105 protein-coding genes (2 of these 105 running past the window's edge) are annotated in these 115,343 nt (G+C 67.2%); 15 read left to right on the forward strand and 90 right to left on the reverse strand.

What is annotated here, in order from left to right; all coding sequences use genetic code 11:
* Window positions 1–533 carry the 5' portion of an HdeD family acid-resistance protein gene (locus WFI54_RS01610; protein WP_336651052.1) on the reverse strand. It extends 22 nt beyond the left edge of the window, so the window shows 533 of its 555 coding nt (coding positions 1–533); the start codon lies at window positions 531–533; its stop codon lies beyond the left edge, outside the window.
* A gap of 80 nt (window positions 534–613) precedes the next feature.
* On the opposite strand from WFI54_RS01610, the gene WFI54_RS01615 reads away from it, so the two are divergent.
* Entirely contained in the window at window positions 614–1,276 is a 663-nt protein-coding gene (locus WFI54_RS01615) for a DNA-3-methyladenine glycosylase (RefSeq protein ID WP_336651053.1), read from the forward strand.
* Between the two features lie 32 nt (window positions 1,277–1,308).
* Here the strand turns inward: WFI54_RS01615 and WFI54_RS01620 are convergent, their stop codons facing one another.
* From WFI54_RS01620 to efp, 13 genes are all read right to left on the reverse strand, one after another.
* Entirely contained in the window at window positions 1,309–2,466 is a 1,158-nt protein-coding gene (locus WFI54_RS01620; protein ID WP_336651054.1) for a sensor histidine kinase, read from the reverse strand.
* Complete coding sequence (locus tag WFI54_RS01625; protein ID WP_336651055.1) at window positions 2,463–3,101, reverse strand: response regulator transcription factor; 639 nt, start codon at window positions 3,099–3,101, stop codon at window positions 2,463–2,465. Before WFI54_RS01625 ends, WFI54_RS01620 begins: the two co-directional genes overlap by 4 nt.
* A 34-nt stretch (window positions 3,102–3,135) precedes the next feature.
* Window positions 3,136–4,125 (reverse strand): DMT family transporter, encoded by a 990-nt coding sequence (locus WFI54_RS01630; protein ID WP_336651056.1) that lies wholly within the window; start codon window positions 4,123–4,125, stop codon window positions 3,136–3,138.
* Between the two features lie 17 nt (window positions 4,126–4,142).
* Window positions 4,143–5,054: a guanylate kinase gene (gene gmk / locus WFI54_RS01635; RefSeq protein WP_336651057.1), complete on the reverse strand. Its 912-nt coding sequence runs from the start codon at window positions 5,052–5,054 to the stop codon at window positions 4,143–4,145.
* Window positions 5,055–5,083: 29 nt separating this feature from the next.
* On the reverse strand, window positions 5,084–5,962 hold the full coding sequence (gene pyrF, locus WFI54_RS01640) for an orotidine-5'-phosphate decarboxylase (protein WP_336651058.1): 879 nt from the start codon (window positions 5,960–5,962) through the stop codon (window positions 5,084–5,086).
* Window positions 5,959–9,276, reverse strand: coding sequence for a carbamoyl-phosphate synthase large subunit (carB, locus tag WFI54_RS01645; RefSeq protein WP_336651059.1), 3,318 nt, complete (start codon window positions 9,274–9,276; stop codon window positions 5,959–5,961). The genes pyrF and carB overlap by 4 nt, the downstream gene beginning before the upstream one ends.
* A 3-nt stretch (window positions 9,277–9,279) precedes the next feature.
* On the reverse strand, window positions 9,280–10,470 hold the full coding sequence (gene carA / locus WFI54_RS01650; RefSeq protein WP_336651635.1) for a glutamine-hydrolyzing carbamoyl-phosphate synthase small subunit: 1,191 nt from the start codon (window positions 10,468–10,470) through the stop codon (window positions 9,280–9,282).
* Window positions 10,471–10,520: 50 nt separating this feature from the next.
* A complete protein-coding gene (locus WFI54_RS01655; RefSeq protein ID WP_336651060.1) occupies window positions 10,521–11,093 on the reverse strand; it encodes a PH-like domain-containing protein in 573 nt (190 codons plus the stop codon).
* Window positions 11,090–12,466, reverse strand: coding sequence for a dihydroorotase (locus tag WFI54_RS01660; RefSeq protein WP_336651061.1), 1,377 nt, complete (start codon window positions 12,464–12,466; stop codon window positions 11,090–11,092). The genes WFI54_RS01655 and WFI54_RS01660 overlap by 4 nt, the downstream gene beginning before the upstream one ends.
* Entirely contained in the window at window positions 12,463–13,419 is a 957-nt protein-coding gene (locus tag WFI54_RS01665) for an aspartate carbamoyltransferase catalytic subunit (RefSeq protein WP_336651062.1), read from the reverse strand. Before WFI54_RS01665 ends, WFI54_RS01660 begins: the two co-directional genes overlap by 4 nt.
* Window positions 13,416–13,961, reverse strand: a complete 546-nt coding sequence (gene pyrR / locus WFI54_RS01670; protein WP_336651063.1) for a bifunctional pyr operon transcriptional regulator/uracil phosphoribosyltransferase PyrR — start codon at window positions 13,959–13,961, stop codon at window positions 13,416–13,418. Before pyrR ends, WFI54_RS01665 begins: the two co-directional genes overlap by 4 nt.
* A gap of 327 nt (window positions 13,962–14,288) precedes the next feature.
* Window positions 14,289–14,705 carry a transcription antitermination factor NusB gene (nusB, locus tag WFI54_RS01675; protein ID WP_336651064.1) on the reverse strand — a complete coding sequence of 139 codons (417 nt, stop codon included), beginning with the start codon at window positions 14,703–14,705 and terminating at the stop codon, window positions 14,289–14,291.
* Between the two features lie 5 nt (window positions 14,706–14,710).
* Window positions 14,711–15,274, reverse strand: a complete 564-nt coding sequence (gene efp, locus WFI54_RS01680) for an elongation factor P (protein ID WP_336651065.1) — start codon at window positions 15,272–15,274, stop codon at window positions 14,711–14,713.
* A 138-nt stretch (window positions 15,275–15,412) separates the two neighbouring features.
* On the opposite strand from efp, the gene WFI54_RS01685 reads away from it, so the two are divergent.
* The gene (locus WFI54_RS01685; RefSeq protein ID WP_336651066.1) at window positions 15,413–15,979 is read left to right on the forward strand and encodes an acyl-CoA thioesterase; all 567 of its coding nucleotides are present in this window, start codon (window positions 15,413–15,415) and stop codon (window positions 15,977–15,979) included.
* 6 nt (window positions 15,980–15,985) lie between these two features.
* On the opposite strand, the gene WFI54_RS01690 is transcribed toward WFI54_RS01685, so the two are convergent.
* Both WFI54_RS01690 and WFI54_RS01695 read right to left on the reverse strand, forming a co-directional pair.
* A complete protein-coding gene (locus WFI54_RS01690; RefSeq protein WP_336651067.1) occupies window positions 15,986–16,822 on the reverse strand; it encodes a hypothetical protein in 837 nt (278 codons plus the stop codon).
* A gap of 28 nt (window positions 16,823–16,850) precedes the next feature.
* Entirely contained in the window at window positions 16,851–18,728 is a 1,878-nt protein-coding gene (locus WFI54_RS01695; RefSeq protein WP_336651068.1) for a vWA domain-containing protein, read from the reverse strand.
* A gap of 53 nt (window positions 18,729–18,781) precedes the next feature.
* Between WFI54_RS01695 and WFI54_RS01700 the strand changes: the two genes are divergently transcribed.
* Window positions 18,782–20,206: an AAA family ATPase gene (locus WFI54_RS01700; RefSeq protein ID WP_336651069.1), complete on the forward strand. Its 1,425-nt coding sequence runs from the start codon at window positions 18,782–18,784 to the stop codon at window positions 20,204–20,206.
* Window positions 20,207–20,214: 8 nt separating this feature from the next.
* On the opposite strand, the gene poxB is transcribed toward WFI54_RS01700, so the two are convergent.
* The 17 genes from poxB to WFI54_RS01785 form a co-directional block, all read right to left on the reverse strand.
* Window positions 20,215–21,939 (reverse strand): ubiquinone-dependent pyruvate dehydrogenase, encoded by a 1,725-nt coding sequence (gene poxB / locus WFI54_RS01705; protein WP_336651070.1) that lies wholly within the window; start codon window positions 21,937–21,939, stop codon window positions 20,215–20,217.
* A gap of 101 nt (window positions 21,940–22,040) precedes the next feature.
* The gene (locus WFI54_RS01710) at window positions 22,041–22,922 is read right to left on the reverse strand and encodes a DUF1684 domain-containing protein (RefSeq protein ID WP_336651071.1); all 882 of its coding nucleotides are present in this window, start codon (window positions 22,920–22,922) and stop codon (window positions 22,041–22,043) included.
* Window positions 22,923–22,931: 9 nt separating this feature from the next.
* Window positions 22,932–24,314, reverse strand: coding sequence for an acyl-CoA thioesterase/bile acid-CoA:amino acid N-acyltransferase family protein (locus WFI54_RS01715; RefSeq protein ID WP_336651072.1), 1,383 nt, complete (start codon window positions 24,312–24,314; stop codon window positions 22,932–22,934).
* Complete coding sequence (locus WFI54_RS01720; RefSeq protein ID WP_336651073.1) at window positions 24,311–25,327, reverse strand: Ldh family oxidoreductase; 1,017 nt, start codon at window positions 25,325–25,327, stop codon at window positions 24,311–24,313. Before WFI54_RS01720 ends, WFI54_RS01715 begins: the two co-directional genes overlap by 4 nt.
* Window positions 25,328–25,344: 17 nt before the next feature.
* Window positions 25,345–26,190 (reverse strand): ABC transporter permease, encoded by an 846-nt coding sequence (locus WFI54_RS01725; RefSeq protein ID WP_336651074.1) that lies wholly within the window; start codon window positions 26,188–26,190, stop codon window positions 25,345–25,347.
* Window positions 26,187–26,957: an ABC transporter ATP-binding protein gene (locus WFI54_RS01730; RefSeq protein ID WP_336651075.1), complete on the reverse strand. Its 771-nt coding sequence runs from the start codon at window positions 26,955–26,957 to the stop codon at window positions 26,187–26,189. The genes WFI54_RS01725 and WFI54_RS01730 overlap by 4 nt, the downstream gene beginning before the upstream one ends.
* Window positions 26,954–28,003 (reverse strand): ABC transporter substrate-binding protein, encoded by a 1,050-nt coding sequence (locus tag WFI54_RS01735; protein ID WP_336651076.1) that lies wholly within the window; start codon window positions 28,001–28,003, stop codon window positions 26,954–26,956. Before WFI54_RS01735 ends, WFI54_RS01730 begins: the two co-directional genes overlap by 4 nt.
* 133 nt (window positions 28,004–28,136) lie before the next feature.
* The gene (gene aroB, locus WFI54_RS01740) at window positions 28,137–29,219 is read right to left on the reverse strand and encodes a 3-dehydroquinate synthase (RefSeq protein WP_336651077.1); all 1,083 of its coding nucleotides are present in this window, start codon (window positions 29,217–29,219) and stop codon (window positions 28,137–28,139) included.
* Window positions 29,216–29,941, reverse strand: coding sequence for a shikimate kinase (locus tag WFI54_RS01745; protein ID WP_336651078.1), 726 nt, complete (start codon window positions 29,939–29,941; stop codon window positions 29,216–29,218). Before WFI54_RS01745 ends, aroB begins: the two co-directional genes overlap by 4 nt.
* Window positions 29,938–31,134 (reverse strand): chorismate synthase, encoded by a 1,197-nt coding sequence (aroC, locus tag WFI54_RS01750; protein ID WP_336651079.1) that lies wholly within the window; start codon window positions 31,132–31,134, stop codon window positions 29,938–29,940. Before aroC ends, WFI54_RS01745 begins: the two co-directional genes overlap by 4 nt.
* Before the next feature lie 5 nt (window positions 31,135–31,139).
* Window positions 31,140–32,177: a shikimate dehydrogenase family protein gene (locus tag WFI54_RS01755; protein ID WP_336651080.1), complete on the reverse strand. Its 1,038-nt coding sequence runs from the start codon at window positions 32,175–32,177 to the stop codon at window positions 31,140–31,142.
* A gap of 1 nt (window position 32,178) precedes the next feature.
* Complete coding sequence (gene mltG, locus WFI54_RS01760) at window positions 32,179–33,270, reverse strand: endolytic transglycosylase MltG (protein ID WP_336651081.1); 1,092 nt, start codon at window positions 33,268–33,270, stop codon at window positions 32,179–32,181.
* Entirely contained in the window at window positions 33,267–33,764 is a 498-nt protein-coding gene (gene ruvX / locus WFI54_RS01765) for a Holliday junction resolvase RuvX (RefSeq protein ID WP_336651082.1), read from the reverse strand. Before ruvX ends, mltG begins: the two co-directional genes overlap by 4 nt.
* Window positions 33,764–36,418, reverse strand: a complete 2,655-nt coding sequence (gene alaS / locus WFI54_RS01770) for an alanine--tRNA ligase (protein ID WP_336651083.1) — start codon at window positions 36,416–36,418, stop codon at window positions 33,764–33,766. The genes ruvX and alaS overlap by 1 nt, the downstream gene beginning before the upstream one ends.
* A gap of 36 nt (window positions 36,419–36,454) precedes the next feature.
* Window positions 36,455–36,679, reverse strand: a complete 225-nt coding sequence (locus tag WFI54_RS01775) for a hypothetical protein (RefSeq protein WP_336651084.1) — start codon at window positions 36,677–36,679, stop codon at window positions 36,455–36,457.
* Between the two features lie 162 nt (window positions 36,680–36,841).
* Window positions 36,842–37,471 carry a 30S ribosomal protein S4 gene (gene rpsD, locus WFI54_RS01780; protein WP_336651085.1) on the reverse strand — a complete coding sequence of 210 codons (630 nt, stop codon included), beginning with the start codon at window positions 37,469–37,471 and terminating at the stop codon, window positions 36,842–36,844.
* A gap of 261 nt (window positions 37,472–37,732) precedes the next feature.
* Entirely contained in the window at window positions 37,733–39,085 is a 1,353-nt protein-coding gene (locus WFI54_RS01785; protein WP_336651636.1) for a replication-associated recombination protein A, read from the reverse strand.
* A 180-nt stretch (window positions 39,086–39,265) separates the two neighbouring features.
* Between WFI54_RS01785 and WFI54_RS01790 the strand changes: the two genes are divergently transcribed.
* Window positions 39,266–40,501, forward strand: a complete 1,236-nt coding sequence (locus tag WFI54_RS01790) for a DUF349 domain-containing protein (RefSeq protein ID WP_336651086.1) — start codon at window positions 39,266–39,268, stop codon at window positions 40,499–40,501.
* Window positions 40,502–40,607: 106 nt separating this feature from the next.
* Entirely contained in the window at window positions 40,608–41,222 is a 615-nt protein-coding gene (locus WFI54_RS01795; RefSeq protein ID WP_336651087.1) for a hypothetical protein, read from the forward strand.
* Here WFI54_RS01795 and WFI54_RS01800 read toward each other — a convergent pair.
* The 7 genes from WFI54_RS01800 to leuA all read right to left on the reverse strand — a co-directional run bounded on the left by WFI54_RS01800 (window position 41,204) and on the right by leuA (window position 50,498).
* Complete coding sequence (locus WFI54_RS01800) at window positions 41,204–43,456, reverse strand: RelA/SpoT family protein (protein WP_336651088.1); 2,253 nt, start codon at window positions 43,454–43,456, stop codon at window positions 41,204–41,206. The genes WFI54_RS01795 and WFI54_RS01800 overlap by 19 nt on opposite strands.
* A gap of 60 nt (window positions 43,457–43,516) precedes the next feature.
* Window positions 43,517–44,548, reverse strand: coding sequence for a protein translocase subunit SecF (gene secF, locus WFI54_RS01805; protein WP_336651089.1), 1,032 nt, complete (start codon window positions 44,546–44,548; stop codon window positions 43,517–43,519).
* Between the two features lie 2 nt (window positions 44,549–44,550).
* The gene (gene secD, locus WFI54_RS01810; protein ID WP_336651090.1) at window positions 44,551–46,344 is read right to left on the reverse strand and encodes a protein translocase subunit SecD; all 1,794 of its coding nucleotides are present in this window, start codon (window positions 46,342–46,344) and stop codon (window positions 44,551–44,553) included.
* A gap of 65 nt (window positions 46,345–46,409) precedes the next feature.
* On the reverse strand, window positions 46,410–46,877 hold the full coding sequence (yajC, locus tag WFI54_RS01815) for a preprotein translocase subunit YajC (protein ID WP_336651091.1): 468 nt from the start codon (window positions 46,875–46,877) through the stop codon (window positions 46,410–46,412).
* Window positions 46,878–46,999: 122 nt separating this feature from the next.
* The gene (gene ruvB / locus WFI54_RS01820) at window positions 47,000–48,016 is read right to left on the reverse strand and encodes a Holliday junction branch migration DNA helicase RuvB (protein WP_336651092.1); all 1,017 of its coding nucleotides are present in this window, start codon (window positions 48,014–48,016) and stop codon (window positions 47,000–47,002) included.
* Window positions 48,013–48,636 carry a Holliday junction branch migration protein RuvA gene (gene ruvA, locus WFI54_RS01825; RefSeq protein ID WP_336651093.1) on the reverse strand — a complete coding sequence of 208 codons (624 nt, stop codon included), beginning with the start codon at window positions 48,634–48,636 and terminating at the stop codon, window positions 48,013–48,015. Before ruvA ends, ruvB begins: the two co-directional genes overlap by 4 nt.
* Window positions 48,637–48,728: 92 nt before the next feature.
* Window positions 48,729–50,498, reverse strand: coding sequence for a 2-isopropylmalate synthase (gene leuA, locus WFI54_RS01830; protein WP_336651094.1), 1,770 nt, complete (start codon window positions 50,496–50,498; stop codon window positions 48,729–48,731).
* Between the two features lie 176 nt (window positions 50,499–50,674).
* On the opposite strand from leuA, the gene WFI54_RS01835 reads away from it, so the two are divergent.
* Complete coding sequence (locus tag WFI54_RS01835) at window positions 50,675–52,480, forward strand: DUF2207 domain-containing protein (RefSeq protein ID WP_336651095.1); 1,806 nt, start codon at window positions 50,675–50,677, stop codon at window positions 52,478–52,480.
* Window positions 52,481–52,565: 85 nt separating this feature from the next.
* On the opposite strand, the gene WFI54_RS01840 is transcribed toward WFI54_RS01835, so the two are convergent.
* From WFI54_RS01840 to lepA, 12 genes are all read right to left on the reverse strand, one after another.
* The gene (locus tag WFI54_RS01840; RefSeq protein ID WP_336651096.1) at window positions 52,566–52,952 is read right to left on the reverse strand and encodes a DUF5684 domain-containing protein; all 387 of its coding nucleotides are present in this window, start codon (window positions 52,950–52,952) and stop codon (window positions 52,566–52,568) included.
* Window positions 52,953–52,976: 24 nt separating this feature from the next.
* Window positions 52,977–53,948, reverse strand: a complete 972-nt coding sequence (gene era, locus WFI54_RS01845) for a GTPase Era (protein WP_336651097.1) — start codon at window positions 53,946–53,948, stop codon at window positions 52,977–52,979.
* Complete coding sequence (locus tag WFI54_RS01850; RefSeq protein ID WP_336651098.1) at window positions 53,945–54,841, reverse strand: hemolysin family protein; 897 nt, start codon at window positions 54,839–54,841, stop codon at window positions 53,945–53,947. Before WFI54_RS01850 ends, era begins: the two co-directional genes overlap by 4 nt.
* Window positions 54,838–55,302: an rRNA maturation RNase YbeY gene (gene ybeY, locus WFI54_RS01855; protein ID WP_336651099.1), complete on the reverse strand. Its 465-nt coding sequence runs from the start codon at window positions 55,300–55,302 to the stop codon at window positions 54,838–54,840. The genes WFI54_RS01850 and ybeY overlap by 4 nt, the downstream gene beginning before the upstream one ends.
* A complete protein-coding gene (locus tag WFI54_RS01860) occupies window positions 55,299–56,321 on the reverse strand; it encodes a PhoH family protein (RefSeq protein ID WP_442918394.1) in 1,023 nt (340 codons plus the stop codon). The genes ybeY and WFI54_RS01860 overlap by 4 nt, the downstream gene beginning before the upstream one ends.
* An 11-nt stretch (window positions 56,322–56,332) precedes the next feature.
* Window positions 56,333–56,683, reverse strand: a complete 351-nt coding sequence (locus WFI54_RS01865) for a histidine triad nucleotide-binding protein (protein WP_336651100.1) — start codon at window positions 56,681–56,683, stop codon at window positions 56,333–56,335.
* Window positions 56,684–56,713: 30 nt separating this feature from the next.
* Window positions 56,714–57,490, reverse strand: a complete 777-nt coding sequence (locus WFI54_RS01870) for a 16S rRNA (uracil(1498)-N(3))-methyltransferase (RefSeq protein ID WP_336651101.1) — start codon at window positions 57,488–57,490, stop codon at window positions 56,714–56,716.
* A gap of 6 nt (window positions 57,491–57,496) precedes the next feature.
* A complete protein-coding gene (gene dnaJ / locus WFI54_RS01875; RefSeq protein WP_336651102.1) occupies window positions 57,497–58,594 on the reverse strand; it encodes a molecular chaperone DnaJ in 1,098 nt (365 codons plus the stop codon).
* 69 nt (window positions 58,595–58,663) lie between these two features.
* A complete protein-coding gene (hrcA, locus tag WFI54_RS01880; protein WP_336651638.1) occupies window positions 58,664–59,701 on the reverse strand; it encodes a heat-inducible transcriptional repressor HrcA in 1,038 nt (345 codons plus the stop codon).
* Window positions 59,702–59,827: 126 nt separating this feature from the next.
* Window positions 59,828–61,066, reverse strand: a complete 1,239-nt coding sequence (gene hemW, locus WFI54_RS01885) for a radical SAM family heme chaperone HemW (RefSeq protein ID WP_336651103.1) — start codon at window positions 61,064–61,066, stop codon at window positions 59,828–59,830.
* The gene (locus tag WFI54_RS01890; protein ID WP_336651104.1) at window positions 61,047–61,811 is read right to left on the reverse strand and encodes a DUF1990 family protein; all 765 of its coding nucleotides are present in this window, start codon (window positions 61,809–61,811) and stop codon (window positions 61,047–61,049) included. Before WFI54_RS01890 ends, hemW begins: the two co-directional genes overlap by 20 nt.
* 10 nt (window positions 61,812–61,821) lie before the next feature.
* Entirely contained in the window at window positions 61,822–63,675 is a 1,854-nt protein-coding gene (lepA, locus tag WFI54_RS01895; protein ID WP_336651105.1) for a translation elongation factor 4, read from the reverse strand.
* Window positions 63,676–64,003: 328 nt separating this feature from the next.
* Here lepA and WFI54_RS01900 point away from each other — a divergent pair, with 328 nt between their 5' ends.
* The 4 genes from WFI54_RS01900 to rpsT all read left to right on the forward strand — a co-directional run bounded on the left by WFI54_RS01900 (window position 64,004) and on the right by rpsT (window position 68,147).
* The gene (locus WFI54_RS01900; protein ID WP_336651639.1) at window positions 64,004–65,809 is read left to right on the forward strand and encodes an amino acid transporter; all 1,806 of its coding nucleotides are present in this window, start codon (window positions 64,004–64,006) and stop codon (window positions 65,807–65,809) included.
* 60 nt (window positions 65,810–65,869) lie between these two features.
* A complete protein-coding gene (locus tag WFI54_RS01905) occupies window positions 65,870–66,964 on the forward strand; it encodes a sensor histidine kinase (protein ID WP_336651106.1) in 1,095 nt (364 codons plus the stop codon).
* Window positions 66,961–67,650, forward strand: a complete 690-nt coding sequence (locus WFI54_RS01910; RefSeq protein ID WP_336651107.1) for a response regulator transcription factor — start codon at window positions 66,961–66,963, stop codon at window positions 67,648–67,650. Before WFI54_RS01905 ends, WFI54_RS01910 begins: the two co-directional genes overlap by 4 nt.
* 236 nt (window positions 67,651–67,886) lie before the next feature.
* Entirely contained in the window at window positions 67,887–68,147 is a 261-nt protein-coding gene (rpsT, locus tag WFI54_RS01915; protein ID WP_017885049.1) for a 30S ribosomal protein S20, read from the forward strand.
* 179 nt (window positions 68,148–68,326) lie between these two features.
* Here rpsT and holA read toward each other — a convergent pair whose 3' ends face one another.
* The 5 genes from holA to WFI54_RS01940 all read right to left on the reverse strand — a co-directional run bounded on the left by holA (window position 68,327) and on the right by WFI54_RS01940 (window position 77,443).
* Complete coding sequence (gene holA / locus WFI54_RS01920; RefSeq protein WP_336651108.1) at window positions 68,327–69,334, reverse strand: DNA polymerase III subunit delta; 1,008 nt, start codon at window positions 69,332–69,334, stop codon at window positions 68,327–68,329.
* 9 nt (window positions 69,335–69,343) lie between these two features.
* Window positions 69,344–72,079 (reverse strand): ComEC/Rec2 family competence protein, encoded by a 2,736-nt coding sequence (locus WFI54_RS01925; RefSeq protein ID WP_336651109.1) that lies wholly within the window; start codon window positions 72,077–72,079, stop codon window positions 69,344–69,346.
* Entirely contained in the window at window positions 72,076–73,176 is a 1,101-nt protein-coding gene (locus WFI54_RS01930; protein ID WP_336651110.1) for a ComEA family DNA-binding protein, read from the reverse strand. The genes WFI54_RS01925 and WFI54_RS01930 overlap by 4 nt, the downstream gene beginning before the upstream one ends.
* Window positions 73,177–73,469: 293 nt before the next feature.
* On the reverse strand, window positions 73,470–76,016 hold the full coding sequence (gene leuS, locus WFI54_RS01935) for a leucine--tRNA ligase (protein WP_442918938.1): 2,547 nt from the start codon (window positions 76,014–76,016) through the stop codon (window positions 73,470–73,472).
* A 116-nt stretch (window positions 76,017–76,132) separates the two neighbouring features.
* The gene (locus tag WFI54_RS01940) at window positions 76,133–77,443 is read right to left on the reverse strand and encodes an anthranilate synthase component I family protein (protein ID WP_336651111.1); all 1,311 of its coding nucleotides are present in this window, start codon (window positions 77,441–77,443) and stop codon (window positions 76,133–76,135) included.
* Window positions 77,444–77,529: 86 nt separating this feature from the next.
* On the opposite strand from WFI54_RS01940, the gene WFI54_RS01945 reads away from it, so the two are divergent.
* Window positions 77,530–78,306: an aminotransferase class IV gene (locus WFI54_RS01945; protein ID WP_336651112.1), complete on the forward strand. Its 777-nt coding sequence runs from the start codon at window positions 77,530–77,532 to the stop codon at window positions 78,304–78,306.
* Window positions 78,307–78,358: 52 nt separating this feature from the next.
* Here the strand turns inward: WFI54_RS01945 and cydC are convergent, their stop codons facing one another.
* From cydC to WFI54_RS01965, 4 genes are all read right to left on the reverse strand, one after another.
* The gene (gene cydC, locus WFI54_RS01950; protein WP_336651113.1) at window positions 78,359–80,023 is read right to left on the reverse strand and encodes a thiol reductant ABC exporter subunit CydC; all 1,665 of its coding nucleotides are present in this window, start codon (window positions 80,021–80,023) and stop codon (window positions 78,359–78,361) included.
* Window positions 80,020–81,708: a thiol reductant ABC exporter subunit CydD gene (gene cydD, locus WFI54_RS01955; RefSeq protein WP_336651114.1), complete on the reverse strand. Its 1,689-nt coding sequence runs from the start codon at window positions 81,706–81,708 to the stop codon at window positions 80,020–80,022. Before cydD ends, cydC begins: the two co-directional genes overlap by 4 nt.
* 176 nt (window positions 81,709–81,884) lie before the next feature.
* Complete coding sequence (cydB, locus tag WFI54_RS01960) at window positions 81,885–82,913, reverse strand: cytochrome d ubiquinol oxidase subunit II (protein ID WP_336651115.1); 1,029 nt, start codon at window positions 82,911–82,913, stop codon at window positions 81,885–81,887.
* Between the two features lie 13 nt (window positions 82,914–82,926).
* Entirely contained in the window at window positions 82,927–84,378 is a 1,452-nt protein-coding gene (locus tag WFI54_RS01965) for a cytochrome ubiquinol oxidase subunit I (RefSeq protein ID WP_336651116.1), read from the reverse strand.
* A 292-nt stretch (window positions 84,379–84,670) separates the two neighbouring features.
* Between WFI54_RS01965 and WFI54_RS01970 the strand changes: the two genes are divergently transcribed.
* Complete coding sequence (locus WFI54_RS01970) at window positions 84,671–85,723, forward strand: App1 family protein (protein WP_336651117.1); 1,053 nt, start codon at window positions 84,671–84,673, stop codon at window positions 85,721–85,723.
* A 43-nt stretch (window positions 85,724–85,766) separates the two neighbouring features.
* Window positions 85,767–86,834, forward strand: coding sequence for an FUSC family protein (locus WFI54_RS01975; protein ID WP_336651118.1), 1,068 nt, complete (start codon window positions 85,767–85,769; stop codon window positions 86,832–86,834).
* A 145-nt stretch (window positions 86,835–86,979) separates the two neighbouring features.
* On the opposite strand, the gene WFI54_RS01980 is transcribed toward WFI54_RS01975, so the two are convergent.
* The 16 genes from WFI54_RS01980 to WFI54_RS02055 form a co-directional block, all read right to left on the reverse strand.
* A complete protein-coding gene (locus tag WFI54_RS01980) occupies window positions 86,980–87,540 on the reverse strand; it encodes a YceI family protein (RefSeq protein ID WP_336651119.1) in 561 nt (186 codons plus the stop codon).
* A 258-nt stretch (window positions 87,541–87,798) separates the two neighbouring features.
* Entirely contained in the window at window positions 87,799–88,551 is a 753-nt protein-coding gene (locus tag WFI54_RS01985; protein ID WP_336651120.1) for a type 1 glutamine amidotransferase, read from the reverse strand.
* A complete protein-coding gene (locus WFI54_RS01990) occupies window positions 88,548–89,918 on the reverse strand; it encodes a MurT ligase domain-containing protein (RefSeq protein ID WP_336651121.1) in 1,371 nt (456 codons plus the stop codon). Before WFI54_RS01990 ends, WFI54_RS01985 begins: the two co-directional genes overlap by 4 nt.
* Window positions 89,919–89,950: 32 nt before the next feature.
* Window positions 89,951–90,724, reverse strand: a complete 774-nt coding sequence (gene trmD, locus WFI54_RS01995; protein WP_336651122.1) for a tRNA (guanosine(37)-N1)-methyltransferase TrmD — start codon at window positions 90,722–90,724, stop codon at window positions 89,951–89,953.
* Window positions 90,721–91,365, reverse strand: a complete 645-nt coding sequence (gene rimM, locus WFI54_RS02000; RefSeq protein ID WP_336651123.1) for a ribosome maturation factor RimM — start codon at window positions 91,363–91,365, stop codon at window positions 90,721–90,723. The genes trmD and rimM overlap by 4 nt, the downstream gene beginning before the upstream one ends.
* A complete protein-coding gene (locus WFI54_RS02005) occupies window positions 91,365–91,661 on the reverse strand; it encodes an RNA-binding protein (protein ID WP_336651124.1) in 297 nt (98 codons plus the stop codon). Before WFI54_RS02005 ends, rimM begins: the two co-directional genes overlap by 1 nt.
* Before the next feature lie 5 nt (window positions 91,662–91,666).
* A complete protein-coding gene (rpsP, locus tag WFI54_RS02010; RefSeq protein WP_336651125.1) occupies window positions 91,667–92,089 on the reverse strand; it encodes a 30S ribosomal protein S16 in 423 nt (140 codons plus the stop codon).
* Window positions 92,090–92,349: 260 nt separating this feature from the next.
* Complete coding sequence (locus WFI54_RS02015; RefSeq protein ID WP_336651126.1) at window positions 92,350–93,648, reverse strand: alpha/beta fold hydrolase; 1,299 nt, start codon at window positions 93,646–93,648, stop codon at window positions 92,350–92,352.
* 70 nt (window positions 93,649–93,718) lie between these two features.
* Entirely contained in the window at window positions 93,719–94,282 is a 564-nt protein-coding gene (locus tag WFI54_RS02020) for a CDP-alcohol phosphatidyltransferase family protein (protein WP_336651127.1), read from the reverse strand.
* A gap of 107 nt (window positions 94,283–94,389) precedes the next feature.
* The gene (gene ffh / locus WFI54_RS02025; RefSeq protein WP_336651128.1) at window positions 94,390–95,952 is read right to left on the reverse strand and encodes a signal recognition particle protein; all 1,563 of its coding nucleotides are present in this window, start codon (window positions 95,950–95,952) and stop codon (window positions 94,390–94,392) included.
* A gap of 41 nt (window positions 95,953–95,993) precedes the next feature.
* Window positions 95,994–96,848, reverse strand: a complete 855-nt coding sequence (locus tag WFI54_RS02030; RefSeq protein WP_336651129.1) for a 3-hydroxyacyl-CoA dehydrogenase — start codon at window positions 96,846–96,848, stop codon at window positions 95,994–95,996.
* A 180-nt stretch (window positions 96,849–97,028) separates the two neighbouring features.
* Window positions 97,029–97,904: a signal recognition particle-docking protein FtsY gene (gene ftsY, locus WFI54_RS02035; RefSeq protein ID WP_336651130.1), complete on the reverse strand. Its 876-nt coding sequence runs from the start codon at window positions 97,902–97,904 to the stop codon at window positions 97,029–97,031.
* 38 nt (window positions 97,905–97,942) lie between these two features.
* On the reverse strand, window positions 97,943–101,659 hold the full coding sequence (gene smc, locus WFI54_RS02040; RefSeq protein WP_336651131.1) for a chromosome segregation protein SMC: 3,717 nt from the start codon (window positions 101,657–101,659) through the stop codon (window positions 97,943–97,945).
* 119 nt (window positions 101,660–101,778) lie between these two features.
* Entirely contained in the window at window positions 101,779–102,177 is a 399-nt protein-coding gene (locus WFI54_RS02045) for a DUF4260 family protein (RefSeq protein WP_336651132.1), read from the reverse strand.
* Window positions 102,178–102,308: 131 nt separating this feature from the next.
* On the reverse strand, window positions 102,309–102,878 hold the full coding sequence (locus WFI54_RS02050) for a DUF6434 domain-containing protein (protein ID WP_336651133.1): 570 nt from the start codon (window positions 102,876–102,878) through the stop codon (window positions 102,309–102,311).
* A gap of 44 nt (window positions 102,879–102,922) precedes the next feature.
* A complete protein-coding gene (locus WFI54_RS02055; RefSeq protein ID WP_336651134.1) occupies window positions 102,923–103,582 on the reverse strand; it encodes a DUF1345 domain-containing protein in 660 nt (219 codons plus the stop codon).
* 53 nt (window positions 103,583–103,635) lie between these two features.
* On the opposite strand from WFI54_RS02055, the gene WFI54_RS02060 reads away from it, so the two are divergent.
* Both WFI54_RS02060 and WFI54_RS02065 read left to right on the forward strand, forming a co-directional pair.
* Window positions 103,636–104,022, forward strand: a complete 387-nt coding sequence (locus WFI54_RS02060; protein ID WP_336651135.1) for a hypothetical protein — start codon at window positions 103,636–103,638, stop codon at window positions 104,020–104,022.
* Window positions 104,023–104,069: 47 nt separating this feature from the next.
* On the forward strand, window positions 104,070–104,588 hold the full coding sequence (locus WFI54_RS02065; RefSeq protein ID WP_336651136.1) for a GNAT family N-acetyltransferase: 519 nt from the start codon (window positions 104,070–104,072) through the stop codon (window positions 104,586–104,588).
* 20 nt (window positions 104,589–104,608) lie between these two features.
* On the opposite strand, the gene WFI54_RS02070 is transcribed toward WFI54_RS02065, so the two are convergent.
* The 13 genes from WFI54_RS02070 to WFI54_RS02130 all read right to left on the reverse strand — a co-directional run.
* A complete protein-coding gene (locus WFI54_RS02070) occupies window positions 104,609–104,899 on the reverse strand; it encodes a type II toxin-antitoxin system RelE/ParE family toxin (RefSeq protein ID WP_336651137.1) in 291 nt (96 codons plus the stop codon).
* On the reverse strand, window positions 104,896–105,129 hold the full coding sequence (locus WFI54_RS02075; protein WP_336651138.1) for a type II toxin-antitoxin system ParD family antitoxin: 234 nt from the start codon (window positions 105,127–105,129) through the stop codon (window positions 104,896–104,898). The genes WFI54_RS02070 and WFI54_RS02075 overlap by 4 nt, the downstream gene beginning before the upstream one ends.
* A gap of 202 nt (window positions 105,130–105,331) precedes the next feature.
* Window positions 105,332–105,733, reverse strand: a complete 402-nt coding sequence (locus WFI54_RS02080; protein ID WP_336651139.1) for a DUF1622 domain-containing protein — start codon at window positions 105,731–105,733, stop codon at window positions 105,332–105,334.
* Between the two features lie 267 nt (window positions 105,734–106,000).
* Window positions 106,001–106,960 carry a bifunctional DNA-formamidopyrimidine glycosylase/DNA-(apurinic or apyrimidinic site) lyase gene (mutM, locus tag WFI54_RS02085; RefSeq protein WP_336651140.1) on the reverse strand — a complete coding sequence of 320 codons (960 nt, stop codon included), beginning with the start codon at window positions 106,958–106,960 and terminating at the stop codon, window positions 106,001–106,003.
* Between the two features lie 6 nt (window positions 106,961–106,966).
* The gene (gene rnc / locus WFI54_RS02090) at window positions 106,967–107,653 is read right to left on the reverse strand and encodes a ribonuclease III (protein WP_336651641.1); all 687 of its coding nucleotides are present in this window, start codon (window positions 107,651–107,653) and stop codon (window positions 106,967–106,969) included.
* Between the two features lie 61 nt (window positions 107,654–107,714).
* Window positions 107,715–107,918 (reverse strand): 50S ribosomal protein L32, encoded by a 204-nt coding sequence (gene rpmF / locus WFI54_RS02095; RefSeq protein WP_017885009.1) that lies wholly within the window; start codon window positions 107,916–107,918, stop codon window positions 107,715–107,717.
* Between the two features lie 13 nt (window positions 107,919–107,931).
* Window positions 107,932–108,480 (reverse strand): YceD family protein, encoded by a 549-nt coding sequence (locus WFI54_RS02100; protein ID WP_336651141.1) that lies wholly within the window; start codon window positions 108,478–108,480, stop codon window positions 107,932–107,934.
* The gene (gene coaD, locus WFI54_RS02105; protein ID WP_336651142.1) at window positions 108,480–108,974 is read right to left on the reverse strand and encodes a pantetheine-phosphate adenylyltransferase; all 495 of its coding nucleotides are present in this window, start codon (window positions 108,972–108,974) and stop codon (window positions 108,480–108,482) included. Before coaD ends, WFI54_RS02100 begins: the two co-directional genes overlap by 1 nt.
* Before the next feature lie 84 nt (window positions 108,975–109,058).
* Window positions 109,059–109,766 carry a response regulator transcription factor gene (locus tag WFI54_RS02110; RefSeq protein WP_336651143.1) on the reverse strand — a complete coding sequence of 236 codons (708 nt, stop codon included), beginning with the start codon at window positions 109,764–109,766 and terminating at the stop codon, window positions 109,059–109,061.
* Window positions 109,763–111,202, reverse strand: a complete 1,440-nt coding sequence (locus WFI54_RS02115) for a sensor histidine kinase (protein ID WP_336651144.1) — start codon at window positions 111,200–111,202, stop codon at window positions 109,763–109,765. The genes WFI54_RS02110 and WFI54_RS02115 overlap by 4 nt, the downstream gene beginning before the upstream one ends.
* Before the next feature lie 34 nt (window positions 111,203–111,236).
* The gene (locus WFI54_RS02120) at window positions 111,237–112,172 is read right to left on the reverse strand and encodes an ABC transporter permease subunit (RefSeq protein ID WP_336651145.1); all 936 of its coding nucleotides are present in this window, start codon (window positions 112,170–112,172) and stop codon (window positions 111,237–111,239) included.
* An 83-nt stretch (window positions 112,173–112,255) separates the two neighbouring features.
* Complete coding sequence (locus WFI54_RS02125) at window positions 112,256–113,164, reverse strand: ABC transporter ATP-binding protein (protein ID WP_336651146.1); 909 nt, start codon at window positions 113,162–113,164, stop codon at window positions 112,256–112,258.
* 127 nt (window positions 113,165–113,291) lie between these two features.
* Window positions 113,292–115,343 carry the 3' portion of an ATP-dependent DNA helicase RecG gene (locus WFI54_RS02130; protein WP_336651147.1) on the reverse strand. 135 nt of this gene lie beyond the right edge of the window, so the window shows 2,052 of its 2,187 coding nt (coding positions 136–2,187); its start codon lies beyond the right edge, outside the window — the gene reads right to left on this strand; it ends in the stop codon at window positions 113,292–113,294.

The raw sequence follows: 115,343 nt of genomic DNA on the forward strand, positions 1-115,343 counted from the left end.
GACACGTCGACGCGGCGCAGCCGATTCGCAGTCCAGATGATGAGCGCCCCGAGCAGCACGAGGCAGATGCCCCCGATCACGGCAATCACGGCGAGGGCGAGTCCAGGCCAGGCCAGCGCAACGATTCCGCCGACGAGGATCAGCACACCGGGCACAAGAATCACGGGGCTGCGCCCAGCGAAACGAGCACTGATCGCGATCCACAGCACCCCGAACACGACGAGCGCCACACCGACGAAGGCGACGATCGCACCGACGGTGAGGTCTGAGAAGACGATCGCGAGCACTCCGGCTGCGATGAGCACGAGGCCACCGATGAGCGCAGCCGAGGAGCCGGCGGATCGTGTGAGCACGGCAAGGCCGTTCGCGATGAGTGCGGAACCGAAGAGCACGACGAGCATCCAGCTTGCCGCAAAGAACGGCCAGATGAGGAAACCGACGCCGACGGCCGCAACGAGCACGCCGGTGATAAGCAGCGTCCACCAAGGGAAGCGCCGCTGCCCGGTGCTGGTGACTATGGGGTACTGGCTCACTGTCGACCTCCTCGGCACCCTGATGGTGGACGGGCGCTCCCTCCCAGCGTACGGCACGGGCCTTGCATCAGAATGGATGGGTGGATCGCGAGCTGTTTTTCTCCCCCGCGCTTGAGGTGGCCCCGATGCTGCTGGGTGCCAGGCTCGCCGTCGCCGGTGATGACGGCGTCGGGGGTCGGGGTGTGGTGGCGATCCGCATCACCGAGGTTGAGGCTTATCACGGGGTCGGCGTTCCGGGCCCGTATGATCCTGGCTCGCACTCGAAGGATCGCCGCACCGATCGCAATGCTTCGATGTTCGGCCCGCCCGGTCACGCCTACGTCTACTTCAGTTACGGGATGCACTTTGCGCTGAATCTCGTGTGCTCCCCGGAAGGCGCCGCTTCCGGGGTGCTGATCCGGGCGGGCGAGGTGGTCGAGGGGCACGAGATCGCGCAGCGGCGTCGTTCGGCGAAGCGGGGTGGCACGATGGTGCCGGCGCATATGCTCGCTCGGGGCCCTGGCAATGTGGCGACGGCGCTCGGCATCTCTCGTGAGATGCACGACGGCCTTGACCTGTTCGAGGCGCCATTCATATTGCGCGCACCAGAGGCGCCTGCGGCGGATCTTCGGAGCGGCGCGCGGGTGGGGGTTGCCGGTGAGGCTGGAGGCCCTGCGTTCCCGTGGCGCTTCTGGATTGGGGGCGAGCCCAGTGTGTCGGCGTTCAGGCCCGGCCGCGGCGCACCTCGGTCGTATCGCGGCTGAAAGGCACGCCTCAGTCAACCGGCGCAGCTGATTCAGGCAGGTGCGCCGGTGCCCGCGGGCAGCCAGGCACGCAGCGCAGCGCCGTCGGGTTTCGACTGCAGGATGAGTTCGCCGCCTCGATCCGAGATGCGACCGCCAAGGCGGGCGAGCCCGCTGAGTTCGGGATTGTCGACGGGTGCCGCACCGAGGTGGCGCACTTCGGCAAGAATGCGACCGTCGCTTCCTTCGAGCCTCAGCGCCAGCTCACTCGCCTCACCGTGACGCAGCGCGTTCGATACGCCTTCTTCGATAGCGCGCACGAGCAGCAGCCTGCTCGTGCGGTCGAGCGGGTCTGGCACGGGTACCTCATTGACTGAGACATGCACGGGGATGGAGGGCGGAATGCGGGCCATAAGCGCCCGGGCTGCAGGCACCAGACCGAGATCGAGCGCTTCGGGATAGAGCGCAGCACTCAGGGCGCGCAGTTCGCGCTCGCGCAGCTCCTCCAGTTCGGCGCGCACCGCGCGCACACGTTCCGCGACAACCCGGGATTCGGCGGCATCAACGCCCGAGTCAAGCTGCGCACCTGACTCGGCGAGAGACGCTGCGAGCATCACGAAGCGATTCTGCAGGGTCCCGTGCAGGGTGTCTGCGACTTCGCGCCGCACCCGGATCTCTTCCTGCTGCAGTTCGTCAAGGGCTTCTGCGGCGCGGATCGCCGCCGCATGCCGTTCTCGGTCTGCAGAACGCGCCCGCCTACTCAGGGCGACAATCGCCACTCCGGTGCCGAGCACTGCGAGCGAGACTGGCACCAAGGTGATGGCGTCGTGCAGGGTGTCCAGGGGTTTCTCGACAGGGTGAACGTCGAACGTGAGTTGGAGGGCACCGCGCGCCGTCGCCGCGACGACTGAGACGAGCAGCGCGCAGGCGGCGGCGATCCAGAGGGGTCTGTCGATGATCCGCATCCACGCGGCCCCGAGTGCAATGATGCCCACGGTGAGCAGATTGATCGAGGCCCGCAACGTTGCTTCCGCAACGGGTCCGAGCGCGTGTCCGCCGAGGCGAGGTGCGGGCACACCGTGCACGAGCATGGACTGGGCTGTGGCGCCGAAGGCGAAGAACACGCCGATGAGCAACACCGTCAGTATCAGCAGCCGTGCATCCGCGGCTTGATCCGTGGGGTGCGGATCGCGTGGCGAGTCGGGAATCACGCGGTCTCCGCCAGGAAGATGCGTGCCGCAGCAACGCGCGGGTTGCAACGTTCTCGGTCGATGTCGAGGCTCGCGTAGATCGCATTGACGTGGTTGTTCACTGAGCTGAGGGCGATGCCGAGCTGTTCGGCGATCGACTGGTTGGTGAGCCCCTCGGTGACGAGCTGCAGCACCTCGACGTGGCGGGCGCTCAACGTGGCGAGCCGGCCGCCTGCCCGCACCGTGCGGGAGGTGATGATCTCGGGGTCGATGATGCAGTGTCCCGCTGCGGCGGCGCGCAAGGTGCGGATCAGTTTGGCCGCGGAGGTCGAGGAGTTCTTCGAAAGGTAGCTCCACTGCTCGCGCTCGTCGAGGTCGACGAGCAGCTGCGTCCGATCTACGGCCGAGAGCAGCACGATAGCGAGATGGGGGTTGGCTCGCTGCAGGGCACGCCCAGCGTCGATCCCGGTGCCGTCTGGCAGTTCGACATCGAGCAGCGCCACGTCGAGGTGTTGCGGATCCCAATTGTCTCGCGCAGCGGCGCAGTCGCCGGCTGCTACCGCCGTGAAGCCCGGCACGGAGCGGAGCAGGTGCAGCAGCATCTCCCGAAAGAGCGGCTGGTCTTCGAGAACTCCGATGCTGAGTGTCTGCGTCACCCGTCTTTCCTCCATCGATCGTGCCTATTGAGCGTCAGTTCCCGTCTGATACGGCAGAATTCGCGTCTCTCGCTTGCTGCGAAGGTCCGTCGGGGTCCGCACCAGCCTCATCGAGCGCCGAAGCACCCGTCTGCGGATGGAACTTCGCGAGCCCCACCACGCCCACCACGGCCAGCGCACCAGACCCGATGAACGCGAAGATTGCCCACAGCGGGGCGTTCGCGGCCTCCCCCAGCACGACGATACCGATGAGCACCGCGACAATCGGATCGATCACCGTGAGCCCGGCAACCACGAGATCAGGCGGGCCCGAGGAGTACGCGTTCTGCACGAAGACCATACCGAGCAGTGCCCCCACCGCGAGCGCTGCTACGCAGAGCCAGGTGAGCGTCTCGAACTCGCCCTGCTGCAATCGGCCGATGACGGCCTTTGCGAAGGTCGCGACGAAGCCATAGAGCACGCCGGCACCGACGATGTAGATCAGCGCCGCCCCGCGGTGCCGCAACAGCACGAAGGCGGTGAGGGCCACCACCAGGACCACGGCAAAGGTGATGAGGATCGTGGTGAGCTTCGCGTCGGTGACCGGCCTATCAGTGGCGGTGAACGCCGCGATGCTCACGAACACGACGATCCCGAGCACTGCCAGAGCCACAGACACTCGCACCTTCTTGTCGAGCCGCACGCCACTCATGCGCGAGTTCAGGATCGAAGTGATGACCAGTCCCACCACACCGATCGGCTGCACGATGATGATCGGCGACAACGCCAGCGATCCGATCTGAAACGCCACCGCGAGACCGAGCAGCAGCGTGCCACTCACCCACGACGGTCGGCGCAGCAGACCGAGCACATGCCGAAAGGAGAGGCCAGAGCCGGCGCTCGCACCGACGAGGCGCTCAACCTTGTTGAGACCACGCGACTGAAACTGCGCACCAAAGGCGAGCAGCGCCGCGCCGATCAGCGCGAGTGGGATCCCCAAGAACTGCTTCGGGTCGAGCCCAGCGACCTCTTCGATCCCGGACATGACCAGCATCGTCACGGTCACGCACCGCCGCGCATGAGATCGACAAGACGTGCTGCAGCGCGCGGCACCTCGTCATTCACGATGATCTCGTCAAACTCTTCGGCAGCAGCCAGCTCGACCTTCGCGGTCTCAAGCCGACGCTTCCGCTCCTCTGCATCTTCCGTGCCACGCCCCACGAGGCGGTTCACCAGCTCGTCCCAGCTCGGCGGGGCAAGGAACACGAGCCGCGCCTCCGGCATACTCGCGCGCACCTGGCGCGCTCCCTGCAGGTCGATTTCGAGCAGCATGAGTTCGTCGCGCGCGGCCGCTTCGAGCACCGGACCGCGCGGCGTGCCGTAGCGGTACTTGTTGTGCACCGTAGCCCACTCCAGCAGTTCGTCGGCGGCGAGCATCCTGTCAAAGCCCTCATCATCGACGAAGAAATAGTGTCGACCGTGCTCTTCGCCGGGCCGTGGCGCACGGGTCGTCGCAGACACCGAAAGCCGCACTTCCGGGTAGTGCTCGCGAATGTAGGTGGCGACGGTGCCCTTGCCGACCGCTGTCGGGCCGGCGAGCACGGTGAGCGGCGGCCGCTCCGAAGAGGCAGCACCGGTGCGCTCGCGCACGAACCCTTCGAGCCGTTCGCGCTGGAGCGCGCCCAGCCCGCCCAGACGCTTACGTTCCGAAATGCCGAGATCATCGCGCACGCGGTCGGCCTTCACCGCACCGATCGCCGGGAACGAGAGCAAGAAGTCGGTGATGCGCAGCGTCGCCTCGGTGCTGCCAGGCACCCGAGACTGCTCAAGCACCCGCAGCGGTGACACCTCGCCGCTGCGCAGCCGCCGCTTCAGCTCGGCGCGCGCCCGGCGTGCGGCGATCGCGGCGCGATTTGCCGCAACCCTGTCGACCTCGGGCATCGTGCGCTGCTGCGGTGTGCCATTCGTGCTCATCGTTCTGCTCCTCAACTCCCGGTTCCAGGCTATACGCGCGAAGCGCTGAGCGCCGCAGCAATCGCCTCGGCGCGTTCACGCACGCGAGCGGCGAGGCCATCCACTCCCCCGGCGAGAATGCTGCGCGACTCGTTCGCGAGCAGCGCGTGACCGATACCACCGAAGATCTGCGCGGCCTCCTCGATACGGGCGCCCTGATGGCCGAAGCCCGGTGCCAAGACTGGCAGCGCCGGGCCGACCGCCGGCTTCGCAACGTCGATGCCAAAATCTGCCAGGTCGAGCGTGGCACCCAGCACCACGCCGACAGCACCCACCGCAGCCGCGGTCGACCCCGTCGCGAGATCGGCGTTGAACGCCTCAGCGTCTTCGACCATGGCGCGGGCGACGCTGCGTGAGTCGTCGCGCACCGCACGCTGCACCTCACGCGCCTCCGGGTTCGAAGTAGCAGCAAGCACGAACAGGCCCTTGCCGTGATCGCGCACCTGCGTGAACGCACCCGCGAGGCTGCCGAAGCCCTGATAGGCCACCGCCGTCATCGCATCGGCCTCCAGCGGCGACCCCGGGGCCAACCAGGCTTCAGCGTAGGCGCCGAAGCTCGAACCGATGTCACCCCGCTTCACGTCGGCGACCACCAGCAGCCCGGCCTCACGGGCGTCTGCGAGCACGCGTTCAAGAGCTGCGAAGCCCGCCGAGCCGAAGCGCTCGAAGAACGCCACCTGCGGTTTCACGCAGGCGGCCACCCCGGCAGCAGCGGCCACAACCTCACGGCCCATCCGCTCCGCTCCGGCAGCGTCATCGCCGAGCCCCCAATCGGCGAGCAGCGGCGCGTGGGGGTCGATACCGGCGCAGAGGTGCCGGCCCGCAGCGAACTCCGCTGCGAGCCGAGCACCGAATGCGAGAGACGTCATCGCGCGGTCGCCGCCTCGCTGAGAGCCGCGTCGCGATCCGCCTGATACTCCTGCAGCGACTTCACCGCGAAGCCCTGCTGCTGCGCCGAAATCGCACCCACAGCAGCCGAAAGCTCAGACACCGTGGTGAAGATCGGCTTATCGGCGGCGACGGCAGCGGCACGGATCTCGTAGCCGTCGGCGCGCGCGGACGAGCCCGAAGGCGTGTTCACGATCATGTCGATCTGCCCGCTGTTGATGAGGTCGACGATCGTGTCGCCCTCAGCCTGCGCGGAGTGCTTGCGCGCCACCTCCGAGGAGATCCCGTTGCGGGCCAGCACCACCTGGGTGCCCTGCGTCGCAAGAATGCGGTAGCCCAACTCCTGCAGGCGCAGCGCCGGCAGCACCACCGCACGCTTATCGCGATCCGCCACAGACAGGAACACCGTTCCCGAGGTCGGCAACTCGCTGCCAGCGGCCGACTGGCTCTTCGCGAACGCGGTCGGGAAATCACGATCCATGCCCATGACCTCGCCCGTCGAACGCATCTCAGGGCCGAGCAGCGAATCGACCACAAGACCCTCATGCGTGCGGAATCGCTTGAAGGGCAGCACAGCCTCCTTCACCGCGATAGGCGCATCGATCGGGGCGCGCGAACCATCGCGCTCCGGAAGGAAACCACCTTCGATGAGCTGCGCAATCGTCTCGCCGGCCATGATGCGCGAAGCCGCCTTAGCGAGCGGGATCCCCAGCGCCTTCGACACGAATGGGACGGTGCGGCTGGCGCGCGGGTTCGCCTCGAGCACGTAGAGCACGCCCTGGCCGATCGCGAACTGCACGTTGAGCAGACCGCGCACGCCGATGCCCTCGGCAATGCCGAGCGTGGCCTCGCGCACCTGGGCGATCTGATCGTGGCCCAGCGTCACCGGCGGCAGCGTGCAGCTGGAGTCGCCCGAGTGCACGCCCGCCTCTTCAATGTGCTCCATCACGCCGCCGACGTACAGCTGCTCGCCGTCGTAGAGCGCATCGACATCGATCTCGATCGCGTCATCAAGGAAGCGGTCGACCAGCAGCGGGTGGCCCGGGCCCACAAGCGCGTGGCCCTCGATGCGCCCGAAGTAGCCGCGCAGCGAAGCCGTGTCGTACACGATCTCCATGCCGCGACCGCCGAGCACGAACGACGGGCGCACGAGCACCGGGTAGCCGATCTCCTCGGCAATCCGCACCGCACCGTCCTCGTCGATCGCGGTGCCGTTGCGCGGGGCGGTGAGGCCGGCGCGCTCAAGGATGCGGGAGAACGCGCCGCGCTCTTCTGCGAGGTCGATGGCCTCAGGAGTGGTGCCGAGGATCGGGATCCCGGCATCCTTGAGCGGCTGCGCGAGCCCGAGCGCCGTCTGCCCCCCGAGCTGCACCACAACGCCCAGCAGCTCACCCGAAGCCTGCTCGGCGTGGATGACCTCGAGCACGTCCTCGAGCGTGAGCGGCTCGAAGTAGAGCCTGTGGCTCGTGTCGTAGTCGGTGGAGACCGTCTCGGGGTTGCAGTTGATCATGATCGTCTCGTAGCCCGCCTCGCTCAGCGCGAAGGAGGCGTGCACGCACGAGTAATCGAACTCGACGCCCTGGCCGATGCGGTTGGGGCCCGATCCGAGGATCACGACCTTCTTGCGTTCGGAAGGGGTGACCTCGGTTTCGAGATCATACGAGGAGTAGTGGTAGGGCGTGAGCGCCGGGAACTCGCCCGCGCAGGTGTCGACGGTCTTGTAGACGGGGCGCAGGCCGAGACCGTGACGGAGGCCGCGGATCTCGCTCTCGCTGACTCCGCGGATCGCGGCGATCTGCGCATCGCTGAAGCCGTGATCCTTCGCCTCGCGCAGCACGTCGAGCGTAAGCTGCGGCGCCGTGCGAACGGATTCGGCGACCTCATTGATGAGCTGAATCTGATCGAGGAACCACGGATCGATGGCGGTCGACTCGAACACCTGCTCGATGGTCGCGCCGAGGCGCAGCGCCTGCTGCACGTCGACAATACGACCGTCGGTGGGACGCTTCGAGCTCTCCAGCAGTTCGGCGACGCGCGCCTCGCGCTCGGACTCCGCAACAGGATCCCAGTGGAAGGAGGTGCCGCGCTTCTCGAGCGAGCGCAGCGACTTCTGCAGCGCCGTGGTGAAGTTGCGGCCGATCGCCATCGCCTCGCCCACCGACTTCATGGTGGTGGTGAGGGTGTCGTCGGCGGCGGGGAACTTCTCGAACGCGAATCGGGGCGCCTTCACCACGACATAGTCGATGGTGGGCTCGAAGCTCGCGGGAGTCTTCTGGGTGATGTCGTTCGGGATCTCGTCGAGGCGGTAGCCGAGGGCGAGCTTCGCCGCGATCTTCGCGATCGGGAAGCCAGTGGCCTTCGATGCGAGAGCCGAGGAGCGAGACACGCGGGGGTTCATCTCGATGACGATGATGCGGCCGGTCACCGGATCGACCGCGTACTGGATGTTGCAGCCGCCGGTGTCAACGCCGACGCGACGAATGATGTCGATGCCGATGTCGCGCAGCTTCTGGAACTCGTGGTCGGTGAGGGTGAGCGCGGGCGCCACGGTGATGGAGTCGCCCGTGTGCACGCCCACCGCGTCGACGTTCTCGATCGAGCAGACCACCACAGTGTTGTCGGAGGTGTCGCGCATGAGCTCAAGCTCATACTCCTTCCAGCCGAGGATCGACTCCTCGAGGAGCACCTCGCTGGTGGGGCTGTAGTGGAGACCGTCGCCGGCGATGCGGATCAGGTCCTCCTCGGTGTAGGCGAAGCCCGAGCCGAGGCCGCCCATGGTGAAGGAGGGGCGCACCACGAGGGGGTAGCCGAGATCCTTCGCGAATTCCTTCGCTTCTTCCAGAGTGTGCGCGATGTGCGAGCGGGCCACGTCGGCGCCTGCCTCGAGCACGAGATCCTTGAAGATCTGGCGATCCTCGCCGCGGCGGATCGCATCGACCTTCGCACCGATGAGCTCCACGTCGTACTTCTCAAGGATGCCCTGCTCGTGCAGCGCCATGGCGGCGTTGAGCGCGGTCTGGCCACCGAGGGTGGGCAGAATGGCGTCGGGCTGCTCCTTGATGATGATCGACTCGATCACCTCGGGGGTGATGGGCTCGACGTAGGTGGCGTCGGCGAAGTCGGGGTCGGTCATGATCGTCGCCGGGTTGGAGTTGACGAGGATCACGCGCACGCCCTCCTCCCGGAGGACGCGGCAGGCCTGGGTGCCCGAGTAATCGAACTCGCAGGCCTGACCGATGACGATCGGGCCCGATCCGATGACGAGAACGGAGTTGATGTCTGAACGCTTGGGCATGGCTTAGTTGGCTCCTTCTGCGCTGGCCGAGCCTGCCGAGGCCCGATCCGTCACCAGCTGGCGGAATCGATCGAAGAGGTAGAAGGCATCGTGCGGACCTGCCGCAGCCTCAGGGTGGTACTGCACCGAGAACGCGGGGATGTCGAGGCACTCGAGCCCCTCAACCACCTGATCGTTGAGGCTGTAGTGGCTCACCTGAACCCGGCCGAAACCCTCGGGCGCGTCGTGCACGCCCTCGATCGGGGCGTCGACGGCGAAGCCGTGGTTCTGGGCCGTGATCTCAACCCGGCCGGTGCGCTTATCGAGCACGGGCTGGTTGATGCCGCGGTGGCCGAAGGGCAGCTTGTAGGTGCCGAAGCCGAGCGCGCGACCGAGCAGCTGGTTGCCGAAGCAGATACCGAAGTAGGGGATGCCGTCGCGCAGCAGTTCGCGCAGCAGCACCACCTGCTGCTCGGAGGCAGCAGGATCGCCGGGGCCGTTCGAGTAGAACAGCGCGTCGGGCGCAATGGCGCGAATCTCGTCGACCGAGGTCGTCGCGGGCAGCACGATCACGTCGAAGCCGTGCTCCGAGAGGTAGCGCACGGTGGCGCGCTTGATACCGAGATCGAGCACCGCGATGGAGCCGACACGCTCGACGCCCTCAGCAGCCGGCACCTCGTAGCGCTCTGGGGTGGTGACCTCTGCCGAGAGATTCTTGCCTGCCATGCTCGCCTGCTCGCGCACGAGGGCAAGCTGCTCATCTGCCGAGAGGGCGAGGTCTGCGCCCGAGAAGACACCAGCGCGCATGGCACCGGCGGATCGGATGTGCCTAGTGATAGCGCGGGTGTCGACCCCGGAGATACCGACGACACCGTCATTGACGAGGTCTTCGTCGAGCGAGCGCTGCGCACGGAAGTTGGAGACGCGACGTGCTGGGTCGCGCACCACGAAGCCCGCCACCCAGATCTTGCGCGACTCCATATCGGTGTCGTTGGCGCCCGTGTTGCCGATGTGCGGCGCGGTCATCAGCACGATCTGCCCCGCATACGAGGGGTCGGTCAGCGTCTCCTGGTAACCGGTCATGCCCGTCGAGAACACGACCTCACCGAGCGTGCGGCCGGTCGCACCGTAGGCTCGGCCCTCGTAGCGGGAGCCGTCCTCAAGCACCAGCACGGCCCCGCCCTGCGGCACTGCGGCTGCCGGTGGCGTCGTCACAACGCTCGTCGTCGACTGGGGGGTCGACACCTCTTCACCTGTGTTCGTGGTCACGCGTCCTCCTGCGTCGTTCCGTGTGTGTCCCGGTCCCCGGCCCCGCACGCTGCGGGGGTAAGGATCTGTTTGATTGCCACTGAGAAGCGCCGCTGTTCGGCGGCATCTGCAAAGCGGAAGCTTGATTCGAGGATCCGGCCATCATCGCCGGCCTCGGGAGTGCCGTGGCTGTCGTCGGCTCGCCACAGCAGCAGAGAGAGCCCACCCTGTTCGACGGCTTTGCCGATCCGCATGCCCGCCTCATCCGTGCCGAGCACCCGCGCTGCGCCGATGTGCACGGGCCGCTCGCCGGTGACCTCGATCGTGACGCCATCCCGGCGCACCGTCACATCGGCGTAGCCCTTGTAGCGCAGGCCTGGCAGCGCGATCCGTTCAAGCGGAGCACCCTCGGCAGTGGTCGAGACATACGCCGCACGCGGGAAACGCGCGATCGTCTCACCGTCGGGCGCCGGTGATGACGCAGCCGCGGCGGCGTCCCGTCGGCCGCGCGCGCGCCAGGCGAACCACATGCTCACGAGCACCAGAACACCGGCGGCGGCGAAGAGCAGTGCGATCGAGGCAGCGCTCACCGTGCCCCCTCCAGCGCAGCCGCTGCGGCCGCGACAACCTCAGGCGCGACGAGTTCGCCGCCGTCGAGGGTGAGGTACCCGCGACGCACCGTGTAGGCGACGCGGCCGGGCAGCTGCATCCCCAGGAACGGCGAGTTGACGCTGAGGCCGCGCAGGCGCTCGACGTCGAAGGCGCTCGACTCGCTCGGGTCGATCAGCGCGAGATCGGCGGGCTCGCCCTCGGCGAGCGCCGTCGGGTGGCCCTGCAGGCGCCCGATCTCGGCGGGCTTCTGCGAGAGCAGCGTTTCAAGCTCGGCCCAGCTGGCATGGCCCTCGTTCACGAGAGTGAGCAGCGCAATCGGCAGCGCCGATTCGAGGCCCACCATGCCGAAGGCGGCGACATCCCACTCGCACTCCTTCGCCTCGACAGGGTGGGGGGCGTGATCGGTGGCGATGATGTCAATAACACCCTCGGCGACAGCGGCCCGCAGGGCGCGCACATCGGCCTCGCGACGCAGCGGCGGGTTGACCTTGTAGCGCGGATCATAGCTGCGCACCAGCTCCTCCGTGAGGATGAGGTGGTGCGGCGTGACCTCGGCGGTGACCTGCACGCCGCGGGCCTTTGCCCAGCGCACCACCTCGACGGAGCCGGCCGTCGAAAGGTGGCAGATGTGCAGTCGCGCCCCGATGTGCTCGGCGAGCAGTACATCGCGGGCGATGATCGATTCCTCGGCCACGGCGGGCCAGCCTTTGAGGCCCAGCTCGCTCGACAGCGCGCCCTCGTTCATCTGGGCACCCTCAGTGAGGCGCGGATCCTGCGCGTGCTGCGCGATCACGCCGTCGAAGGTTTTCACGTATTCGAGGGCACGGCGCATGAGCAGCGGATCGTGCACGCACTTGCCATCGTCGGAGAACACTCGCACGCTCGCACGCGACTGCGCCATCGCGCCGATCTCGCTGAGACGCTCCCCTGCAAGATCTTCGGTGACTGCACCGATGGGGCGCACGGTGGCGTAGCCGGCGGCGTCGCCGAGCGACTGCACCTGCTCGACGACTCCGGCGGTGTCCTGCACGGGCATCGTGTTGGCCATCGCGAACACACTGGTAAAGCCGCCGGCAGCTGCCGCGCGGCTGCCCGTGAGCACCGTCTCGGACTGCTCGAAGCCGGGCTCGCGCAGGTGGGTGTGCAGGTCGACAAGGCCGGTGATCGCGACGAGACCGTCGGCTTCGATCACACGCTCACCCTCGCGGGGCTGCAGCTCGGCGCCGCGCTCGATGATGCGTCCGCCTGAGATCCGCAGGTCGACCGGTGCGGCGGAGCTGAGGTCAGCGCCGCGCTCGGTGAGGTCTGCGGCGAGTCGAGCGCCGCGGATCAGGATGTCGGGGTTGCTCAATGGGTGCTCCGTTCAGATCCGCTCAACAACAGGTACAGGGCGGCCATACGCACCGAGACGCCGTTCGCGACCTGCTCGAGCACTGTCGACCGATCGGAGTCGGCCGCCCGGGATGAGATTTCGAGGCCGCGATTCATGGGGCCGGGGTGCATCACGATGGTGCGCTCGCCGAGTCTGGCGAGACGCGCGTCGTCAAGGCCCCAGTTGCGGGCGTATTCACGCTCATTGGGGAAGAAGGCGGCGTGCATGCGCTCAGTCTGGATGCGCAGCAGCATCACCACATCGGGCTGCTCTTCGCGCAGGGCGACATCGAGGGAGTGGTGCAGGGTGACGGGCCAGTTGCGCGCGCCGTAAGGCAGCAGCGTCTCGGGCGCGACGAAGCTGACGTGCGCGCCGAGAGCATTCAGCAGCCACAGATTGGAGCGGGCCACGCGCGAGTGCGCGATATCGCCGACGATCACCACGGAGACGCCGTCGAGGTCCCGGCCACGGCTGGCATCGCCGAAGAGACGGCGGCGCATGGTAAAGGCGTCGAGCAGCGCCTGCGTGGGGTGCTCGTGGGTGCCGTCGCCGGCGTTGAGCACACCGGCGTCGATCCAACCGCTGCGGGCGAGGCGTTCGGGTGCGCCGGAGGCCGGATGGCGGATCACGACACCGTCGGCGCCGATGGCCTGCAGGGTCTGGGCGGTGTCTTTCAGGGATTCGCCCTTCGATACCGACGATCCCTTCGCGCTGAAGTTGATGACGTCGGCGCTGAGGCGCTTCGCGGCGGCCTCGAAGGAGATGCGGGTGCGTGTCGAGTCTTCGTAGAAGAGGTTGACCACGGTTTTGCCGCGCAGGGCCGGCAGCTTCTTCACCTCGCGCTGCTGCGCGGCGTCCATCTCCTCGGCGGTGTCGAGGATGAGGATCGCGTCCTCACGGCTCAGGGTGCGCGTGTCGAGCAGGTGCCTCATGCTGCGGCTCCCCCATCGTTACTGCCGATCGCTACCTCGTCGACGCCGTCGAGCTCTTCGAGGCGCAGTGAGATGCGCTCGTGCTTCGCGCTCGGCAGGTTCTTGCCAATGTAATCGGCGCGGATCGGCAGCTCGCGGTGCCCCCGATCGATGAGCGCGGCGAGGCGCACGGCGCGGGGCCGGCCGTGGTCGTTCAGCGCGTCGAGGGCGGCGCGCACGGTGCGGCCGGAGTAGAGCACGTCGTCGACAAGCACGACAGTGACGCCGTCGACGCCCGCCACGGGCATGTCGGTGGGCTGCGGTGCGCGGGCGGGCTGGCGCGAGAGGTCGTCGCGGTACATGGTGACGTCGAGGCTGCCGACAGGAACGTCAACGCCTTCGATTCTGGCGATGTTCGCCGCGATGCGGTGCGCCAGCAGGGTGCCGCGTCTAGGAATGCCGACGAGGATCAGGTCGTCGGTGCCCTTGTTTGCTTCGACGATCTCGTGCGAGATGCGGGTCAGCGCTCTCGAGATGTCGTCGGCGTAGAGGAGGGTACGCATGTGCCCAGCACTCCTTTCCCGCCTCACTGGACGGACTTAAAGGAACTCATTTCCTTCAACCATACCAGTCCCTGCACCCCAGACCCACGCGCCACACCCCACGCCAAGCCCCCGTGATGCGCCCACGCACCCCGCCGCACCCCTGCTGCCGCAGCACACCCCTCGAAGGGCGGATTTCGCGGCGAAACTCGCAAATCCACCCGCGAAATTCGCCCTTCGGCGGCAGCACTCGGCACAGCGGGGGCCACAGGCCCCACCCCAGACACACCGACGGCCCGCGCTCCGAAGTTCGGAGCGCGGGCCGTCGTCGTGCTGAGGGCTGCCAGGCTATGCCTGCGCGTGGTCGGCGATGCGTCCCAGCACGCCGTTCACGAAGCGGCCGGAATCATCTGTGGAGTACTCCTTGGCGAGTTCCACAGCCTCGTCGATCGCCACAGCCGTGGGCACCTCGTCGTTGAAGAGAATCTCCCACGCCGCGAGCCGCAGCAAGGCGCGGTCGACGTTCGGCATGCGCTCGAGCGTCCACCCCTGGGAGTAGCTCATGATGAGTTCATCGATCTCGTCGCGGTGATCGGTGACACCATCGACGATCTCGCGTGCATACAGCCACGAGGCCTCACGGTCTGGTTCACCGGCGGCACGCCGAGCCTCGGCGCCCACGATCGCGGTGATCGGCTCGTGGCGCACATCGGCCTGAAAGAGCATGTCGAGGGCGCGTTTGCGCGCCTTGGAACGAGCTGACACGGTGACTAGTCGTTGACGCGGCCGAGGTAGTCACCCGTGCGGGTGTCGACCTTGACGCGGGTGCCGGTCTCGAGGAAGAGGGGCACCTGGATCTCGGCGCCGGTCTCGACGGTGGCGGGCTTGGTGCCGCCCGTGGAGCGGTCGCCCTGCAGGCCCGGCTCCGTGTAGGTGATCTCGAGCACCACCGAGGCGGGCAGCTCAAGGTAGAGCGGATCGCCCTCGTGCAGTGCGATCTGCACATCCTGGTTTTCGAGCATGAACTTCGCCGAGTCGCCGACGACAGCGGCTGCGACGGTCAGCTGGTCGTAGTCGCTCTTGTCCATGAAGACGAAGTCGGCACCGTCCTGGTAGAGGTACTGGTAGTCGCGACGGTCAACGTTGGCGGTCTCGATCTTCGCGCCGGCGTTGTAGGTCTTGTCGATGATCTTGCCCGAGACGACGTTCTTCTGCTTGGTGCGCACGAAGGCACCGCCCTTGCCCGGCTTCACGTGCTGGAACTCGACCACGCTCCAGAGCTGACCGTTCTCCTTGATCACGGTGCCGTTCTTGATGTCGTTCGAGGTTGCCATACGGGTATTCTCCGGGTTCTATCGGGTTCGAGCGCCAGACCAGCGCCGATACAGTTTACACCGCCCTCGCGGCACCGACCTTGCAGCTCTCCCACAAATGGTGTGCGTTGCGTGCCGCCGCGGCCCTATCCTGCGGTGATGCACATGCTCTTCCGCACCTTCTGGCATCTCTGGTTCGTCGGGCCCCGCGGCCCGAGGCTCGGCTTCGGCGACGTTTCGCGTTCGCGGTTTCGGGTGTGGCCCACCGACCTGGATGTGCTGCGCCACATGAACAACGGCAAGTACCTGTCAATCATGGACGTGGCGCGTTTCGACCTGATTCAGCGCAACGGCGCACTCGATGTCTTCAAACGCGAGGGCTGGTACCCGGTGGTTGTGGGCCAGACCATCTCATATCGCAAATCGCTGAACCCGTGGATGCGGTTCTGGATCGAGTCGCGCATCCTCGGCTTCGACGAGCAGGCGGTGTATATCGAGCAGCGCTTCGTGCGCCCCGACGCGCAGCGGCGCCCTGAGATTTACGCTCGCGCAGTGGTGCGGGGCCGTATTCTGCGCCGCGGCGGCGGCACGGTGCCGGTGGCTGAGGTCATTGAGAAGAGCGGTGCGGATCCGGATCAGCTGCGCGTTCCCGACGACGTACTCGCGTGGGGCACTGCCTCCCGACTGCCTTCGACGCGCGCCGACGCCCGGAGCGTGTGGGAGTAGGACCGCTCAGCCGATCGGCGGCCGGGCCCCGAGGTGCGGGCCCTGGTTTCCGACCTCGCGGCAGTTGATGCGCACGCTGTGCTCGGCGGCGTCGTAGACGTGTCTGGCGGCGAGTCGGCCGTCGGAGAGCGTGCCTGCGAGCCAAGTGAAGCTACGAGCGTCAACGAGAGGCTCGCCCGCAACCGCGCGCATAAGCTGCAGCATCAGCATTTCCGGCAGCGTCGCGTGCGGGCCGTGCTCGAAACTGAGGCCGAGCACCGCCGGCGCGAGGCCGGCGGGCACGAGTCGCAGGGTCCAGTCGACGCCGCCGCTGTCGCGCACGACGGGAACCCCTGCGGCGGCGCGGTCGAGACTGGTGAACTCCCGTTCGGCTTCACTCGCCAGCACGAGCGGGGATCCGCCATCCTGGTGCGACAGCGGGCCGTCGTCTGCTGCAGCCCGCGCGAACAACCGCCGCCACCCAGCCATGCCGAGGCCGTGGGGCGCGGGCACGGGTAAAAGGGTGGGGTCGGCTGCGAGGGCTGCGCCGAGCCCGCTGAACGCGACGCCCGCGTGGGCGAATGCCTCCGGCTGCGGCAGTGCGAGGTCGAGCCACGCTGCGACGGCGCTTGCCGCCGCGAAGGCGCGTTCGAAGCGCTCGCGCTGGGCCACGTCGAGCACCTCGGTGAACGCGGCCGCACCGATGGTGGTCGCACGCAGTCGCGCGGTTTCGCCGTCGAGCCAGGCATCGAAGTCGTCGGCGGCGCCGCCGTTCGCAGCGAGGGCACCGTCGAGTTCGGCCGCGAGCTCGGGGAAGAGCCCTCGCATCAGGCGGGTGCGATCCCCCGTGTCTGCCGCGGTCATGTGGTCTCCGATCTGGTGTCGCTCACCATCACCGTATCCCACGTTCGACAAGCTGTTGGATCGCCTCGGCGATGCCTGCGGGGTCGTCGATGCGTCGGCTGCTCGGGGCGTAGCGCCGCACCACCTCATCCGAGCCGATGCCGATGCCGTGCACCTCGGCTCCGGCATTCCGCAGCCGACGCAGCTCACCCGCGGCGGCGGCGGGATCATTCGATCCGCCATCGCTCACGAGCAGCACCACGCGACGCCGTTCGACGCCGTCGCCGAGCGGGCCAGCAGTGCCAGAAACACCCGCAGCGCCCGGCACGATGCCGAGCTGCTGGGCGGCCAGCCGCAGCGCCGCCCCGTCGTTCGTGGATCCGCGCGGGGAGCGGATCTCGGTGTGCATGCGGCGACGCACTCCATCGTCAAGGCCACGACTCAATGGCTTCACGAGGACCGGCTCGCCGTCGAACACCACGAGCGCCGTGCGGATGTCGAGATCGAATTCGACCCCGGCCTGCTGCTCGGCGTGCGCGATGTCGCGTTCGACACCGGCGAGCGCTTCCAGCATGATGAGTGCGGCATCAGCTGCGGCGTCGGCGACGCGGCCCTGCATGGAGGCCGAACGGTCGACGAGTAGGACGTAGTCGGTGCTGCCTGCGCGCCGCCGCCGTCGGGGGCGCGTTTCCCGCCGCAAGAATGCTGCCGGGCGCGCCACACCGGCGCGCGCTTCTGCGACGGCACGGGCAAGGGCATCGGGGGCGAGCATTTCCCCCTCGGGCACCGGGCGCCGCCCGATTCCACGCAGTTGCGCGATGCGTTCGGCGATGACCTGCGCCCACACAGCGCGCATGCGTTCGATCGCGTCTGCGAGTTCTGCGACTCTGTCGCGGTAATCGGCGCGGGCGCTGCCGCCGCCCCCGTCGGCCGAGCCGCCGCCAATGTCGCGCTGCTCATCTCCCGGCTGCGGGGTGGCCTCCAACGGGGGCAGCGCCATCGCTTCGAGCAGCGCTCCCTCGGCTGGCAGGGGGGTGGCGAGCATCGCGGTGACGAAACCGGCCTGCTCGGCGGCGAACAGGTCGGCGCCTTCGGCTGCTTGCCGCCCCTCCCCTGCGCGCGCCCGCTCGTCTTCGCCCGGCGCTTCGGTTTCGCCCTCGGCGGGGCCGTCGTCGGTGGCTTGTTGTTCGGCGTCACCGCCAGCCCCGGCGGCTCCGAAGTCGTCTGAGGCCGCGCCGCCCTCGTGGTGTTCTGCCTCTGCGCCGCGGGGGCCGTCGCCGAGGCCGCGCTCCTGCGCATCGCGAGCGAGCAGTCGTTCGTAGGGCGGCAACAGCAGCGCGAGCGCTCGTTCGAAGCGTTCAAGCGGCGCCCGGCTCGGGTCCGGGGCGAGCACTCGCCGCAGCGCGTCGCCGTCGCGGGAGGCGTGCACGAGGGTGTCCCATTCCGCGACGACTTCGGGTGCGAGACCTGCAAGGCGTGCGGCGCCGGTGCCTGCTGCGAGCAGCAGCGCGACCCACTGCAGATGCCGGGGCTGTTCGGCGAGGCTGCCTGGGAGGCTGCGCACGATTGCTGCGGCGAGCCGGTCCCGGAGCCCTGGCAGCGCAGTGAGCAGCTCGGATACTGCTTGCAGGCGGATCACCGCGGCCACGAGCGGCTCAGCGAAGGGGTGTGCGGCGATGATCGAGCGACCGCGGCGCGCCCGCTCGGGGGCGCGCCGTTCGCCGTGCACGCTCTCCCAGAGTTGCAGCAGCGCGAGCGCTACGGCCTCTTCGTGCCCGTGCCCGCGGCTGGCGTACCAGCCGAGCCCCACCCGCAGCGCACTGTCATCGAGCTCCCAGATCTCATCATCGGTGACAATGATCGGCACCCCGATGAGCGCGCCAACGGCTCGCAGGCGCTCGCGCTCCTCGATGCCTGCGTCCACCATGCCCACACCCTACCGGGCCGCGACGGCCGCGGCGCGGTGGTAGCGTGACGGGCATGCTGGCTTTCGACGCTGACCCCGTGCTGCGCGAGGCGCGCACCCTTGCTGACGAACGACGCCTGGTGCGTCGCGCTCTCGCATCGTCTACCGGTCAGGCGGAGGCTGCAGAGCATCGGGCCGATCTCGCGGCTGTTGAGGGCCGACTCGCTGCGATCCTCGACGACGCCGATAGCCGCGCATTGATCGAGGCCGCCCTTGATGAGCGTGCGCGCGTCCTGCGCACCGCGGTGGCGGCGCATCGCGAGGGGGCGTCGCGCCGTGCGCGTCTCGCTGCGGCCGACGCGGTTGTGGCGCGAGCTGTGGTCGCGGGTCGGGCTCTGACCGCGTCGGAGGGTGTGCGCGTTCGCGAGCTGCGCGCCGCCGCTGAGCTGCGTTCGGAAGGCGGCTGGCGATCCGCGGTGTCGACGGCCGATCGGCGCGATGCCGTGCTGGAGTCCCTGGGCACCTTGCGGCTGCGTCGGGCGGCGCGTCAACTGCGCGGCGGTCTGCTCGAAACCGATCAGATGCGGGGAATTACTTCTGAGGCGCTGCCCGCAGTGCTGCGGGGGGATCCGGTGCTGCTCGTCGGTGAGACGGGCGGCGCGAAGACGGCGCTCGCCGAGCATCTGTCGCGCCTGGCCGTCGGTGCGGAGCCCGAGTTCGTCTCAGGCTACGGCGACATCACCGGAGCGCAACTGATCGGCACCCACGAGTTGCGGGCGGAGGCCGGTGCCACGGTGAGCGTGTTCGTGCCAGGGCCGCTGCTGCGTGCGATGGCGGAGGGGCGGCCGGTGATCCTCGACGAGGTCAATGCGATGCCCGCTGAGTTTTTGAAGCGTCTCAACCGGGTGCTGCAGTTGCGCCCCGGCGATGTCTTCAGCGTGCAGGAGGATGCTGGCCGGGAGCTGCGGATCGCCTCGGGTTTCGCGATCCTCGCCACTGCCAACGAGCAGACGCCGCATCGTTATCGGGGTCTCGACCGGCTCAGCGCCGAGCTCGTCAACCGCTTCGGTGCGAACGCTTACCGGGTGCACTATCCCGATACCGGTCTGGGCTACGAGGAGTTTCCTGCTGAGAACGCGCTGCTCGCGGCTGCGGCCGTCGTCGACGAGCGCGGCGAGTTACCGCCGGGTATCGGGGTCGACGAGCTGCTGCGGGTAGCGCGGGCTGCGTTTATCAGCCAACAGGTGTTTTCGGGAGAGCACGGCGAGGGCTTCGGTGCTTACGTGAGCACGGAGCGCGAGATCGATGGCCGTCCGGGTTTGGAGGAGGCGGTGCTCGCGCCGCGCACGCTCGTGGCGATTCTGCAGAAGGTGGCCGGCAGTGCCGGGGCCGTGACCCTTGATCGGGCGCTGAGCCGCTTCGTGGAGGGCGTGATGCACCGCGAGGATCGCCGCGTGCTCGCGCTCATTCTGCAGGGCCAGGGGTTCAGGATCGCCTGAGCCGCCCTCTAGAAGATCTGGCGCAGGTTGGTGCGTGCCAGGTCGAGCACCTCGTCGCCTCTCCCCGAGAGCACGGAGCGCAGCGCGTAGAGCGTGAAGCCTTTCATTTGCTCGACGCTGATCGAGGGCGGCATCGACAGCTCCTGGCGGTCGGTGATCACCTCGACGAGCGCGGGCCCGTCATGGGCGAAGGCGTCGCGGAGTGCGTCTTCCAACTGCTCTGATTCGCTCACCCGGGTGGCGTGCAGACCGATCGCCCGCGCCACGGCGGAGAGGTCCGGGTTTTTGAGCTCGGTGCCGTAGTTCACGAATCCCGCGGCTTTCATCTCGAGTTCGACGAAGTTCAGCGAGGAGTTGTTGAACACCACGATCTTGAGCGGCAGCGGCGCGTTCTGTTCGAGTGTGAGCAGTTCGCCGAGCAGCATTGCCAGCCCGCCGTCGCCCGCGAGCGCTACGACCTGACGGCTGCGGTGGGAGGCCTGCACGCCGATGCCCTGCGAGAGCGCGTTCGCCATTGAGCCGTGGCTGAAGGAGCCGATGAGACGGCGGCGGCCGTTCATGGTGAGATACCGGGCCGCCCACACGACGGGCGATCCGACGTCGGGGATGAACACGGCGTCGTCGGCGGCGAGGGTGTCGATGAGCCGGGCGACGTACTGGGGGTGGATCGCCTTCCCCGGCCCCGCGGGCGTGGCGAGCTCATCGAGCTTCTTACGCGTTTTTCGATAGTGCTCGAGCGCGTCGTCGAGGTGGGAGCGGCGCTGCTTGCGCTGCAGCAGCGGCAGCAGTGATGCGGCGGTCTCGCCCACGTCACCGACGATCCCCAGGTCGAGCGGAGCGCGGCGTCCCAGCTGCTCACCTCGCACGTCGACCTGGATCTTGGTCGCGCCCGCCGGGTAGAACTGCTGGTACGGGAAGTCAGTGCCGAGCATGAGGATCGTGTCGGCGGCCTCCATGGCGCGGTAGCCCGAAGCGAAGCCGAGCAGGCCGGTCATGCCCACGTCGAAGGGGTTGTCGAACTCGATGTGCTCCTTGCCGCGCAGTGCGTGCACGATGGGCGCGGCGAGGGAGTCAGCCAGGGCGATCACCTCATCGTGGGCGCCGGCGACGCCGGCTCCCGCGAGGATCGTCACCTTCTTCGCACCGTTCAACAGTTCGGCTGCGAGCTCCAGCTGCTCCTGCTGCGGCACGACCCTGGGCCGCACCGTGGTGACTCTGGCGAGTTCGTTGCTGGGGATCTCGGAGAGGGCGATGTCGCCGGGGATCACAAGCACCGCGACGCCCTGCTTCTCTACCGCGGTCTGCATGGCAATACGTAGCAGCCGAGGCATCTGCGCCGGGTCGGACACGTGCTCGACGTAGACGGAGCACTCGCGGAAGAGCTCCTGCGGGTGCGTTTCCTGGAAGTAGTTCGAGCCGATCTCGGCGCTCGGGATGTGCGCGGCGATGGCGAGCACCGGCACGCGCGAGCGCTGTGCCTCGTAGAGCCCGTTGATGAGGTGCAAGTTACCGGGGCCGCAGCTACCGGCGCACACCGCCAGGCTGCCGGTGACTGAGGCCTCCCCTGCGGCGGCGAAGGCCGCCCCCTCCTCGTGACGGGCGTGCACCCACTCGATGCCCGAGGTGCGCAGGGCGTCGGTGATGCCGTTCAGCGAGTCGCCCGGAATGCCGTAGACGCGTTCGATCCCGTTCGCCTCGAGTGTGTCGACGAGGTTCTGAGCAATCGTGGTCATGGAATCCCCTCCGACGGCGGAGGGTCCGCCGCTCCCTCCCCATCCTCAGCGTGATCCGGGAGGAACGCAAGGGGTTGCGGAGGGGCGGCGGCCATGCGGGCTCAGGCGGCGGGCGCCTCGTAGGTGAGCACCCGTGCAACATCGTGCTCGGGCTTCTTCTCGCCGGCGAGCACCTCGAAGTCGAGGTGGTTCTGGCGGGGCGGCAGCGGGCAGGTCACGAAGTTGGTGACCGCGCACGGCAGCGCGACGGCGTAGTTGAAATCGATCCAGTCGATGCGACCGGCGCCGTCCTCGGAGAACTGCAGCTCGATCACGCGGCCGGCGCCGTAGCTGATGGGGCCGCTCGTGGCGTCGCGGATGTGGGCGACGGGCTGCACCCGATCTCCCGCGTCCTTACCGATGAGCACGATCTCATACGGCGTGCCGTTGTGCTCGAAGCGCAGGGTGCCGATGCGGCTGGTGGTCTCCCGCACGCCGCGCTCGACGGTTTCTTGCTCGACATCGTCGCGTTCCGCCGGGGTGAACACTGCGGGGAGGCGCCACGCGGGGTCGTAGTCGAAGGCTGTGAGGCCGATCTGCTCGGCCCGCACCGACACCCGCGGATCGCGCACGCGCACGCCGAAAATGCGGTCGCCCGCATCGTTGGTGCGCGGCACCGTCTCGACTTCGCAGGCACCGAAGTAGACGGGCACGCTCGCGCCGTGACCGTAGGTCTGATTGCGGCCGGTGACGATCTCGACGGGCCCGGTCGGGTACTCGCCGTTGACGGAGAGCTGCGGCCCTTCTTCCGCGGGGGTGTGGATCACCTTGCCGTCGCTGACGCTCCAGGTGCCGGGCAGCAGCTCGAGCTCCACGTCTGACGCTCCCTCGTGCAGCCAGTACTGCGCGACGAGCGCCGTCCAGCCGTAGGGTCGGGTGAGGTCCGAGACGTGCTTGTGGCGCCACTCGCGCCACTGCCCGGCGAGATGCTCAGTTACCGGCATCACTGCTCCTTATCGTTGATGGTTGGAAGTGTGACGCGACGCCGTGCGGTGCACGAAGGCGCAGACCTGTGCGAAGGAGTCGGCACTGGCTTCGGCGTTGCCTCGCGGGGTGCCGCCGTTCGAGTAGTGCACCCCTGAGACGGGGTGCATGCGCTCGATCTCGGTGCTCGGCAGGTGCGGGATCGCGATGCCGTGGCCGGCGTCGACGTAGTCGAGGTGCAGGCGCTCGGCGGTGTGGCCGTGCCGCGCGAGAGTGTCGAAGACGATGCGGGAGGCGAAGCTCGACGGCCAGGCGCGATCGTCGAGGCCGGATACGCAGGCGACGGGGCCTGTGAAACGCTCGATGGGGATGCGCGAGGCGCGGGCGAGCTCGCGGTCGTGCAGGCCGTCGACGTAGACGTCTGCGTGCCTGGTGGGCGCCGGGTCGTCGTTCCAGGGCTGCCAGTCGACGCCGCTGTTGTTGTGCCAGAGGTGTTCGAGCGGTGCGCCGCCCAGGGTCCAGGTGGGCCCGTTCCAACCTTCGGCGGGGTCGGCTGCGCCCTGGGCGCCGAACACGAATGCAGCGGGCACGAAGGCGACCGCGCCGAGGATCCGCTCAGGAAACAACGATGCGAGCAGCAGGGTGAGTTCTCCGCCGCGCGACTGCCCGCTCACGAGCGGTGCGCCGCCCAGTGGGTCGAGTTCGGTGGTGACGAAGTCGATGGCGCGCTCGAAGTACTCGAGGGGGGTGCGCGAGATGTAGTCGGGCAGGCCGGGGGCTTTGAAGTAGCCGAGTGCGAGGGCTTGGATGCCGTGCGCCGCGTAGAGGGCCGCACGCGCCTCGTTGATACCGCCGCCCGAACCGTTCATCACGATGATGGTGGGGTGCGGGCCCTCGCCGGTCGGCGTGAACAGGGTGCCGACGAGCCCATCGCGCCGAATCTCAGCGCGCTGCACGCCGTCGGCGAGCAGCAGTTGCTCGATGACCAGCTCGGCTGAAGCTGGTTGCGCGCCAGCGCGGAAGACCCCTGCGGCAGGCACATCGAGCAGGCCGGTGCCCGGCTCGGCGTGTGCGGTGATGCGGGTGCGGATCGGCGCCGACACATCACTCGGTTCGACGCTGCCGCCTGCGTTTGTCTGACGGCGCTGCGCCCAGAACAGCCCCATTGCGTCGGCAACGCGGTAGTCGCCCGAGACGGGCGCTGAAGTATCGAGGTCGAGCCGACCTGCAGCGTCGACGAGGTACGTCGCCTGCGCCGCCCACAACTCGGCCCCACGTCGGGTCTCGGCCCGCAGAGTGACGAGCGATCCGGGCACCGCCGAGTCAACGGTGATGCGGCGGCGCTGCGAGAGCAGGCCGGTCCGCGGCTCCGCCTCAATGCGCAGCACGCCAGGGTTTGCGGGGCCGCTCACGCGCCGGCCTCGCCTGCGCGGGCGAGCAGCGCATCGAAGTCGGTCTGTTGCAGACGGATCACCGTGTCAGGCGCCTCCGAGTGCGAAGACTCGAGCGCGTCGAAACGCCCCGGCACATGCCCACCTGCCGCACGCCACTGCTTGGCGATCTCAGCACAGATTTCAGAGACGTGCGTGCCGCCCGCACGAGCGGGATCGATTGCAATCACCACAGCACCACGCCCATCGACAGGGGTGCCCGCGGGTGCGCGGCCACCGGCAGCGGCCCCCGCAAGCACTTCGACGAGCAGACCCGCGAGTGAGCCGAGGCGCCCCTCGGGCAGCAGCGCGGCGACCTCGTCGGGAGCTGAGGTGGGGTGGCCTACGGCGTCGATGGCGACCCCATCGGGCAGTTGCTCTCCTGCCTCACGGAGACGACGCAATTCGGCGAGCGTGATCTGCGAGGTCGCGAAGTCAGCAACGAGCGGCGCAGAGCCTGCCCGGGGTGCAGCGAATGCGATCGGGTTGGTGCCGATCGCCGGCGCGGATCCGCCCCACGGCGCGACCATCGCCGGCGCCTGCGCCGAGATCAGCGCAACCCGCCCACGCTCAGCAAGCACGCGCGCAGCGAGCCCCAGCACACCGAGCGCGCCCACGTTGCGCACACCAACAAGCCCGATGCCGTGGGATGCCACGGCGGCTTCGGCGATCCGCACCGCAGCTGCGAGAGCCAGCGGCCCGGGGATTCCCGCCGCGTCAATATCTGAAATCGCGCCGGAGAACGAGGAATCACCGGCAGGATCGATGTCGGCTGGCCTGGTGTGAGCTGGAACAGCCGGCCGCGATCCGCTCTCCACCCGGCGCAGATCCCGCAGCAGCATATCGACACCGAAGCCCGCAAGACCGAGGTGCTCGGCCTGCACAATCCAGCAGGCCGCGCGATCCGCATCCTCAGCGACATACACGCCGCCCGCCGCATACGGCGCGAGCACCCGAGCCACCGCGAGCCGCACCCTCCCGGCCGCGACCTCCATCACCGCATCCACCGCGCTCAGTACTTTACCCACGGCACCACACGGCGCTCGATCACGCCTTCGAGCGCGGTTGCGCCATAGCCGAGCGCAGAGATCGTGACAATGCCCACGTACATCTTCGACACCGCGAACGTCGACCACGAACTCCAGATGAGATACCCGAGACCGCTCTGCGATCCCACGAACTCAGACGCCGCGATGATCACGAAAGCGCCACCCGTGGCAAGCTTCATACCCGTGAAAATCGACGGCAGCGCGTACGGGAACGACACCGTAAACCAGCGCTGCAGGCGGGTAGCCCCGTTCGCGCGAGCCACATCCTCGTACAGCGTCGGCGTCTGCATCACCCCGCTCATCGTGTTGAAGAACAGGTAGAAAAACACGCCGATTGCGACGATGACGTACTTGCTCGTCTCACCAAGACCGAAGATGAGCAGCAGCAGCGGGAAGATCGCCACCTTCGGAATGGGCAGCAAGCTCGAGAAGATCGGTTCGAGCAGCTGACGCAGAGGCCGCACCGTGCCCAGCAGCACCCCCAGCAGCACCCCGGGAATCGCACCCAGCAGGAAGCCCACGAAGATGCGCGACAACGTCATCGCCGTGTGCTCGATGAGCACCCCATCCATGAGCATCTTCACGAAGGTCTCGACAATCGAGCTCGGCGGAGGGAAGAACCTCGCGTCGAGCACACCTGCGCGACTCAGCACCTCCCACACGAAGATCAGCAGCAGCGGCGTGTACGGGCCGATACGGCGAATCCACGGCGAGCCCTTCTCCGAGTGCACGGCAGAGGCAAGCTTTCGCTTGACCTCTTCACGCGACTCCGCAGGATCCTGCGTGGCTTCCTCAAGCTGAGCGGTCACGCCGCCTCCTCCCCCGCCGCGTCCTGCTCGAGCAGGTTCCAGAGCTGATAGGTGATCTCGCCGTAGCGAGGGTCGCGCCGCAGCTCGATGATGTCGCGCGGCCGCTCGAACGGGATCTCGATCTCCGCCACGATGCGGCCGGGTCGTTGCGACATCACCACGACGCGGTCGGCGAGGGTCAGCGCCTCATCGACGCTGTGCGTGATGAACATCACCGACTTCGAGGTCTGCTCCCAGATGCGCAGCAACTCCTGCTGCAGTGCCACACGGGTCTGCTCGTCGAGCGCACCGAACGGCTCGTCCATGAGCAGCGCGTCGCCGTCGTCGGCGAGAGCGCGCGCCACCGAAGTGCGCTGACGCATACCGCCGGAGATCTGCGCTGGATAGTAGCTGCCGAAATCTGAGAGCCCCACGAGTTCGAGCAGCTCGCGCACCCGCTCCCGCCGCGCCGAACGGGGCATGCCCCGCAGCTTGAGCGGGTAACCGACGTTCTCGGCGACGGTGAGCCAGGGGAACACGCCGTGCTCCTGGAACACCACCGACGGGCGGCTCGCCGTCTCGACAGAGCCAAGGCTCGGCTTCTCAAGCCCGGCCGCCACCCGCAGCAGTGTGCTCTTCCCGCACCCGGACGGGCCGAGCACACAGACGAATTCGCGTTCGCCGATCTCCAGGGAGACGTCCTCGACGGCGACGAGCACATCGCCCTTCGAGTCGGCGTCGGGGAACGCCTTCCAGAGATTGCGGATGGAGATGCCGGGCTTCGTCACTTCGCGGCTGCCTGCTCCGCGGCCTGCGCGACCGCCTGCTTCAGGATGTCCTTGCGGAAGACCTGCTCGATACCGGAGGGGCCGTCGAACTCGAGAGCGCCGCGCTCACGGAAGAACGCCTCCTGACGGGCAACATCCTCCCAGTCGATGGCACCCTCGGGATCCTGCTTGGTGAGACCGATCGCGGTGAGAGTCTCGACGGGCAGGTCGGTGTACTCGGCGATGATCGCCTGATCGGCGGGATCGTTCCAGCCGCCGTCCTCAAGCTCCTGCACAGCACGCAGATACGCGGCGGTGAACGCCGTCACGGCTTCGGGGTACTTGTCGACATACTCACTGTTGAAGACGAGCGCGCCGAGTTCGACGCCCGACTGGTAATCGATGGGCAGCAGGTCATGCCCGATGTCTTTGCCTGAGATCGCCGAGGAGATCGGTTCGATGGTCCAGCTCGCGTCGACGGAGCCGTTGGCCATCGCCGGCGGGATATCGCCGGGGCTCAGGTTGACGAGCTCAACATCGTCGAGGCTGAGACCGACGGAGTCAAGGGCGAGGTGCACCGAGTAGATACCGAAACCACCGTCGCCGGGGATACCGATCTTCTTGCCCTTGAGCTGCTTCGCGTCGGTGATGCCCGACTGCTCTGATGCCATGAGCGGCGCAGGGTTCTTGCCCTCGTCGGGGATCTTCGAAACGCTGGCGATCACCGAAAGCGACGCACCGGCCTTGGTCGCGTTGAAGAGGCCCGCACCCCAGGTGGCGCCGCCGGCCGTGATGCTGCCGGTGCTGACCTGCTGGTAGGTCTCACCCGAGCTGCCGCTCTTCGAGATCAACTCAACATCGAGGCCGGCGTCCTTGAAGTAGCCCTTGTCCTCGGCGATGAAGAACGGGGCGTAGTCGGCGTACGGCGAGTAGAGGAAGGTGATCTTCGGTGCGTCTGCCGGATCGCCGCTGCCTGCCTCGGCGGTGCCGCCCGAGGCGCATCCGGCAAGCAGGGCAGCACTGGCGAGGAGGGCGATGCCTCCCGAGAGTCGGCGTCGAAGGCTCATGGGGAAACTCCTGTGTCAAGTGGGGTCGCGGTGTCGCCCGCAACCAGTCAAATCTATCGGCCCGGCAAACGTCCGGCGCGTTGCGCGTCACATTCAGCAACACCGTGTCGCACCGGGGCGCGACCAGACGCGTTTAGGAGGCGATTTCCTGGTAGGCGAACTGCAGCACCGACTCATCGACGCCCGCGAGCACCCGCGGCTTCGCGATGTCGTCGAGCACGATGAAGCGCAGCATCCCAGCCCTCGCCTTCTTGTCCCGTTGCATCGCGGCGAGCAGACCGGGCCAGCGGCCAGCGGGGTATGAAAGCGGCAGCGACAGCGATGACAGCACCCGACGGTGGCGCTCCACCGCCTCATCCGAGAGCGAGCCGGCCATGCGCCCCAGCTCGGCGGCGTACATCATGCCGATCGCGATCGCCACACCGTGGCGCCACTGATAGCGCTCGGCGTGCTCGATGGCATGGCCAAGGGTGTGGCCGTAGTTGAGGATCTCACGCAGTCCACCCTCGCGGAAATCCTCGGAAACCACACGCGCCTTGACGCCGATGGCGAGCTCGACGACGCGCTGAAACTCGGGGGTTGCCGGGTCGGTGGCGCGATCCACATCGGCTTCGAGAATGTCGAGGATCTCTGGTTCGGCGATGAAGCCGCACTTCGCAACCTCGGCGAAGCCGGCAAGGATCTCGTTCTTCGGCAGCGTGCTGAGCAGATCGAGATCGCAGATCACCGCTGCGGGCGCGTAGAAGCAACCGACGAGGTTCTTGCCCTCGGCAGTGTTGATGCCCGTTTTGCCACCCACCGAGGCATCGACCATGCCGAGCACCGAGGTGGGGATCTGCACGAGCCGCACGCCGCGCAGCCAGGTGGCTGCAACGAAACCCGCGAGGTCGGTGACGGCGCCGCCGCCCAGACCGATCACGGCGTCGGTGCGGGTGAAGTCGGCCTGACCCATGATCTGCCAGCAGAACGCCGCAACCTCGACGCGCTTCGCAGCCTCGGCATCGGGCACCTCGGCGAGCAGCACCTGGCCGTAGTGCTGCTGCAGCTCGCTGCGCAACTCGTCGGCGAGACGCCCCACCGTGGCAGTGTGCACGATCAGCACCTTGGCGACTCGATCACCCAGTGCCTCGGCCACCCTGTCGAGCACGCCGCGCCCCACGGTGACGGTGTACGCGGCGTCGCCGGTGACCTCGATGCGGGTGGGGGTGTCGCTCATGCCTGGTCGCTCCTCTTTCTGAAACTGCGGGCCCACTGCGCCACACGGCGCGCGAGCTGTTCCTTGGTGGCCCTGTCGGTGCGATAGGTCACATCCGCGACCTCCTCGTAGAGCGGGCGCCGCTCTTCGAGAATGCGGCCCCACGCCTCCGGGTCGTCACGCAGCAGCGGCCGACGAGACAGGTTCGCGGTGCGCAGCACCGCTTCCTGCGTGGTCATCAGCAGCACGACGGGGTGCCCGGCGAGCAGTCGCCGAGTGCTCTCAGTGAGCACCGCTCCCCCGCCGAGGGCCACGATCCGCCCCCCGGCGACCGCGAGTTCGGCCGCGATCACCTCGGCCTCGATACGCCTGAATTCTGCCTCACCGTGCCGCTCGAAGAACTCCGTAATGGGGCCGTGCTCACGCACGAACACCGCATCAGTGTCGATGAACGGCACCCCGAGTTCACGGGCGACCCGCTTGCCGAGGCTCGTCTTGCCCGCGGCCATCGGCCCCACGAACACGACGGCACGATCCGGCAGGCGCGCACCGCCCCGCCGCCGCCGGCGCCGCCGCGAGCGGCCACGCGCACCCGAGGGAGCCGCGGCTCGACGCGACGCGGCCGAAGCCACTTCGTCGGTTGCCCCGGCGTCACCCGACGGGGCAGGCTTCGTGGGCGGCGCGGGCTTCGGCTTCGCCGCGGGAGGCCCCGAGGCGCGGCCCGCTCGCCGGTGACCGTTCACGACTCGATGACGGTCGCCAGCCGCTCGGGGATCGCCGCCACATAGGCCTCGAGGTTGCGCCGGGTCTCGGGCACGCTGTCGCCGCCGAACTTCTCGGTCACAGCGTCGGCGAGCACGAGTGCGACCATCGCTTCAGCCACAACGCCGGCTGCGGGCACCGCGGTGACATCACTGCGCTGATGGTGCGCCTTCGCCTCCTCACCGGTGGCCACATCGATTGTGGGGAGCGCGTGCGGCACGGTGGCGATCGGCTTCATACCGGCGCGAACGCGCAGCACTTGGCCGGTGGTCATGCCGCCCTCGATGCCGCCGGCACGACCCGTTTCGCGGGTGATGGTGCCGTCGGCGAGGTGCAGCTCGTCATGCGCGGCAGATCCGCGACGCCGGGTGGTCTCGAAGCCATCGCCGACCTCGACACCCTTGATCGCCTGAATGCCCATGAGGGCGCCGGCGAGGCGTGAGTCGAGGCGACGATCCCAGTGCACGTAGGAGCCGAGCCCCGGCGGCAGGCCATAGGCAAGCACCTCGACGATGCCGCCCAGGGTGTCGCCGGTCTTCTTGGTGTCGTCGACCTCGGCAACCATGCGCTCGCTCGTCGCAGCATCGAAGCAGCGCAGCGGATCGGCATCGAGTGCGGCGACATCTTCAGGTCGCGGCAACGGCGCACCGGCGGGCACGGCCACCTCGCCCATGGAGATGGTGTGGCTCACGAGCCTGATTCCGAGTTCTGCGAGGAACGCACGGGCCACGGCGCCGAGAGCCACCCGGGCCGCGGTTTCGCGCGCACTCGCGCGTTCAAGCACGGGGCGGGCTTCGTCGAAGCCGTACTTCTGCATGCCCGCAAGATCGGCGTGCCCGGGGCGGGGGCGGGTCAGTGGGGCGCCGCGGCCGCGTGACTTCTCGGTGAGTTCGGTCTGCTCGGCGCTCATCACCTCGGTCCACTTGGGCCACTCGGTGTTGCCGATACGGATCGCGACGGGGCCGCCGATCGAGACGCCGTGCACGACGCCTCCTGAGAGGTGCAGTTCGTCTTGTTCGAACTTCATCCGCGAGCCACGGCCGTAGCCGAGCTTTCGCCGGGCGAGGTCTTCGCGGATTCCGTCGAGCGAAACGGGCACGCCGGCTGGCAGCCCTTCGAGGACGGCGATCAGTTCAGGGCCGTGAGATTCTCCGGCAGTCAGCCAACGCAGCATACCTGCTATCTTCCCATATTCGTGGGCCTCGCCGCGTCGCGCATCACCTCGAGGAGGCGTTCTTCGTGCTGCAGCGGCGTCGCAGGATCGCCCGCCACGAAGATGCGAATCTGCAGCAGTGCCTGCTCGATGAGCATGCCGTCTCCCGAGTGCGCTGTGCTTCCAGCCGCGCGCCAGCGCTCTGCAAGCGGTGACGGCCAGGGATCGTAGGCGACGTCGAAGAGCGGGGCGCGCAGCAGCGCCTCTGGCAGTTCGAGTTCGTTGCCGGCCTGGCCTGGCAGCGTTGAAATCACGAGGGTGGGCACCGCTGCCTGCTGCGGCGCGGGGTTCTCGGTCGCACCCGTGCGGTCAGGTTCCTGCGATGTCACGGTGCCCGAGACCTGCATCGGCCGCTCCGTGCCGGGCTCACAGGTGTCGCAGAAGCGTACAACCAGGTCGGCGACAGCAGCAGCGTTGCGCGCCACGATCTCGACGTGCTCGGCACCCAACCGACGGGCCGCCAGCAGCGCCGACACCGCGGTCGCCCCCGATCCGATCACAGCTGTGCGCGTCGCATCGAGGCCGGCCTTGGCAATCGCGGCGGCAAGCCCGCCAACATCGGTGTTGAAACCGGCCCAGGCCGATCCACCGCCAGGGGCGGGCACGCCGAGGTGCAGCAGCGTGTTGACAACACCGCTCTCCTCAGCGATCGGATCACGCACGAGAGCGATCCGATGGGCTTCTTCTTTGAGTGGCATCGTGAGGGAGAGCCCCCGCCACTCGGGGCCGAGCCCGGCAAGAAAGCTCTTGAGATCCGCTGCCTGCAGCTCTTCTCGGCCGTAACTCCAATCAAGACCGAGTTGCGTGTACGCGGCGGCGTGAATCGCGGGCGATTTCGAGTGGCGGATCGGCGATCCCAGCACGGCAAGGCTCGCCGTCGGCAGCGCCGTCACAGGCGGGCGGGGCTGAGCGTGCTCGTGCTCGTGCTCGTGCTCGTGCTCGTGCTCGTGCTCGTGCTCGTGCTCGTGCTCGTGCTCGTGCTCGTGCTCGTGCTCGTGCGACACCTTAGCACCCGCTGTCGGGTGTCGCAGCGCACCAATCGCGGTACACCTGGACCGCAGCCTCGTGCTCCGCCTCGTTCGAGGTGAAGGTCAGTGCGCCGTTGCCGCCTGGCGCGTTCACGAAGAAGAGCCAATCGGTGTCGGCCGGGTGCAGAGCCGCATCGACCGCGGCGCGCCCCGGGTTGGAGATGGGGCCGATCGGCAATCCCTTGTGCACGTACGTGTTCCACGGATTGTCGTCGCTCAACGCCTCGTCGCTCGACCAGAAACTGCCGTGCTCGCCTGAGCCGTACTGCGCCGTCGAATCCATACCCAATGCCATATCGATCGCGAGTCGCTTGTGGATCACCTGCGAGATCATTGCGAAGTCGGCGTCGCGGCCCTCGCGCTGCACAATCGACGCGATGGTGAGCACGCGCTCGCGATCCGCCTCGGGCACTCCGAACTCGTCGAGCACCTGCACCTGATGGCTCACGAGCAGGGCGATGATGTCCTGCGCGGTCATCTCCGGCGAGAACTCGTAGGTGGCGGGGAACAGCCACCCCTCCAATGAGGGCACCCCTGCGGGCACGCCGTATGCTGCCGGGTCGGCGGCGGCCGCGGCGAACTCCTCATAGGGGATACCGGATCCCTGCGAGAGCCGCTCAAGCGTGCCCTCGATGGTGAGTCCCTCTGGAATAGTGGCGCTGAGCTGACGACGGTTCGCGGGATCCTGCAAGGCGTCGAGCGCAGCCTGTGCGCTCATACGCTCACGCACCGTGTACACGCCGGGAAGGAATTCAACCTGAGGCTGCTGCGCGAGCAGCAGCTCGTAAAAGGCGTCGGAGGTCTTCACCACACCGGCCTTGTGGAGCGAGGCCGCGATATCGGAGCCAATCTCGCCGGAGCGGATGGCAACCGTCACTTCCTCACCCTGATCGCTGTCGTCGTAGTCGTTGGTGGACCACCCCATCGCCAGAGAGATCTGCTCGCCATACTGCGACCAGAGAAAGGCCCCGGCACCGGCGAGACCGCCGAGCAGCAGCAGGGCGACGAGCAACGAGATGAGCACACGGCGGCCGGTGCGGCCCTCCTGCTCTGATGAACGCGCGTTCATGGGCGAGTCTCCTCCTCGGGGGGCTCGGGAAGTGCGGCCGCCTGGCCGGGGGCTTCGCCCCTGGCGCGCTCCAAATCGAGCGCGTGCTGCAGGATCACCACGGCCGCCGCCTGGTCGATGATCGACCGGCTCTGCTTGGTCTTCTTTCCGGCCTGACGCAGATGCCCCTGCGCCGACACCGTCGACAATCGTTCGTCGACAAGCCGCACCTTCGCCGCCTCTCCCCCCAGGCGGGCGGCGAGGCGCCCCGCGAACGCTGCCGCGTCGTCGGTCGAGGGGGTACGCTCGCCTCGCAGGTTCAGCGGCAACCCCACGATCACCTCGAAGGCGTCGTGCTCTGCGACGATCTCGGCGATGCGCGCGAGATCGGCGTCACCACCGAGGTCGCGCGGCACCGTCTCAACCGGCGTCGCCAGCATCCCGTGAGGGTCGCTGCGGGAGACGCCAACGCGGGCTTTACCAACGTCAATCCCCAGACGTACTCCGCTGCGCATCAGCCACCCAGGTGTCGCCGGATCTCGGCCAGCGCATCGTCGATCTTCGCAGGATCGGCACCGCCGCCCTGGGCGAGATCGGGCTTGCCGCCTCCCCCGCCGCCGAGCACCTGAGCACCGAGCTTCGCGAGGTCACCGGCACGCACGCCACGGTCGCGCGCATCAGCGGTTGTCGCGGCGATCACCACGGGCTTGCCACCGGTCTCGCCGGCGAGCACCACAACGCCTGCCTCCGAGGCGAGCCTGTCGCGCAGCTGCAGCACTAGAGCGCGCACATCATCTGCCGAGCCGACAGTGCCGAGGGATCCGAGCACGGCGCGCACCTCGCCGAGCTGCTGCGCACCAGCCAGCAGCTCAGGCACCCGTTGCCCCAGTTTCTCGGCCTCGAGGGCCGCAATCTTCTTCTCGGCCGCCCGCAGCTGTGCGCCGAGATCCTGCACCTTCGAGACAAGCTCGGCCCGCGGCACTTTCAGGCCACCGGTGAGCTGCTGCACAATAGCGCGTTCAGCAGCGAAATTGCGGAAGGCTTCGATACCGACGAGCGACTCGACGCGGCGGTTCGTCGAACCGACCGAGCTCTCGGAGATGAGGCTGATCATGCCGATCTCAGACGAGCTGGACACGTGCGTGCCGGCGCAGAGTTCGCGCGACCACGGGCCGCCGATGTCGACGACGCGCACACGGTCGCCGTATTTCTCGCCGAAGAGCGCCATCGCGCCCATAGCCTTCGCCTCGTCGATGGCCATCTCGCGAGTGACAACGTCGTAGTCGCTGCGGATCGCAAGGTTCGAGATCTCCTCGATCTCGCTCTTCGTCTCTGCCGAGAGGGCTTCGGCGTGGGAGAAGTCGAGCCTCAGATACCCGGCCTTGTTGTAGGAGCCGGCCTGGTGGGCACTCGAACCGAGCACCTCCCGCAGCGCGGCGTGCACGATGTGCGTACCCGAGTGGGCCTGCGTGGCACCACGGCGGTAATCGGCGTCGACACGGGTCTCGGCCCGCGCGTCGAGCCCGATCGTGCCGATCGTCACCTTGACGGTGTGCACGATGAGGCCGGGCACCGGCCTCTGCACGTCGAGCACCTCAGCCTCAAAGCCGTCGCCCACGATGAGGCCCTGGTCAGAATCCTGACCGCCGGATTCAGCCCACAAGGAGGTCTCAGCGAGCACGATCTCGGCCATCTGGCCCTCACGCGCCTCAGAGGCGGGGGTGCCGTCGACAACGATCCCGAGCACGCGGCTCTCATGGTTGAGTTCGTCGTAGCCAACGAACGCGGTCTCGCCGAGGCCGCGCAGCTCCTTGTAGACGGAGAGGTCGGCGCGCTGGCCCTTCTTCGCCTTGGCGTCGGCCTTGGCGCGGTCGCGCTGCTCCTGCATGAGCGCGGTGAAGACTTCGCGGTTCACCGAGACACCGGCCTCCTCGGCGATCTCAAGCGTCAGCTCGATCGGGAAGCCGTGGGTGTCGTGCAGCAGGAACGCGGTGTCACCGGGCACCGAGACGTCTGCAGATTTTGCTGCAGCCACCGCCGAGTCGAGAATCTGAATGCCCGAGGCGAGGGTGCGCAGGAAGGTCTTCTCCTCGGCGTAGGCGGCTCGCGAGATGAAGTCGAAGTCGCGCTCCACTGCCGGGTAGGCCGATTGCATCGCGTCACGCGACACGGGGAAGAGTTCAGCGAAGCTCGGGCCGTCGAAGCCGAGGAGACGCATCGAAAGAACAACGCGGCGCAGCAGGCGGCGCAGGATGTAGCCACGGCCCTCATTAGATGGGGTGACCCCGTCGGCGATGAGCATCAGGCCGCTGCGCACGTGATCGGCGATGACGCGCAAGCGCACATCGTCCTCGTGGTTCGCACCGTAGGTTTTGCCCGCGAGTTCGGCAGCGCGATCGAGCACGGGGCGCACCTGATCGATCTCGTACATGTTCTGCACGCCCTGCTTGATAAACGCGACACGCTCGAGACCCATACCGGTGTCGATGTTCTTGTTCGGCAGCTCGCCCACGATCGTAAAGTCGGTCTTCGACTTTACATCGGTGATCTGGTATTGCATGAAGACGAGATTCCAAATCTCGACGTAGCGATCGTCGTCGGTGGCGGGGCCGCCATCGACGCCGTACTCCGGGCCCAGATCGTAGAAGATCTCGGAGCACGGACCAGCGGGGCCGGGCTGACCGGTCGACCAGTAGTTGGTGTCTTTGCCGAGGCGCTGGATGCGTTCGTCGGGAAGCGACGAGTGCTGCTTCCAGAACCCGATGGCCTCATCGTCGTCTTCGTAGACGGTAACCCAGAGGTCCTTCGCCTCAAATCCGAGGCCGCCTTCGGCCTCACTCGTAGTGAGCAGTTCCCAGGCGAAGCGAATCGCTTCTTCCTTGAAGTAGTCACCGAAGGAGAAGTTGCCGCACATCTGGAAGAAGGTGCCGTGACGCGGGGTCTTGCCGACCTCTTCAATGTCGTTGGTGCGAATGCACTTCTGCACGCTCGTGGCCCGCTTGTATGGAGCGGGAACCAGACCCGAGAGGTAGGGCACGAACGGCACCATGCCGGCAACGGTGAACATGAGGCTCGGGTCGTCGCTCACGAGGGAGGCCGAGGGCACGACAGTGTGTCCTCGCTTTTCGAAGAAGTCGAGCCAGCGGCGGTGGATTTCGGCGGTCAGCATCCGAGCGGAGTCCTTCTGGGTGTGTGGGTGGTGGGGTCAGCGCTGCTGGCGCAGCTTGCGCAGCGCGTTCTCGACGTCGTCGAGCAGTTCGTCGGCTTCGGCTTCGGCTTCTCGATAGCCGGTGACGAAGGCCCGGTTCAGCTCGTCGACCCCGCGGTTGACGCGAGCGAAGAAGCGTCGCCCCTCCGGCGTCTGATTGACGAAGTGCGCGGCGACGAATCCCAGCACCACTCCGTTCAGCAGCCACAGCAGTTTGCGCATGTTTCCATTCCTCCTCGTGGCGTTCGTGCGCGATTATCGGTCGTGCACGAGAAACGTTTCTCAAGCTTAGCGGTAGCCTCCGACACCCAGCGGGATGTCCCCGGAGACGCCGAAGGGGCGCCGGATTGCTCCGACGCCCCTGCGGCATATGATGCTCGGTGCTTAGCGGCCCGAGTAGTACTCGACCACGAGCTGCACTTCACAGGTCACGGGGACCTCAGCGCGCTTCGGGCGACGCACGAGACGTGCCTGGAGCTTGTCGAGCTCGACCTCGAGGTAGCCGGGAACGTTCGGCAGCACCTCGGCGTGACCGCCGGCAGCTGCGACCTGGAAGGGCTCCATGCCCTCGGAGCGCTCCTTGACGTGGATGAGCTGGCCCGGCTTCACGCGGAAAGAGGGGCGGTCGACGATCTTGCCGTCGACGAGGATGTGACGGTGCACGACCATCTGGCGAGCCTGCGCGGTGGTGCGGGCGAAGCCGGCGCGCAGCACGAGTGCGTCGAGACGCATCTCGAGCAGCTCGACGAGGTTCTCACCGGTCAGGCCGTCCTGACGACGGGCTTCCTTGAAGGCGATGACGAGCTGCTTCTCGCGGATGCCGTACTGGGCGCGGAGACGCTGCTTCTCACGCAGACGGACGGCGTAGTCGCTGTCGCTCTTGCGCTTGGTGCGGCCGTGCTGGCCGGGGCCGTAGGGGCGCTTCTCGAGGTAGCGCGCAGCCTTGGGGGTCAGCGCGATGCCGAGCGAGCGGCTCAGGCGGGTCTTGGAACGGGTACGCGACGTAGTCGACACGTTGATCCTTTCGGGTTTCTGACAGTGCGAGCTCGGGATCGAGCCCTGTGTTCTCTCGGCCACGCTGCGCCCGCATTCACGAACCTTCGTTCGCAATGCACGCGACGCAACAAACCGTCTTCGGTGAGGGAACGACCAGTGCAGAAACCCGGCTACAGGGCGACTGCCACCTGCTATTCCGCGCGCAGCCGTGCGCGGCAGCGGTGTTGGCCAGCGACTATCGTATCAGAAACTACTGCTTCTCTCAGAATTCGCCGCTGCTCACCCCCTGGTGATGCGGCGGATCTTGTCGAGGCGCTCTGAGATCTCGCGTTCGTTGCCGTGCTGGGTGGGCGCGTAGTAGACGCGGTCGGCAAGTTCTTCGGGGAGATACTGCTGCCGGGAGACTCCGCGCGGATCATTGTGCGGGTAGAGGTAGCCCTTGCCGTGGCCGAGCCGCTTCGCGTCCGGGTAGTGCGCGTCGCGCAGATGCTTCGGCACGAGGCCGAAGCGCCCCGCCTTCACATCGGCAATGGCCGAGTCGATCGCCGTGATGACGGCGTTCGACTTAGGCGCCGTAGCAATATAGATCGTGGCCTCGGCGAGCGGGATCCGCGCCTCAGGCAAACCGATCAGCTGCGTCGCCTCAGCCGCCGCGACCGCAATCGGAAGCGCCTGCGGGTCTGCAAGGCCCACGTCTTCTGCCGCGTGCACCATGAGGCGCCGCGCGATGAATCTCGGATCTTCTCCTGCCTCGATCATGCGAGCAAGATAGTGGATCGCGGCATCGGGGTCGGATCCGCGCAGCGATTTAATGAAGGCGCTGATGACGTCGTAGTGCTGATCGCCGTTGCGGTCATAGCGCAGCAGCGCACGGTCCACCGCTGCAGACACGATCTCGGCGGTCAGCTGTGCACGCTGAGGCCCGGCCTCACCGTTGATCTCAGGCTCTTCGTCAGAGCGAGCCGTGCTGTCTGGCTCAGTTTCGGCGGCGGAGGCGGCCACTCCCCCGGCGAGCGCCGAAGCGGCCGAGGCCTCGAGTGCGGTGAGGGCCCGCCGCGCGTCGCCCGATGCGAGCTGCACCAGCGCATCAAGCGCCTCACCGTCGGCTTCAACAGCACCTGCCAAACCTCGTGGGTCGGCGATTGCACGTTCGAGCAGCCTACGCAGATCGGCATCGTCGAGAGGTTCGAGGGTGAGCAGCAGCGAACGCGACAGCAGCGGGCTGATCACCGAGAAGGACGGGTTCTCTGTCGTCGCGGCTACCAGCGTCACCCAGCCGTTCTCGACACCGGGCAGCAGTGCATCCTGCTGCGCCTTGGTGAATCGATGGATCTCGTCGAGAAAGAGCACCGTCGCGATGCCGTACAGATCGCGATCGTTCAAGGCGCGCTCCATCACGGTGCGAACGTCTTTGATACCTGCGGTCACTGCCGACAGTTCGACGAAGCGGCGCCCACTCGAGTGCGCGATGGCCTGGGCGAGCGTAGTCTTGCCCGTGCCAGGCGGCCCCCAGAGAATCACGGAGACGGCCCCTCCACCCCCTTCGGAGTCGGAAGCGAGCGTGCGCAGCGGTGATCCTGCCCGCAGCAGATGCTGCTGCCCCACCACCTCATCGAGCGAGCGCGGCCGCATGCGCACCGCAAGAGGAGCGGTGTGCGCCGGAGCGGTGTTCGATTCCACGCCCCCAATGCTACCGAGCACCCCTAACATTCGCGGTCAGTACGGGCCCGGGCAACGCTGGCTATGGCATAGTGGAGGGGTCTATTCCGTTATGGTCGGCGAGCCGGCCCCACACGACAGGTGAGCAGAACCTTGAGCGAAGCGAGCAACGAAACGCCCTGGGGCCGAGTCGACGACGACCGCATCGTCTATGTTCGCGAGGGCGACAGCGAACGCGCGGTTGGTTCGTTCCCCGACGGCACCCCCGAAGAGGCGCTGGCCTACTTCACCCGCAAGTACGCCGACCTCGAAGGGCAGATCGTGCTGCTCGAGGCGCGCGTTGCACGCGGCACCGCCGACGGATCGGCGGTTGACAGCGTCGCCAAGCTGCGCGAACAGCTCGTTGAGCCCGCTGCGGTGGGCGACATCGCGGCACTGCGCAGCCGTGTCGAGAAGCTCGCCGAGAAGACCGCTGCCCTCGGCGAGAAGCAGCAGGCCGAGCGCGAAGCCGCCCGCCAGGAGGCCGTCGCCAAGCGCGAGGCCATTGTCGCCGAGGCTGAGCGCCTCGCGGCCCAGCCCGAGGCGTCGATCCGCTGGAAGGACACCAGCCAGACCTTCGAGCAGCTCTTCACCGACTGGCAGACCGCGCAGCGCAGCGGCCCCCAGATCCCCAAGGCACAGGCAGACGCCATGTGGAAGCGTTTCCGCACCGCTCGTCAGTCCTTCGACTCGGCACGCCGCGCGCACTTCGCGCAGATGGACGCCAACAACAAAGACGTGAAGCAGCGCAAGGAGCGGATCATCGCCGCAGCCGAGGCGCTCGCATCTCAGGGCATCGACGGCATTCCCGCGTATCGCGCGCTGCTCGACGAGTGGAAGGCTGCCGGCCGCGCCAGCCGCAAGCTCGACGATCAGCTCTGGGCTCGCTTCAAGGCCGCCGGTGACGTGCTCTACGAGGCGAAAGCCGCCGAGGCCGCGCAGACCAACGAAGAGTACGCTGCGAACCTCACCGCGAAGCAGGCACTGCTCGACGAAGCAGCCCCCATCCTCGATCAGCGTGAGCACGGTGCAGCCCGCAAGGCACTCACCGAGATCCAGCTTCGCTGGGATGAAATCGGCCGGGTGCCCCGCGAGGCGTTGCGTGATATCGAGTCACGCCTGCGCAAGATCGAAGACCACGTCAAGGGTCTCGAAGAAGAGCACTGGCGCAAGACTAACCCGGAGACGAAGGCTCGCAGCGAGGGCCTGCGCGGCCAGCTCGAAGCCTCGATCGCCGAGCTGACCGCCGAGGTCGAGGCCGCACGGGCCGCCGGAAATGCACAGGCGCAGGCTGAGGCCGAGCAGAAGCTCGCAACTCAACAGTCGTGGCTCGCAGCCATCGGCGACTAACTCAGGCTCCGCTCACAGACGCGCGACTCGCGCAGCCTTGGGCGAGTTATCCACATTCGACGCCGGGGTCTGGCATTTTCAGGCCCCGGCGTTGAGCATGGGGAGCATGACTCAGCGCTCCCTGCCACCGCTCCCCTGCTTTGATCACTGGCCCGCAGCCGTTCGCTCGGCCGAGCGGCTCAGAGGCACACTGCTGCGATGCGGCCCCGGTGTGCGCGGCGTCGGCTGGCCCGAGACACCACGCGTGCGGGCAGCAGCGCTGCGCCCCTGGCTCGACGCCGATCACGTCGCAGTGCGACTCACGGCCGCCTGGGTCTGGGGTGCCTGTCGCGAGCCAGGGCACCCGCTTGAATTCTCAACGCTCAACAGGCGCAGACCCGAACGCCGCACACCGGCCCCGGGCGTCTCGGTGCACCAATTCGCTTACGCACACCACGAGCTGAGCGCCTTCGCCCCAGATCTGCGGGTCACCGCCCCTGCGCAGACCGCATGCGACCTGCTTCGCAACCCCGAAGCCTTCGACCGTGCGCACCTGGTGGCAGTGCGCCTCCTGATCCGCATGATCCCAGGCGGCTCCGACCAGCTCCGCACCACGCTCAGGAACGGTCGGGCACAGTACCGCGCGGTGGCGCTGCGGCGACTCGATTCGCCCACGAAGCAGATCCCGCCCCAGACGCTGCCCGCAGCGCGCAAACCAGTCGATCAGTTCGTGATGCGATAGACGTCGTAGACCCCGTCGATGCGACGCACAGCGTTGAGCACATGGTCGAGGTGCGTCGAGTTGGCCATCTCGAACACGAACTTGCTGACCGCCAGCCGCGCCGTCGAGGTGTTCACCGAAGCCGAGAGTATGTTCACGTGGTGCTCCGACAACGAGCGGGTGATATCGGAGAGCAGACCAGAACGATCGAGCGCTTCGACCTGGATCTGCACGAGGAACACGCTCTTCGAGGAGGGCGCCCACTCGACCTCGACCACTCGATCCTGCTGCTCTCGCAGATTGATGAAGTTGTGACAGTCAACTCGGTGCACCGAAACACCATCGGACTTCGTGACAAAGCCCATCACGTCATCTCCGGGCACTGGCGTGCAGCACTTCGCCAACTTCGCAAGCACACCCGAAGCACCCTTCACGGCAATGCCGCTGGAATCGGCCACCCGGCTCGCGCGCGGCGCTTCGATGATCGGCAAAGTGGCAAGAGCGGGCTCCGTCGAGCTTTGCTCGTCGAAAAGCAATCCGGTGACCTTCTCCACCACCGACTGCGCCGACACGTGCCCGGCTCCCACGCCGGCGTAGAGCGCCGTGACATCTGCGTAGCGCAGCTGCAGCGCCACCTGCTGCAAGCCCTCAGAATTCATCACCTGGTGCAGCGGCAGCCCCTGCTTGCGCAACGCCTTCGTGATCTCGACCTTGCCGTTCTCGGCGTCTTCTTCGCGACGCTCCTTGGTGAACCACTGTCGGATCTTGTTTTGGGCTCGCTTGCTTTTCACGAAATCGAGCCACGACTTATTCGGGCCCGCGTTCGGATCCTTCGAGGTAAACACCTCGACAACGTCACCGTTCTGCAGCGGCGTCTCGAGCGACACGAGGCGGCCGTTCACGCGGGCCCCCATCGTGCGGTGCCCCACCTCCGTGTGCACGGCGTAGGCGAAGTCGACAGGGGTGCCGCCGGAGGGAAGCCCGATAACGCGCCCCTTCGGGGTGAAGACGTACACTTCCTTCGCGCCGATCTCGAAGCGCAGCGCATCGAGAAACTCGCTCGGGTCTTCAGTCTCAGCCTGCCAGTCCGAAATGTGCGCGAGCCAGGCCATATCGCTGGAACCTGGCGCCTGCTGCCCCTGCTGGCGCTGCTTGTACTTCCAGTGGGCTGCCACGCCGTACTCGGCGCGCTGGTGCATCTCGACGGTGCGGATCTGGATCTCGACAGCACGCCCGTCAGGCCCGATCACCGTGGTATGCAGCGACTGGTACAAGTTGAACTTCGGGGTGGCGATGTAGTCCTTGAAGCGGCCCGGGATCGGGGTCCACCGCGCGTGCACCGCACCGAGCACGGCGTAGCAGTCGCGAATCGAGTTCACGAGCACGCGGATTCCCACGAGATCATAGATGTCGTCGAAGTCGCGGCCGCGCACCACCATCTTCTGGTAGATGGAGTAGAGCTCCTTGGGGCGGCCCGTCACCTCGCCGCGAATCTTCGCATCGCGCAGATCATTCTCGATCGAACTGATCACCGTACCCACGAGCTCGTCACGCTGCGGATTGCGCTGCGTCACGAGGTTCTCGATCTCGGCGTACAGCTTCGGCTTCAGCACTGCGAAAGAGAGATCTTCGAGCTCGGCCTTCAACGACTGAATACCGAGCCGATGCGCGAGCGGCGCATAGATCTCAACAGTCTCCTGCGCCTTGCGCTTGGCGGAATCGCCGGGCACAAAGCCCCAGGTGCGGGCGTTGTGCAGCCGATCCGCCAGCTTGATGACCAGTACACGGATGTCTTTCGACATCGCGACCACCATCTTGCGCACGGTTTCGGCCTGCGCAGAGTCGCCGTACTTCACTTTGTCGAGCTTCGTCACACCGTCGACGAGCATCGCGATCTCATCGCCGAACTCGGCCGTCAGCTGTTCAAGGGTGTAGTCGGTGTCTTCGACGGTGTCGTGCAGCAGCGCGGCAGCGATCGCCACGGGAGCGACGCCCAGCTCGGCGAGGATCTGAGCGACCGCGATCGGGTGGGTGATGTACGGCTCGCCACTGCGTCGCTTCTGCCCGCGATGCGCGCGTTCTGCAACGACGTAGGCACGCTCAATGACTGAGAGGTCGGCGCGCGGATAATTCGCACGCACGGTGCGCACGAGCTGGTCGACGGCGCCCGGTGAGCTGCCTCGGGAGAAGATTCGAGGAACCAGGCGACGCAGCGCCGTCGTACCGCTCTGCTGCGTGACGTCGTTCGTGACCACTCTGACCTCCCTCGAATGTTTGAACGTTACACCACGAGAGGTCATTCCCACGAACCGGCGCTAAGCGCTGATCGCGGCCCCGTTCTGCTCCTCAGCGTCGCTCGACTGAGCCTTTCGCGAACGCAGCACCTTCTCGTCGTGACGCTTGATCGCGGGCTCATTCTCGCGCAGATGCGCATAGGCCGGCGCAGCGATGAAGATCGTCGAGTATGCGCCCACCAGAATGCCGATGAACAGTGCCAGTGAGATGTCGCGGAGCGTTCCCGCACCGAGCACGAAAGCACCGATGAAGAGAATCGAAGCGACCGGCAGCAGGGCAACGACCGAGGTATTGATCGAACGCACGAGCGTCTGGTTGACACCCAGGTTGACCGACTCGGCAAAGGTGCGACGGTCGTTCAGCTCGCCCCCTGAGGTGTTTTCGCGAATCTTGTCGAACACCACCACGGTGTCGTAGAGGGAGTAGCCGAGGATCGTGAGGAAGCCGATCATCGCGGCCGGCGTGATCTCAAATCCCGAGATGCCGTAGATGCCCGCAGTGATGACGAGGTCGTGCAGCAGCGCGATGATGGCCGCCAGCGACATCTTCCAGGTGCGGAAGTAGATCGCCATCACCAGCGCAGCGAAGAGCAGGAACACCACCAGGGCGATGACCGCCTGCTTGGTGATGTCCTGGCCCCAGGCCGGGCCGATGTACGAGTAGGTGACCTCATCTTCGCTGACGCTGTACGCCTTGGCGAGGGCGGCGGTCACAGCCCGGTTCTCGGACTCGTCAAGCGCCTCGGTCTGCACACGGATATCGGTGGGGCCGAGCTGGGTGACGCGAGGGGCAGCAGCAGGCAGCACCTCGGCCACTGCGGATTCAGCAAGCGCGGGGTCACGGTCACCGCCTTCAGCGAGGTGCACCTGGAACTGGCTGCCGCCAGTGAACTCGATGCCGAAGGTGAAACCGCCGCGCGCGAGCGGGCCGAGCACCGAGAGCACAATCAGCACGAGGGAGACCAGGTACCAGACCTTGCGCTTGCCGACGAAGTTGATCGACTTCTCGCCGGTGTAGAGAGCGTTGCCGAATTCGGCGAATGAGCGAGCCATGCTTAGCTCTCCTTTCCGGTGTTGGCGGATTCGAGCGAGATGCCCTGTTCCGCCGCCTTACGCTCGGCGATGGTCTGCCGGCGTTCTGCTTCCTTCTGGCTGCGGGCGTTCTTCTTGCCCGCACCCTTCGTAGCAATGACGGGCTCGCGGAACTGCGCGCGCCCGCGGTAGACGGCGCCCAGACGCTTCGGATCGAGACCCGAGGCCGGGTGGCCCGAGCGGTAGAAGCGGGTGCGGGCCAGCAGCACCATCATCGGGTGCGTGAAGAGTGCCACCACGAGCACATCGACGAGCGTGGTGAGGCCCAGCGTGAACGCGAAGCCCTTCACGTTGCCGACGGCGAGAATGAAAAGGATCACCGCGGCAAGGAAGTTCACGCCGTCAGAGGCGAGCACCGTGCGGAAGGCGCGCTTCCAGCCGTGCTCGACAGCGCTCTCGATGCTGAAGCCGTCACGCAGTGCGTCGCGGATGCGCTCGAAGTAGACGATGAACGAGTCGGCGGTGAAGCCCACCGCCACGATGATGCCGGCCACGCCCGCGAGCGACAGACGGTAACCTTGTCGCCACGAGAAGAACGTGAGCAGCAGGTATGTCAGAATCGCGGCGACGCCCAGAGAGGCGATAGTCAGCGAACCGAGAGCTCGGTACTGGAAGATCGAGTAGACCACCACGAGCAGCAGACCGATCAGGCCCGCGAGCAGGCCAGCCTGCAGCTGGTTCGTGCCGAGTGTCGCGGAGATGTCCTCCTGGCTCTGCACGGTGAAGTCCATCGGCAGTGCACCGAACTTGAGCTGATCGGCGAGCGCCTTCGCGGACTCCTGGGTGAAGCTGCCGCTGATCGAGGGGCGGCCGTCGAGGATTTGCCCGTTCATGGTGGGAGCCGAGAGCACGCTGCCGTCGAGCACGAAGGCGAAGCGATTCTGCGGTTCTGCGGCACCGAAGAGCCTGGTGCTGATCTTGCCGAAGGTGTCGGCGCCCTTACGGTTCATGGTGATCTGCACGACCCACTCACCGGTGCTGGCACCGGTGCTGGTGGTGCCCATCTGAGCGACGGCATTGGTGATGACGTCACCGCTCAGCTCGACCGGGCCGAGGATGAACTTCTCCATGCCGGCGTCGTCGCAGGTGATGAGGGGGCGATCCGCTGCAGCATCGCGCGTATCGAGCGCAGCCTCCGAATCGCAGCTGAACGCATCAAACTGCTGCTGCAGAGCGGGGGTGATCCAGGCCAGGTCGCCGGCCTCGGTGGGCAGCGGATCAGGGTCGACAGGCCCCGCGGCTGCGTCCTTTGCGGCAGCGTCCTTTGCGGCGGTGTCATCCTGCGCAGCGGCAGCGGGATCGGCAGTGTCGCCCTCGGCGGTCGCCTGCTCGTTCTGCTGCTGCAGCTTTTCGAGGTCGACGCCCATACCGGTGGCGAGCACAGGGCGGAAGTCGAGCTTCGCGGAGGCTTCAATGCGCTGCAGCGTCGCTTCGTCTGCCTTGCCGGGGATGGAGACCGAGATGTGCTGGCTACCCTGCGTGGTGATCTCGGCTTCGGAGACGCCGGCCGCGTCAACGCGCTGACGGATGATCGAGACCGCCTGCTGCAGTTGCTCACCGCTCACGGCCTGACCGTCGGTCTGCTCGGCGGCAAGCAGGATCTGCGTGCCGCCCTGCAGGTCGAGAGCCAGTTTTGGCGTCCACGTCGCATCGCTGCGGAATACGCCGTAGGTGATGAGGCCCGCGAGGCCGACGATGAGGACCAGAAGGAATACGAGGGAGCGACGAGCCCTCCGCACCGCAGGTGTGGACGCCAAGACTGACTGCTTTCTGTCTGAGTGAAGTGGTTCTTGCCGCGGTCCCCTCCCACGGCGGTGGCCGATCAGGCCTTGGGCGTCTGCCCGTCGGTCTGATCGTCGGCGTCGGGGCGCTCGCTTGCTTCGCCGGTGGCCTCGGGAGCCTCAGTGGTCTCATCAGCTGCGGGGGTTGCGTCGCTGGGCGCGCCCTTAGCGAGACGTTCACCAAACTCGGGATCATCGTCAGGTGCGAAGGATGCGGTCGCCTGAGCGGCATCGTCGGCGCCTTCGACAGGGGTGACGATCTGCGAAATCGCGTTGCGGTGCACCACGAAGGTGGAGCTGCCGCTGCGCACGGTGGCGCGGTTTTCGTTCTCGTCGATGGACTCGATGGTGCCGAAGATGCCCGACTGCAGCATCACCTCTGCGCCGGGCCGGAGGCCGTTCTGGAGTTCCTGCATCGCCTGCTGACGCTTCTTGCCGTTGCGGAACATGAAGAAGATCAGAACGGCGATGAGGCCGAACATGATGAGGCTGATCGGGTCGAGAGTCACGAGGATCCTTTCGGTGGGCGGTCCCGAAATGTGGAGCCGCGAGGCACAGATTTCATTAGCTTAGCGTGCTCCGGCTGCAAACCCCGACCGTTCCAAGGCACTGTTCAGCAGCGCCGCACCGCTCAGATCAGCGTGGGTGCGCCTGCCGCTGCGGGCGGTACGACGCCGACATGCTCCCAGCCGAGCCGGGTCGCCACTCGGCCGCGCGGGGTGCGGGTCAGCAGTCCGGTGCGCACGAGGAAGGGCTCAACGACAGCCTCGATCGTCTCGGCTTCCTCCCCCACTGATACCGCAAGTGTCGAGAGACCGACGGGGCCACCGGCGAAACGTTCGACAACCGCGCGCAGCACCTCCCTATCGAGCCTGTCGAGCCCGTGCTGGTCAACGTCGTACAGTGCGAGGGCGGCCTGCACGCTCTCAGTATCGCCGGGTGTCTCGTGCACGAGGCTATAGTCGCGCACGCGGCGCAGCAGCCTGTTCGCGATACGAGGCGTGCCCCGCGACCGTCGGGCGATCTCCTCGATGCCCTGCTCCGAGAGACCGAAGTCGAGCAGCCCGGCAGCGCGACGCACAACGCTCGCCAGCTCATCATCCGAGTAGAACTCGAGGTGTGCAGTGAACCCGAAGCGATCGCGCAGCGGGTTCGGCAGCAGCCCCACCCGCGTGGTCGCGCCGACAAGAGTGAAGGGAGCGAGCTCCAGTGGCACGGAGGTGGCTCCGGCACCCTTGCCCACCATGATGTCGACTTTGAAGTCTTCCATCGCGAGATAGAGCATTTCTTCAGCGCTGCGGGCCATACGGTGAATCTCATCGACGAACAGCACCTCACCGGGGGTGAGCGCTGAGAGCACTGCCGCGAGATCGCCGGCGTGCTGGATCGCCGGGCCCGAGGTCTGGTGCAGCGGCTTGCCGAGTTCGGCGGCCACGATCATCGACAGCGTGGTCTTGCCCAGGCCGGGAGGCCCCGCCAGCAAGATGTGATCGGGCGTGTGCCGCCGCATCGTGGCGGCATCGAGCAGCAAACCGAGCTGACGACGCACCTTCGACTGCCCGACGAACTCGGACAGCGTCGAGGGGCGCAGCGCACCCTCGTAGCCCTGCTCCGACGGCGATGCCTGCGGTGACAGCTCCCCCGTCATCGGCGTGCTCCGCTGCGCGCGGCCTGCAGCAGCGCAAGCGCTGCACGCAAGAGACCTGCGTGATCGTCTGGGGCTCCGGCGTCGCGAGCGTCCTGCACGGCTTGGCGAGCATCGGCATCAGACCACCCCAGCCCCACGAGACCTTCTCCAACGGCTTCTGCGACGAGCTGCGCGGCGTCACCGGCTCCTCCAGCGGGAGCACTGTCGTCGGCGAATCCGAGTTCCGGAAGCTTACCGGCGAGCGACACCACGATGAGCTTCGCTGTTTTGGGGCCGATGCCCGAGACCTTGCGGAACGGCTTTTCGTCTTCGGCGGCCACCGCACCGGCCACCTCTGCCGGGCTCAGGGCCGAAAGCACCCCGAGCGCGCTGCGAGGCCCCACTCCGGACACCGCGATGAGGTGACCGAACACCTCGAGTTCGTCTTGTGTGGCGAAGCCGAAGAGCGTCAGGGAATCTTCACGTACCACCAGAGAGGTGTGCAGGAAGACCTCATCGCCGACGACAGCCTGGGACACTCTGCCACTGGGCACTTCGACGCGCATACCGATCCCGCCAACACCCACGACGACCCAAGCGGCACCGGATGCGAGCACGGGCCCGCCTATCGAAGCAATCACATCCCCAGCCTAGGGTGCGCCTCCGACAGACGGGCCCGCGCCACACCGATTATTCGAATATATCTACGAACGGAGTGCTCGGGGCAGTTGCGTTAGGCGTTCGCCCCGACAACCTGCACCTGCTCGTGCGATGCGCGCACCGCACGGTTCACTGCCGACACGATTGCTTTGAGCGTGGCCCTGGTGGTGTCGGGGTCGATGCCGACACCCCACAGCCGCTGCCCGTCGACCTCGAGGTCGACGTAGGCCGCCGCCACGGCGTCGCCACCCGAGCTCATGGCGTGCTCGACGTAGTCGAACAGGGTGACGTCGTGGCCGTTCTGGTTGATGCCCGAGATGAAGGCATCGACAGGCCCGTTGCCGCGCGCGGTGAGCTGGTGCTCCCCCTCGCCGTCGCGGTAGTCGACGGTGAGCTCGGTGACACCGTCGCCCGCGCTGTTCGAGGCCGTGCGGAACAGCTCGTAGCGGCCCCAGCGATCGAAGGAGGAATCGGTGGTGGGGAGGTATTCGTCCTGGAAGATGCGCCAGATCTCATCGCTGGAGACCTCCCCACCCTCGCTATCGGTGAGGCCTTGCACCACGGCACTGAACTCGATCTGCAGACGACGCGGCAGGTCGAGGCTGTGGTCAGTCTTCAGCAGGTAGGCGACGCCACCCTTGCCCGACTGCGAGTTGACCCTGATGACCGCCTCGTAGGAACGGCCGAGATCTTTCGGATCGACGGGCAGGTAGGGCACAGCCCACTCGATGTCGTCGACGGTGACGCCCGCTTCTTCGGCGTCGCGCGCCATGCGCTCGAAGCCCTTCTTGATGGCGTCCTGGTGCGAACCCGAGAAGGCCGTGTAGACGAGGTCGCCGGCCCAAGGGCTGCGCTCGGGCACCCGCAGCTGGTTGCAGTACTCGGCGGTGCGGCGCACCTCGTCGAGACGGGAGAAGTCGATCTGCGGATCGATGCCCTGCGTAAACAGGTTGATGCCCAGCGCGACGAGGTCGACGTTGCCGGTGCGCTCGCCGTTGCCGAAGAGGCACCCCTCGATGCGGTCGGCTCCGGCCAGGTAGCCGAGTTCTGCGGCGGCGACGGCGGTGCCGCGGTCGTTGTGGGGGTGCAGCGAGATGATGACGTTCTCGCGGTGGTTGAGGTGTCGCCCCATCCACTCGATGGAATCGGCGTAGACGTTGGGGGTCGCCATCTCGACGGTGGCCGGCAGGTTGATGATCACCTTGCGCTCGGGGGTGGGCTCGAAGATCTCGAGCACCTCGTTGCAGACCTCGACGGCGTACTCGAGCTCAGTGCCGGTGTACGACTCGGGCGAGTATTCGTAGTAGATGTCGGTGTCGGCGCAGATCGCCTCGCTCTCACGGCAGAGCTTCGCGCCGTCGGTGGCGATCTTCTTGATGCCTTCGCGATCCGAGCGGAAGACCACGTCGCGCTGCAAGATGCTCGTGGAGTTGTACAGGTGCACGATGGCCTGCTTGGCACCAATGAGCGACTCATAGGTGCGCTTGATGAGGTGCTCGCGCGCCTGGGTGAGCACCTGGATGGTCACGTCGTCGGGGATCGCATCGTCTTCGATGAGCTGACGCACGAAGTCAAAATCGGTCTGGCTTGCCGAGGGGAAGCCGACCTCGATCTCTTTGTAGCCCATCTTGACGAGCAGATCGAACATGATGCGCTTGCGCTCAGGGCTCATGGGATCGATGAGGGCCTGATTACCGTCGCGCAGATCGACCGCGCACCAGCGGGGGGCCTCGGTGATGCGCTTCGTGGGCCAGGTGCGATCGGGCAGATCCACGTTGATGATCTCGTGGAACGGGCGGTAGCGGTGCACCGGCATACCTGAGGGCTTCTGCGTGTTCTTCATGGGCTCGTACTTTCTCGTCTCAATATCTCTTGCTCAGCCAAACACGAACACCGCGACGAGGGAGGCCTGGGATTAGGACTCGTCGCGGCAGCTAAGGAGAAGCGAGCCGAACAGCATGCAGCAACTATAGCACCGCCTGGTGACACTCGCGGCGGCGCAGCCATAGGGTGGATCGTATGAGGACGATGCGGAGAACGCTGCTCGGGATCGCTGTCGCACTGCTTGGGATCGGCGCGGCGGTGGCCACTGCGCCGACCCCGGCCGCGCACGCCGGCACGGAGGATTTTAGCTACGACAGCTGGCAGGTCGAGTATGAGGTCGGCACCGACGAGGACGGGCGCGCCATCGCGCACGTCACCGAGACGCTGACCGCCCGCTTCCCCGACTTCGATCAGAATCGCGGTCTCGTGCGCGGGCTGCCGATCGACTATCAGGGGGCGTCTACCGATCCGCGTGACTTCTCGGTGTCCGACGCCGCCGGCAAGCCGGTGCCCTTCGAGATCGAGTACGACAACGGCTTCGTCGCGGTGCTCACGGGCGATGATCGGTACCTGCGCGGTGTGCACAGCTTCGTGATCGAGTACACGCTGAGCGATGTGGTGCTTGCCCGTGATGATGGCAAGGCCGACGAGTTCTACTGGGATCTCACCGATTTCGAGCACCAGCAGCCCATTGATGACTTCTCTGCGCGAATCACGTTCTCACCCGGACTCGCCGAGCGATTGAACGGCGAAGCCCGCTGCTACTTCGGAGCACCGAACTCCACCCAGGAGTGCACCATTACCGAGTCCGGGAGCACCTTCGCAGTCTCTGGCATCGCGTTGGGCCCCGAGGAGGGTGCCACGGTCGCTATCGGGCTCGCGCCTGGGAGCGTGGTGCAGCCGCCCGCGCGCCTGTCGAACTTCGCCCTCGACACGCTGCCCCTCGCGGGTGCAGCAGCGGCGCTCGGTGTCGGAGCCGCCGGCCTGATCCCGGTGCTCGCCCTGCGACGGCGCAGCCGCACTGCGCGCGGAGTGATTGTGGCGCAGTACGATGTGCCGCCCTCGCTGCCGCCGCTTCTGGCCGCCCCGATCGTCGGGAGCACCTCGAATCCCGCCTCAGCACAGCTGGTGCACCTCGCAGTGAACGGCACCCTCCGCATCGAAGACGGCGTTCCCGAGCAGGGTCTGTTCGGGCCGAAGCAGGCGCAGCCGGTGCTGCGCCTGCTCGATCCCGAGCGCGTCGGCGATCCGCTCGACAGTGATACCGTGCGGCGGGTGTTCCCGCATGCGGCACCGGGCGAGGCATTCACGATCCCCAAGCAGAGCGAATCGTTCGCCTCGAAGATGAGCAAGCTGCAGTCGAAGGGAGCCGAGCAGGCTCGCGAACGCGGCTACTTCCGGCGTGCGCACAGCCCTGCAGCGCGCGTGCTCGGCATCGCCGGCATCATGCTCTCGCTGGGCGTGCTTGTACTATCGCTGATCGCGGTTGTCCAGCGCGACAGCGCGGCCGGCGTTGTCGGCCTCGTGGCTGCCGCAGCAGGCGTGGTGCTCTCGATCATTGCGATTTGCCCGCACCGGGTGCACACCCCCGTGGGAGCCGAAACCCGGGAATACCTCGAGGGAGTGCGCGAATTCATCAGCGTTGCCGAAGCAGATCGCATCCAGATGCTGCAGTCGTACACGGGAGCCGAGCGGTTGCAGGACGGATCCGTCAACGTGATCCACATCTACGAACGACTGCTGCCCTACGCAATGCTCTTCGGGCTCGAAAAGCAGTGGACTCGCGCACTCGCCGTGCGATACGAGCAGAGCCCCGGCTACGTGCCGTACTGGTATCCGGCCGTTGCCGTTCACGGACTCGGCGCCTTCGACAGCACCATCTCGCGATTCACCAGCTCCCTGAACTCGTCGGTGAGCTACACCTCCAGCAGCTCAGGAGGTTCGAGCGGCGGCGGCTTCAGCGGCGGCGGCGGGGGCGGCGGCTTCAGCGGCGGCCGCTGAGCACCGGCACCACAAAGCAGGGATGGCCCGGATTCACCGGGCCACCCCTGACGGCGGGCCGAGTTGCCTCGGCACGGAATGTCGATCAGACGCGACGCTCGCTGTACTGGGCGCTGCCGAAGCCGATGATGAGGTAGCCGATCACGGAGAACAGCCACAGCAGGAAGAACGAGAATGCTCCGCCCTTGCCGAAGCGCTCACCGAGACGGATCGCCACGAAGATTCCGAACACGATGTTGACGATCGGAATGAAGTAGAGCAGCGCCGCCCACGCCGAGTAGCCCGCCACCTTGACGAGGAAGAACACGTTGACGATGGGGATGAGCGCGAGGATCCCGGGGTACCCGGCCTTCGAGAACACCCGCCACAGGGCAATCGCGACGACAACATACCAGGCGATGGCGAACACACCGTACTCGGCAGAGAGCGCGGTGATCTGAGCTTGATCGGTGATTGATTCAGTGAGCTGCATACTGCAGACAATACTGGATTCCGGTCAGAATCCGAGCCTTCCGAGCGCTTTCGGATCCCGCTGCCACTCCTTGAGCACCTTCACACGCAGCGACAGATAGACCCGCTGCCCGAGCAACGCCTCGATCTCGCGCCGAGCGCGCTCCCCCACATCGCGCAGCCGCGATCCGCCCTTGCCGATCACGATGCCCTTTTGGCTGTCGCGCTCGACATAGATGGAAGCGTAGATTTCAAGCAGGTCCGGCGCCCCGTCAACGCCCTCGCGCAGTTCGCGGTCGTCGACAGTCGCGGCCAGCGAGTGCGGCAGCTCCTCGCGCGCGCCCTCAAGCGCGGCCTCGCGAATCAGCTCCGCAATGCGGTCGTCTTCGCCCTCATCTGTGGTGGTCTCGTCCTCGTACAGCGGGGGCGAGGTCGGCATCAGTCCAAGCAGCACATCGCTCAGCACATCGAGCTGCTCCCGAGTCACCGACGAGATCGGAATGACGGCATCCCACTCCCGCAGCGAGCCGAGGCGCGTGAGCTGATCAATGATCTCGCCCTTCGAAGCCTCGTCGACCTTGGTGAGGATCGCCACCTTCTTTGCACGCGGGAAATCGTCAAGGCGTTCGTTGATGAATCGATCGCCAGGCCCCAGCTTCTCATTCGCCGGAACGCAGAACCCGATCACATCGACATCGCCGAGGGTGGCTTCGACAAGCGCATTCAAGCGCTCACCCAGCAGGGTGCGGGGCCGGTGAATGCCCGGTGTGTCGACGATGATGAGCTGGCCGTCGGCCCGGTGCACAATGCCGCGGATCGCGCGGCGCGTGGTCTGCGGCTTCGGGCTCGTAATCGCGATCTTCTCGCCCACGAGGGCGTTGGTGAGCGTCGACTTGCCAACGTTCGGTCGCCCCACGAACGACACAAAGCCCGCACGGAAGTCGGGGGTCACCCCCGGAACGGCCGCCTCGGCCCCACCGGAGCTCTGCTCGGCACCGCCGCTGCGCTGCTCACTCATTCGTCTTCCTCTTCCTCTTCTGGCCCGACCCAGCGGGCCACGACGGTCAGCAGTCGCTGGCGCCTTCGCTCAGTGTCGGCGGCGGTGAGCTCGACGCCCTCCACGGTCACCGTGTCGCCGGTCTCGGGCAGACGGCCCAGATGCTTCGCGAAAAGCCCGCTTACGGTGTCGACGTCGTCATCGTCGAGTTCGATGCCGAACAGTTCGCCCAGGTCATCGATCGAGAGCCTCGCGTTCACGAGGTACGAGCCATCTCCCCGCTCGGCTACTTCCGGCACTTCACGATCGTGCTCGTCTGCGATATCGCCGAGCAGTTCTTCAATGAGATCTTCGAGGGTCACGAGGCCCGAGATGCCACCGTACTCGTCGACCACGAGCGCCAGGTGATTCGACTCGCGCTGCATCTGCCGCAGCAGCTTGTCGGCGGGCTGCAGCTCCGGCACAAACATCGCCGGCTTCATAATGCGGGTGACCGATTCGGTTTCGGCCTCCTCGGGACGGCGCAGCACGAAGCCGCTCGCGTCACGCAGATAGGCAACACCGGCGACATCGTCAGGGCCGCCTGTGACCACAGGCATGCGCGAATGGCGCGAGGTCAGCAGCGATTCAAGCGCCTCTCGCACGGTCTGCGTCGCATCAATCGTGCTCATATCGGTGCGGGGCACCATCAGCTCGCGCACAATGGTGTCGCCGAATTCCAGGACCGAGTGGATCACATCGCGGTCGTCGTCATCGAGCAGGTCTTGATCCGCCGCCTGATCGACAATCGACAGCAGCTGCTCCTCATCACGCACGCGACCGCGGCCGAGCGCCACAATCGCGCCGATGCGCTTCGCCGTTGCCGACAGCCGGCGCGGCAGCGGAACAGAACCTGTCGGAGGATCGACGCTCACTTGCGACCCCGTTCACGCATCGCAAACGAGAGCAGCAGGTCGCGCTGCAGGCCGAACATCTCAGCCTCCTCATCGGGAACAGCGTGATCAAAGCCCAGCAGGTGCAGCATGCCGTGGGTGAGCAGCACCGCCATCTCCTGCTGCAGATCGTGGCCCGCGGCCTCGGCCTGCACCTCGGCAACCTGCGGGCAGATCACCACATCGCCCAGGAGACCCGCCGGGGTGCGGGCATCAATACGACCGGGGCGCAGCTCGTCCATGGGGAAGCTCAGCACATCAGTGGCCCCGGGCTCGTCCATCCACTGCACGTGCAGGCGCTCGATCGCGGACTCATCGACCATCATCACTCCGAGCTCGGTGTCGGGGTGCACGTGCAGAGATTCGAGCACGAACGCCGCAAGCCGCTGCAGACGGGACTCCTCGACTTCGACGCCCGACTCGTTGTTGATCTCGACGCTCACTGGGCGTCTCCCTTCTGCTGCTTCTGGTCGTAGGCGGAGTATGCGTCAACGATGCGACTTACGAGGTTGTGGCGCACGATGTCGTCCGAGCCGAGCTCTGCGAAGTGGATGTCGTCGACGCCACGCAGGATGCGGTTCACCACTCGCAGGCCACTCGCGGCGATCGGCAAATCGATCTGGGTGATGTCGCCCGTCACCACCATCTTCGAGCCGTAGCCAAGCCTGGTGAGGAACATCTTCATCTGCTCGGGAGTGGTGTTCTGCGCCTCGTCGAGGATCACGAAAGATTCGTTGAGGGTGCGCCCACGCATATAGGCGAGCGGTGCCACCTCGATCGTTCCGCTCGCGAGCAACTTGGGCACCACATCGGGATCCATCATCGATCCGACGGCATCGAACAGGGGGCGCAGGTAGGGGTCGATCTTGTCTTCGAGGCTGCCAGGCAGATAGCCCAGGCGCTCGCCGGCTTCGACCGCAGGTCGCGTCAGGATGATCTTCGCGACCTCGCGCCGCTGCAGCGCCTGCACAGCCTTCGCCATCGCGAGGTAGGTTTTGCCGGTGCCTGCGGGGCCGATGCCGAACACGATCGTATGCTCGTCGATGGCGTCGACGTAGGCGCGCTGCCCCCGAGTCTGCGGGCGCACGGAGTGACCCCGCACCGAGAGGATGGGTTCGCTGAGCACCTGCGCCGCGGTGGGCCCGTCGCCCTCGTGCACCATTCGGGTGACCTCTTTCACATCGTGACGAGAGACCGCGCCGCTGAGCTTCGCGATCTGCAGGATTTCATGCACCACCTGTTCGGCGGCGCGCACCTCAGGAGCAGGCCCGCGCATCGTCAGCACCTGGTCGCGGGCGTGGAAGGTGACGCGCGGGTGCTGCGATTCGAGGTCGGCGATGAGCTGATCTCGGTGCCCGAGAAAGGACGCCAGGTCGACGCCGGCCAACAGCACCGTGCGCTGCAGCTCAGCTTCGGAGCCCCGCTGCGGGGCGTCGCCGCCTTGCGCGTCAGTCTGATTCACGGGCTCCCTCTCTAGGATCCAACGAGCGAGCGCTCCTCGAGTTCACCGGCGAGCACGTGCGCGTGCACATGGAACACGGTCTGGCCTGCGCTCGCACCATTGTTGAAGATGATGCGAAACTCGCCATTCGCACGTTCATCGGCGAGCCGCTTCGCGACAGCGATCATTTCGGCGAGCAGTTCGGGATCGCCTGCAGCAAGCTCGGCCACATTCTCGTACTGCGTGGTCTTGGGGATCACCAGAATATGCACCGGCGCCTGGGGCGCGATGTCGGGGAACGCGATGACGCGTTCGGTCTCCGCGAGAATCTCGACGGGGATCTCGCCCGAGGCGATCTTGCCGAAAATGGTGTCCTGTGCCATGGATGCAGTCTATCGCCGTGCCGCGCAGTCCTACCAGCGACCGAGCGCGGCGCCGAGCACTGCGAGCGCGGCCGGCCCGGCAGAGGAGGTGCGCAGCACGGTGCTCCCGAGCACCAGCACCGATGCGCCCGCGGCTTCGAGTGCGTCGAGTTCAGCTTCGGCAAAGCCGCCCTCAGGGCCGACGACGAGCACAATCTGTTCGGCTGCGCGGGCTTCGCTTTGACCGGCCCACTCCACGAGGCGGTTTCCGCTGCGGGGGTGCAGTGCCACAAGCTCGACACCGGGCTGGCCTGCGAGACGGCAGAGATCGTCGGTGGTCACCACCTCGCCGATCTGTGGCACCCTCGCACGGAGCGACTGCTTCGAGGCCTCGCGGGCAATCCGGGCCCACTTCGCAACACCCTTCGCTGCTTTGTCAGATGCGGATCCAGTGCCGCCGGCATCCCAGCGCGACACCGAGCGCGCAGCCTGCCAGGGCACGATGGCATCGACGCCGAACTCGGTGGCCTGCTCAACGGCCCGCTCATCTCGGTCGCCCTTCGCGAGCGCCTGCACAAGCACGAGCCGCTGGCCGGGCTCAGGCACCGTCTCGACGTGCTCGATGCGCACCGCGAAGCGATCCTTCGCCACCTCTTCAGCAACCCCCTCGCCGAGCGAGCCTGCGCCGTCACCCACGAGGATCCGCTCCCCCTGGCGCAGTCGGCTCACCCGCACCGCGTGGCGCGCTTCGTCACCGGTCACCTCGACGATCGCGCCCGGAGCGATCGCCCCGGCTGCGAGATCTTCGCGGTAGTAGAGGTTGGCCATTGTGGGCTAGCCCTGCCTGAAGAAACGGTCGCGCAGCTTGCCGAAGAATCCCTGCTGGAACTCACCGAGATGCGGGGGCTCGTCGCTGCGCAGCGAGGCGAGCTGACGCACGAGATCCTGCTCGCGCTTCGAAAGCTTCGTGGGGGTGTTCACCTGCACCGCGATCTTCAGATCACCGCGGGTGGTGCTGCGCAAGCCCTGAATGCCGCGGCCGCGAACCGTGAGCACATCGCCCGACTGCGTGCCTGCGGCCAACTCGATCTCGACCTCACCATCAAGCGCCTGCAGCTTCGCCGCGGCACCGAGCACCGCGTCAGTCATCGACACCTGCATGGTGCAGAGCAGATCGTTGCCATCGCGGCTGAACACGTCGTGATGCATCACCCGGAACTCAATGAACAGGTCGCCGTTGGGGCCACCGCCGGGGCCGACCTCGCCGCCGCCGCGCATCTGCAGGCGCGTGCCCGTGTCGATGCCGGAGGGGATATCGACGGGGATCGTGCGACGCTCGCGCACCCGCCCCTTGCCTGCGCACTCCACGCACGGGTGCTCGATGACGGTGCCGTAGCCGTGGCAGCTACCGCAGGGATGCATGGTGACGACGTTGCCGAACAGCGAGCGCACCTGCCGCTGCACCTGCCCCTGACCGCCGCACACATCACAGGTGACGGGCTGCGTGCCAGGCTGGCAGCAGCTGCCCTGACACACGCCACAGAGCACCGCGGTGTTCACGGTGATGTCGCGCTGCACACCGAAGATCACGTCTTCGAGAGAGACATCGACGCGGATCATGGCGTCGTCACCACGCTCGGTGCGCGAACGCGGGCCGCGCTGACCGCCGCCGAAGCCACCGCCGAAGAACGTCTCGAAGATATCGCCGAAGCCTGCTGCTCCGCCCTGGCCGCCGCCCATGTCGTAGCGCTGACGTTGCTCCGGGTCGCTCAGCACGTCGTAGGCGTGGGTGACGCTCTTGAAGCGCTCCGAGGCTTCTTCGCTCGGGTTGACATCGGGGTGCAGCTCGCGCGCGAGCCGGCGGTAGGCCTTCTTGATCTCTTCGGGCGTCGCCTCGCGCGACACGCCGAGGGTCTCGTAGTGGTCGGCCACGTTGTGCTCCTCAGGGGTGTTGTTCAATGAAACGGGTAACCGGGCTGCGGGGCAGGACGCCCCGAGGTGCTACTGCTCCTCGCCCAGGAAGCGGTTGAGATAGCGTGCCACGGCACGCACGGCGGCGATGTTGCCGGCATAGTCCATGCGCACCGGCCCGAGCACGCCGAGCCGTGAGACCGAGTCGGCCTCCTGCTCGTAGCTGGAAGCGATCACCGAGGTCGCAGAGAGCCCGTAGGGGGCGTTCTCGCGGCCGATCGACGCGGCGACGTCGCGGCCATCACGGGCGAGTTCACCGAACAGTCGCAGCAGCACCACCTGCTCTTCGATGGCTTCAAGCACGGCCGGCAGTGAACCTGCAAACTCGCTCGGCCGTGACAGGTTCGCGGCACCCGCGACGGCAATGCGCTCACTGCGGTTGGCCTGCAGCTGGCTCACCACAACCGAAAGCACTCGGCGCACCAGTTCGGCCTCAGCGGGCTGCGCCCAACTTTCGACGCCCTCGATCAGGCCCGTCACCGCTGCAACCGCCGTTTCGACGTCGGACCCCACAGCGGCCTCGGCGATCCGCTGCCTGAGCCCGTGCACCCACGCCTCGGTCACCTGCGAAGCCGGCAGCCACGCCACCTGCTGCTCGACGACGCCGCTGCCGAGAATGAGCACGCACAGCACCCGATCCTCGCCGATGGCCACAAGGTCGATGTGGCGCACCACCGTGCGCCGCAGCGACGGGTACTGGGCGACGGCCACCTGGTTGGTGAGCTGCGCGAGCAGCCGCACGGTACGGGCCATCACATCATCAAGGTCGCTCGACTCCCCCAGAAAGCGTTCGATCGCGGATCGCTGCGCCGCACTGACGGGGCGGATCTTCGCGAGCGTGTCGACGTAGAGCCGGTAGCCCTTGTCGGTGGGCACACGACCGGAGGAGGTGTGGGGCTGTGCGATCAGCTCGTCTTCTTCGAGCAGCGCCATGTCGTTGCGAATCGTGGCGGCGGACACGCCGAAACTGTGCCTGTCCACAATCGCACGGGAGCCGACGGGCTCATTCGAGGAGACGTAGTCGCTCACGATCGCGTGCAGCACCGCCAGGCTGCGCTCCGACACCATGTCACGCCCCTCCTTCTTGGCACTCACCAACTCAGAGTGCCAAGTCTATCGCAGGCCCCTCTGCGCCGTCGGCAGCGAATCACGCCGTCGGCGAAACCCGGAGCCGGAAACAGCCGAGGCCATCCGTCAGCCAAGCAGACGATGCACCACGGTGTCTGCGAGCAGACGGCCACGCAGCGTCGGCACCACGCGCGCGATCCGTCCCGGCCCCGCAATCGCAGCCCTGCCGTCGATGAGACCGTCAGCGATGAGCTGCGGGATCGCACGGCGTTCCGCAGGCTTCAACACCTCGACGGGCAGACCGTCGGCGATCCGCGTCTCCAACAGCACGCGCTCCTCGCGGCGCGCATCCTCGCTCAGCGTCTCGCGAGCGTGCGCCGGGGACACCCCCGCTGCGATGCGCTGCGCATAGGCGCCGGGATGCTTCACGTTCCACCAGCGCACCCCACCGATGTGACTGTGAGCGCCGGGGCCCGCAGCCCACCAATCCTCGCCAGTCCAATACGAGAGATTGTGCCGCGAGCGGGTCTGCGGCGTGCGCGACCAGTTGCTGATCTCGTACCAGGAAAACCCCGCGGCCGCGAAACGAGCTTCGGCGAGCTCATACATCTCAGCGTGCAGATCCTCGTCGGGTGCCGGCACCTCGCCGCGCTTAATCTGCGCCGCGAGCTTCGTGCCGGGCTCCACGATCAGGGCGTACGCCGAAATGTGATCGGGCTCGGTCGCGAGCGCGGCATCGATCGAGCGCTCCCAATCGGCGAGCGACTCCCCCGGCGTGCCGTAGATCAGGTCGACGCTCATCTGCAGGCCCGCCTCGCGCGCCCACCGCGTCACGAGCGGAATGCGCTCGGGGGTATGCGTGCGGTCGAGCGTGGCAAGCACATACGGCACCGCCGACTGCATGCCGAAGCTGACGCGAGTGAACCCGGCCTCCGCGAGCGTCGCGAGATAGGCCGCATCGACCGAGTCAGGGTTCGCCTCGGTGGTCACCTCAGCTCCGGATTCGAGGCCCCACTCGTCGCGGATCCTGCCGAGCATCGCCGCGAGATCACTCGCGGGCAGCAAAGTGGGCGTGCCACCCCCGAAGAACACCGTCGACACCCGGCGCTCAGGCAGCCCCGCTCGCCGCAGCACCTCAGCACCGAAGCTCAGCTCATGCTGCACCTGCGCAGCGTAGTCATCGCGGCGGGTGCCGCCGAGTTCCGTGGCGGTGTAGGTGTTGAAGTCGCAGTAGCCACAGCGCACCCGACAGTAGGGCACATGCACGTAGACACCGAAGCGGCGCTCTGCTGCACCATCGGCGACACCGAAAGGCAGCGAACCGTCAGCCGGAGCGGGATCGCCCTCAGGCAGAATGCTCGGCATCGTCACCCGCATCCGCGCCGTCGTGGCCCGCGGCCTCGGATGCGGCTTCGGGAGTGGATTCAGCTTCGATGCTCTTCGGAGCGTTCGGATCAACGACGGGCACGGCACCCGGTGCGAGTGCCGCGAGCTGCGCCTTCACTGCCTCGACAGCGACGCGCAGATCAGCGCGAGCTTTCAAGCCCAGCAGACCGCTCTTCGGTGCCGCGAGGAAGCCGCGCGCAACAGCCCACACCGTGTCGTCTTCGCGATGCTCCACAAGAAACAGTTGCTCGCCAACGGCACCGGCCTCATCGCAAGTGCCCCACGCGAATCCCGAGCTCCGCTCCTCATCCACCGTGTAGACGATCAGCACACTGCGGGGATCCTGCCCAGGCGCGTGCAGCACAGCGGTGGTGCCGGCCACCAAATATGCCTCGCCGTCAGGACCGAACTGCTCTTCGATCTCGCCCGCGGCCTGCGGCGTGCCGGCGTCGTCGAAACTCACACCGGCGTAGCGCTCACCAGAGCCACGCACCACATCGGCGACGGTGACACCGCTGCCGCGCTGCGCACCCCAGGTCATCAGCAGGCTCGATGCCAGCAGAAAACGCTCCTGCCCACTGCCCAAGCGCAGCGACTCCTCATAGGGAGTCGTGCCCTCCGGCGGAAAGCGCAGCAAATCTGGGGCCTTCGAAGCGCCCACCGCCGCGTAGGCGACAGGCATCTCGACGTGGCTGCTGCGCCGTGCGGGCTGCTCGTTGCTCATCGTCAGACCCCTACTTCTTCGCGGTTTCCTTGCCGTCGACGTCGCCCGAGAGGGCGGCGATGAAGGCTTCCTGCGGCACCTCGACGCGGCCCACCATCTTCATGCGCTTCTTGCCCTCTTTCTGCTTTTCGAGCAGCTTGCGCTTACGGCTGATATCGCCGCCGTAGCACTTGGCGAGCACATCCTTGCGGATCGCGCGGATCGTTTCGCGGGCGATGACGCGCGCGCCGATGGCGGCCTGAATCGGCACCTCGAACTGCTGACGCGGGATCAACTTGCGCAAGCGCTCGGCCATCATCGTGCCGTAGTGGTAGGCGTTGTCGCGGTGCACAATCGCGCTGAAAGCGTCAACTTTGTCGCCCTGCAGCAGAATGTCGACCTTCACCAGATCGGCCTCCTGCTCACCCATCGGCTCGTAGTCGAGGCTCGCGTACCCCTGGGTGCGGCTCTTCAAGTGGTCGAAGAAGTCGAACACGATCTCTCCGAGCGGCATGCTGTAGCGCAGCTCCACGCGCTCGCCGAGATATTCCATGCCCAGCAGGCTGCCGCGGCGGCTCTGGCAGAGCTCCATGATCGCGCCCACGTAGTCTTTCGGAGCGAGAATCGCGGTCTTCACGACGGGCTCACGCACGCTCGCGATCTTGCCGTCGGGGTACTCGGAGGGGTTGGTGACCGTGACCTCTTTGCCGTCGTCGGTGGTGACCTGGTAGATCACGCTCGGCGCGGTCGCAATGAGATCGAGATCAAACTCGCGGCGCAGGCGCTCCGAAATGATCTCCAGATGCAGCAGCCCCAGGAAGCCGCAGCGGAAGCCGAAGCCGAGCGCCACCGAGGTCTCAGGCTCGTACTGCAGCGCCGCATCCGACAGCTTCAGCTTGTCGAGAGCCTCGCGCAGAATCGGGTAGTCACTGCCGTCAATCGGGTACAGGCCCGAGAACACCATCGGCTTCGGATCGGTGTAGCCAGGCAGCGGATCCTGCGCCGACTTCAGCTTCGTGGTGACGGTGTCACCCACCTTCGACTGGCGCACATCCTTCACACCGGTGATGAGGTAGCCCACCTCACCGACCGCGAGCCCCTTCGTCGGGGTGGGGCCGGGAGCCGAAACGCCGATCTCAAGCGCCTCGTGCTCGGCCTTTGTCGACATCATCAGGATCTTCTCGCGCGGCGTGAGCCGCCCATCGATCATGCGCACATAGGTGACGACGCCGCGGTAGGGATCGTAGACCGAATCGAAGATCATGGCACGGGCAGGAGCATCGATCGCACCCACCGGCGCAGGAATGCGCTCGACCACACGATCGAGCAGTTCTTCGACCCCGGCACCGGTCTTGCCTGACACCTTCAGAATGTCTGCGGGGTCGCCGCCGATGAGATCCGCGATCTCACGCGCCACCCGCTCAGGATCAGCAGCGGGAAGATCGATCTTGTTGAGCACCGGGATGATCTCAAGGTCGTTCTCCATCGCCAGATAGAGATTGGCGAGCGTCTGCGCCTCAATACCCTGGGCGGCATCGACGAGCAGGATCGCTCCCTCGCAGGCGGCAAGCGAACGCGACACCTCATAGCTGAAGTCGACGTGCCCGGGGGTGTCGATCATATTGAGAGCGAAGTCGGCACCACCCAGCGACCAGTGCATGCGCACGGCCTGCGACTTGATCGTGATACCGCGCTCGCGCTCGATATCCATGTTGTCGAGGTACTGCGCACGCATATCGCGATCCGAGACGGTGCCCGTGATCTGCAGCATACGATCGGCGAGCGTCGACTTGCCATGGTCGATATGCGCGATGATGCAGAAATTGCGGATCTGCGCGGGGTCGGTCGACGCCGGCACTGGGGGGTTCACACTGCGAGGAGACATTGCCCGCCATTATCCCACAGCACAGGCCCTCCCTCCGCCGCGCATCCGCGCGATGCCCGTACTGCGAGGATTCCGCACGGGCCGCCGACACAACCGTATGGAAACCGTAAGGATTCTCTCGCCGCCCCTCACGCAGCGCTTCGATAAGAGTGTGCAACGAACATCGACGACCTCGTCACTCGAGCGGCTCCCGGTCGACGCGCCCTCACGGCGCAACGCCGGCAGGGTACGCCGCTGGCTTCTCGGCGACAACGCCGAATCGCCGGGCAGGCAGACGGGCCCCCACGGCCAGCCCGAGGAGCACCGCCGCACCCACTGGCTGCGCGTCATGTGCCTCACAGGCGTCGACTACTTCTCCACCCTCGGCTACCAGCCCGCCATCGCAGCGCTCGCCGCAGGTGCCGTTGCCCCCATCGCCACGATCGTGTTGGTGCTCGTCACCCTGCTCGGTGCGCTGCCCGTGTACCGCCGCGTCGCGAAGGAGAGCCCGCACGGCACCGGCTCAATCTCGATCCTGGCAAAACTGCTGCCCCGCTGGCGCGGCAAGCTTGTGGTGCTCGTGCTGCTCGGCTTCGCAGCAACAGACTTCATCATCACCATCACGCTCTCCACCGCAGACGCCACCGCGCACCTCATCGAGAACCCGTTCGCCCCGAAAGCACTGCACGGACAGCAGGTGCTCGTCACTCTCGTGCTGCTCGCTGCGCTCGGCGCGGTGTTCCTGCGCGGCTTCCGCGAAGCGATCCGCCTCGCCACAGCGCTGGTGGCGGCCTTCCTCACACTGAACCTCGTGGTGCTCATCGTCGCCATCGGGCACCTGGTCTCCAGCCCCGTCGTGATCACCGACTGGTGGACCACCCTCACCACGCAGCACGGCAACCCGATTCTCGTCGTCGCCGTCGCGCTGCTCGTCTTCCCCAAACTCGCTCTCGGCCTCTCCGGCTTCGAAACCGGCGTCGCCGTCATGCCCCAGATCAAGGGTGACGCGAGCGACACCGAAGCAAATCCTGAGGGGCGGATCCGCGGCGCGCGTCGGCTCCTCACGACGTCCGCGCTCATCATGAGCGGCTTCCTCATCACTTCTTCTGTAACCACGGTGGCCCTCATCCCAGCCGCAGAGTTCCAGGCGGGCGGGGCCGCAAACGGGCGCGCACTCGCCTACCTCGCGCATGCATACCTCGGCGAAGGCTTCGGAACCGCCTACGATCTCGTCACCATCATGATTCTCTGGTTCGCAGGCGCCTCGGCGATGGCCGGGCTGCTCAACCTGGTGCCCCGCTACCTTCCCCGCTACGGCATGGCGCCTGCATGGGCGCGAGCCACCCGACCGCTCGTGCTCGTCTTCACCACGATCGCGGTGATCATCACCATCATCTTCCAGGCAGACGTCAACGCACAGGGCGGCGCCTACGCAACGGGCGTGCTCGTGCTCATCACCTCCGCGGCAGCGGCTGTCACCCTCGTAGCTCGCCGCCGCAAAGAGCGCGCAGAGACCATCGGCTTCGGCATTGTGACCGCGGTGTTCCTCTACACCACAGTCGCGAACATCATCGAACGCCCCGACGGCATCAAGATCGCCCTCTGCTTCATCATCGGCATCGTCGTGGTGAGTTTCATCTCCCGCATTGCGCGCTCCACCGAGCTGCGCGCCACCTCGGTGCGCCTCGACACCGCAGCCGCCGAGTTCGTCGAAGCGTGCCCCGAGGGCGCGCTCAGGCTCGTCGCCCACACCCCGAACGACATCAGCGCGAAACGCTATCGGGCCAAGCTCGAACATGCTCGGATCGTGCACGGCCTGCCAGACGACGACGTGCTCTTCCTCGAGATCGAAATCGCCGACAGCTCTGACTTCGAAGGCGAACTGCTCGTCGAGGGTGTGGAACGCCACGGCTACCGGGTGCTCACCGCCCGCGGCAGCACGGTGCCGAACGCCATCGCGGCCATCGCCCTGCACCTGCGTCGTGAAGTGGGCTGCACCCCGCACGTCTACTTCCGCTGGACCGAAGGGCACCCACTGCACCACCTGATCCGCTTCCTGATCCTCGGCGACGGCGAGATCGCCCCGATGACCCGCGAGGTGGTGCGCGAAGCCGAACCCGACGTCACCAGGCGACCCTGGGTGCACGTCGCGTAACAGCCCGCTCGCCGCAGCACGGCATACAGTGGAGGCGTTGACCAGGGAATCGGGGATCGGATGAGCGTGCAGCGTGGAGTGAGCCTCAGTCGCCAGCTCGGCGGATTCGCGCTCGCCATCGGCGGCGGCCTGCTGCTGCTCATCCCCCTCCGGTCGCTGCACGGCCCCGAGACGATCACCGTCGAAGTGCTGAGCTACCAGCTGCTCGTCGTCGCCGTTGCACTCGTCGGCGGCATCTGGCCAGCACTCACCGCCGCAGCCTTCTCGGGGGTGGTGCTCGATCTCGCCTTCATCGCGCCCTACCGCGACATCACCATCGCCGACCCGATTCACCTACTTGTGCTGCTCATGCACGTGGCCATTGCGGTGCTCGTCAGCTTCGTGGTGGGCCGCGGCGCGCGCACCCGGCGGCGGCTGGAGGCAACCGTCGACGAATTCGAGACGGTTACCGGATCCGATCGCTTGCGCGGAGCACTGCTCTCCGCACTGAGCCACGATCTGCGGCGCCCCCTCGCCTCGGCAACGGCCGCCGTCGGAGGCCTGCGCGCGACGGGATCCGCGCTTTCCGATGGGGATCGCGCAGCGCTCCTCGAAACCGCCGACGAAAGCCTGGCAGCGCTCAGCACCCTCATTACCGACCTGCTCGACGCAAGTCGCCTGCAGTCGGGAGTGCTCGCGGTGGCTGAGATTCCGTGCGACCCCGCCGAGGTGATCCTGCCAGCGCTCGACGAACTCGATCTCGGCCCCGGACAGGTGCGACTGGCCCTCAAACACGGCGACAGCCTCGTCCGCTGCGATCCGGTGCTGCTGCAACGCACTCTCGTCAACCTCATCGCGAACGCGGCCCGCTACACCCCCGAGGGCAGCCTCGTGCTCATCGAAACCATCGCCCTCGACGCCCGCATCGACATCCGCATCGTCGATGAGGGGCCTGGTATTCCCGCCGACCGCTTCGAGCAGGTGTTCCTGCCGTTCCAACGACTCGGCGACACCGACAACACCACAGGCCTCGGGCTCGGCCTCGCACTGTCGCGAGGCTTTGTCGAGGCGATGCACGGCGAGCTGCGACCCGAACAGACACCCACCACAGGCCTCACCATGATCATCTCGCTGCCCGCAGCAGACACCCCATCACACCCGGAGGCGGGCTCATGAACATCCTCATCGCCGACGACGACCCGCAGCTGCTCCGCGCGCTGCGCATCACCCTCACCGCCAAGGGCTACGACGTGCTCACCGCCGCAGACGGTGCCGAGGCAGTATCGCTCGCCGCCGATCACCGCCCCGAGCTCGTGCTGCTCGACCTCGGCATGCCGCGGCTCGACGGCGTCGAAGTGATCCAGGCCATCCGCGGCTGGTCAGAGGCCCCGATCCTCGTCGTCTCCGGCCGTGCAGGTGCCGACGACAAAGTCGAAGCGCTCGACGCCGGTGCCGACGACTACGTGGTGAAACCCTTCTCAATCGAAGAGCTGCTCGCGCGCATCCGGGCGCTCACCCGCCGCCAAGCCGGGCAAGAACCAGCCCCCATCGTGCGCTTCGGTACCGTCACCATCAACCTCGCAGCGCACACCGCCGTGGAGGCCACTGCGGGCGGCGAACAGCGGATCCGCCTCACCCCCACCGAGTGGCAGATCATGGAACTGCTCATCCGCAACGCAGGGAAGCTTGTCACACGGCAGATGCTGCTCAGCAGGATCTGGGGCACCGAGCACGCGCGCGACACCGGCTATCTGCGGCTCTACCTCTCACAGCTGCGCAAAAAGCTCGAACCCGACCCGTCAAGCCCGCGATACCTGCTCACCGAGCCTGGCATGGGATACCGGTTGCAGCTCGACGCCTGACACCTAGAACCAGGTGGCACCTCGGAGGGTCGCGGCGCAGACGGCGGGGCGACGCGTGGCGGGGCGACGCGCCGCGATCCGCCACGACACGAACCTCCTCTGCGCGGCCTTCTCAAAAGCCGATCTGCTAGAGTTGGTTCTTGGCTTGCGTGTGGTGACATCCACACAACCCGCAAGGTGCCCTCTCTCACCGCGCGGAACAACCGTAAACCTGTATTTAAAGGACACTATTCAACGTGGCAAACATCAAGTCGCAGATCAAGCGCATCAAGACCAACCTCAAGGCGACCGAGCGCAACAAGGCCTACAAGAGCGAGCTCCGCACCGTCGTGCGTGCAACCCGCGAGGCCATCGCTGCCGGCGACAAGGCTGTGGCCGAGCAGAAGCTCGCCCTCGCCAGCAAGAAGCTGGACAAGGCCGTCTCGAAGGGCGTCATCCACAAGAACCAGGCTGCGAACCGCAAGTCGAAGCTCGCCACCCAGGTGGCCGCGCTCTAAGCGACAGCTGCTTCAGCAGTTTCACGAAAAGACCCCGCCGCGGCGGGGTCTTTTCGCGTCCCGGGCGGTCCCGGGTCCGCTCAGTCGGCCCCGTCGTGCCGAGTCGGCCTGCTTGTAGCGCGATTCGGGGGCCGAGTCGATAGCAACAGGTCTACTCGATGCGCGAGCGCGAGCGCGAGCTACCGGCCGCGCTTCGCAACGAACAGCAGATACTTCTCCAGGGCATACTCGGGGTCGCGGCTGCCACCCTTGAGAAGCCACTCGGTCTCGGCAGCGAGATCGATACAGCGCGCGAGATCCTCCTCGCGCCAACCGCGCACCTCGCGCAGCGCGCGATCCACCTGCCACGGCGCCATGCCCAGCTCCTTCGCGAGCTGACCGCCCGATCCGACGGCGCCATACACCCTCGCCATCGCCCGCACCTTCATGTTGAGCGCGGCGAGCATCGGGATGGGGTCAGTGCCTGTCGACAGCGCCTGACGCAACAGCACCAGCGCATCGGCTGCACGGCCGGCCGTCGCCGCATCGGCCACCTTGAAGGCATTCGTCTCGACCCGCCCCTCAGTGGCGCGGTTCACTTCTTCCTCGGTGATGCGCGACCCGGCGTCTGAGACGAGCTGTGCGCAGGCGCCCGCAAGCTCGCCGATGCCGCCCGAATAGGCCCCCACGATCATGCGCAGCGCGCCCGGGGTGATCTGTGCGCCCAGGCGGCGAAACTCGGCCTGCGCAAACGTCAAGCGATCCTGATCCTTCTTCACCTCGGCGCACACGACTTCGATACCGCCGACCGTTCCCCCACGCACCGCGTCGAGCAGCGTCTTGCCGCGCTGCCCACCCGCATGCCGCAGCACGAGCGTGGTGTCGTCTGCCGGCTCGGCGATGTAGCGCTTCGCGTCTTCGATGAACGCGTCGGAGCACTTCTCGACGCCCTCGACCCGGATCAGCCGCGGCTCGGCGAACAGCGACGGGCTTGCAATAGTGAACAGCTCACCCGCCGTATAGGAGGCGGCATCGACATCGTGCAACTCAAGCTCGTGATTGGCATCGAGCAGCGCGGCGCGGATCGCCTGGGCGGCACGGTCGGCAAGGAAGGCCTCCGGCCCACTCACCAGCACCACCGGCGCGGGGCGCGCCTCCGTCCAGTCGAGCTGCGGGATCTTGCTCTTCGCTCCTCGTGCTGCTGCCACCCCTCAAGCCTAGTCGCCCCGCGCTGCGGCAGGCGCAGCGCGTTCGCCCCAGACTCGGAGCTTGCCGGGCTCGCCGCTGACCGCGATCGAACCGTGCGTATCGGTGCGCAGCGGGCGTGAGCCTACGAGGGCGAATGCGTCGAGAGTCTCGGCGACCGGGTGGCCGTAGCTATTGTCTGCCCCAACCGAAACGAGCGCGAGTTCTGCTTCCACCGCGGCGGCCAGCGCCGGATCCTGATCCCGGCTGCCATGGTGCGCCACCTTCACCACTGCCGCGTGCAGATCGGCGCCGACCGCGCGCAGCGCGCGCTGTTCGTCTTCGCCGGTGTCAGCGAGAAGGAGCACTGTCGCTGCTCCCGCGCGCACCCGCAGCACCAGACTGGCGGCGTTGGTGTCGCCTGGCGTGCTCCCGTGACGCGGGGCGAGCACTTCCCAGGCGAGACCGTCGCCGCCGCGCTGCCCAGCAGCGCCCACCCGGCAAGGGATGCCTGCGGTGTGCAGCTTGTCGAGCAGCGGCCTGCTGCCGCCGTCTTCCTGTGCGTTGGGCGCTATGAGCGCGGAGTCGGTGTGGCTGACCACCTCGCTCAGCGCGCCCACGTGGTCGCGGTCGTCGTGGGTGAGCACGAGCAACGCGATACGAGACACTGCGAATCGGTCGAGGCAGGCCCGCAGCAGGCGCGGCTCATCACCGGTGTCGATGAGCATCACCGTGCCGGGGTCAGCGGGATCGCGCAGCAGGATCGCGTCACCCTGACCCACATCGCAGGCCACGACGAACCAGTCGCTCGGCGTGCCGATCCTCTTCACCGCCGGAGCGACAAGCACAGGGCCCGAGAAGGTGCCCCCAGCGGAGCAGAGCAGCACGGCCACAAGCACGCGCGCACGCAGCGAGAGTCGTCGCCGCGCAAGCCACGGCCGACGGCCGGATTGCCGGTCTTCGGGAAGCGCGAGCCTCCGCGTTGCGAACGCCCAGGCGAGGAGCAGCACCAGCTCGATCGCCGTGAGCAGCAGCGCCCCGGGGCAGCCATCCGGCCAGGGCCAGCGTGCGAACGGCAGCCCCTCGGTGATCTCGGCGGTGGCCGCGATCCACCGCGCCGGCAGGCTTGCAAGCCACACAGCCGCGGCCCCCGCGTCCGGCCACCACGGGAGCAGCAGGAGGGCGAGCAGACCGAGACCGGTGCCGAGCGGAGCGGCGGGGCCGGCGATGACATTGGCGAGCACGCCGACGGCCGGGATTCCCGGTTGCAGCAGCAACAGCAGCGGCCCGCAGGCGAGCTGAGCCGACAGCGCCACCGCGATCGGGAGCAGCATCCAGCGCGGGATCGGCAGAAGTCGTCGCAGTCCACCTTCGAGCCCTGGCACAAGCAGGAGGATCCCGGCGGTCGCCGCGACAGACAGCGCGAACCCGGGTTGCAGCGACTGCCAGGGGTTTGCAAGCAGCATGACGAGCATCGCCGCGCCCAGCGCGGGAAGAGCCACGGCCTGTTTGCCGCCGAACCCGGAGAGCAGCACGACGGAGGCCATGAGCGCGGCACGCTGCACGCTTGCGTCGGGGCCGACCATGAACACGAAGCCGGCGAGTGCGGCAGCCGCGACGACGATCCGGGTGCGGCGCCCCGCGCCCAGCAGGGCTGCGCACCACACCACCGCACCGGTGACGAGTGCGCAATTGGCCCCCGACACCGCAACGAGGTGCGTGAGCGAGGTGTGCTGCATGCGCAGTTCGAGTGATTCGTCAACGAGGGTGGTGTCGCCCACCGCCAGCCCCGGCACCAACGCAGCTCCTGGCACCGTCTCAGCGGCCTCACGTAACCCGCCCCGCAACTCGGCTGCCGCCCGGCCCGCCATCTCCACGACACGCGCCGGCCCGGGCACCCCAGCTGCTGGGCTCGCTTCACTCACCCGAATCCCGTACGCAGCGGCTGAGCTCGGCCCGAGTGAGACCGGCACCCCGCGCACCACGAGCCGAGCGCCAGGCGCCCACTGTTCGCCCCCAGGAGCGGCCCCCTGCAGCCAAAGCACCACAGGCGCTTCTCCGCCGGGAACACGCACACCGGCCGCGACCCAGCCCGAGAAGCTGCCGGGCCCCGCACCCGCGGCGGGCCCCGCAGACCCCGCAGCTCCCTCTGCCCCCTCAGGCCCGGCATATCCGGCTGCCCCCGAACCCCCCGCACGATCCGCACCATCCGCACCATCCGCACCATCCGCACCATCCGCACCATCTGAACTGCGAGTGTGCGGGAATCCACGCAGCACCACCTCCAGGTCGACTGCGGAGCCGTCGTCTGCCGCCGCATCGAGGTGCGGATCGGCACGCGCTCGCTCGCCCGCCTCAACAGCAGCGCCCAGAAGCACCAGCGCAGCGCAGAACACCGCCCCGTAGCTGAGACCGACTCTGCCGAACTGCCGGAGCCGCGCCAGAGTTCCCCTTCCTGCCTGTGGGAGCCCGGGCCGAGTGCCTGCAAGCACCAGCAGGAGCACGCCGGCACCGCCCGCGAGCAGGGCGACCACCCGCCCGGAGCCTGGGTACCCGATCGCGAGGGCCGCCACCACCCAGACGAGCAGGGCGGGGGCGAACAGCCGCCAGGTACCGGGCGGGGAGCGCATGCGCGCACCGGCCTGCGCTGGCGCGTCGCCAAACGCGCACTTCTCTTGCGACGCAGTGCTGCCCGCCGCGACGAGCTTCGGTGGCCTTCCTCGGTCGAGCCCGCTGGTGCGCGGAACCGGGCTCAGATGGCCGCTCATACGCGCACCCGCTCTCGCATCCCGTCGAGAATCTTCGCTCCGATACCTGGCACTTCAAGCAGTTGATCGACGCTCGCGAAGCGACCGTTCGCCGCCCGCCAGTCGAGAATGCGCTGGGCGAGCGCCGGCCCGACTCTCGGCAGCGTTTCGAGGGCGCCAGCGTCGGCGGTATTGAGGTCGACCACCGCGGGCGCGCCGCCATCTCTTGCCGCACCACCGACCCCAGCCGCACCGCCGCTTCCGGTCGCAAGGGCGCCTGGCATCGCCCCATCTTGCACCTGCTGCGCGTTGGGCACCACGATCTGCTCGCCGTCGACAACAGCGCGCGCGAGGTTCACCGCCGACAGCGCTGCAGCCTCCGAGGCACCTCCGGCAGCTTCGATGGCCTCGGCCACTCTCGCACCGCTCGCCACCTCGATCACTCCGGGGCGGGCCACCTCCCCCACCACATGCACGAAGATCCGCTGCGACCCCGTCTCACCGCCCCCTCCGGGCCCGGTGCCAGCGCCGGCCCCCGCGCCTCCCACCGGCTTCGAAGATTCGCCCCCGTCCACAGCACCCCCGTTACCGGCAGCTCCCCCGGCGGCAGCGCCATCGCGCAGCTCGGTGCCCGTATCGGCGCTGGCGAGATCGACCCCCGCGCCTCCCGGCTGCAACGCCGCAACGGCGATCGCGATCAACACTGCAACCACAAGCACGACCGCGCCCGCCAGAACCGGCACCGTCACCGCACGCGTGATGCGATGCCGCAAGCTCGGCGCAGGCTCGCGCTCAAGTGCCGCGGGAGCTCCTCGCGCCGCTCCCGCTTCAGGGGGCTGCTCACGCCACAGACCCCGTTCCAGCACCGCCTCTGAACGCCACCGCTCGCTCGGCCCTGCGAGCTCGCTGCTGCGCCCCGCGGCCCACCCTTCACCGGGCGGCGACTCGGATCCGCTCACGTCTACCGGAGTGGTCGCAGCGTGCTCCGGCAACCCCGGCACCACCGCCTCTGCCAACACCACCGGCACCGCCGTCGTCTCGAAGGCTCCCGGCGGCTCGGGTACATGCCACGAGCCGTGCCGCGGCGACCCCGATGTGCTCCCCTGCAGTTGACTCATGCGCCCACGCTAGGCGAGTGCGCCCACCCCTGAGCATGCCCCGCGAGCATCTGTGGAAAAGTCGGGTCATAACCGTGACACTCCCCCACTGTGAGCGAAGTCCCCGCGGCCGAAGCCACTCAGGCCCTCACGATCCCCCACATCACGAGCCCAACACCAAAACCCACGAAGCAAGGCCCTACAACGACTCGTGCCTGGAGCGCTATCCCAGAGATAGCGCACCAGGCACGAGTGCAATCCCAGTGAGCGGCTATTCCCGAGCGGCTATTCCCGAGCGTCCACTCCGCTACGCCCTACTTCGTGGCGATGCTCACGATCTTCGGCACGCGCACGACCACGTTGACGATCTCGCGGTCGCCGATGGCGCGCTGCACGGCGGCGGAGGCACGGGCGGCGGCTTCTGCCTCGGCCTCGGTAACTGAGGCAGGCAGCGTGAGGCGATCTCCCACCTTGCCGTCGACCTGCACCACCATGGTGACCTCGGCTTCGACAAGCAGCGACGGGTCGGCTGCCGGCCACTCGACGAGCGCCACCGTGGGCTCGTGGCCAAGCTTCGCCCACATGTCTTCTGCGGCGTAGGGCGCGAACAGCGAGAGAATCACCGCGATTGCTTCGGCCGACTCGCGCACTGCAGGGTCTGCGACGCCGCAACCGGAGTCAATGGCCTTGCGGGTGACGTTGACCTGCTCCATGAGCCGGGCGACCACCACGTTGAACTTGTACGCTTCGATCAGCCCGGGTGCGTCGGCGAGCAGGTGATGGGTGTGCTTGCGCAGCGCGGCGTCGCCGCCTGTGAATGGCACGCCGACGGGCGCCCCGGCGGTCTCGATGTCGTCGGCGATGCGCCACGCACGCGCCAGGAACTTCGCCGAGCCCTGCACCGACACGTCTGCCCAGTCGATGTCGTCCTCAGGCGGGCCTGCGAAGGCGAGGGTGACGCGCAGCGCGTCGGCGCCGTGCTCTCTCAGCTCCGAGGCGAACTCGACGAGGTTGCCCTTCGACTTCGACATCTTGGCACCGTCGAGCAGCACCATGCCCTGGTTGAGCAGCGCGGTGAAGGGCTCCTCGAAATCGAGGTAGCCGAGGTCGTGCAGCACCTTGGTGATGAAGCGCGAGTAGAGCAGGTGCAGGATCGCGTGCTCGACGCCGCCGGCGTACTGATCGATGGGCCCCCAGCGCTTCGCGGCTGCCGGGTCGAAGGCCTGCGTGTCGTCGTTCGCCGAGAGGAACCGCAGGTAGTACCAGGAGCTGTCGACGAAGGTGTCCATGGTGTCGGGGTCGCGCGTCCAGCTCTCGCCGGTGACAGGGTCGACGACGGTTGCCCACTCGGTTGCGGCGCCCAGCGGCGACGAGCCCTTGGGCTTGAGGTCGAGCCCTTCAGATGAGGGCAGCTCGACGGGCAGCGCCGACTGCTCGACGGGCTTCATCTCGCCGTCGGCGCCGTGCAGGATGGGGATGGGGGTGCCCCAGTAGCGCTGGCGCGAGATCAGCCAGTCGCGCAGACGGTAGGTGGTGGCGGCGCGGCCGGTGCCGCGCGCTTCGAGCACCTCGATCGACTTCGCGATCGCATCAGCCTTCGCAAGGCCGTCGAGCTCTGCGGAGTTGATGAGGGTGCCGTCGCCCACGAGCGCGATGCCGCTCTCTGCGGGGTCGGGCAACTGTGCACCGTCGGCGTCGCGCACGTCGAGCACGACTCGCACGGGCAGTTCGAACTTGCGGGCGAAGTCGAGGTCGCGCTGGTCGTGCGCGGGCACGGCCATGATCGCGCCGTGGCCGTAGTCGGCGAGCACGTAGTCGGAAGCCCAGACGGGGATGCGCTCACCGTTCACGGGGTTGACGGCGAAGTGGTCGAGGAACACGCCGGTCTTTTCACGGTCGGTGCTCTGACGCTCGATCTCGGTCTGCTTCTGCGTCTGCTCGAGGTATGCCTGAAACTGCATACGAGCCTCGGGCGAGGCTCCGGCTGCCAGTTCGGCGGCGAGATCGGAGTCGGGGGCGACCACCATGAAGGTGGCGCCGTGGAGGGTGTCGGGGCGGGTCGTGAAGACGGGCACCTTCTCGGCGCGGCCCTCAATCTCGAACTCGACCTCGGCACCGCGCGAGCGACCGATCCAGTTGCGCTGCATGTTGAGCACCTTGGCCGGCCACTGCCCCTCAAGCTGGTCGAGGTCGTCGAGCAGGCGATCCGCATAGTCAGTGATGCGGAAGTACCACTGGGTGAGCTTCTTCTTCACCACAATGGCACCCGAGCGCTCCGAGGTGCCGTCGGCGAGCACTTGCTCATTGGCGAGCACGGTCTGGTCTACCGGATCCCAGTTGACCCAGCTCGCCTTGCGGTAGGCGAGTCCCTTCTCGTACATCTTGAGGAACAGCCACTGGTTCCACTTGTAGTACTCGGGGTCGCTCGTGTGCAGCACGCGGCTCCAGTCAAACGACGGCGCGTAGATGCGGAACGACGCCTTCTGCTGGTCGATGTTGGCGTAGGTCCATTCGCGCGGGTCGACGCCGCGTTTGATCGCGGCGTTCTCTGCGGGCAGACCGAAGGAGTCCCAGCCGATGGGGTGCAGCACGTCGTAGCCGCGGCCGCGCCAGTAGCGGGCGAGCACGTCACCGAAGCAGAATGCCTCGGCGTGGCCCATGTGCAGGTCGCCCGAGGGGTAGGGGAACATGTCGAGCACGTACTTGGCGGGGCGGTCGCTGTCGCCGCTCACTTCGAAGGGCTTCAGCTGGTCCCAGACCGGCAGCCACCGGTCCTGGATCGCTTGGAAGTCGTAGCCTTCGGCGTCTCGCGCCTGCTGCTCGACTGCGCCCACCTGGCTGCTCGCTTGCCGCTCGCTCACACACACCTCGATCTCGTTCTGGATCGCCCGCTGCCGCGGGCTCGCACATATTGTTCAAGACTACCGCGGATGCGGCGTGCGATCGGTGCTCCGGCCTGCGGGGCGGCCACGGTCGGCTATGCGGTGGCGCAGGAGGCGAGTGCGGCTAGGACCGGGGCTGCTTTGAGGTGCTTCTCTGCTGTTTCTCGATGCGGATCGGAGTCGGCGGTGACCCCGCCCCCGGCGCCCACCAGCGCGACGCCCTTCCCCGCGCTTCCGCGCAGTTCGATGCTGCGGATCGTCATGGCGAGTTCGGCGTCGCCGCTGTCGGCGATCCACCCGAAGCAGCCGGAGTAGAGGCCGCGCGGCCCTCCTTCGAGGGCGCGCAGAATCTCGACGGCGCGCCGCTTGGGTGCGCCGGTCATCGAGCCGCCGGGGAAGCACGCGGCGATGGCATCGAAGATGTCGTGGCCTGCGCGCAGTTCGCCGCTGATGGTGCTGACGAGCTGGTGCACATGCGGGTGGGTTTCTACCCGCAGGAAGCCTTCGACGGCCACGGTGCCGGTTGCGCAGACCCGACTGAGGTCGTTGCGCATGAGGTCGACGATCATGAGGTTCTCGGCGCGCTCTTTTGGGTCGTTCGCAAGCTGCGCGGCGAGGGCGTTGTCGGCTTTCGGGGTGGTGCCGCGGGGCCGGGTGCCTTTGATCGGGTGGGTGAGGATGCGCTGCCCACGCACGCTGAGGAAGCGTTCGGGGCTGGCGCTGACGAGCGCCCGCTCCCCCGCAACGATGACGCCGCCGCGCACGGCACCGCCGCTCTCGCGAAGCCGCAGGTAGAGGTCGAGGGGGTCGAAGTCGCCGCTCGCCTGGGCGGTGTCGGTGAGGCAGAGCACGTAGGCGTCGCCGTCGCGGATGGCGGATCGACACGCCTCGACCTCCGCGGCGTACTCGGCGTAGCTGCGCCGCCACGCACCGGCGTGCTCACCCGCACAGGCGTGCACGGCGCGGTCGGACGCGGCGCAGGAGTCGAGCAGGGCGGCGAGCTGCGCGGTGTCGCCGCGGGCTTCGACGGTGCCGCGCTCGTGGTCGATAGCGAGGACGCCGTCGAGGCGCAGTGCAAAGGCGGGCGGCGCGGGATCCGCTGCGATCCCCGAAATCGGGTCGAGGCCGAGCAGTGCCAGGCCGAACTCGTAGCTCAGCGCGACGGCCCACCCGGATTCCAGCCCCGGCGCCATGACTCCCCCCGGGGCGGCGCGCAGCCCCGCCAGAAACTCGCGTTCCAGACCGGACTCGGCGATCCGCAGTTCTGCCGCCACCCCGAGATAGCTCACCCGGGGTTCTCCGGGGGCTGCGGCTGCCCCGTCGAACCAGGCCCAGGGGCGGCCGCTTGCGGCGAGCACGCGCGCGATCTCCGCTGCGTCGCTCGGCCAGGCCTGTCTCCCCGTCACCTGACCACCCTACCGAGAGCAGCCCGTGCCGAGCGCGCGGCGGGTAGGGTGGGCGCGTGAGCGCAGCATCGAGCAGACGGCTTCTCGTGGCAGATTCGTTTCGTGTGCGCGCGAATCCGGGCACGGGCGCCCCGGAGGTGCGCGGGCTCGACGATCATCTGCGCCGCTTCCAGAGTTCAGCGCTCGGGCTGCTGCCGGGTGCCGAGGGGGGCGCGCGCATCGACACCTTCCTTGATGACGCCAGAGACCGTATCGCCGAATATGGCGCGGGCTTTCCCCGCCTCGAACTCTGGGAAGCCGAGCGCGCGGGCGGCGATCCCCATCTCTCGCTCTCGTTGCGGCCGCTGCCCGAGCTGCGCGACACCATCGAGCTGCGTTCGGCCCCGGGCGTGAGCCTCGACCATCCCGAACGCAAAGGCCCGAACATCTCGCGCCTCGCGGAGCTGAACCGCAGGCTCGGTGCCGAAGCGTTGCTGCTTGATGCAGCGGGGCACGCGGTCGAGGGCGCAACGACGAGCCTCATTTGGTGGACCGGCCCCGGCGACGCCTCCGGCCACTACGTCGCCGACGCGCCATCGCCAGGGAGCGCAACCCGCGTCGCATCGGTCACCGAGGGGCTGCTGCGGCGGGTCGCAGACGCGCGTCTCCTGGGGCGCAAACCTGAGCGACAGCGCCGCGGCTCCCTATCACCGGCCACGCCCACGGTGGCGCAACTCGCGGGCTCCGAGGTGTGGGCGGTGAACGCGCTGCACGGCATCCGCATCGTGACGAGCATCGACGGCGTGCCGCAGGCCGCCCCCGAGGAGCAGCGCTTGCGCTGGTTCCACGAGGCCCTCGACCTCTGCTGGCAGCCGCTGCGCTGACCCCGGGGGGCAACCGCAGCCCGGGCCTATTTCTGCTTCGGCCCTCGCACGCTCACAGGGCGAGGTGGCGAGCCTCAACCCCCGCGGGAAGTTCAGTGTGGGTGATGAGGATCACGGCCCGGTCGGCGGGCACGGCCCCCAGCAGCTCGGTGAGCAGCCGATCGGCAAGCTCCCGATCTACCCCGGCTGTGGGTTCGTCGAGCACCACCACGGGGAAGTCGGCCAGGATCGCGCGTGCGAGTGCGATCCGCTGCGCCTGCCCGCCCGACACGAGCGCACCGTGCTCGCCCACCGCGGCGTCGAGCCCGCCCCGATCGCGCGCCCAGTCGCCGAGCCCGACACGGTCGAGCGCGGCCATGAGTTCGTTGTCGTCGGCGGTGTCGCGGGCAAACTTGAGGTTCTGCCGAAGGGCGGCGTCGAAGAGGTGCGGAGTCTGCTCGCAGAGGCCGACGGTGCGGCGCACCTCGGCGATCGGCAGCTCCCGGGCTTCGACGCCGCGCAGGCGGTAGCTGCCGCGGTAGTCGAGAAAGCGCACGAGTGCGAGCGCGAGGGTGCTCTTGCCGGCACCGCTCTCGCCGGTCACCACCAGCGTCTCCCCCGCCCGCAGTTCGAAGCCGACGCCTGCGACGGCATCGCGTGCGGCACCGGGGTGCCGCACGGCGAGGTCGCGCACCGTGATCAGGGGGGCGGTCGGCACCGGCTCAGGCACGCCGGCAGCAACATCGACGGGAATCTCGGCGGGTAGCGGTGTCTCGGTGAGCGCGGCGACTCGGTCGGCGCTCGCCCGCACGGCCCTGCGAGCTGTGAGCGCCGCCGGCACCTGCGCGAAGATTTCGAAGACCGCCGCCGGCACCACCACCACGGCGGCAAAGAGCGGCGCTGTGAGTGCTGCCCCGAGCGCGGGCAACAGCGTGACGAGCAGCAGCAGCGAAGCGAGACCTGCCCCGAGCGACAGCAGCCCGCCGGTGAGGCCGGCGGCACGCGCCCGGCGCAACTGCACACGCGAGAGTCGCGACTCTGCGGCGGCGATGCGCGCGCGCTGCATCTCGGTCGCACCGAAAGCGGCAAGCACCTCGGCAGAGGCGAATCGTTCGAGCAACGCATCGACGAGCCCGGCGCGGGCGGCACTGAGCTCACGGTCATCGGCTCCGGCAAGGCGTGCACCGAGTACCACTGCGAGGCTGCCCGCTGCCAGCAGCACCGCTGCCAGCAGCAGTGCCGCGAGGGGTGATGCACAGGCGATGAGCAGCAGGCTGAGCAGCACCACGACCCCGCTCACCAGGAGCGGCTGGCGCACGCGCAGAGGCTCGTCTTGCAGCTGATCCACATCATCGACGAACGCAGCGAGCACCTCGCCGCGCCGCTGCGATTCGATGGCACCGGGCACGCGGGGCACGAGCGCGTCGAAGGTTTGCGCGCGCAGCGTCGCGAGCTGCGTGAGCGCCGCGTCGTGGCTGAACAGCCGCTCGGTGTAACGGAGGGCGGCGCGCCCGATCGCGAGGGCGCGCACTCCGACGATCGCGAACGTGAGATGCAGAATCGGCGGCTGTTCGCCGGCCCGCACAATCAACCACATGCTGAGCCCGAGCAGCCCGACGACGCAGGCGTCGGCGAGCACGCCCAGCAGTGTGCCAGGGATGCGACGGCGCAGCGATGGCATGGCACGCGCGAGCACGGCGCGGCGCGGCGCTTCGTTCACGGTGGTGCGGCGGATCATGCGTCCCCCTCCTGCCCGCTTGCGGTGGTGCCGCCGGCAGAGCCGGGCACGGCGGGGTCGACGGCAGCTGCAATGCGCACCACTCTGTCGGCGGCGGCGAGTACAGCGGGACGGTGGCTCACCACGAGCACTGTGCGGCCCGCCTGTGCTTCGTTGCGCAGCGCCCGGCAGACCAGCGCCTCATTGTCGGCGTCAAGCGCTGAGGTGGGTTCGTCGAGCAGCAGCAAGGGTGCGTTGCGGATCCACACCCGATACAGGCAGCGGGCGATCGCAACCCGCTGCGCCTGCCCCCCTGAGAGCCCCGCGCCGGTGGCCCCGAGCTGGGTTTCCGGGTCGAAGCCTGCGAGGCCGACCGCCCCAAGTGCGCGCTGCACGAGTGCCGCGTCAGGGCGAGACTCCCCCAGCGCCACGTTCTCTGAGACGCTGCCCTGCAGCAGGCCGGGCCGCTGCCCGCACCAGGCGACCTCGGCCGGCCGCGCGATCCGCCCCTCTTCGGGAACAATGAAGCCGAGCAGCGCCGCAAGCAATGATGATTTGCCGGCGCCCGACGGCCCCGCGATTCCCACGAACTCGCCGGGAGCCGCGCTGAGGCTCAGCGGCCCCGCCACGCGCCGCCCACCTCGGCGGAGCACCACAGCGTCGACACACACTCCCTCGCTCGTGGCGACTTCGGCGACGCTACCGCCCGCGCTGCGCTCGATCAGCTCGAACACCTGCGAAGAAGCAGCAAGCCCCTCGGTCGAAGCATGGAACGCGGCACCCACCTGCCTGATGGGGATGAACACCTCGGGCAGCAGCAACAGCACAAACAGCCCGAGCGCGAGCGGGAACGCACCGTCGACCAGACGGGTGCCCACCGTCACCGCGACGAGCGCAATCGAGAAGGTGCCCGCCAGGTCGAGCACAAACCCTGACAGGAAGGTGACGCGCAGCACCTGCATGGTGCGCGAACGATACTCGCCAGTCTCACGGGCGATGCGCGCCGACTGCCGCCCCTCGCGGCCGAAAATCTTCAGCGTCGCAAGCCCTGAAACGGCGTCGAGAAACGAGCTCGAAAGCCGCTGCAGCTGCGCCCACTGGCGGTCCTGCACCGCCTGGGTGGCAAGCCCGATGAGGATCATGAAGAGGGGGATCACCGGGAAGACGATCAGCACCGTGACCCCGCTTACCGGGTCGGCGAGCAGCACCGCGAGCACCAGCAGCGGCGTTGAGACCGCAGTCAGGATGAGCTGGGGCAGGTACGCCGAGAAGTAGCCGTCGAGCGCGTCAAGGCCGCGCCCCAGCATGGTCGCCTGCTCGGCATCCGAAGGCCCCTCGCGCAGCGGTGACGACGCGTCGATCACATCAAGCGCAACAGCACGCAGCTGCGACTTGACCTGCACGGCGCCGCGTGCCGCGACAGCATCCATGGCCCACGACGAAGCCGACCTGACTCCCAGCGCAACAAGCGCGCCGAGCAGCAGCCACGGCAGCTGCTCGGGCGGCAGCGCGTCCTCAGAAACGCGGCCCGATCCGCCACCCAGCCCCCCGAGCACAGGAAGCACGGCCACCGCGAGAGCCTGCGCCAACAACCAGCTCCAAGCGAGAATCGCGAGCGTGCGCACGGCACCGAGCATCGCCCCGATCAGCAGCACGCCGCGAGCTGCGCGTGCGTGGCGGAGCAGCCTCGGATCGAGTGGTTTCACGGGGTTCCTATGGGTTCGTGCGTGCAGACCAAGGGCGAGCGATGTCCGGCTCACCAACGGCAGTCTAGGGCAGTTCTGCACCTCACATCTGATGAGCGACACAGGCGCCGCATACGAAGACGGGCGCCGCATCACCGAAGCGACACGACGCCCGCTGCGCTATCAGACTAGGCCTGTCAGTGCGCGCCCGCGGTGATCGTTTCGCGGGTGAGCCGCTTGCGGAACACCCAGTACGTCCACGCCTGGTAGGCGAGCACGAGCGGCAGCGTGAAGACCGCCACCCAGGTCATCAACTCGAGCGTCTTCTGCGAGCTCGCCGCCCCCTCGATCGACATCGAGAACGCGGGATCGATCGTCGAGTACATGAGGTAGGGGTAGAGCGCGGAGAAGATGGTCAGCAGCGCGAACGCGATGCCGACGGCGTTACCGGTGAACGCCCAACCCTCACGGCCGGCGAGGTTCGCCACGAAGCCGCCGATGAGCGCGAGCGCGGCGACCGCGGCGCAGGTGATGATGAGCCAGAGCAGTTCGTGGTCGAGGTGCATCACGATGGTCCACACGAGGAACACCGCGCCGGCGAGGATCGCACCGATTCCCACCTTCGTCGCGAGCGCACGCGCCCGCTCGCGCATGTCGCCCGTGGTCTTCAAAGAGATGAAGACGAGACCGTGCGTGAAGGTGATGAGCACCATGACCACGCCGCCGAGCAGCCCGTAGGGGTTGAGCAGCGTGAGCAGCGTACCCTCGTAGATCCAGCCACCGTTGGGCAGCAGGCCGATCGGTAGGCCCTGCACGAGGTTCGCGAAGGCGACGCCCCACAGCAGCGGAGGCACGACGGAGCCCCAAATGATGAACTGGTCGAACCAGCGCGTCCACCGTTCGCCCTTGCCCTGATGTCGGTACTCGAAGGAGACACCGCGCAGAATCAGTGCGACAAGGATCAGTAGCAGCGCCAGATAGAAGCCGGAGAACATCGTCGCGTACCACTCGGGGAACGCGGCGAACAGCGAAGCACCGGCCACGATGAGCCAGGTCTCGTTGAGATCCCAGACCGGGCCGATCGTGTTGATGATGAGTCGGCGGTCGGTGTTGTCCTTGCCGAGGAACGGCAGCGCCATGCCCACGCCGAAGTCGAAGCCGTCGAGCACGAAGTACCCGATCAGCATCACTCCGACAATGAGGAACCAGACTGTGGTGAGTTCCATGTTTCCGTTCCTCCTAGTAGACCGTCGCCAGCTTCTGCTGGTCTGGTTCGCCTTCGCCGTCAGCGTCGCCGTTCATCTCAATCTCGGGCGGCCCCTCTTTCGCGGCCTTAGTGATGAGCTTGAACTCGACAACCGCGAGGCCGCCGTAGACGAGCGTGAAGACGATGAGCGAGACCAGAACGGCCCAGCCCGGCACGCCTGGTGAGACCCCCTGCTCGGTGGTCATCAGACCGAACACGATCCAGGGCTGACGGCCCATCTCGGTGAAGATCCAGCCTACGAGCGAGGCGAGCATCGGGATCGGCGCGGTCCAGATCGCGACCTTCCACACCCACTTGGGCAGATCGGCGTTCTTACGGGTGATCCAGAGACCCACGGCCGAGACAAGTGCCGCGAATGCGCCCAGGCCGATCATCCAGCGGAACGCCCAGTAGGTAACCCACACGATGGGCACGAAGTTACCGTCGCTGGGGCAGGTCAGGGCGCTGTCGGCGCCGCAGAAGGCCAGCTCGTACTCGGCCTGCAGATCGCGAATGCCCTCGACGCTGCCGTCGAAAGTGCCGTTCGAGAGGAAGGAGAGCAGGTACGGAATGCGGATCGAGAAGATCTCGTGCGCCCCATCGGGCGTGCCCCAGCTGAAGATCGAGAAGGAGGCGTCAGCACCGCTCGCGGTGTTGTAGAGCGCCTCCGCGGCGGCCATCTTCATGGGCTGGGTCTGCGTCATCACCATGCCGAGCTCGTGGCCGGTGAGGCCGACACCGAGGAAGGCGATGATGTTCGTCCAGGCCCCGAAACGCAGCGTGGTACGCATCTCGTCGACGAACTGGCCGCGCTGCAGGTGCCAGGCCGCAACCGCGACCATTACGACACCGGCGAACATGATCGACGCGAAGAGGGTGTGCGGGAACTGCGTGAGGGCGACGGGGTTTAGCAGCACGCTGCCGATACTCTCGAGCTCGGCGCGCCCGCGCTCTTCGTTGATCGTGAAACCGTCGGGGTTCTGCATGAACGCGTTGGCCGCGAGAATGAAGTAGGCCGAGAACACAGTGCCGATCCACACGAACCAGATCGTGAGCACGTGAATCTTCTTGGGCAGCTTGTCCCAACCGAAGATCCAGAGACCGATGAAGGTCGCCTCGAAGAAGAAGGCGATGAGCCCCTCCATTGCGAGGGGTGCGCCGAAGATGTCACCGACGAAGCGGGAGTAGTTCGACCAGTTCATGCCGAACTGGAACTCCTGCACAATGCCCGTGACGACGCCCATCGCGAAGTTGATGAGGAAGATCTTCCCGAAGAGGCGGGTGAGACGCAGGTACTTCACCTTGCCGGTGCGCACCCAGACGGTCTGCAGAATGGCGACCAGCAGGCTCATGCCGATGGTGAGGGGCACGAAGATGAAGTGGTAGAGCGTCGTGAGCCCGAACTGCCATCGGGCGAGCGTCAACGCGTCGAAGAATTCGTTCATGTATCGCTCCTGAACGAAGGAGGCCGCGCCTCACTGAGGAGCGCACTCCCGTAGTGAGATCCGCCACGAGATGTCATTCTCGCCGGAGCTGCCGATCGGCGACCGGCCACTCACGATTCTACCCTTTCTGTGAGTTTCCTGCGAGTGCATTTCGACGTCAAGACAGTTTTCGTTCGACGTCGAAACTCTTTTCATTCGATGTCGAGAAAGCCGCGACCGCGCGACACCACACCCTGAGGTGACACCCAGCGCCCGCAAGGAACCGCGAAGGGTCGCCCCCTAGACTGGTCGGGTGACCCTGAACGCTCCGCCAGACACCCGACCTCGCTTCGCGGCGCGCCTCGAAGACTGGGTGCATGGACGACGCGCGAGGCGGGCTGTCGCGCGCGGCAAGGTGCCTTCGGTGATCCCCTATATCGGCTACGGCGGTGATGGTTGGGTACGGGTATTGGGCCGCGTGCTGTTCTTGAAGCCCGAGAGCCGTGAGCACACGCGCCTGCGCCCCGACGTGGCTGCGGTGTCGCGTGTGCGCGGCTGGCGCACCTTCACCAGCCTCAATGTGCCCTATCAGCAGGTACGGGTCTCCATCGACGGTGAGTTCGTCACTGAGATTACGGCGGATCGCGGCGGCGTGATCGACGCGATGGTGCCCGTCGCGCTCACCCCCGGCTGGCACACCATCACCCTGCAGGCCGGCGCGAGCGAACCCGCCGACGCGCCCGTGGTCGTGGTCGATCCCGACGCGAAGATCGGCGTCATCTCCGACGTCGACGACACCATCCTCATCACCGCGCTACCGCGCCCCTTCGTAGCCGCGTGGAACAGTTTCGTGCTCGACGAGCACGCGCGATCCGCCACCCCAGGAATGAACGTGATGCTCGATCACCTGGTGGCTTCGCACCCCGGCGCACCGGTGATCTACCTCTCCACGGGTGCCTGGAATGCCGCGCCTGCGCTCAGCCGTTTCCTGGCGCGCAATCTCTACCCGATGGGCCCGCTGCTGCTCACCGACTGGGGGCCCACCCACGACCGCTGGTTCCGCAGCGGCAAGGAGCACAAGCGCCGCGAACTGCAGCGCATCGCCCAGGAGTTCCCCGACACGCAGTGGGTGCTCTTCGGAGACGACGGTCAGCACGACGAACAGCTCTACCACGAGTTCGCGACCGAGCACCCCAACAACGTGGCCGCGGTAGCGATCAGGCAGCTTTCTGTTGGCGAGGCCGTGCTGCAGGGTGGCCGCTCGAAGGCGCGCCTGCACCGCAGCACGAGCGGTGTGCCGTGGGTGTACGGGCCTGATGGGGCCACCCTCCGCGACGAACTGCGCAAGCTGGGGCTGCTGCGATGAATGCGGGCTGCGGCGCAGGCTGGCCCCGGGTGCGGGGGCGGCTGTGACCGGCCCCTCCCCTGCGGGCTGGCGGCGTGCACCGCAGCAATTGACGGGGCGGTTCATCGCGGAGCGCCGCACACCACTGATCCAGGTGGTGAAGACGCTGGTGGCGATGGTGCTCGCCTGGTTCACCTGCCTGGTCATCTTCCCCGAGCAGTTGCCCATCTTCGGGGCGATCGCGGCGCTGCTGGTGGTGCAGGACAACGTCGACCAGTCACTGAGCAAGGGCGTGGAGCGCGTGGTGGGCGTGCTGCTCGGCGTGACTGTGGCGCTGCTCACGGGCGAGGTGCTGGGCCAGCACTCGTGGCTGTTCATCGCGGCCCTCGTGGCGGGCCTCGCACTCGGCTGGGTGCTGCGCATGACGCCGAGCGCCGCGAATCAGATCGTGGTGAGCGCGCTGCTGATGATCGCGCTCGGCGGGCTCGAGCTGCACTACGGTGTGGAGCGGCTGGTGGAGACGCTGATCGGCGCGCTCATCGGTGTCGCGATCAACGCGCTCGTCGCGGCCCCGGTGCGCACGCTGCCGGTGCACGAGGCGATCGTGTCGCTCACGGCCGATGCTGCGGCGTCACTGCGGCGGATCGCCGACGCTCTCGACGCTCCGCGAGATGACGCCTGGCTCGAGCAGATGCACGTCGAGGCGCGTGCGCTGCAGAGCGAGCGCACGCGGGTGCACGGGCTGCTGCGGCAGGCGCGGGAGAGTCTGCGGCTGAACCCGCGCAGTCGACGGTACCGGCGGGGTCTCGCCGAGGATGATGCACTGTTTCAGCGGTTGCAGCCGATTGTGACGCAGGTGATTGGCATGTCGCGCGCGGTGTACGACCTGTATGAGCCCGACCTCGTCACCGACCCATCGGTGATCGGCATGGTGGAGGAGATGCGCCGAGCCGCGCACGACCTGGAGCGCCTGGTGTCGCTCTCCGGCGACGAGGGGCACGAGGTCGAACCGCCCGCACTCACGCAGCCGTACACGATTCCGCAACCCCACCCTGATCACTGGGTGCTCATCGGCTCCCTGATGGAGGATCTGCGACGGGTGCGGGGGCGGATCGTCGGCGAACTCGACTGAGGTGCCACCACCCCGAGCCGCAGGCTCACGGCACTCGCACGGCTGCCCGGCACCAGCGCCCCGTAAACGACGGTGCCCCCTCCAGGGGTCGGAGGGGGCACCGTCAGCGGGGCACGATTGAGCGCTGGATGCGCCGAGCGCCGGGTTACTCGGAGGCGAGTGCTGCCTGGATGTCGAGGGTGATGGTGACGTCGGAGCCGAGCAGCAGGCCGCCCTTCTCGAGGGGGGCGTTCCAGGTGAGGCCGAAGTCTTCGCGCTTCACGACGGTGGTGGCGGTGAAGCCGGCCTTGTAGTTGCCGTAGGCGTCCTCGCCGAAGCCGCCGAACTCGAAGTCGAAGGTGACGGGCTTCGTCACGCCGCGCATGGTGAGGTCGCCGTCGACCTTGAACTCGCCGTTCTCCTCGCGCACGCCGGTGGAGACGAAGGTGAGCTGCGGGAACTCTTCGGCGGCGAAGAAGTCGCCGGTGCGCAGGTGGCCGTCGCGGTTCTTCTCGTTGGTGTTGATGGAGGCGACCTCGGCGGTGGCGGTCACGGTGGTGTCGAGGGGGTTCTCGGCGGTGACGAAGGTGGCATCGAACTGCTCGAACTTGCCCTTGACCTTGCTGATCGCGAGGTGGCGCACGGAGAAGCCGACCTCGGAGTGGGTGGGGTCGACCTTCCAGGTGCCGACGCGGTAACCGGGGATCTGATCAGCGGTGATGGTCATGGTGTGCCTTTCTGTCGTGGGGGCCGCTCGCGGCGGCTTCAGGAGAGAGTAACGGGGCCACTCAGAACTATATTCCCGTGCATATAAATTTTCTTGCGCGGGTTCCGGATCGCGGGATGCCGCCCGCCTCTCGCTTCGTTCCGCCAGGCTTCATCTGCCCACCGGCACTCCCCCACGGCACAAACCGTCAGCGGCAGCCGTTGGCCGACGCAACGATGTCCATCGGCCAGCCTGCAACACAGGCCGCCCGCCGCGTCCTTACCGCGGGCGGCGCTTCGCGCTTTCGCGAGCCCGCTGCACGGTCTCGTCAACACCGGCGACGGGCTCGAAGGAGCCGTAGCGACGCCGCGCCGCTTCACCGATCAGGAAGTCACTGAGCGCCGGGTTCTTCGGCAGCAGCGAACCGTGCAGGTAACTGCCGATCACGTTGCCGGTGCGGGCACCCTCAAAACCGTCGTCGGGGTTGTTGCCCGCGCCCTGCGTGACGCGCCCCAACGGCCGCGATCCGGGCCCCAAACGCGTGTCGCCGCTGTGGTTCTCGTAACCGATGATCTCGCCGAACTCTTCGGAATCAAGCACGATGTTGCCGATCATGCGCACGTCGCCGCCGCGCGTCTCAACGTCGAGCACCCCGATACCCACCAGCTCTTCACCCGTGTAGGTGATGAAGCGGTGCCCGAAGAGTTGATACAAGCCGCACACCATCAACATCGGCACACCGTCAGCAGCGAGGGCACGAATCTCATCGGCTCGCGCCGCGAGATCCTGCGCGACGCGCCCCTGACCCGAATCCTGGCCACCACCGCCCAGGACGATATCGACGTGCTCGGGCAGCGGATCGCCGGGATTCACCTCGACCACACGCGGCTCGAAACCGTGAGCTGCGGCGCGCCGCGCGAGTGACAGCACATTGCCGCGGTCGCCGTAGATGTTCATGTCGCGCGGGTACAGCGACACGATGATCAGCTCGCGGCCGCCGGCGCCCTCAACCGTGCCCTCAACAGTGCTCACCAGATGTCCTCCACGTCGGTCAGCTCGGCCAGCGCCCGCCGCAGTTCGAGCATGGCGGTGTAGGTGCAGTAGATGCGGCGTGGCCGGGCACCCGCGCCGTCGCGCAAGGTGCGTTCACGGAACGATGCGAGGGCGCGACCCAGATCTTCTTCCACCTGCCCCACCGGCACATCATCGTGTTCGAGCCGCAACGCCATATCCCAGGCGCGCGTGCCCGAGACCGTGTCGACGCCCTCCTCGGCGAGCGAACCGAAGTCGACATCCCACAGCCACGACATATCGCGCCCGTCAGCGTACTGGTCGTTGATCGCGATCATCACATCGACGCCGCTGGCCTCGAAGGAGGCGAGGCCCAGCCGAAACCCAGCGGGGTTCTTCACGAGCACGAGTTCGAGCGGCTGCCCGTCGAGCACCAGCTGCTCACCGCGGCCGAACGCCGGCCGCACCTCGGCGAGTGCGGCGACGAGTGCCGCGTCGGTGTCGGCTGTGCGATACGAGGCCGAGTGCCCCGGCAGCGGGCCGGCGTCGAGCACCATCCGCACGGTCGCGAGCGCCGCCGCAGCATTGAAGGTGTTGTAGAGGCCCTCGAGCTTGAGCACGGTGCGGTGATCGTTGCCGGCGATGCGGAAGACGGCTTCGTGGTCGCCGAGTTCAACGAGGGTGACGTCGGCGTCGGGGCGCTCCGGCGCGTCATCGGCCGCGGCACCGGCGAGGGGCGTCGCGTGGAAGTCGTCGTCGCTCGGGAAGGTGGAGAGCAGCGCCGATGAGAGGCCGAACTCGCGCACAACCGGCAGCCCATCAGGGGTGGCGGATCCGCCGCGCTCGCGCGTGCGCTCGCCAATCGCGGCCACCAGCCGATCCTCACGATTGACCACCACACCCTCGGAGGTGGCGTCGGCGATGCGCTGCAGCAGCTTCGCCGTGGTGTCGATCTCACCGAAGCGGTCGAGCTGATCGCGCAGCACATTGAGCAGCAGCGTGAAGCGAGGCCGCACCCTGTCGATGAAATACATCGCGTGCGCCTCGTCGAGTTCGAGCACCGCCACATCGGCGTCGAGCTTGCCACCGAGTGAGCACTCCTGGATCGCCGCCGCCACAACACCGCGCGAAAAATTCGAGCCCGTCTTGTTCGTGAAGACACGCAGCCCACGAGCCTGTAGCATCTCCACGATCATCTTCGTGGTGGTGGTTTTGCCGTTGGTGCCGCTCACCGCGATCACCCCGTAGGGCAGCCGACCGAGCACCCGGCCCATGAACCCGGGGTCGAGCTTTTCAACGACGAGGCCGGGCAGGGCGGATCCCCCACCACGCAACCTCGCCGCCTGCCGCACCGACTTGCCGATGACGGCGGAGAGAACATCACGCATAGATCAAGCCTAGAGCCTCAGCGACACCGACGTTACTCAGCAGCGTGACGGCCGCGCGACTCGCCGCGCAGTTCGCTCGGCAACAACTCCGGGCGCACCCGCCGCGTGCGCTCGATGCGCTGCTCGCGACGCCAGGCCTCGATGGCGGCGTGGTTGCCGCTCAGCAGCACCGGCGGCACCGCGCGGTCACGCCACTCGGCAGGCTTCGTATAGCTGGGGTATTCAAGCAGGCCGTCTTCTTCGTGCGACTCCTCGATCAGGCTCTCAGGGTTGCCCACCACACCCGGCAGCAGCCGCCCAATCGCCTCGATCATCGCGATCGTGGCGACCTCTCCCCCGTTGAGCACGTAGTCGCCGATGCTCACCAGGCGCACCCGCCCGCGCTCGGCATACTCGTCGAAGACGCGCTGGTCGATGCCCTCGTAGCGACCGCAGCCGAAGACGAGATGCTGCTCGTGGGCGAGCTCCCGGGCCATGCGCTGCGTGAAGACCTCACCGGCGGGCGAGGGGAAGATGATGAGCGGATCGCCGGCAATGCCGGGCTCGGAGTCAGCCGCAGCTCCCGCCGAAGCGCCCGCCTCAGCCAGGATGCCGTCGAGCATTTCGCCCCACGGCTCCGGCTTCATCACCATGCCGGCGCCGCCACCCGTGGGAGTGTCGTCAACGGTGCGGTGCTTGTCGTGAGCGGCGTCGCGCAGGTCGTGCACGCGCACGTCGATGAGCCCCCGCTGCTTCGCCTTGCCGAGCAGCGACAACTCGAGCGCGTCAAAATAGCCGGGGAAGATCGATACGACGTCGATCCTCATGCGGGCATGCCCTGCTGCGAGTCGTCGCTGGGAGCCTCAGCGGCTTCTTCAGCGATCTCCTCAAAAAGGCCTGCCGGCGGGGTGACGCGCACGACACCGGCCTCGATATCGACACTCGGCACGATGGCCTCGACGAAGGGCACCAGCACGGTGCCGTCGTCGGTGTTCACGACGAGCAGATCCTGCGCCGGGAAGTGCTGCACCTCTGCGACGGTGCCGAGCTTCACGTTGCCGGCCTCGCCTTCTCCTTCGCGAACCACGTCGAGCCCCACGAGCTGGTGGTCGTACCAGGCGTTGTCTTCTTCGCCTTCGGCCACGGCTTGCTCGTCGATCCACAGAATCGCGCGCACAATGCCTTCGACCGCGGTGCGGTCGGGCAGCTCCTGGAAGAAGCCGACAGGTGACTCGTTGAACCAGCGCAGCTCACGCATGGTGATGGTGCGACCGAACCACGGCGACTCTTCTGGCACCTGGAGGTGGAAGACCGCGCCGGGCGTGAAGCGCAGCTCGGGGTTGTCGGTGAAGAGCTCGAGCTTGACGCCGCCCTTCAGGCCGTGAGGTTTGGTGAGGCGCCCGACGCGCAAACTCCCCGCCCCGCTTGCGGGACGGGGAGCTCGCACACGCCCGTGAGCGTCGGCCATCAGACGGCGCCCTCCGCGTCGGCCGAACCGGCCTCGTCGCCGAGGTCGTGCTGGTCGGTGTCGATCACGTCGACGCGCACGCGCCCACCGTCGGCCAGCGCCGACACGACGGTTCGCAGCGACGACGCGGTACGACCGCCGCGGCCGATCACCCGGCCGAGGTCGCTCGGGTGCACGCGCACCTCGAGCACCTCGCCGCGCGGGGTCTCACGAGCATCGACGCGCACCCGCTCGGGATTGTCGACGATGCCGCGCACCAGGTGGTCGAGCGCTTCGGCCAGCGCCTGCTCAGCCAAGAGGATTAGGCCTCGGTGGTCTCGGCAGCGGCCTCATCGGCCGGAGCCTCAGCAGCCTCAGCCTTTGCTGCGGGCTTCTCAGCCTTGGGACGCAGCACGGGCTTCTTGGCAGCGTCGACCTCGAAGACGGGCTTGGGCTCGACGGGCTTGACCTGCGACTCGGTGTTGCCCTCGCCGGTGAACTTGCCCCAGTCGCCGGTGAGCTTGAGGATGGCGGCAACCTGCTCGGTGGGCTGGGCGCCCACGCTCAGCCAGTACTGCGCACGCTCCGAGTCGACCTCGATGAACGAGGGCTGCTCGGTGGGGTGGTACTTGCCGATCTCCTCGATGACGCGACCGTCGCGCTTGGTGCGCGAGTCGGCGACGACGATGCGGTAGTAGGGGGCGCGGATCTTGCCGAGGCGCTTGAGACGGATCTTGACAGCCATGATGACTCCTTGAATCGAGTGAAACGACGCCGCGCCTCGTGATTCGAACGGGAGCGGAAGCCTGGGCGCGCAGGATTGCGCGAACCCTTCAATCCTCACACATTTCATCCCCAGAAGCAATTTTTGTCACGATCAGGGGTTTTGCCACCTTCCCACGTCTCCCACCACTGACGAGACCACCCGCAACCCGATCCGCCTGGCAGCTTCGCGGCACGAAAGCACTTCGCGCAAACGGCCGTCATAGGCTGGCCAGGGTCGAATCAGCGCGAGGATCGGGTGCCACCCAGGCGGCGCTCAAGCGCCGAGAACAGACGCTCGGCCACCCCATCATGATGCACACCGTCATGCTCATACTCGTTCGTCACCCACGCATTGGCCGAGCCCACCCGCGCCGCAGTGTCGAGCGAGAGCTGCGCATCGACGTACATGTCATCGAAGTAGACGGCCGCTTCGACCGGCACCTCGTTCGCGGCGAGCCGCTCGGCGTCGTAGAGCGCGATCGGCCACTCACCCTCGGCAAGCCGCTCCACACCGGCGCGGAAACCGTGCAGCGAACGGATCTCCCCGAACATCCACGGGAAGACCATCTCACCGGTGAAGAGGAGCGGCCGCGACGACTCCGCGAACTCCGGCCGCCGATCCCGCTCGCGCTGCGCCGCCCACGCCGACGGACCCGGCCCGTAGATCGCCTCCTGCAGGGCCGCGTACAACGGCTGCCCCGCAAACCCCGTGGCAGCCCCGACCGCCTCCACGAAGGTGTCGCTCAGGCGCGTCTCCGCGGCATCGGCGAACGCCTCGTCGAACAGCCAGTGCACCCGATCGAAACCGGGCGCCACCCCAAATTCGAAGCCGAGGGTCTGCAACCTCCGCACGGTGAGACGATCGCCGTCTGCCAAGCGCACATCCTCCGAAGCGAGCACCTCGGCCGCCCGCGAGATCCGCTCCGCCACATGCGGCACGCGCTCACGGAACGCTCGATTCTTCTCGACGACGCGAGGGAAGGTGCGGCGGTAGACCTCCGCAGGATCCGCATCGAGACCCGCAAGACCGCCTGTCACCGCCGAGCCGATAATCGCCTCCGGCGCCGCCGAGAGGTAGTGCAGCGTGAGGAAGCCGCCATAGCTCTGCCCGATGGTCCACCACTGGCGCCCCTCGTAGTGCGTCTTCCGCACCGCCTCGAAATCGCGCACGATCGAGTCGGCGCGGTGCAGCGCCAGACGACGGGCAGCCTCATCGGCGGGCAGCGCCCCGAACTCGGCACCGCTCACCGGCGTCGAACGCCCGGTGCCCCGCTGATCTGGAATCACCAGACGGAAACGATCGAGCGCCGCCCCCACCCAGCCCGAACGGCCGAGCGGACGCGTGCCCTTGCCACCCGGGCCGCCCTGCAGATGCACGAGCAGCGGCAAATCTTCGTTGCGCTTCTCGGCGGCCACCAGCTCACGGGCGAAGACCCTGATCGTCTCACCGTCAGGATCCGACCAGTCGAGCGGCACCGTCGTCCACACGTCCCGGGCCACGATGTCCGTACCGATCCAATACTCGGGGCTGCTGCTCATGCGATCCACCCTATTGCCAGCCGCAGCCGCACGGCACCCGCCGACGCAGCCGGCATCCGGGCCACCGGATTCACGAACGAGGACGCGCCCGCCTCCGCCCCGCGACCATCAGCCGGAAGTAGTCGACCCCCACCACGACGTGCATCACCACGCCGACGGCCGTGATCCACCGCCCGATGTCGCCGAGCCACCCGAGCCCCGGCAGGATCCCGAACCCCACCGCCGCGATCCCCGTCATCATGACCGCGGTGCGCGCCTTGCCCAGCAGACTGGCCTCGGGAATGCGCGCCGGACGCGCCACGGCGTAGACCACCAGCAGCACCAGTTCGACCCCGGGGATCGCGATCGCCGTCCACGCAGGCAGGAGGCCCGCCACGATCATCGCGAGCACGATCGCCACCACCCCGACCCGATCCGCGAGCGGATCGAACAGCTTGCCGAAGCTTGAGACCTGGCCCAGCAGCCGCGCAAGCGTACCGTCGATCCAGTCGCTCGCGCCAAAGATGACGAGCAGTACCACGGTGAGCACCGGCTGCTCCCCCTCGACCAGCAGCACCACAATCGGCACCACCAGCAGCAGTCGCAGCAGCGTAATCGCGTTGGGCAGCGTCGCCCAGGAGTGCTTCTCTGTCATGCGCCCTCCCCTCGCGTCTCCGAGCAGTCTACGCGGGCGAGCACGGGCACCCCAGAGCTGCCGAGCGGAAACCGGAAGTCACCCACCCAGTTAGACACGGTCGTGACTCAGCGCAGCCCCTTGCCGAGCATCTGCTGCAGCTTTGCGAGATCTTCCTCACTCGGCTGCGCCTTGCCCGCCGCGCCGAGCCCGAAACCGGAGCCCGCTGGAGCCGCGGCCTGCTGAGCGGCCACGCCGGCGGCCTGCTGGGCGCGCTTCGCCGGGTTGCCCGACTGCTTCTTGCCTTTGCCCTTCGCCTGCTGCTTCTTCTTGCCACCGTGGCTCATGCCCGGCATCGGCCCCATGCCCGGGATCTGCGGCACGCCGCCACGGGCCACCGTCTTCATCATCTTCGCGGCCTGCTCGAAGCGCTGCACGAGCTGATTGACGTCGGTGACCGTCATGCCCGAACCCTTCGCGATGCGCAGACGGCGTGAACCGTTGAGAATCTTCGGATTCTGTCGCTCGGCCTTCGTCATCGACTGGATGATCGCCTCGGTGCGCACGATCTCGCGCTCGTCGAAGTTGTCGAGCTGATCCTTCATCTTGCCCATACCGGGCAGCATCCCCATCATCTTCTTCAGGGAGCCGGCCTTGCGCAGCTGCTGCATCTGGCCGAGGAAGTCGTCGAGGGTGAAGGCGTCGGTGGCGATCTTCTCCGCGACCTTACGCGCCTCTTCCTCATCGAAAGCCTGCTGCGCCTGCTCGATGAGGGTGAGGATGTCGCCGAGGTCGAGGATACGGCTCGCCATACGGTCGGGGTGGAAGGGCTCGAAATCGCCGAGGCCCTCACCGGTGGAGGCGAAGAGGATCGGGCGGCCTGTCACGCTGCGGATCGAGAGAGCGGCGCCGCCTCGGGCATCGCCGTCGAGCTTCGTCAGCACCACGCCGGTGAAATCGACGCCCTCCTGGAAGGCCTGTGCCGTCGCGACGGCGTCCTGACCGATCATGGCGTCGATGACGAAGAGCACCTCGTCAGGATCGGTGGCCTTTCGGATATCGGAGGCCTGCTGCATCAGCTCGGCGTCGACGCCCAGGCGGCCGGCGGTATCGATGATGACGAAGTCGTACTGCTTCGACTTCGCCTCGGCTACGCCGTTCTTGGCGACCTTCACCGGATCGCCGACGCCGTTGCCGGGCTCCGGCGCGTAGATCGCAACGCCCGCCTGCTCAGCGACGACACCCAACTGGGTGACCGCGTTGGGGCGCTGCAGATCACAGGCCACGAGCATCGGCGTGTGGCCCTGATCCTTCAACCACTTCGCAAGCTTGCCGGCGAGCGTTGTCTTGCCTGCACCCTGCAGGCCCGCGAGCATGATCACCGTGGGCGGGTTCTTCGCGAATTCCAGCCGGCGCTGCTCGCCGCCGAGGATGCCCACGAGCTCCTCATTGACGATCTGCACGACCTGCTGGGCCGGGTTGAGCGCCTGGTTGACCTCATCACCGAGCGCGCGCTCGCGCACCTTGCCCGTGAACTCCTTGACCACGTCGAGCGCGACGTCAGCCTCGAGCAGGGCGCGACGAATCTCGCGCACCGTGCTGTCGACGTCGGAGGCCGACAGCTTGCCCTTCGCACGGAGGTTCTTGAAGGTCTCGGTGAGCCGAGCAGACAGGTTTCCGAAAGTAGCCATAGCGGATCCAGTCTACCCGGCTCGCCCCCGGTCTTCGGACCTCACTCGTAGGAGTAGAAACCCCGGCCCGAACCCTTACCCAGGTAGCCCTTGTCGATGTACTCGCGCTTGATGTACTCGGCGAACTGGCGCTGCTCGGGATCGTCGCTGTCCTTGCCCAGGTTGTAGGGGGTCATCATGCCGACGACGTCGTAGATCTCGAACGGCCCGGCCGGTGCCCCGGTTGCGATCTTCCAGGTGCGGTCGATGTCTTCAGGGCTCGCCACGCCGCGCACCAACAGCCGCGAAGCCGCATTCAGGAAGGGCACGAGCAGCGAATTCAGCACGTAGCCCGGCTGCTCCTTGTGAATGCGGATCGGCACCATGCCGATCTCTTCGGCGAACTGGGCGACGGCTTCGAAGGCCTCGGGGTCGGTGCCCGCATGCCCCATCACCTCGCCCGTGTTCTTCGCCCACACCTCGTTCGCGAAGTGCAGCGCGAGAAACTTCTCGGGCCGCCCCGTGAACGGAGCGATGTCACTCGGCAGCAGGGTCGAGGAGTTCGTGCAGAAGATCGTGCGCTCGGGGGCCACCGCGGCGACCTTCTCCCAGGTCTGCTGCTTGATGTCGAGACGCTCGGGCACGGCTTCGATGATGATGTCAGCATCGTGCACCGCGTCGGCGAGGTCGGAGCTCGTGCGAATGCGCGCCACGGCCGCATCGAGCTTCTCGGGAGTCGCGTCAGGCAGGTCGCGCAGATAGAGGGGCTTCAGGTACTCCCATCGGGCGGGCAGCTTCGCGAGGATTTCGTCGCTCAGATCGTAGGCGACCACATTCTTGCCGGAGTATGCGGCCTGGAAGATGATCTGGGATCCGAGTACGCCGGTTCCGAGTACGGTGAGGTTCTGCAATGTCATGCCTTTCTCGAATGATCCGCCTCGTGGGCGGTGATCCGGTCCGGCGGTCGCAGCGCGGGGCTCGGCCGTCAGGCCTCACCCTCTGGTCTACTCCTCTTCACAGCGCGAAGGGGAGGTTTTCGCTGACAGCGAGAAAACGGCGGCGTGAGCCGACCCGCTGCTGGGCAAAAACGTGCGGCGTCAGCCGACCAGCTGCTGGGCAAAAACGTGCGGCGTGAAGCCGGTGAGATCGCCAATGCCCTCGCCCTGGCCCACGAGTTTGATCGGCAGGCCGGTCTTCTGCTGCACAGACAGCACGAAACCGCCCTTTGCCGAGCCGTCGAGTTTGGTGAGCACAAGACCGGTGACCCCCGCGTGCTCGATGAAGGCTTCGGCCTGCGCGAGCCCGTTCTGGCCTGTGGTGGCGTCGAGCACCAGCAGCACCTCGGCGACGGGGGCCTGCTTTTCGATGACGCGGCGCACCTTGCCGAGCTCGTCCATGAGGCCGCCCTTCGTCTGCAGGCGGCCGGCGGTGTCGATGATGGCGATGTCGTAGTTCTCGTTCTTGGCACGTTCGACGGTTTGGAAGGCAACCGAAGCGGGATCTTGCCCCTGCTGCTGCGGCTTCACGATGTCGACGCCGGCCCGCTCGGCCCAGGTGCCCAGCTGTTCGACCGCGGCGGCGCGGAAGGTGTCGGCGGCGCCCACCAGAATCTTCTTGTCGAACGCGGTGAGGTAGTTCGCGAACTTGCCGATGGTGGTCGTCTTGCCCACGCCGTTGACACCCACGACGAGGATCACCGCGGGGCGCTCGGAGAGGTGCAGTGTGGGGTCGTAGGCGGCAAGCCGCTCTTCGATGGCGTCGCGCAGCATGCGGCGCATGTCTTTCACCTCGGTGACACGGTGGCGTTCGACGTCGACGCGCAGCTGGTCGAGGATCGACTCGGTGACGTCGGGGCCGAAATCGGCCGTGATGAGCGCGGCCTCGAGATCGTCCCACGTCTCCTCGGTGATGAGCTCGGGGCCCGTGAAGAGAGTGCGGAACGCTTTCGAGAAGGACCAGGATCGCTCAGCCATTGCTCAAGTGTACCGAGATCGGCCCGCCCGTTGCCCCGTCACTCCTCGCGGCCGACGCGCTGGCCGACCACAGCGCTGATGCCGTCCTGGCGCATGGAGACACCGTAGAGCGCGTCGGCGATCTCCATCGTGCGTTTCTGGTGCGTGATCACGATCAGCTGCGAGTTCTCACGCAAGCGTTCGAACACCTGCAGCAGGCGCCCAAGATTCGCATCGTCGAGCGCGGCCTCGACCTCGTCGACGATGTAGAACGGGCTGGGGCGCGCTTGGAAGATTGCCATCAGCCACGCCACCGCAGCAAGGGAGCGCTCGCCACCCGACAGCAGCGACAATCGTTCCACCTTTTTACCTGCCGGTTTCACCGCCATATCGATGCCCGTGTTCAGCAGATCGTCGGGGTCGCTCAGCGCGATCTCACCCGATCCGCCGGGGAACAGAATCGGGAACACCTCAGCGAAGGCCGCCCGCGTGTCCTCGAACGCCGCTGCGAAGATGCCCTGCATCTTGCGATCGAGCTCTTCGATGATGGCCAGCAGGTCAGAACGGGTCTTGGCGAGGTCCTTCAGCTGCTCGCTGAGGAAGCGGTGACGCTGCTCCAGCGCCGCGAACTCCTCAAGCGCGAGCGGGTTGATGCGGCCCAGCTGAGCAAGCTGCTTCTCTGCCCGGGCGAGACGCCGCTCCTGCTCCGCGCGCACATAGGGCACGGTGTCGTGTTGCTGGTTCGCCACGGGTGGCGGATCCGCCGGTGCTGCAGGCCCAGCCGAGGCCGCGGGCTGCGCGCCCGCCAACCCTAGCTCAGCTGCAAGCTCAGCCTCGAGTGCGTTCGCGAATGCGGGTTCGGTATCCGGCTGCGCCGCTTCCCCGGTCTCGTCGTCGTGTTGCGCGGGAACCGGGATCCCCACCAGGGGGCCATACTCGGCGATCAGCACATCCTCGACAAGCCCCAACTCGTTGCCCGAACGCTCCAGCAGCGCCGAAAGCTGCAGCTTGCGCTCGTAACTCTTCAGCTCGGCGCCGTGCACCCGCTCGGTAAGGGTCTGCAGTTTCTGCCGTAGCTCGGACTCCTCCGAGCGCAGCAGAGTCAGCTCCTGACTGTGCTTCGCTCGCTGCTGCTCGGCGGCCTGCTGAGCAAGCCGCGCCTCAGCCAGCGAGCGATCGCAGGCATCAAGAATCGCGGGCAGCAGCTCAGCCACCCGCTCGGCCTGCGCCACCTGCCGCGACCGCAGCACGGCCCGTCGCGCAGCCTCTTCAGCGGCCTGCCGTTCAGCATCGAACTGCTCAGCGAGCGCACTGCGGCGCGCTTCAGCAGCGCGCGCCCGCTCACGAGCGGTTTCCAGTGCAAGCCGCAGCTCCACCTCGGCCGAGCGTGCACGCTCCAACTCAGCGAGCATCTCATCGCGCTGACTCGCATCAAGAATCGGCCGAGGCTCCGCCTCAGCCGCCGCGAACGCCTGCGCTGCGCGATCCGCCTCCGCAGCAGCCTCACCCACCGACTGCTCAACAGCGACAAGCGCCTGCCTGGCCCGGTCAGCCTCGGCCTGCGCAGCCTCCGCCCTCGTCGAAAGCCTGTTGCGCTCCTTCGCCGCCTCGGCGAGACGCGCATCCGCGGCGCGCAGCTCAGCGAAGGCCCGCTGCGCGTCAGTCTTGGCTCGCGCCGCAGCCTCGCGCAGCTCGGCCAGCTCGGCCTCCGTCTCAGCGATCCGCTCCGCCACGCGGGTGCGAGCCTGCTCCGCCTGCTCCAGTTCGGCGGTGAGCTCGATACGCGACGGCGCCAAACCTGATCCGCCACTGAGCGTGTGCTCCGTGAGCACATCTCCCCCGCCGGTGACCACCGTGTAGGCACCGCCGGGCCAGCGCTCACGCAGCGCATCGGAGACGCGGATCGCAGACGCCAGGTCATCAACGATGTAGCTGCGGGCCAGCAGACCGCGCACCCCGGCCGGTGCCTCAACGATCACATCGACGGCCCTGGTCGCGCCGTCGATCTCGGGGCCGGCACCTGCCTCGGGATCCGCATCGCCCCGCGCACCGCCAGCCAGCACCGCCCGCAACCTGCCCAGATCGCGTTCGTGCGCGGCAGACACCGCGAGGCCGGCAGCCGCCGCCGATTCGGCGAGCAGCGCGTCGCCGAAGACACCCAGCGCCGCACCCACGGCGGCCTCCGCTCCCTCGCGCACCCGCACATGATCAGATACGCGGCCCGCAATTCCGCTCGGCGCATCAGCGAGCAGCGCCCCCGAAGCGTCGCGCTGATCCAGCGAACGCGTCAACGCACTCACCCGCGCCTCAAGCCCAGCCCGCTCCTGCTCAAGCGCGTGCAGCCGCTCCCGCGCCTCATCGCGGCGCTGCTCGGCATCGCTCTGACGCTCCTGCGCAGCACGGTACGCGGCATCCCAGTCGGCGATGCGGTCACTGTCGCCGGGCGCCGCAGCACCCGGATCCTCGGCCTCAGCGCGCTCCTCGAAACCCGCAAGCTCCGCGCGGGCTGCCTCGGCCCGCTCCTCGGCCTGCGCAACCGCGTGCTGCCGCCGCGCCAACTCCTGCGCCACCGTCGCACGCTTCTGCTCGGCCGTCTCGGCCCGCCCCCGCAACTGCGACAGCTGCAGATCGTGCCGCGACACCAGCGCGCTCTGCGCCGCGATATGCTCGTCGATCGCGTCGAGCGCCTGCTGCGCCTGACGTGTCACCGCACCGCCGTGCTGCCACGCCAACTCAGCCTCGGGGATCAACGCCTCAAGCGCACGCACCTCCTCGGCGGCCTCATCGACAGCCGCGCGCGTCAGACGATTCACCTGCTCCGGCGCCTCCGCCTGCGTCGCCAAGAACGTGAGCCGCTGCTGCGCCTGCGAAAACAGGCCACGCAACTTCGACTGCGCAGACTCCAAACCGATCGTCACCCGCCGCGCCGCATCGAGCTCGTCGCTCTGCTGCTCCTGCTCCAGACGCTGCACCCGCAACTGCTTCTGCTCCGCCTGCTCCTGCAGCACGATCCGCTCAGAATGCCGCTCCGCCTCATCCTTCGCCAGCTCGTCGAGTTCGGCGCGCAACCGTGCGACATCGTCGGCGAGCAGCCGCGCCTTCGCATCGCGCACCTCAGCCGCGATCGTCTGCGCCTGCCGCGCCACTTCTGCCTGACGCCCCAGCGGCTTCAATTGGCGGCGGATCTCACCCGCGAGATCGTTCAAGCGGGTGAGATTCGTCTCCATCGCATCGAGCTTGCGCAGCGTGCGCTCCTTGCGACGACGATGCTTGAGAATGCCCGCGGCCTCCTCGATGAAGCCCCGGCGATCCTCAGGTGTCGCACGCAGCACCGCGTCGAGCTGCCCCTGGCCCACGATCACATGCATTTCGCGGCCCAAGCCAGAATCGCTCAACAGCTCCTGCACATCGAGCAGGCGACAGCTCTCACCGTTGATCGCATACTCGCTCGACCCGTTGCGGAACAGGGTGCGGCTGATCGTCACCTCGGTGTACTCGATCGGCAGCGCACCATCAGAGTTGTCGATCGTGAGGCGCACCTCAGCACGGCCCAGCGGGCCGCGGGTGGAGGTGCCCGCGAAGATGACATCCTCCATCTTGCCGCCACGCAGCGTCTTCGCGCCCTGCTCGCCCATCACCCAAGCGAGCGCATCGACCACGTTCGACTTGCCCGAACCGTTCGGGCCAACGATGGCAGTGACCCCGGGTTCGAACTGGAAGGTGGTCGGCTGGGCGAAGGACTTGAAGCCCTTGAGCGTGAGGCTCTTGAGGTGCACGCCGCCGCCTTTCCGTCTCTCGCTCGGCCGACAGGAATCCGTCGATCTCTACGAGAGTACCCGGCCACACCCCGCCAGGCCGCCATTGCTGCCGCGCGAGTACAGCCGCATAGCCTCCTCTACCCCAGCACGCTCCCCACCGGGATGATGCTGCCGTCGGCGTCACGGAAGCCGAAGCCGAAGGCGCGATCCGCCGCAATATGCACAAACCAAGCAGCACCCGCGAGCGCGAGCGGCCAGAACCCACCATCGAAGCCGCCCGTGATGAAGAACGCGACCGCGCCGAGCACCAGCATCGCAATAGGCACCGGCATCGAGTGCAGCGTGTTGTAGAACTTCACACGCTCGGGCTTCAAGCGACCCTGCTGCGCGAAACCACCGATGAGCGCCACATCAGGAAGCGCCCCGAACAGCACCGCGATCCCCACGGCCGACCAGCCCAGCGCCACGCAAGTCAGCACGATGAAACCGAACCAGACGAAGGCACTCATGCCCCAGCTCACACGCATGAAGTTCATGAGGTCAATGCTATTGCTCAGCCCGCCGCCAGCTGCGCCACGAGCCAGCTCAAGCGCTGCGGCGAGCGCGAGCCACGGGTGCTCCGGCAGTAGCCAGGATCGGCCTGAAGCAGCTTGACCATCCCGTCAGCCTATGCTCGGCCGCGCTCGTCAACGGGGCGTGCGCGGTACTCCCGCCAAGCGGCGAGCAGTTCTTCACGGCTGCCATCCGGGTGGGCGGTGTGCCAGGCCCGCGTGAAGCGGTTGTATTCGAACTGGGCGTCAATGCCGCGCTCTCCCTGCTCACGCGTCGCAGCCCAGTGGTCGAGGGCGTGCTGCAGGGTCTGCGTGCCATCCGAGGCCGCGAAGAAGGCGCGCATCTCGGCGTCGAAGTGGAAGCCCGACCCCACCTGCTCCGTCATCCACGCCCGCACCGTCTGGCTGCACCGCTGCCCCACCGGGATCAGGGTCTCGGGCGTCAACGTACCCGCGAGCTGACGTCCACCGGAGCGCCTCGGCTGCGACGGCTCGACGAACTTGCGGCCGTCAAGGCGAGCAGCGATCCGCTCCGTCAACAGATCCTTGCCGCCGGTAGCCCGGATACCGAGCGACCGCGCGAAATCGCTCAGTTCGTCTTTCAACCAGTACCAGCGCCGCAGCTCGGCGCCTGAGAGGCCCGGCGTGAGCGCGGGGCGGTCGGAACTTGGCGAGGAGAGGGTCATCCCTTCACCCTATGGGCGACTGCGATCTCCCGGTAACCGGGCCGTCATCCCAGTCCCGAGATGAGATTGACCACGTTCGCAATGATGCCAACGCCGAAGAGGTAGCCGAGCAGCGTCTGCGCGATCACCACGCGACGCAGATCGGAGCTGCTGACATTCGTGTCCGCTACCTGGTAGGTCATGCCGAGCCCCACCGAGAAGTACACAAAGTCGGTGTACTGCGGCGGATCGGCCTGATTGAAGTCGATACCGCCCCGTGGCGCACCATCAGGGCCGCTCGCGTAGTAGAGCGCGGCATACCGCAGCATGTAGTCGGTGTGGATCAGCGCCCAAGAGCTTGCGACGCTGAGCAACGCAATGCCCGCGAGCAGGAACGCCTCAATGCCGTGAGCCTGTTGCGCCTGCGCCGCCACGACCGCGACCGCCACCAGACTCGCAACGCTCGCAGCCACAGCGACCACCCGGGCGAGGCCGCGGCCAGGATCCTCAGCGGTCGCATGCGCCCGCGTCTGCTGCGGATCCATGTGCCAGACCGTCAACAGCGCCCACACCACATTGATGAGTGCGATGAGCCCCCAACCTGCAAGCAGCGCTGCCGCAACCCCGAGCGGAGGTGCCACCACAGCACCCACCCCGATGCCGATCAGTATGGAGACGCCGACGCGCAGCCGCAGATGCGCGTGCGAGGTAACTTTCGAACCCATGGGCGCAGTCTATGTCGAAGCGGGGTCGGGCAGCGCGCGCATAGGATGAGGTCATGCATGTGTGGAACGGTGAACGCCTCGGCCGTCTGAGCCTCCGCATCGACGCGGCCTACTGCGCAGCGCTCGGAACGGGCGTCGCAATCGCCGGCCCGGCAATTGCGCCAACCCTCGCTTTGCCCGCTTGGCTGGTCGTCGCCATCGGCGTCGTTGTGGTCGTCTGGGCCGGTCTGATCCTACTCATGCTCGCCAAGCTCCGACTGCGCACCTCCCTCCGGCTGGTGATGGTCGCGAACCTGCTCGCCTCCGCCTCAGTGGCAGCGGTCTCGGCAGCGGGTGCCGCGGTGCTGGTCGCCCTCGCCGTGCTCGCCATAGCCATCGACATCGCTCTCTTCGCCGCCAGCCAGGCCGTCGCGCTGCGACGCCTGCGCTTCGCCGCCTGACCTCGCGTAGCAGTGATCGGCACGCTGCCTCCTGCGACAATGATCGGATGCATCTCGAAACCTCGCGCCTGCAACTTCGCGAACTGAACGAGGATGACCTGCCAGCACTCCGCGCCATCCTGCAGGACGAGCAGACGATGACGGCCTACGAGGGCGCCTTAGACGAAGCGATGGTGCAGGGCTGGCTGCAGCGCATGCGTGAGCGGTATCGGGAGGATGGTTTCGGGCTGTGGGCTGTTGAGCTCGGTAAAACCGGCGAAATGATCGGGCAGTGCGGGCTCACCCGGCAGCACATTCTCGGCGATGACGTTGTCGAGGTCGGCTACCTCTTCAATCGCGCTCATTGGCACCTTGGCTACGCCGTCGAAGCAGCGACCGCCTGCCGCAATTACGCCTTCGATGAGCTCGCCGCCGAGCGGGTGTGGGCTCAAGTGCGTGACACGAATCTCGCCTCGATGAACGTGGCGATCCGCCTCGGAATGACCGTGCGCGGGCGCTTCGTGAAGCACTATCGCGGCGTCGAGATGCCGCATCTGGCGTTCGCAGTGGATCGCGGCGACCGTTGACCCGAAGCGCGGTACACAGGTCACAACTGCCGGGTCGGATCCATTCGCTGATGCAGAATGCGGATCACGTCGATGCCGGGCTCTGCCTCGACGTAGAAGATCAGGTGGCTGCCCACGGCATAGCGGCGATAGTTCGCTCGCACTTCGTCGCAGCGCCTCCCCCGCTCCGGCTGTTCTGCCACGCGCTCAATGGCAGACCGGATTTCACCGATGTAGATTTCGGCCTGGCGCACATCCCATCGTTCCTGCGTGTAGTCCCAGATCGAGGAAAGATCTCTGCGGGCTGCAGGGGTTAGCCGAATGGCGCTCACGAACGCTTCGCGGCGATGAACGCATCAAAGTCGAAGGGTTCAGCGGCACCGCTTGCCTCACCCTCGACCAGAGCCTCACGCAGCGCTGCCATCTGCGTTTCTCTGTCTTCGAGCAATCTGAGGCCTGCCCGAACCACCTCGCTCGCCGAGCGATAGCGGCCCGTTGCAACCTCGCGGGACAGAAAATCAGCGAAGTGATCGTCCAAACTGATCGACGTGTTGCTTGCCATACGACAAGATTACCAAGAAGTGGTAACTAGTGGAACTCACCATAGCTTTCAAAGCATCTACGTGAGGGTGTGATTTTCTCCTCCCTATGTATCGACTGTCGCGATCAGACAAACAACACACCTATCTCACAACTCAATATCCTGAACTCACTCGCATTCATGCACGAGTCAACACAACTGGCCATGAAGTGCCCCAGCCTAATCACTTCGCGACGGAAGCCTCCTGTGCAATAGCCCGTGCCACGACTTCACCGCCGCTCGTGCGCAAGGCACGCCGCCACGGCAAGGTTCCCTCAATTTCAATCTGGATCGACATGCTCAGCACCGTTCTGATGAGCACGATGAGACCCAGCACGGCAGCATCCTCGAGCGACGGTGCCGAGAGGGTGTGAATGATGTCCGCCGCGACAAAGATCTCGAGGCCGAGCAAGATCGATCCACCGATCGTGGTGCGCAGTACCTGATAGGCGGCTTGGCCCCCGGCGCCGCGGCGAAGCGCGCGCGTGGCGAGCACGGCGGCGATCCCAAACCCGATGATGACGACGCAGACCCCGATAACTTCGATCACCATGACGACAACCGCGAACAGTGACTCAGTGAACATGTGCACAGTATATGGAGCCACAGCGACCGCATGGCTCCTCAATTTTCCCGTTGAGACTCAGGGGGTAGCAACAGCAGCCTGACCACCACAGTCGCGTGCATGTATACGCCCGGCCACATGCGGCGTTGTTCGGTAGCGTCCGCGAAGTCCTCAAACGCAGACGATTGATCTTGCTGCGCTTGTTGAGCCTGACAATTCAGACCAGAACTCTGAGCAGTACCAGGCTCGAAATCGCTGCGCTGCTCCTTGAAGTGAGGTGCACTGGGGTCAGCGTCGGCGCTGACACCTCTGACAGAAATGCGATGACCGCCCGCCGATGATGATGCGCCGGATGGGCTCACCGCAGCGGGGGCATGGCTGCCCGGTGCGACCGTAGGCGTTGAGCGAGTGCGCGAAGTAACCCGCCTGCCCGTTCACGTTGACATACTGTGCGTCGAAGCTGGTGCCGCCCTCGGCGAGGGCTTTGGCGAACACTTCGCGCAGCGCGGCGAGCAGTTCGCGGGCCTTTCGGGGGCCGACGGCGGCACCCGCGGTTTCGGGGTGCAGCCGGGCTCGCCACAGCGCCTCGTCGGCGTAGATGTTGCCGACCCCGCTGATGAGCCCCTGTTCGAGCAGCAGCTTTTTCACGCCTGTGCTGCGGGATCTCAGGGCAACGAGGAAACGCACATCGTCGAAGAGCGGATCGAGCGGGTCGCGCGCGATGTGGCGCGCCTGGCTCGGGATCATGCCTCCTCCGTCGGCCTCGGCGAGCGCGTCGAGCGCGAGCGAGCCAAAGAGCCGCTGGTCGGCGAAATCGAGCCGAAGTTCGCCGTGCTCGGGGTGCTCGATCCACAGCCGGATTCGCACGTGCCGGTCATCGGGTGCGTCGAGCGCGCGCAGCAGCAGCTGACCGCTCATCCCGAGGTGCGCGAGGAGAGCGGATCCCGGTTCGGCTCCGCCTTCATCCTCAACGGGAATCCACATGAACTTGCCGCGCCTTTGCGGTGCCGCGAGCCGTAACCCCGTGACTCGCCGCTCGAAATCGGCAGAGCGCGCGAGGCCAGCCTCGAGCGGCAGCGTGACGCTGTGCCCGCCGAGCCCGTCGTCGCAGGGCAGCCCGTCACTGCCGAGGGGCAGGTGCCGTTTCAGGGCGCGCGGATCGCGCACCTCCACCGCAGCAACTCTGGCGCCTGTTATGGCGGGGGCGAGGCCGGCGCGCACCACCTCGACTTCGGGCAGTTCGGGCACGCCGGGCTACTTTCGGTGCCCGCGCTCGGCGCGTTGACGGCGCGCTGCGAGCAGTTGCTCGACAGCGTCGCGCGCTGCCGCAAGCTCTGCAACCTTCTTGCTGGTGCCTTCGCCCAAGCCTGTGACGCCGTCGAGCACTACCCGGGAGGTGTAGCGCCGGTCGTGGTCGGGGCCGGTGCCCGTTGTCTCATAGGGCGGGTGGGGCAGGCCGCGCCGGGCGGCCTCCTTCTGCAGCGAGGTCTTCGGGTCGACCGCCGCCGTGAACCGTTCAGGGTCGGCGAAGAGCGGGGCCACGAGGTCGAGTACGAACCGGTTCGCCGTTTCACCGTCGGTTGACAGGTAGACGGCACCGATGATCGCTTCGACGGTGTCGGCGAGAATCGAGTCTTTGTCTCGCCCACCGGTTTGACGCTCACCCTTGCCGAGGCGCAGTGAGGCACCGATTCCGAGCCCGCGCGCCAGCTCAGCGAGCGCGACCGTCGACACGAGCGCCGAGCGGCGCTTCGCCAGCTCACCCTCGCTCAGCTCAGGGTAGTCGCGGTACAGCTTGAGCGTGACGGCCTGGCCGAGGATGGAGTCACCGAGAAACTCGAGCCGTTCGTTGTGCGGTGCTCCCCCGTGCTCATACGCCCACGAGCGGTGCGTGAGGGCGAGTTGCAGCAGCTCGGGATCGATCCGCACCCCAAAGGGCACGAGAAAGCCGCCGGGGTCGCCCTGCGGCGTTCCCGACGGCTCTCGAGAGTTCGATGCCAATTTAGGCGTCGGCGACCTTGCGGCCCTTGTACTCGAGGAAGAGGGCGTTGCCCTGCGAGTCCTCGACCACGCGGGCGCGGTGCGGGAGGCTGTACACGGTGCGGCCGTTCTCGACGGTCTTCACCAGCTTCGGGGCCTCGGCCTTCCACGCCGAACGGCGGTGTCGAGTGTTCGAACGCGACATCTTGCGCTTGGGAACAGCCATGATGCTCTCTTTCCTAATTGCTTTCAGGATCGGCGAACCGATCCACGTCTTCTTCCTCGGCCAGATACCCGGCCAGCGCAGCCCATCGCGGATCCACCACGCTGGGCTCGGCTGCAGCCTCGGCCTCGCGCAACTCACCGGACTCGGGATCGAGCCCCGGGCAGTCCGGGCGACACACTGGCTGAAACGGAAGTGCAAGCACTACCGCGTCTCGGAGCGGGGGTTCAAGATCCACGTGATCACCGTGAACCCCATACTCGTCGGCCTCCGTAGGAGTATACGCGAAAAGCTCCTGAAACTCGACTTGAAACGGCGTGGCGAACTCTTTCAGGCAGCGGCCGCACTCCGCGTGCACCGTGGTGCGCACCTCAGCGGAGACCAGAATGCCCTCGTGCACCGACTCCAACCGCACATCAAGGTCGAGGTTCTCACCCTCGGACACCCAGGCCAGCCCCTCGCCCAGCTTTTCGGGTGCAGCGACGGAGCGTGAACGCTCACGCATCTCACCCGGGCGGTTGATGAGATCTCTGATGCTCTCCTGGAACACGCGTGCATTGCTCATCAGGCGGGCCTCGTCTTCGCGAGGAAGCGTGCAACGGCCGGCGGCACATAGGCCGACACATCGCCGCCCATCGAGGAGACCTGACGCACCAGCGTGCTCGACACATGCGCGTGCGCAGGGTCGGGCAGCAGGAACACAGTCTCGACACTCGCGAGGCTGCGGTTCATGATGACCATCGGGGTCTCGTAGGCCACGTCGATCTGCGAACGGATGCCCTTCACGAGCACCGAGGCGCCCACCTCGGTGCAATAGTCAACCAGCAGGCCGACAGACCATGACGCTACGAGCACATTGCTGGGCATCTGCGGATCTTCATCGAGGGCTTTCTGAATCAGGCCCACGCGCTCCGAGATCGGCAGCATCGCATCTTTGCCGGGGTTGTGCACGACGAGAACATGCACCTCGTCAAAGATGTCGGCGGCTCGACGGATCACGTCGAGGTGCCCAAGGGTGACCGGGTCGAATGACCCAGGTACGACGGCAATCTTGCTCATAGCTTCCACCCTACCGGCCACAGCTTGATACATCTCTGAGTCGTCAGCGATCGCGCAGCATTCGCATTCGCACTCGACCGAGCTCTAGAGCCCGTGTCGTTTCGCGAAGATCACTGCATGCACGCGATCACGCAGCTGCAGTTTGGCGAGCACCCGCCCCACATGTGTCTTCACAGTGGACTCGGAGAGAAACAGTTTGGCGCTGATCTCAGCGTTGTTGAGCCCCTCCGCGATGAGCCGCAGCACGTCAAGCTCCCGCTCGGTGAGTACCTCGAATACCTCTGCGACCCCGGCAGCGCCGTCTGCGGCCGAGGTGGTCGGCACTGCCGCCATCGGCGCTGCCTCACCCAAGCGCAACTGCTCGATCAGTCGCCTGGTGACGCTCGGCGCCATCGCGGCGTCACCGCCCGCAACCCTGCGGATCGCATCGATCAGGTCGTCGGGCCGCGCGTCCTTCAGCAGAAAGCCGCTCGCCCCAGCCTGAATCGCCCCCGTCGCGTACTCGTCAAGGTCGAAGGTGGTGAGCACCAGCACTCGCGTGTCAGGATGCTCGGCGACAATACGGTCGGTCGCCTCGATACCGTTCATTCCCGGCATCCGCACATCCATCAACACCACATCGCACCGATCGCCGCGAGCCTCCATCTCAGCGAGCGCTGCCAACGCGGCTTCTCCGTCGGCCGCTTCTGCAACAACGTCGATGCCGGGCTCAGCCAATAGCACCAGGCGGAACCCCGTGCGGATCAGCTCCTGGTCATCGACAAGCATCACCCTGATCTGAGCCTCGCTCATCTGTTCTCCCCTTCAGTTTCCGGATCGGCGGCTGCGCCGCCACTCTGAGACCCCGCTCTGTCGCTGGGCGCACGCTCGCGCGCCTCCGCGCTGACAGGCAACTCGGCGCGCAGCCGCCAGCCGCCGCCGAGATCCGCCACCGGACCAGCCGAGATCTCACCGCCGAACACACGGGCCCGCTCACGCAGCCCCGCGATCCCCCGCCCCGAGCCAACACCTGACACCGGCGGGGTCATGCCCGCGGCCGCACCGAAATCTCGCACCTCGATCACCGTGCGATCAGGCAGGCGCTCGATCCGCACTTCCGCCCGCGCACCCGTGCCCGCATAGCGCAACACGTTGGTCAAGCCTTCCTGCACCACCCGGTACACCGCAAGATCTTGCCCGCGATCACCGGATGCCTCGCCGCACACCACCAGGCTGACATCGATGCCGGCATCACGGAAACCACTTGCAAGCTCGGGCAGATCTTGCACCCCGGGCTGCGGCACGAGTTCGGCCTGCTCGCCCTGGTCGGTGAGCGCGCCGAGCAGGCGGCGCATTTCGGCGAGCGCGGTGCGGCCCGTCTCAGCACTGCGGGACATGGCATCGGCCGCGGCTTCCGGAGCAGCCTGCGCCGCCCGCGCCGCACCCTCGGAAAGAGCGATCATCACCGACACCGAATGCGCCACGATATCGTGCATCTCGCGGGCGATGCGCGAGCGCTCCTCCGCGACGGCAAGCTGCGCGAGCTGGTCGCGTTCACGTGCGAGCTGATGCGCCCTGTCGATGATCGCCTGCAGGTAGCGCCTGCGGTTGCCGAGGTTGATGCCGAGCATGAGCACGGCGAGATACCAGATCGCGGTCATCACACTGATCGTGATGAAGTCGGGCCACGAAGTGGGGCCAGCACCGTCCACGCGACTGATCCCGCCAGGAGTTATCTCGCCGACGGTCCCCCACGTCGCATCCGACAGCATCCAGACGAGACTGCTGCCCACACTCGCCACCACTGCGATGGCATAGCCGATCCACCCCGCAGCAACACTGCGGTAGACGGGCACCGCATACAGCATGAAGAGCAGCGCAACCCCCGATGCCAGCGCCTGCGCACCGTGCTCGCCGAGCATCGCAACAGTCACGACGATGAGGCCCGTGAGCGGGTAGCGCCGCCTGAACAGCAGCGCCGCACCGATGACCACAACCCGCAGCACGGCCAGCGGCCACCACGGCCACTGCAGGTAGCCAGGCAGCGAGAACCAGTCGGAAATGGCAAGACCATCGACGGGTGCCTGGGCGGTCACCAGATCGATGAACACCCCCAGCAGGCACCCGATCACAAACCAGACCACGATGAACACGTCAACCGCAAGCGGATGCGCCGCCATCGCCCGCCGGATCACTCCCGGCGGGCGTGGCAGCCGCACCTCATCAGAGGCCGTCAGTTCTGGGTTCACCCCTTCACCCTACTGATTCACGCAGCGCAGCGGATCAGCGCGCGTCGCGGCGCTTGAAGAGCAGCGCGGCAGGCACCAGGGCTGCCACTGCCCAGACCACCATGGCGATGAGCGCCTGCCAGTAGCCAAGGCCCGCTGCTTCGCCCTCGACGGGCATACCCGCAGGCGTCGACGCGTCGGCGATTCCGGCGGCGAGGGTGCTGCCGAGGTCACTCGGCAGATAGGCCGCGGCGGTGGGCAACCATTCCCAGCCCGTCAACATGAGCACCTGCATGGCAATCGGCAGCACGAAGGTGACACCGGCGATCACGGCGACACCGCCAGCCGTCGAACGCAGCATCGTCGCAATGCCGAAGGCCAGCAGCGTGATGAGTACCAGATAGGCCACGGTGCCGAGGCCGCCCGAGATCACCGCGGTCGAACCGAGCTGGCCGGCCGACTCCGGCAGCAACGCCATGGCGAGCGCAAGACCGCCGAGCACGAGCACGATCGCGGTTACCGCTGCGACCGCTGCCGTCACGATCGCCTTCGCCACCAGCACCGGTGTGCGCTGCGGCACCGCGGTGAGCGTCGACAGGATCATGCCGCTCGAATACTCGCTGGTGACGGCGAACACACCCAGCACCCCAAACACAAGCGAAAGGAAGGGCGCCGTAAAGGTCGAAACGATCAGCAGATAGTTTTGCAAGCCCGCAGCATCCGCGGCCATCATCGCGTCCGCACCTCCCACTTCGCGGCTCCAGAGCAGCGCGATCATCGCACTCAGGCCAAGACCGGCGAGCACGGTGATGAGCAGAGTGAGACGGATGCTGCGCAGCGACGACAGCTTGATGCGCTCAGAACGCAGCACACCGCCGAAGGTGAGCCGCGGTGCGCTGCCCATCGCTGGCTTGGGGGCGGATTGGGGGTTGGATCCGCCGGCATCGTGGCCGGGAACGCGGCTCGCGTCGATGGTGATGGTTGAGGTCATGGTCTGATTCCTTCGTGAAGTGGATGGGGCTTGGGCGCGTCTCGTGGGTGGTTGCCGTTGCGAGCAATGCCTGGGCGGGGTGCCTACGCGGCCTGGTACTCGAGTTCGCCGCGGGTGAGAGCGAGGTAGGCGTCTTCGAGCGAGGAGGTGATTGGACTGAGTTCGTGCAGTTCGATCCCGTGTGCGGCGGCGGCGCGACCGATCTCAGCCGCAGAGATGCCGCGTGCGAGGAAGGCCTGCTCCCCCTCAGGGTCAAGCTCTACGCCTGCCGCGGTCATGAGCAGCGCGGCGAGCCGTGCCGCGTCCGGGCTCTGCACCCGCACTCGCTCTCCCTGTGCACCACCGGCGACGAACTCGGCGATGGGTGCGTCGGCGACGACCCGGCCGCGCCCGAGCACGATGACGTGGTCTGCGGTCTGCGCCATCTCGCTCATCAGGTGGCTCGACAGCAGCACCGTGCGGCCCTCACCTGCGAGGTGGCGCAGCAGCTGCCGCACCCACAGCACACCGTCGGGGTCGAGGCCGTTGACGGGCTCGTCGAGAATGAGCGTCTGCGGGTCTCCGAGCAGCGCCGCGGCGATGCCGAGGCGCTGCCCCATGCCGAGGGAGAAACCGCCGACGCGCTTGCCTGCGACCGCGGAGAGTCCGGTCTGTTCGAGCACCTCGTGCACGCGGCGATCGGGGATGCCGTGCGTTGCCGCGAGTGCGCGCAGGTGGCTGCGGGCACTGCGGCCCGGGTGCACACCCTTCGCGTCGAGCAGCGCGCCCACCTCAGCGAGCGGTGCCGGGGAATCGGCGTAGCGCTTGCCATTAACGGTGACCGTGCCCGCCGTGGGCCGATCCAATCCCACCATGAGGCGCATGCTCGTCGACTTGCCGGCACCGTTGGGGCCGAGGAAGCCTGTCACCTGGCCGGGCTTGATCGAGAAGCTGACGTCATCGACGGCGGTTTTCTTGCCGTACTGCTTACTCAGGCCTCGTGCCTCGATCATGGTGCTCTCCTTCGCGTGGACGATTGTCGATGCACAGTGCTGCATCGTTGTCTTCACGCTACGGGCAAGCGGATTCGGGCGGATCAGCCCCGGGTGCCTCGCGGATGGTACCTGGGTACTGTGTTCGCTACGACTTCGCCAGATTGTCGAGCAGGCCAGCCTCGTGTTCGCGCGCGATGAGCTCTGCGAGCTGCGGCGCGGTGTGCAGCTTGGGATCGCGTTCGAGCAGCGCGGCGGCAACATCACGGGCGTGCGAGATGAGCTCACCGTGCTCAGCCACGCGCAGCAGTTTCAAGGTCGACCGCCCGCCCGACTGCGCGGTGCCGAGAATGTCGCCCTCGCGCCGCAGTTCAAGGTCGACCTCGGCGAGTGCAAAGCCGTCGGAAGTCGCGGCAACGGCCTCGATGCGCTCCCGTGCAACTGAGCCCTGCTCGGCAGCGGTCATGAGCAGGCAGAGCCCCGGATGCTCGCCGCGCCCCACACGGCCGCGCAACTGGTGCAGCTGCGAAATGCCGAAACGGTCGGCGTCACGCACAATCATGATGGAGGCATTGGGCACGTTGACGCCCACCTCGATCACCGTGGTGGCGACGAGGATGCCGATCCGCCCCTCGGCGAAGCCGCGCATGATGCGGTCTTTCTCATCGCTCGCCATACCGCCGTCGAGCCCTTCGATCTGCACCCCCGCATATTCTGGGCGGCGGCGCAGCTCGGCAACGGTGTCTTCGACATTGGCGAGCGGCCGCGCGCCTTCGGCGGTCTCTTCGACGTCAAGCTCGGGATCGACCTCGCCGGCCGAGATCGCCGGGCACACCACATACACCTGCCGACCAGATGCGAGGTCTTCAGCGGTGCGAGCCCAGACGCGGGCGGCCCGGTTGGGCATCTCAAGTTCGGGCACCGTGAAGGTTTCGATCCCCTGCCTGCCCGGGGGAAGCTCACGGATCGTGGTGACTTCAAGATCGCCGAACGCGGTGAGCGCGACCGTGCGCGGGATGGGGGTGGCGGTCATGGCGAGCACATGCGGGGAAGCACCCTTGCGTCGCAGCGCCTCACGCTGCTCGACGCCGAAGCGGTGCTGCTCGTCGACGACGATGAAACCCAGGTCGTAGAAGGTGACGTTGTCGCTGATGAGGGCGTGCGTGCCGACCGCAATACGGCAGCTGCCAGAAGCCAGTGAAAGCAGCGCCCGCTTGCGCTCCGCAGCCGGCATGCGGCCAGTGAGCAGCACCGGGTTCAGTTCGGCCGTGAGATCGGGACCCAGCGCATCCGTGATCGAGCGAAAATGCTGCGCGGCAAGCACCTCGGTGGGTGCGAGCAGCGCGCTCTGCCCACCGCTCGCAGCCACCTGCAGCATCGCGCGTAGCGCGACGAGTGTTTTACCCGAGCCCACCTCGCCCTGCAGCAGCCGATGCATGGGGTGGGGCTGCGCAAGCTCGCGCGCAATAGTCTCGCCCGCGAGGCGCTGGTCTCCTGTGAGATCGAACGGCAGCGCAGCATCGAAACGACCAAGGGGGGTGGCTGCTGCTGTGCCTGCTGCGCGCGGCCGCGGGGTGCTCGCTTCGAGCCCCGCACGGCGGCGGCGATCGAGCAGGGCGAGTTGCAGCTCGAACGCCTCCCGGAAACGGAGACTCTGCTGCGCGCCACGCCAGTCTGCGTCGTGTTGCGGCCGATGGATGAGTTCGAGCGCCCGACCATACGGCATCACGCCCTCTGCCTCGCGGATCTCTGCGGGCAGCGGATCTGGCACCGGCCCGAGCGCGTCGAGGGCGAGTTCGACCGCGCGCTGGATGGTCCAGCTCGGCAACTGCGCGGTGGCGGGGTAGATCGGCACAGGGGTCTCGGCCCACGCCTTCGCAGCAGCCTCGTCGAGCTGCTCAGCGCCCGGCGCCTCATCGCGATTCTCGAACAGCTCATACTCGGGGTGCTGCAACTGCAGATTGCCCCGATACTCACTCACCTTGCCTGCGAAGATGCCGCGGCGCCCGGCCACCAGCTCGCGGCTTCGCCACTGCTGGTTGAAGAAGGTGAGGGTGAGCGTGCCCGTGCCGTCGGTGATGCGGGCTTCGAGCAGGCTGCCGTTGCGGCGCTGCATGCGACGCTCACGCACATCGAGCACCTGGGCAACCACGGTGATCTGCTCACCGATGGGCAAACCCCGCAGCGGCGTCAACTCACC

The sequence above is a fragment of the Leucobacter sp. MMO-125 genome, assembly GCF_037148395.1.
In the GTDB taxonomy this organism is placed as follows: domain Bacteria; phylum Actinomycetota; class Actinomycetes; order Actinomycetales; family Microbacteriaceae; genus Leucobacter.

What these genes read in the sequence shown, in the direction of transcription:
- alaS (WP_336651083.1), bottom strand. Translation starts at nt 36,418, where the DNA reads ATGCTGACCGCCGAAATCCACCGCCGCTGGCTCGACTTCTTCGAAAAG.
- rpsP (WP_336651125.1), bottom strand. Translation starts at nt 92,089, where the DNA reads ATGGCTGTCAAGATCCGTCTCAAGCGCCTCGGCAAGATCCGCGCCCCC.
- poxB (WP_336651070.1), bottom strand. Translation starts at nt 21,939, where the DNA reads ATGACCACGATTGCTCAGAACCTCGTCGACACACTCGAGGCGAACGGG.
- WFI54_RS02120 (WP_336651145.1), bottom strand. Translation starts at nt 112,172, where the DNA reads ATGACCTCAACCATCACCATCGACGCGAGCCGCGTTCCCGGCCACGAT.
- WFI54_RS01690 (WP_336651067.1), bottom strand. Translation starts at nt 16,822, where the DNA reads ATGACCGCGGCAGACACGGGGGATCGCACCCGCCTGATGCGAGGGCTC.
- WFI54_RS02060 (WP_336651135.1), top strand. Translation starts at nt 103,636, where the DNA reads ATGCATGTGTGGAACGGTGAACGCCTCGGCCGTCTGAGCCTCCGCATC.
- ffh (WP_336651128.1), bottom strand. Translation starts at nt 95,952, where the DNA reads ATGGCTACTTTCGGAAACCTGTCTGCTCGGCTCACCGAGACCTTCAAG.
- WFI54_RS01890 (WP_336651104.1), bottom strand. Translation starts at nt 61,811, where the DNA reads ATGAGCAACGAGCAGCCCGCACGGCGCAGCAGCCACGTCGAGATGCCT.
- WFI54_RS02015 (WP_336651126.1), bottom strand. Translation starts at nt 93,648, where the DNA reads ATGAGCAGCAGCCCCGAGTATTGGATCGGTACGGACATCGTGGCCCGG.
- WFI54_RS02125 (WP_336651146.1), bottom strand. Translation starts at nt 113,164, where the DNA reads ATGATCGAGGCACGAGGCCTGAGTAAGCAGTACGGCAAGAAAACCGCC.
- lepA (WP_336651105.1), bottom strand. Translation starts at nt 63,675, where the DNA reads ATGTCTCCTCGCAGTGTGAACCCCCCAGTGCCGGCGTCGACCGACCCC.
- WFI54_RS01980 (WP_336651119.1), bottom strand. Translation starts at nt 87,540, where the DNA reads ATGACCATCACCGCTGATCAGATCCCCGGTTACCGCGTCGGCACCTGG.
- WFI54_RS01910 (WP_336651107.1), top strand. Translation starts at nt 66,961, where the DNA reads ATGAACATCCTCATCGCCGACGACGACCCGCAGCTGCTCCGCGCGCTG.
- leuA (WP_336651094.1), bottom strand. Translation starts at nt 50,498, where the DNA reads ATGAAGAACACGCAGAAGCCCTCAGGTATGCCGGTGCACCGCTACCGC.
- pyrR (WP_336651063.1), bottom strand. Translation starts at nt 13,961, where the DNA reads ATGCGTACCCTCCTCTACGCCGACGACATCTCGAGAGCGCTGACCCGC.
- WFI54_RS01665 (WP_336651062.1), bottom strand. Translation starts at nt 13,419, where the DNA reads ATGAGGCACCTGCTCGACACGCGCACCCTGAGCCGTGAGGACGCGATC.
- ftsY (WP_336651130.1), bottom strand. Translation starts at nt 97,904, where the DNA reads ATGGCTGAGCGATCCTGGTCCTTCTCGAAAGCGTTCCGCACTCTCTTC.
- WFI54_RS01720 (WP_336651073.1), bottom strand. Translation starts at nt 25,327, where the DNA reads ATGGAGGTCGCGGCCGGGAGGGTGCGGCTCGCGGTGGCTCGGGTGCTC.
- WFI54_RS02020 (WP_336651127.1), bottom strand. Translation starts at nt 94,282, where the DNA reads ATGACAGAGAAGCACTCCTGGGCGACGCTGCCCAACGCGATTACGCTG.
- WFI54_RS02055 (WP_336651134.1), bottom strand. Translation starts at nt 103,582, where the DNA reads ATGGGTTCGAAAGTTACCTCGCACGCGCATCTGCGGCTGCGCGTCGGC.
- WFI54_RS02045 (WP_336651132.1), bottom strand. Translation starts at nt 102,177, where the DNA reads ATGAACTTCATGCGTGTGAGCTGGGGCATGAGTGCCTTCGTCTGGTTC.
- WFI54_RS01695 (WP_336651068.1), bottom strand. Translation starts at nt 18,728, where the DNA reads ATGGTGGACGCAGGCATCGAGGAGCGCGAGCGCCTGCGAGCCGTTGGC.
- WFI54_RS01990 (WP_336651121.1), bottom strand. Translation starts at nt 89,918, where the DNA reads ATGCGTGATGTTCTCTCCGCCGTCATCGGCAAGTCGGTGCGGCAGGCG.
- mltG (WP_336651081.1), bottom strand. Translation starts at nt 33,270, where the DNA reads ATGAACGCGCGTTCATCAGAGCAGGAGGGCCGCACCGGCCGCCGTGTG.
- WFI54_RS01870 (WP_336651101.1), bottom strand. Translation starts at nt 57,490, where the DNA reads ATGGCCAACCTCTACTACCGCGAAGATCTCGCAGCCGGGGCGATCGCT.
- hrcA (WP_336651638.1), bottom strand. Translation starts at nt 59,701, where the DNA reads ATGGTGTCGGAGCGCAGCCTGGCGGTGCTGCACGCGATCGTGAGCGAC.
- aroC (WP_336651079.1), bottom strand. Translation starts at nt 31,134, where the DNA reads ATGCTGCGTTGGCTGACTGCCGGAGAATCTCACGGCCCTGAACTGATC.
- WFI54_RS01785 (WP_336651636.1), bottom strand. Translation starts at nt 39,085, where the DNA reads ATGCGGCCGCGCTCGCTCGATGAGGTGGTGGGGCAGCAGCATCTGCTG.
- secF (WP_336651089.1), bottom strand. Translation starts at nt 44,548, where the DNA reads ATGGCTCGCTCATTCGCCGAATTCGGCAACGCTCTCTACACCGGCGAG.
- ruvX (WP_336651082.1), bottom strand. Translation starts at nt 33,764, where the DNA reads ATGCGCAGCGGAGTACGTCTGGGGATTGACGTTGGTAAAGCCCGCGTT.
- WFI54_RS02065 (WP_336651136.1), top strand. Translation starts at nt 104,070, where the DNA reads ATGCATCTCGAAACCTCGCGCCTGCAACTTCGCGAACTGAACGAGGAT.
- WFI54_RS01795 (WP_336651087.1), top strand. Translation starts at nt 40,608, where the DNA reads ATGACTCAGCGCTCCCTGCCACCGCTCCCCTGCTTTGATCACTGGCCC.
- WFI54_RS01865 (WP_336651100.1), bottom strand. Translation starts at nt 56,683, where the DNA reads ATGGCACAGGACACCATTTTCGGCAAGATCGCCTCGGGCGAGATCCCC.
- rimM (WP_336651123.1), bottom strand. Translation starts at nt 91,365, where the DNA reads ATGGCCGACGCTCACGGGCGTGTGCGAGCTCCCCGTCCCGCAAGCGGG.
- WFI54_RS01630 (WP_336651056.1), bottom strand. Translation starts at nt 4,125, where the DNA reads ATGTCCGGGATCGAAGAGGTCGCTGGGCTCGACCCGAAGCAGTTCTTG.
- WFI54_RS01900 (WP_336651639.1), top strand. Translation starts at nt 64,004, where the DNA reads ATGTGCCTCACAGGCGTCGACTACTTCTCCACCCTCGGCTACCAGCCC.
- WFI54_RS02110 (WP_336651143.1), bottom strand. Translation starts at nt 109,766, where the DNA reads ATGAGCGAGGCTCAGATCAGGGTGATGCTTGTCGATGACCAGGAGCTG.
- WFI54_RS01905 (WP_336651106.1), top strand. Translation starts at nt 65,870, where the DNA reads ATGAGCGTGCAGCGTGGAGTGAGCCTCAGTCGCCAGCTCGGCGGATTC.
- efp (WP_336651065.1), bottom strand. Translation starts at nt 15,274, where the DNA reads ATGGCAACCTCGAACGACATCAAGAACGGCACCGTGATCAAGGAGAAC.
- gmk (WP_336651057.1), bottom strand. Translation starts at nt 5,054, where the DNA reads ATGAGCACGAATGGCACACCGCAGCAGCGCACGATGCCCGAGGTCGAC.
- WFI54_RS02030 (WP_336651129.1), bottom strand. Translation starts at nt 96,848, where the DNA reads ATGACATTGCAGAACCTCACCGTACTCGGAACCGGCGTACTCGGATCC.
- WFI54_RS01735 (WP_336651076.1), bottom strand. Translation starts at nt 28,003, where the DNA reads ATGAGCCTTCGACGCCGACTCTCGGGAGGCATCGCCCTCCTCGCCAGT.
- WFI54_RS01685 (WP_336651066.1), top strand. Translation starts at nt 15,413, where the DNA reads ATGCACATGCTCTTCCGCACCTTCTGGCATCTCTGGTTCGTCGGGCCC.
- WFI54_RS01775 (WP_336651084.1), bottom strand. Translation starts at nt 36,679, where the DNA reads ATGCGCAAACTGCTGTGGCTGCTGAACGGAGTGGTGCTGGGATTCGTC.
- cydC (WP_336651113.1), bottom strand. Translation starts at nt 80,023, where the DNA reads ATGATCCGCCGCACCACCGTGAACGAAGCGCCGCGCCGCGCCGTGCTC.
- carB (WP_336651059.1), bottom strand. Translation starts at nt 9,276, where the DNA reads ATGCCCAAGCGTTCAGACATCAACTCCGTTCTCGTCATCGGATCGGGC.
- WFI54_RS02075 (WP_336651138.1), bottom strand. Translation starts at nt 105,129, where the DNA reads ATGGCAAGCAACACGTCGATCAGTTTGGACGATCACTTCGCTGATTTT.
- WFI54_RS01840 (WP_336651096.1), bottom strand. Translation starts at nt 52,952, where the DNA reads ATGCAGCTCACTGAATCAATCACCGATCAAGCTCAGATCACCGCGCTC.
- WFI54_RS02100 (WP_336651141.1), bottom strand. Translation starts at nt 108,480, where the DNA reads ATGAGCAATGCACGCGTGTTCCAGGAGAGCATCAGAGATCTCATCAAC.
- WFI54_RS01835 (WP_336651095.1), top strand. Translation starts at nt 50,675, where the DNA reads ATGAGGACGATGCGGAGAACGCTGCTCGGGATCGCTGTCGCACTGCTT.
- WFI54_RS01965 (WP_336651116.1), bottom strand. Translation starts at nt 84,378, where the DNA reads ATGAACGAATTCTTCGACGCGTTGACGCTCGCCCGATGGCAGTTCGGG.
- WFI54_RS01925 (WP_336651109.1), bottom strand. Translation starts at nt 72,079, where the DNA reads ATGAGCGGCCATCTGAGCCCGGTTCCGCGCACCAGCGGGCTCGACCGA.
- pyrF (WP_336651058.1), bottom strand. Translation starts at nt 5,962, where the DNA reads ATGACGTCTCTCGCATTCGGTGCTCGGCTCGCAGCGGAGTTCGCTGCG.
- coaD (WP_336651142.1), bottom strand. Translation starts at nt 108,974, where the DNA reads ATGAGCAAGATTGCCGTCGTACCTGGGTCATTCGACCCGGTCACCCTT.
- hemW (WP_336651103.1), bottom strand. Translation starts at nt 61,066, where the DNA reads ATGCCGAGCATTCTGCCTGAGGGCGATCCCGCTCCGGCTGACGGTTCG.
- ruvB (WP_336651092.1), bottom strand. Translation starts at nt 48,016, where the DNA reads ATGACGGGGGAGCTGTCACCGCAGGCATCGCCGTCGGAGCAGGGCTAC.
- WFI54_RS01930 (WP_336651110.1), bottom strand. Translation starts at nt 73,176, where the DNA reads ATGAGTCAACTGCAGGGGAGCACATCGGGGTCGCCGCGGCACGGCTCG.
- aroB (WP_336651077.1), bottom strand. Translation starts at nt 29,219, where the DNA reads ATGAGCGACACCCCCACCCGCATCGAGGTCACCGGCGACGCCGCGTAC.
- cydB (WP_336651115.1), bottom strand. Translation starts at nt 82,913, where the DNA reads ATGGAACTCACCACAGTCTGGTTCCTCATTGTCGGAGTGATGCTGATC.
- WFI54_RS01710 (WP_336651071.1), bottom strand. Translation starts at nt 22,922, where the DNA reads ATGCCGGTAACTGAGCATCTCGCCGGGCAGTGGCGCGAGTGGCGCCAC.
- rpmF (WP_017885009.1), bottom strand. Translation starts at nt 107,918, where the DNA reads ATGGCTGTTCCCAAGCGCAAGATGTCGCGTTCGAACACTCGACACCGC.
- WFI54_RS02050 (WP_336651133.1), bottom strand. Translation starts at nt 102,878, where the DNA reads ATGACCCTCTCCTCGCCAAGTTCCGACCGCCCCGCGCTCACGCCGGGC.
- WFI54_RS01700 (WP_336651069.1), top strand. Translation starts at nt 18,782, where the DNA reads ATGCTGGCTTTCGACGCTGACCCCGTGCTGCGCGAGGCGCGCACCCTT.
- era (WP_336651097.1), bottom strand. Translation starts at nt 53,948, where the DNA reads ATGAGTGAGCAGCGCAGCGGCGGTGCCGAGCAGAGCTCCGGTGGGGCC.
- trmD (WP_336651122.1), bottom strand. Translation starts at nt 90,724, where the DNA reads ATGAGGATCGACGTCGTATCGATCTTCCCCGGCTATTTTGACGCGCTC.
- WFI54_RS02080 (WP_336651139.1), bottom strand. Translation starts at nt 105,733, where the DNA reads ATGTTCACTGAGTCACTGTTCGCGGTTGTCGTCATGGTGATCGAAGTT.